Origin of the sequence: Blautia sp. AM23-13AC, from assembly GCF_003435675.1 — a bacterium.
Lineage (GTDB): Bacteria > Bacillota > Clostridia > Lachnospirales > Lachnospiraceae > Fusicatenibacter > Fusicatenibacter saccharivorans.
Map to the genome: position 1 here is coordinate 1 of NZ_QTUL01000011.1, position 101399 is coordinate 101399.

General features: G+C 47.5%; 85 protein-coding genes, 2 tRNA genes, 1 other RNA gene and 4 pseudogenes. 13 read left to right on the plus strand and 79 right to left on the minus strand.

What is annotated here, in order from left to right:
* Nucleotides 1–455: 455 nt before the first annotated feature.
* From DW642_RS11765 to pheA, 11 genes are all read right to left on the minus strand, one after another.
* A complete protein-coding gene (locus DW642_RS11765) occupies nt 456–2012 on the minus strand; it encodes an ABC-F family ATP-binding cassette domain-containing protein (RefSeq protein WP_117510290.1) in 1557 nt (518 codons plus the stop codon).
* A 408-nt stretch (nt 2013–2420) separates the two neighbouring features.
* The gene (locus tag DW642_RS11775; RefSeq protein ID WP_242991185.1) at nt 2421–3245 is read right to left on the minus strand and encodes an HAD-IIA family hydrolase; all 825 of its coding nucleotides are present in this window, start codon (nt 3243–3245) and stop codon (nt 2421–2423) included.
* Nucleotides 3242–3970: a glycerophosphodiester phosphodiesterase gene (locus tag DW642_RS11780; protein WP_117510340.1), complete on the minus strand. Its 729-nt coding sequence runs from the start codon at nt 3968–3970 to the stop codon at nt 3242–3244. The genes DW642_RS11775 and DW642_RS11780 overlap by 4 nt, the downstream gene beginning before the upstream one ends.
* A 478-nt stretch (nt 3971–4448) precedes the next feature.
* On the minus strand, nt 4449–5867 hold the full coding sequence (locus tag DW642_RS11785; protein WP_117510341.1) for an ABC transporter substrate-binding protein: 1419 nt from the start codon (nt 5865–5867) through the stop codon (nt 4449–4451).
* Nucleotides 5868–5920: 53 nt separating this feature from the next.
* Entirely contained in the window at nt 5921–6733 is an 813-nt protein-coding gene (locus DW642_RS11790) for a carbohydrate ABC transporter permease (protein WP_416388109.1), read from the minus strand.
* Nucleotides 6734–6834: 101 nt separating this feature from the next.
* Complete coding sequence (locus tag DW642_RS11795; RefSeq protein WP_117510342.1) at nt 6835–7662, minus strand: carbohydrate ABC transporter permease; 828 nt, start codon at nt 7660–7662, stop codon at nt 6835–6837.
* Nucleotides 7663–7717: 55 nt separating this feature from the next.
* Nucleotides 7718–8872: an ABC transporter ATP-binding protein gene (locus tag DW642_RS11800; RefSeq protein ID WP_117510292.1), complete on the minus strand. Its 1155-nt coding sequence runs from the start codon at nt 8870–8872 to the stop codon at nt 7718–7720.
* 612 nt (nt 8873–9484) lie between these two features.
* On the minus strand, nt 9485–11671 hold the full coding sequence (locus tag DW642_RS11805; RefSeq protein ID WP_117510293.1) for an RNA degradosome polyphosphate kinase: 2187 nt from the start codon (nt 11669–11671) through the stop codon (nt 9485–9487).
* 16 nt (nt 11672–11687) lie between these two features.
* Nucleotides 11688–13229, minus strand: a complete 1542-nt coding sequence (locus tag DW642_RS11810; RefSeq protein ID WP_117510294.1) for a Ppx/GppA phosphatase family protein — start codon at nt 13227–13229, stop codon at nt 11688–11690.
* 83 nt (nt 13230–13312) lie between these two features.
* Complete coding sequence (locus tag DW642_RS11815) at nt 13313–14641, minus strand: ATP-binding protein (RefSeq protein ID WP_055222098.1); 1329 nt, start codon at nt 14639–14641, stop codon at nt 13313–13315.
* Between the two features lie 77 nt (nt 14642–14718).
* A complete protein-coding gene (pheA, locus tag DW642_RS11820) occupies nt 14719–15849 on the minus strand; it encodes a prephenate dehydratase (protein ID WP_117510295.1) in 1131 nt (376 codons plus the stop codon).
* Between the two features lie 413 nt (nt 15850–16262).
* On the opposite strand from pheA, the gene pyrB reads away from it, so the two are divergent.
* Both pyrB and DW642_RS11830 read left to right on the plus strand, forming a co-directional pair.
* Entirely contained in the window at nt 16263–17183 is a 921-nt protein-coding gene (gene pyrB, locus DW642_RS11825; protein WP_117510296.1) for an aspartate carbamoyltransferase, read from the plus strand.
* A gap of 19 nt (nt 17184–17202) precedes the next feature.
* Nucleotides 17203–17640, plus strand: a complete 438-nt coding sequence (locus DW642_RS11830) for an aspartate carbamoyltransferase regulatory subunit (RefSeq protein ID WP_022462761.1) — start codon at nt 17203–17205, stop codon at nt 17638–17640.
* A 60-nt stretch (nt 17641–17700) separates the two neighbouring features.
* Here the strand turns inward: DW642_RS11830 and DW642_RS11835 are convergent, their stop codons facing one another.
* Nucleotides 17701–18882: an MFS transporter gene (locus DW642_RS11835; protein WP_117510297.1), complete on the minus strand. Its 1182-nt coding sequence runs from the start codon at nt 18880–18882 to the stop codon at nt 17701–17703.
* Nucleotides 18883–19076: 194 nt separating this feature from the next.
* On the opposite strand from DW642_RS11835, the gene DW642_RS11840 reads away from it, so the two are divergent.
* Nucleotides 19077–19361 carry an autorepressor SdpR family transcription factor gene (locus DW642_RS11840; protein WP_055222119.1) on the plus strand — a complete coding sequence of 95 codons (285 nt, stop codon included), beginning with the start codon at nt 19077–19079 and terminating at the stop codon, nt 19359–19361.
* Nucleotides 19345–19977: an SdpI family protein gene (locus DW642_RS11845; protein WP_117510298.1), complete on the plus strand. Its 633-nt coding sequence runs from the start codon at nt 19345–19347 to the stop codon at nt 19975–19977. The genes DW642_RS11840 and DW642_RS11845 overlap by 17 nt, the downstream gene beginning before the upstream one ends.
* A 141-nt stretch (nt 19978–20118) precedes the next feature.
* Here DW642_RS11845 and nadC read toward each other — a convergent pair whose 3' ends face one another.
* The 4 genes from nadC to DW642_RS11865 form a co-directional block, all read right to left on the minus strand.
* A complete protein-coding gene (gene nadC, locus DW642_RS11850; RefSeq protein WP_117510299.1) occupies nt 20119–20973 on the minus strand; it encodes a carboxylating nicotinate-nucleotide diphosphorylase in 855 nt (284 codons plus the stop codon).
* Nucleotides 20939–22315 (minus strand): L-aspartate oxidase, encoded by a 1377-nt coding sequence (locus tag DW642_RS11855; protein ID WP_117510300.1) that lies wholly within the window; start codon nt 22313–22315, stop codon nt 20939–20941. The genes nadC and DW642_RS11855 overlap by 35 nt, the downstream gene beginning before the upstream one ends.
* Before the next feature lie 40 nt (nt 22316–22355).
* The gene (gene nadA, locus DW642_RS11860; RefSeq protein ID WP_117510301.1) at nt 22356–23264 is read right to left on the minus strand and encodes a quinolinate synthase NadA; all 909 of its coding nucleotides are present in this window, start codon (nt 23262–23264) and stop codon (nt 22356–22358) included.
* 380 nt (nt 23265–23644) lie between these two features.
* A complete protein-coding gene (locus tag DW642_RS11865) occupies nt 23645–24859 on the minus strand; it encodes an AI-2E family transporter (RefSeq protein WP_242991186.1) in 1215 nt (404 codons plus the stop codon).
* Between the two features lie 275 nt (nt 24860–25134).
* On the opposite strand from DW642_RS11865, the gene DW642_RS11870 reads away from it, so the two are divergent.
* On the plus strand, nt 25135–26289 hold the full coding sequence (locus tag DW642_RS11870) for a DUF4317 domain-containing protein (RefSeq protein WP_117510303.1): 1155 nt from the start codon (nt 25135–25137) through the stop codon (nt 26287–26289).
* A gap of 94 nt (nt 26290–26383) precedes the next feature.
* Here the strand turns inward: DW642_RS11870 and DW642_RS11875 are convergent, their stop codons facing one another.
* The 18 genes from DW642_RS11875 to DW642_RS11960 all read right to left on the minus strand — a co-directional run bounded on the left by DW642_RS11875 (nt 26384) and on the right by DW642_RS11960 (nt 44433).
* A complete protein-coding gene (locus DW642_RS11875) occupies nt 26384–26806 on the minus strand; it encodes a flavodoxin (protein WP_022462753.1) in 423 nt (140 codons plus the stop codon).
* A 91-nt stretch (nt 26807–26897) separates the two neighbouring features.
* Entirely contained in the window at nt 26898–27452 is a 555-nt protein-coding gene (locus DW642_RS11880) for a DUF3793 family protein (protein WP_055228382.1), read from the minus strand.
* 18 nt (nt 27453–27470) lie between these two features.
* Nucleotides 27471–27761: a DUF2325 domain-containing protein gene (locus DW642_RS11885; RefSeq protein ID WP_022462751.1), complete on the minus strand. Its 291-nt coding sequence runs from the start codon at nt 27759–27761 to the stop codon at nt 27471–27473.
* A gap of 364 nt (nt 27762–28125) precedes the next feature.
* On the minus strand, nt 28126–30213 hold the full coding sequence (locus tag DW642_RS11890; protein ID WP_022462750.1) for a heavy metal translocating P-type ATPase: 2088 nt from the start codon (nt 30211–30213) through the stop codon (nt 28126–28128).
* 97 nt (nt 30214–30310) lie between these two features.
* Nucleotides 30311–30622 (minus strand): DUF6110 family protein, encoded by a 312-nt coding sequence (locus tag DW642_RS11895; protein WP_022462749.1) that lies wholly within the window; start codon nt 30620–30622, stop codon nt 30311–30313.
* Nucleotides 30623–30798: 176 nt separating this feature from the next.
* Nucleotides 30799–31254: a transcriptional repressor gene (locus DW642_RS11900; protein WP_022462748.1), complete on the minus strand. Its 456-nt coding sequence runs from the start codon at nt 31252–31254 to the stop codon at nt 30799–30801.
* 33 nt (nt 31255–31287) lie between these two features.
* A complete protein-coding gene (locus tag DW642_RS11905) occupies nt 31288–31422 on the minus strand; it encodes a FeoB-associated Cys-rich membrane protein (protein ID WP_022462747.1) in 135 nt (44 codons plus the stop codon).
* Nucleotides 31423–31519: 97 nt separating this feature from the next.
* Nucleotides 31520–33670 (minus strand): ferrous iron transport protein B, encoded by a 2151-nt coding sequence (feoB, locus tag DW642_RS11910; RefSeq protein WP_022462746.1) that lies wholly within the window; start codon nt 33668–33670, stop codon nt 31520–31522.
* A 115-nt stretch (nt 33671–33785) separates the two neighbouring features.
* The gene (locus DW642_RS11915; protein WP_022462745.1) at nt 33786–34007 is read right to left on the minus strand and encodes a FeoA family protein; all 222 of its coding nucleotides are present in this window, start codon (nt 34005–34007) and stop codon (nt 33786–33788) included.
* A gap of 19 nt (nt 34008–34026) precedes the next feature.
* Nucleotides 34027–34236, minus strand: a complete 210-nt coding sequence (locus DW642_RS11920; protein ID WP_022462744.1) for a FeoA family protein — start codon at nt 34234–34236, stop codon at nt 34027–34029.
* A 233-nt stretch (nt 34237–34469) separates the two neighbouring features.
* Entirely contained in the window at nt 34470–36644 is a 2175-nt protein-coding gene (locus DW642_RS11925; RefSeq protein ID WP_117510304.1) for a M3 family oligoendopeptidase, read from the minus strand.
* Nucleotides 36645–36660: 16 nt separating this feature from the next.
* Complete coding sequence (locus DW642_RS11930) at nt 36661–37257, minus strand: Maf family protein (RefSeq protein WP_117510305.1); 597 nt, start codon at nt 37255–37257, stop codon at nt 36661–36663.
* Nucleotides 37258–37439: 182 nt separating this feature from the next.
* Nucleotides 37440–37790: RNase P RNA component class A (rnpB, locus tag DW642_RS11935), an RNA gene on the minus strand.
* Nucleotides 37791–37881: 91 nt separating this feature from the next.
* Nucleotides 37882–39537: a nucleoside kinase gene (locus DW642_RS11940; RefSeq protein ID WP_242991187.1), complete on the minus strand. Its 1656-nt coding sequence runs from the start codon at nt 39535–39537 to the stop codon at nt 37882–37884.
* A 117-nt stretch (nt 39538–39654) separates the two neighbouring features.
* A complete protein-coding gene (locus tag DW642_RS11945; protein ID WP_117510306.1) occupies nt 39655–40353 on the minus strand; it encodes a tRNA (adenine(22)-N(1))-methyltransferase in 699 nt (232 codons plus the stop codon).
* A 29-nt stretch (nt 40354–40382) separates the two neighbouring features.
* Nucleotides 40383–41525 (minus strand): RNA polymerase sigma factor RpoD, encoded by a 1143-nt coding sequence (gene rpoD / locus DW642_RS11950; RefSeq protein ID WP_022462739.1) that lies wholly within the window; start codon nt 41523–41525, stop codon nt 40383–40385.
* A gap of 105 nt (nt 41526–41630) precedes the next feature.
* Nucleotides 41631–43409, minus strand: a complete 1779-nt coding sequence (gene dnaG, locus DW642_RS11955; RefSeq protein WP_117510307.1) for a DNA primase — start codon at nt 43407–43409, stop codon at nt 41631–41633.
* Between the two features lie 16 nt (nt 43410–43425).
* A complete protein-coding gene (locus DW642_RS11960; RefSeq protein WP_117510308.1) occupies nt 43426–44433 on the minus strand; it encodes a deoxyguanosinetriphosphate triphosphohydrolase in 1008 nt (335 codons plus the stop codon).
* A 203-nt stretch (nt 44434–44636) separates the two neighbouring features.
* Between DW642_RS11960 and DW642_RS11965 the strand changes: the two genes are divergently transcribed.
* Both DW642_RS11965 and DW642_RS11970 read left to right on the plus strand, forming a co-directional pair.
* Nucleotides 44637–44721: transfer RNA gene (locus tag DW642_RS11965), tRNA-Leu, on the plus strand.
* A 24-nt stretch (nt 44722–44745) separates the two neighbouring features.
* Nucleotides 44746–44830: transfer RNA gene (locus tag DW642_RS11970), tRNA-Leu, on the plus strand.
* A gap of 124 nt (nt 44831–44954) precedes the next feature.
* Here the strand turns inward: DW642_RS11970 and ilvA are convergent.
* From ilvA to pta, 11 genes are all read right to left on the minus strand, one after another.
* On the minus strand, nt 44955–46166 hold the full coding sequence (gene ilvA, locus DW642_RS11975; protein WP_117510344.1) for a threonine ammonia-lyase: 1212 nt from the start codon (nt 46164–46166) through the stop codon (nt 44955–44957).
* A 36-nt stretch (nt 46167–46202) separates the two neighbouring features.
* Nucleotides 46203–47144: a signal recognition particle-docking protein FtsY gene (gene ftsY, locus DW642_RS11980; RefSeq protein ID WP_022462735.1), complete on the minus strand. Its 942-nt coding sequence runs from the start codon at nt 47142–47144 to the stop codon at nt 46203–46205.
* A 60-nt stretch (nt 47145–47204) separates the two neighbouring features.
* Nucleotides 47205–50765, minus strand: a complete 3561-nt coding sequence (gene smc / locus DW642_RS11985) for a chromosome segregation protein SMC (protein ID WP_117510309.1) — start codon at nt 50763–50765, stop codon at nt 47205–47207.
* Nucleotides 50766–50772: 7 nt separating this feature from the next.
* Nucleotides 50773–51465: a ribonuclease III gene (gene rnc / locus DW642_RS11990; protein ID WP_055218876.1), complete on the minus strand. Its 693-nt coding sequence runs from the start codon at nt 51463–51465 to the stop codon at nt 50773–50775.
* A 105-nt stretch (nt 51466–51570) separates the two neighbouring features.
* Nucleotides 51571–51804 (minus strand): acyl carrier protein, encoded by a 234-nt coding sequence (gene acpP, locus DW642_RS11995; protein ID WP_022462732.1) that lies wholly within the window; start codon nt 51802–51804, stop codon nt 51571–51573.
* Entirely contained in the window at nt 51794–52834 is a 1041-nt protein-coding gene (gene plsX / locus DW642_RS12000; RefSeq protein ID WP_117510310.1) for a phosphate acyltransferase PlsX, read from the minus strand. Before plsX ends, acpP (DW642_RS11995) begins: the two co-directional genes overlap by 11 nt.
* A gap of 228 nt (nt 52835–53062) precedes the next feature.
* Complete coding sequence (locus tag DW642_RS12005; RefSeq protein WP_055218872.1) at nt 53063–53848, minus strand: hypothetical protein; 786 nt, start codon at nt 53846–53848, stop codon at nt 53063–53065.
* A 207-nt stretch (nt 53849–54055) separates the two neighbouring features.
* Complete coding sequence (rpmF, locus tag DW642_RS12010; protein WP_022462729.1) at nt 54056–54235, minus strand: 50S ribosomal protein L32; 180 nt, start codon at nt 54233–54235, stop codon at nt 54056–54058.
* Nucleotides 54236–54237: 2 nt separating this feature from the next.
* Complete coding sequence (locus tag DW642_RS12015; RefSeq protein ID WP_117510311.1) at nt 54238–54765, minus strand: YceD family protein; 528 nt, start codon at nt 54763–54765, stop codon at nt 54238–54240.
* A gap of 74 nt (nt 54766–54839) precedes the next feature.
* Nucleotides 54840–56036, minus strand: coding sequence for an acetate kinase (locus DW642_RS12020; RefSeq protein WP_117510312.1), 1197 nt, complete (start codon nt 56034–56036; stop codon nt 54840–54842).
* A 99-nt stretch (nt 56037–56135) separates the two neighbouring features.
* The gene (gene pta / locus DW642_RS12025; protein WP_022462726.1) at nt 56136–57131 is read right to left on the minus strand and encodes a phosphate acetyltransferase; all 996 of its coding nucleotides are present in this window, start codon (nt 57129–57131) and stop codon (nt 56136–56138) included.
* Between the two features lie 215 nt (nt 57132–57346).
* Between pta and DW642_RS12030 the strand changes: the two genes are divergently transcribed.
* The gene (locus tag DW642_RS12030) at nt 57347–58597 is read left to right on the plus strand and encodes a tRNA(Met) cytidine acetate ligase (RefSeq protein WP_117510313.1); all 1251 of its coding nucleotides are present in this window, start codon (nt 57347–57349) and stop codon (nt 58595–58597) included.
* Here the strand turns inward: DW642_RS12030 and DW642_RS12035 are convergent.
* The 4 genes and pseudogenes from DW642_RS12035 to DW642_RS12050 form a co-directional block, all read right to left on the minus strand.
* Nucleotides 58540–58851: a hypothetical protein gene (locus DW642_RS12035; RefSeq protein WP_147326121.1), complete on the minus strand. Its 312-nt coding sequence runs from the start codon at nt 58849–58851 to the stop codon at nt 58540–58542. The two genes, DW642_RS12030 and DW642_RS12035, sit on opposite strands and share 58 nt — an antisense overlap.
* Nucleotides 58852–58907: 56 nt before the next feature.
* Nucleotides 58908–59296 (minus strand): annotated as a pseudogene (locus DW642_RS12040) (response regulator); the annotation flags it as partial.
* A 239-nt stretch (nt 59297–59535) separates the two neighbouring features.
* Nucleotides 59536–60215: pseudogene (locus DW642_RS16810) on the minus strand (substrate-binding periplasmic protein).
* Nucleotides 60216–60269: 54 nt separating this feature from the next.
* Nucleotides 60270–62471 (minus strand): hybrid sensor histidine kinase/response regulator, encoded by a 2202-nt coding sequence (locus DW642_RS12050; RefSeq protein WP_117510315.1) that lies wholly within the window; start codon nt 62469–62471, stop codon nt 60270–60272.
* A gap of 481 nt (nt 62472–62952) precedes the next feature.
* Here DW642_RS12050 and DW642_RS16315 point away from each other — a divergent pair.
* Nucleotides 62953–63135, plus strand: a pseudogene (locus tag DW642_RS16315) (IS66 family transposase); the annotation flags it as partial.
* On the opposite strand, the gene DW642_RS16815 reads toward DW642_RS16315, so the two are convergent.
* The 26 genes from DW642_RS16815 to DW642_RS12190 form a co-directional block, all read right to left on the minus strand.
* Nucleotides 63056–63295 (minus strand): hypothetical protein, encoded by a 240-nt coding sequence (locus DW642_RS16815; protein WP_438267032.1) that lies wholly within the window; start codon nt 63293–63295, stop codon nt 63056–63058. The pseudogene DW642_RS16315 and the gene DW642_RS16815 overlap by 80 nt on opposite strands.
* Nucleotides 63296–63515: 220 nt before the next feature.
* Nucleotides 63516–64880 carry a PFL family protein gene (locus DW642_RS12070; protein WP_117510319.1) on the minus strand — a complete coding sequence of 455 codons (1365 nt, stop codon included), beginning with the start codon at nt 64878–64880 and terminating at the stop codon, nt 63516–63518.
* A gap of 19 nt (nt 64881–64899) precedes the next feature.
* Nucleotides 64900–65172, minus strand: coding sequence for an ACT domain-containing protein (locus DW642_RS12075; RefSeq protein WP_022462719.1), 273 nt, complete (start codon nt 65170–65172; stop codon nt 64900–64902).
* Nucleotides 65173–65271: 99 nt separating this feature from the next.
* The gene (locus tag DW642_RS12080; protein WP_055218850.1) at nt 65272–66069 is read right to left on the minus strand and encodes an MBL fold metallo-hydrolase; all 798 of its coding nucleotides are present in this window, start codon (nt 66067–66069) and stop codon (nt 65272–65274) included.
* Nucleotides 66056–66655, minus strand: a complete 600-nt coding sequence (gene coaE, locus DW642_RS12085; protein WP_117510320.1) for a dephospho-CoA kinase — start codon at nt 66653–66655, stop codon at nt 66056–66058. Before coaE ends, DW642_RS12080 begins: the two co-directional genes overlap by 14 nt.
* 34 nt (nt 66656–66689) lie before the next feature.
* Nucleotides 66690–69365, minus strand: coding sequence for a DNA polymerase I (gene polA, locus DW642_RS12090; protein WP_117510321.1), 2676 nt, complete (start codon nt 69363–69365; stop codon nt 66690–66692).
* Nucleotides 69362–69721, minus strand: a complete 360-nt coding sequence (locus DW642_RS12095; RefSeq protein WP_022462716.1) for a zf-HC2 domain-containing protein — start codon at nt 69719–69721, stop codon at nt 69362–69364. The genes polA and DW642_RS12095 overlap by 4 nt, the downstream gene beginning before the upstream one ends.
* Before the next feature lie 163 nt (nt 69722–69884).
* Nucleotides 69885–70877 carry a 2-hydroxyacid dehydrogenase gene (locus DW642_RS12100; protein WP_117510322.1) on the minus strand — a complete coding sequence of 331 codons (993 nt, stop codon included), beginning with the start codon at nt 70875–70877 and terminating at the stop codon, nt 69885–69887.
* A 150-nt stretch (nt 70878–71027) separates the two neighbouring features.
* Complete coding sequence (locus DW642_RS12105) at nt 71028–72848, minus strand: ATP-dependent helicase (RefSeq protein ID WP_117510323.1); 1821 nt, start codon at nt 72846–72848, stop codon at nt 71028–71030.
* Entirely contained in the window at nt 72845–74296 is a 1452-nt protein-coding gene (gltX, locus tag DW642_RS12110; protein ID WP_117510324.1) for a glutamate--tRNA ligase, read from the minus strand. Before gltX ends, DW642_RS12105 begins: the two co-directional genes overlap by 4 nt.
* A gap of 142 nt (nt 74297–74438) precedes the next feature.
* Nucleotides 74439–74672, minus strand: coding sequence for an acyl carrier protein (gene acpP / locus DW642_RS12115; RefSeq protein WP_022462712.1), 234 nt, complete (start codon nt 74670–74672; stop codon nt 74439–74441).
* A gap of 95 nt (nt 74673–74767) precedes the next feature.
* Nucleotides 74768–76000 (minus strand): FtsW/RodA/SpoVE family cell cycle protein, encoded by a 1233-nt coding sequence (locus tag DW642_RS12120; protein WP_242991189.1) that lies wholly within the window; start codon nt 75998–76000, stop codon nt 74768–74770.
* A 30-nt stretch (nt 76001–76030) separates the two neighbouring features.
* The gene (locus tag DW642_RS12125; protein ID WP_117510325.1) at nt 76031–77878 is read right to left on the minus strand and encodes a glycerophosphodiester phosphodiesterase; all 1848 of its coding nucleotides are present in this window, start codon (nt 77876–77878) and stop codon (nt 76031–76033) included.
* A 187-nt stretch (nt 77879–78065) separates the two neighbouring features.
* A complete protein-coding gene (locus DW642_RS12130; RefSeq protein ID WP_117510346.1) occupies nt 78066–79178 on the minus strand; it encodes an N-acetylmuramoyl-L-alanine amidase in 1113 nt (370 codons plus the stop codon).
* Nucleotides 79179–79238: 60 nt separating this feature from the next.
* Nucleotides 79239–79529: a phage holin family protein gene (locus DW642_RS12135; protein ID WP_117510326.1), complete on the minus strand. Its 291-nt coding sequence runs from the start codon at nt 79527–79529 to the stop codon at nt 79239–79241.
* A 165-nt stretch (nt 79530–79694) separates the two neighbouring features.
* Nucleotides 79695–80348, minus strand: a complete 654-nt coding sequence (locus tag DW642_RS12140) for a manganese catalase family protein (RefSeq protein ID WP_055218834.1) — start codon at nt 80346–80348, stop codon at nt 79695–79697.
* Nucleotides 80349–80351: 3 nt separating this feature from the next.
* On the minus strand, nt 80352–80633 hold the full coding sequence (locus DW642_RS12145; RefSeq protein WP_022462706.1) for a spore coat protein CotJB: 282 nt from the start codon (nt 80631–80633) through the stop codon (nt 80352–80354).
* Nucleotides 80630–80899, minus strand: coding sequence for a spore coat associated protein CotJA (locus DW642_RS12150; RefSeq protein WP_238033462.1), 270 nt, complete (start codon nt 80897–80899; stop codon nt 80630–80632). Before DW642_RS12150 ends, DW642_RS12145 begins: the two co-directional genes overlap by 4 nt.
* A 115-nt stretch (nt 80900–81014) precedes the next feature.
* Nucleotides 81015–82772 (minus strand): ABC transporter ATP-binding protein, encoded by a 1758-nt coding sequence (locus DW642_RS12155; protein WP_117510327.1) that lies wholly within the window; start codon nt 82770–82772, stop codon nt 81015–81017.
* Entirely contained in the window at nt 82765–84213 is a 1449-nt protein-coding gene (locus tag DW642_RS12160) for a response regulator (RefSeq protein ID WP_117510328.1), read from the minus strand. Before DW642_RS12160 ends, DW642_RS12155 begins: the two co-directional genes overlap by 8 nt.
* Nucleotides 84185–86050 (minus strand): sensor histidine kinase, encoded by a 1866-nt coding sequence (locus tag DW642_RS12165; protein ID WP_117510329.1) that lies wholly within the window; start codon nt 86048–86050, stop codon nt 84185–84187. The genes DW642_RS12160 and DW642_RS12165 overlap by 29 nt, the downstream gene beginning before the upstream one ends.
* Nucleotides 86051–86248: 198 nt before the next feature.
* Nucleotides 86249–87067 (minus strand): ABC transporter ATP-binding protein, encoded by an 819-nt coding sequence (locus DW642_RS12170; RefSeq protein WP_117510330.1) that lies wholly within the window; start codon nt 87065–87067, stop codon nt 86249–86251.
* On the minus strand, nt 87060–88067 hold the full coding sequence (locus tag DW642_RS12175; protein WP_199596442.1) for an ABC transporter ATP-binding protein: 1008 nt from the start codon (nt 88065–88067) through the stop codon (nt 87060–87062). Before DW642_RS12175 ends, DW642_RS12170 begins: the two co-directional genes overlap by 8 nt.
* 10 nt (nt 88068–88077) lie before the next feature.
* Entirely contained in the window at nt 88078–89331 is a 1254-nt protein-coding gene (locus DW642_RS12180) for an ABC transporter permease (RefSeq protein WP_117510331.1), read from the minus strand.
* 15 nt (nt 89332–89346) lie between these two features.
* Entirely contained in the window at nt 89347–90351 is a 1005-nt protein-coding gene (locus tag DW642_RS12185) for an ABC transporter permease (protein ID WP_117510332.1), read from the minus strand.
* Between the two features lie 98 nt (nt 90352–90449).
* Nucleotides 90450–92378: an ABC transporter substrate-binding protein gene (locus DW642_RS12190; RefSeq protein WP_158555023.1), complete on the minus strand. Its 1929-nt coding sequence runs from the start codon at nt 92376–92378 to the stop codon at nt 90450–90452.
* 315 nt (nt 92379–92693) lie between these two features.
* Between DW642_RS12190 and DW642_RS12195 the strand changes: the two genes are divergently transcribed.
* Nucleotides 92694–93620, plus strand: a complete 927-nt coding sequence (locus tag DW642_RS12195) for a DMT family transporter (RefSeq protein ID WP_117510334.1) — start codon at nt 92694–92696, stop codon at nt 93618–93620.
* Between the two features lie 304 nt (nt 93621–93924).
* Nucleotides 93925–95415 (plus strand): AAA family ATPase, encoded by a 1491-nt coding sequence (locus DW642_RS12200; RefSeq protein ID WP_117510335.1) that lies wholly within the window; start codon nt 93925–93927, stop codon nt 95413–95415.
* A gap of 240 nt (nt 95416–95655) precedes the next feature.
* On the opposite strand, the gene pckA is transcribed toward DW642_RS12200, so the two are convergent.
* On the minus strand, nt 95656–97260 hold the full coding sequence (pckA, locus tag DW642_RS12205; RefSeq protein WP_117510336.1) for a phosphoenolpyruvate carboxykinase (ATP): 1605 nt from the start codon (nt 97258–97260) through the stop codon (nt 95656–95658).
* A 314-nt stretch (nt 97261–97574) separates the two neighbouring features.
* Here pckA and DW642_RS12210 point away from each other — a divergent pair, with 314 nt between their 5' ends.
* Nucleotides 97575–98909: an MATE family efflux transporter gene (locus DW642_RS12210; RefSeq protein ID WP_117510337.1), complete on the plus strand. Its 1335-nt coding sequence runs from the start codon at nt 97575–97577 to the stop codon at nt 98907–98909.
* Between the two features lie 10 nt (nt 98910–98919).
* Here DW642_RS12210 and DW642_RS12215 read toward each other — a convergent pair whose 3' ends face one another.
* On the minus strand, nt 98920–99822 hold the full coding sequence (locus DW642_RS12215; RefSeq protein WP_055228413.1) for an AraC family transcriptional regulator: 903 nt from the start codon (nt 99820–99822) through the stop codon (nt 98920–98922).
* Between the two features lie 289 nt (nt 99823–100111).
* On the opposite strand from DW642_RS12215, the gene DW642_RS12220 reads away from it, so the two are divergent.
* Entirely contained in the window at nt 100112–100366 is a 255-nt protein-coding gene (locus tag DW642_RS12220; protein WP_022461058.1) for a heavy-metal-associated domain-containing protein, read from the plus strand.
* A 122-nt stretch (nt 100367–100488) separates the two neighbouring features.
* Here DW642_RS12220 and DW642_RS12225 read toward each other — a convergent pair whose 3' ends face one another.
* Nucleotides 100489–101040, minus strand: a complete 552-nt coding sequence (locus tag DW642_RS12225) for a glutathione S-transferase C-terminal domain-containing protein (RefSeq protein ID WP_117510338.1) — start codon at nt 101038–101040, stop codon at nt 100489–100491.
* 145 nt (nt 101041–101185) lie between these two features.
* A pseudogene (locus tag DW642_RS12230) lies at nt 101186–101399 on the minus strand (hypothetical protein); the annotation flags it as partial.

The window sequence follows — 101399 nt, forward strand, 5'->3', positions numbered from 1 at the left end:
TTTTCGTTTGTCAAGAACTTTTTTAATTTATTTTTCGAAGCTCTTTCGAACTTTTTTGCTGTTCTCTCGATCAGCAACTCGTTTATTTTAGCAAACTCATTTGCTTTTGTCAAGAACTTTTTTCAAGTTTTTTTGAAGCAGTTTTTGTAACCCGCGGCAGCCACCCGGCTCCGAACTAGGTTTTTCTGTTTCAAAGAAACTCATTCGCATCAGCTCTCGCTGACAGCTTAGTTATAATAACACCGCCCAAAGCAAAAGTCAACACCTTTTTTCGAATTTTCTTATTTTTAGAAAAATACATGCAATTCTGTATTTAAAATATATTATCTGATTTTTTAAGTTGCAGTAAAACAGCCACAAACAATCTCGCTCACTCTCTGTTTGTGGCTGTTTTTTTCAATATATAAATGTCAAGCGGATATTCGCAATGGAACCAGAGGACTTACTTGATTCGGTTAAATCACTTTTGTTGTCCACTCCGAGCAGTCCCATACACTCGTTGCCAGACCGTCGTAGAATTCCGGTTCGTGGCAGACCATAAGAATGGTTCCTTTATATTCCTTCAACGCATTTTTTAACTCATCTTTTGCGTCTACATCGAGGTGGTTGGTCGGCTCATCGAGGACAAGAAGATTGGTTTCGAGATTAATCAGTTTGCAGAGGCGAACTTTTGCCTGTTCTCCTCCTGAGAGCACACGCACCAGGCTTTCAATGTGCTGTGTGGTAAGACCGCATTTGGCAAGCGCTGCGCGGACTTCATACTGGGTATAGGATGGAAATTCTTCCCAGATTTCCTGGATACAGCTGTTGGTGTTTCCTTTTGGCATTTCCTGCTCGAAATATCCGATTTCCAGATAATCTCCAAGCTCCACGTCTCCGCCAAGGGATGGGATCAAACCGAGGATGCTCTTTAAGAGTGTTGTTTTTCCGATTCCGTTGGCACCGGTGAGCACGATTTTTTCGCCACGCTCGATCGCAAAGGTCAGCGGTCTGGAGAGCGGTTCTTCATAGCCGATCACAAGTTCTTTTGCAGTCACAACGAAACGGCCCGAAGTGCGCGCAGTGCGAAAATGAAATTCCGGCTTTGGTTTTTCTTTCGCAAGCTCGATCACATCCATCTTATCCAGCTTCTTCTGCCGTGACATAGCCATATTTCTGGTTGCCACACGGGCTTTGTTTCGTGCCACGAAATCCTTCAGCTCACTGATCTCCTGCTGCTGGCGGTTATAGGCAGCTTCCTTCTGCGCTTTTTTGACTGCATAAACCTCCTGGAAGTGGTCGTAATCACCAACATAACGATTCAGCTCTTTATTTTCCATATGATAGATCAGATTGACAACACTGTTCAGGAATGGAATATCGTGAGAGATCAGAATGAAGGCATTTTCATACTCTTCAAGGTATCGTTTCAGCCAGGTGATATGTTCCACATCCAGGTAGTTGGTCGGCTCATCCAAAAGAAGGATGTCCGGTTTTTCCAAAAGTAATTTTGCCAGAAGTACTTTCGTTCTCTGTCCGCCGGAAAGTTCGGTGACATCGCGTTCGAGACCGATCTCTTCAAGGCCAAGCGCGCGGCCAATCTCTTCTATTCTGGAATCCAAAATATAGAAGTCATGTGCATCCATCATTTCCTGGATCACACCAAGTTCCTCCATCATCTGATTCAGCTCGTCCTCGGAGGCATCGCCCATGGAATCGCAGATCGTGTTCATCCGCTCTTCCATCTCGTACAACCAGGAAAAAGCGCTTTTTAACACATCACGGATCGTCATACCTTTTTCCAGAACGGTATGCTGGTCCAGATAGCCGACACGGACGTTTTTTGCCCACTCAACCTTTCCCTCATCCGGCATCAGCTTTCCGGTGATGATGTTCATAAAGGTTGATTTTCCCTCGCCATTTGCGCCTACCAGACCGATGTGTTCCCCCTTTAACAGGCGGAACGATACATCTTCAAAAATCGCACGGTCGCCGAAACCATGAGACAGATGCTCTACATTCAAAATACTCATGCATAAATTCTCCTTCTTCTGTTGTATTGGAATCTTCCGATCTCCTGATCGTTTTCTTTTTCATATGTAACGATTCAGAGCCATGCGAAATGGAAGAAAATTGCGAATCATGCTTGCATGAATGAGCGGTTTTCTTCCTTTTCATATGGCGAGAAGCAACATCGAGATGCAGCGTAAGCGGAATCGAGATGGGGCTCTGAATAGTTACTTTCCTATTATAGTCTGAATCATTATATAGGGAAATTCCCTCTTTTGGCAAGCTTTTTCTATACCGTCCCAGACTTTTATCCCGTATCCGAAAAGTATCCTTTTCCACAACAAAAAAGAAGAGCTCCTTCGGAAAAAGGTTCTCCTCTCAGAATTCTTCTTTTTGTTTTTTTGTTCCAAAACCATAACCATTTCGGAATTTTAAGAGCATTTCTTTTTTTGTCCATACACCCAATCCGCATACATTTCCTTCACGGATGGATAGACATACTCCACAAGATACTGCGAGTTCTGCATTTCTTCGCGTGTAGATTCGCCTGAAAGCACAAGGGCTGCAGAAATATCCGCCATGTTTGCGCACGCAATGTCCGTATAGAGACGGTCTCCCACAAGAACAGCCTCATCGCGGGTTCTGCCTGTCATATCAAGTGCCATCTCAACCATCCGTGTACCTGGTTTTCCGATATAAGTCGGCATACGATGGATCGCATGACCGATCATCTCGCAGATGGAACCGCAATCCGGCACGTAGCCGAATTCAATCGGACAAACATAGTCCGGGTTCGTTGCAGCGTAATCGAGCTCCGGGCGCTCTGTCAACAGCCGACAGATATCCGTCAGTTTTTGATACGTCAGTTCATTGTCATAGCTTGCAAGCACACACGCAATTCCTTCTTTTTCCGGATCGCGGGTGGTACACACACCGAAGCTCTCCAATTCCCGGATTAGAGAGTCCGTTCCCAGCACATAGACGGGACGGGATCCATATTTCTGTTTCAGGTAATGAGCTGTCGCAACGGATGCTGTCAGAAAGTTCCCGCTTGTTGTCGGAATGCCCAGCTTTGCAAATTTTTTCCGGTAATCTGCTACGCTCATCGTCGTATTATTTGTGATAAACACATAATCTCCACCGTACTCGGACAGTCCGTTTAAAAACCGGTCTGCTCCCGGAATCAGACGGTTCCCCACGCAGATGGTTCCGTCGATATCCAAAAGGAACAGCTTTTTTTCTCCAATCGGTATCACTTCGCGTTGCGGCAGGAAACGGCCACATCCGGATAATTGGTGATGACTGCGTCAACACCGGCCTCCATCAGACGCTCGATCTCCGCCTTATCATTGACCGTCCATACATGCACAGCAAGATCGCTTTCCACATACTGCTGAAGAAAGTCTGCCATCTGCACATGAAAGGTTGCCGGATGAAGAGCTCCTGTTCCGATTTTTTTCGCATAATTCACGACATCATAAATAATATCTGCGTAGAGGATGCCGGTGCTGGCTTTCGGATCCAGTTCCAGAATTTTTGCAATGCTGTAATGGTTAAAGGAAGAATAAATCACGCGATCTTCCATCTCCATCTCTTTTGTCAGCTCGAGTACCTTTTTTTCCAGGTCTTTATACCAGAAAATACCGGTTTTCAGCTCGACATTGATCGTCATTCCCGTTGGTTTTAATGCTTCATATACTTCGCGAAGCGTCGGAATTTTTACATTCTGATACTCCGGATGTGTCTTATTAAAGTTCAGGATCTTTAATTCCGCAAGCGTATAATCTTTGACAAATCCGCTTCCGTCACTGACCCGGTCGATTTCTTCATCGTGTACAACAACCATCTCGCCATCTTTCGTCAGCTGTACATCCAGCTCCACACCGTCTGCTCCCTGCTCTGCCGCAAGAAGAAACGCTTCCAGTGTATTTTCCGGTGCATATGCACTGGCTCCTCTGTGTGCCCATACTTTTGTTTTCATCTCGTATCTGTCCTCCATTTTCCGTTCCCATTTCCAAACCTGCACTCTTTTCTATCTTTTGTCCCGGCTGCAGCTTTTTTTCTTTTATCGTAAACCCTGAAAATAAGTCAAGCGGATATTCGCAATCCGCTTTGCTACTTGCTCATAACCGAATAACTGCTCCGCAGTTTATCAGAAGGAGCTTGCACTCCTCCTGATACAAGCAAGTCCCCACCCACTGCTTATTGCTTCACGCAATGGAAGCAGGGGACTTACTTGATTCGGTTAAAAAAGCGGTACTGACTCTTTTGCATTATTTGGAGGCTTACTATAAATCCGGAAACACGCCGGATTTTTGTCTCCGACGCATTTCCAGTCATATCTGAAAAATCATTTCCGTAACTCGGATCTTCCCCTTCATAGAAACCGTTCAAACACGCTTTGGGAACTCGTTTTTCTTCACTATAGGACGAAATCTTATTTTTGTAAAGCCTGTCTCTTATTCATTTACCAGATTATAGTCCTCGATGGAGCTGTTGATCTGGGAAGCCATCGATTCTACTGCTTTCTCCGGAGTCTCGTTTCCGTTGATCATATTCTCGATTTCTGTTTCCACAATCTGTCTTGCCTCCGGGAATACAGAGAGAAGTGCGCCGGCGTACTGCGGCTTGGAATCGTGCAGCTGGTCGATTGCTGTCTGGAACTGCGGATACTGTGCTACATTATCTTTAAAGGTCTGCTCCTCATCAGCAGCTGTTGTTACCGGGAAGTAACCCGTCTCGGCATTCCAGTATGCCTGAGACTCCGGGGAAATCAGGAATTTAATAAATTTCCAGGTAGCTGCTGCTTTCATATCATCGTTGTTGTTCAATGCCCAGAGAGATGCTCCTCCGATGGAAACACCGCCCTCATCGCCGTCCTTGACTGTCGGGAAATATGCGGTTCCAACTTCGAAGCTTCCATTGACATCCTGTAAAATCTGCTTCAGAGATGCGGTAGAGCCAAGGGTGATCGCTGCTTTTCCGGAAGTAAAGTCTGTCGTTGCGGTATCACTTCCGGCACGGCCTACGTTTGGTGCAACGTCGGCATCGTTCAGGGCTTTCCACTCATTTAAGATGTTGAGCGCTCCGCCGTTGGAATCAAATTCAACTGCAGTAGCAGCGGCATCACGGCCATTTCCATTATCCGCATAGGGAAGTCCCTGTTTACAGAGCCACTGTTCGAAATACCATCCATAGATGGAGAGTGCCAGCGGTTCACCGGCTCCGCCCTTTGTTTTCAGATCATCACCGATAGCAAGAATTCCTTCCAGGCTTGTCGGAACCTCAGTGATCCCTGCTTTTTCAAACATATCTTTGTTGTAATACAGAATCGGTGTGGACGAATTGAATGGCATCGAGTACAGCTCATTGTTTACCGTATAATAAGCAGCGATATTCGGCTCGATCTGGGAAATGTCATAGCCATCTGCATTAATCAGCTCCTGCATCGGGATGACCCAGCCGGAATCAATCATAAAACGGGTTCCGATATCATAAATCTGTACCAGGTCCGCTCCCATATTTCCGATCTGTGCACTTTTCAGTTTGTTAATCGTATCATCATATTCTCCCTGGTAAACCGCCTCAACGGTAATGCCATCGGTATTTTCTTCATTGAATTTATTGACAAGATAATCCATTGCCTCGCCATTGACACCGCCCATGGAATGCCAGAAGGTAATCGTGGTTCCCTTCGTATCCTGGTTTAAATCCGGTGCTTCTGCGCCATCTGCCGTACTTCCTGCCTCTGCGCTGGCTGTGGTTTCATCCGTTGTTGCACTCTGTGCCTCACTCGTTGTTTTTCCGCCTCCACATCCGGTAAGCGCCATAGCTGCCATAGAAGCCGCAAGAATCGATGCAATCACTTTTTTCTTCATTTTTTTCTCCTCGTTTTTCATACAGTTTTCTATTCTTTTTTCTGTCACAGAAATCAGCCCTTGACTGCTCCTGAAAACATTCCTTTGATTAAGGCCTTCTGGCCTACGATAAAGATGGAAATGGATGGAATGATAATCATTACCACACCCGCCAGCATCAGGGTAATCGACTGTGCATCGACGCTGTTCAGCATACTGATACCAATCTGTACGGTACGCTTGCTGTCCGAACCGGTGACCAGCAGCGGCCACATGTACATATTCCATGCATTGATAAAGGTGTAAACCGCCATTGCTCCCATTGCTGACTTTGTCAGCGGCATCAGGATTTTTACGATAAACCGCAGATTACCGCAGCCGTCCAGCTTCGCCGATTCATAAAGCGAAATCGGAAAGGTCATGTAGAACTGGCGGAACAGGAAAATTCCCATTGCAGAGGTAAGAGAAGGCAGGATCAGAACAATATAGGTATCGAGCAATCCGAGACTTCCTACTGTCAGATAATTGGAAATAATGGTTGCCTCACCCGGCACCATCATGGTCGCCATGACCAGCATAAACAGAACATTTTTTCCTTTGAAGTTCAGGAAAGAGAAGGCAAATGCCGCAAGAGAACACGTTACAATCTGACCCAGCGTAATGCTGCCCGCAACCAAAAATGAATTCAGGACAAAGCGTACCAGCGGAATTTTATGAAATGCTTCCACAAAATTTTCCAGTGTCGGATGTTTGGGAACGATATTCATTGCCATTGTGTATAACTCACCTGACGGCATAAATGCTACGCTGATGGTATAAAGCAGCGGAAACAGCATAAACAGGCAGACGATCAGGTTCATGGTAACCAACGCTGTTTTCTGAAGCATTTTCTTTCTTTTTGCTTTTGCATTCATTGCCAGATGCAGTGCCTGCAGCTCCTCTGCAGAATAAGTTTTTGGTCCGGCAATCGTAGTTGCTATCGTAGACATCAGTATTTTACTCCTCTCTTTTCCATGTGGAACATAACCAGGGTAAGCGCCATGACAATCAGAAACAAAACAACGGACTGTGCGGCTGCGCTTCCAAACCGGTAATTAAAAAACGCATCACGGTATATCGAATATACAATCAGGTTCGTGGATTCTCCCGGTCCTCCCTGTGTCAGGATTTTCACCTGTCCGAATGACTGGAATGCCTGAATAATGTTAACAACCAGCGTGTAGAACATGATCGGAGAAAGTCCCGGCAGTGTCAGCTTAAAATATTTCTGTACTGCATTCGCTCCATCTACAGAAGCACGCTCATAAATCGAATCATCAATGTTTCCAAGTCCCGCCGAAAAATACAGGAAATTGATGCCACTGTTCAGCCATGCCGTGAGGACAGCCACACAGATCAGCGCATATTTCGGATCACTGACCCAGTTAATGCTCACATGCAGCAATTTGTTTACGATACCGATCGTGGGATTTAAGATAATCTTGAAAATCATGGCACCTGAGCTCGATGCTACTGCCATTGGGAGTGCATAGGAAGTACTGAATACCCGGATTCCCGGAAAAGCCTTGCTGCAAAGAACTGCTCCCAGAAGGCCAAGCGCCATACTTCCGACTACAACAATCGCCACAAATTCCAGTGTAACCCAGAGACTGTTGTAAAAGGATGGATTCGATAATAAGCTTTTATAGTTGTCCAGTCCCACATACAATTTCGCTTCTCCAAGCTTGTTTGTCTTATACAGGCTCAGATAAATGGTTTTAAAAAACGGATAAAACAGAAAGATGCTAAAGATCACCATACTCGGGATCAGATACATATAAACTTCTGCTTTTTTACACTTTTCGATTACTTTTTTCACTTTCTGCTCCTTCTTATGCTGTTGCACGTTCTTCTTTTTCAACCGGCCGAGATAAAATATTTTCTTCTGTAAACGGATCAAAGATCTGTGCTTTTTCCATATCTGCATACAATGTAATGCTTTCCTTTGCAGTAACCGGCACCTCGGAAGGCATTCTTGCTGTAATCAGATTTTTTCCGGTATTCATATGCAGATACGCTTCTGCACCTATCATCTCCCGCAGGTCAACAAATGCCTTCAACTGATTCTCTTTATAACAGATCCGATGTGCGGAAGCGGTTATTTCGTCCTGTAAATCCTCCGGTCTCAGACCTAAGATCACCATTTTTCCGAGATAAGCGCGACGAAGCACCATTTCGTTCTCTCCTTTTGCACGAAGGGTAACTCCTCCGTCTGCCTCCAGATAAACCGCTCCGTTTCTTTCCATCACCATCGTTTCCATAAAATTCATACTCGGAGCTCCGATAAAACCAGCCACAAATTTGTTTGCCGGATGGCGGTAAATCCGCTCCGGTGTATCCGCCTGCTGCACAACACCGTCTTTCATAACAATAATTTTTGTACCAAGCGTCATCGCCTCCGTCTGGTCATGGGTAACATAAATCACCGTCGTTTTCAGTTCCTTATGTAATTTTGCCAGCTCCACCCGCATCTGTGCCCGCAGCTTCGCATCCAGGTTCGAAAGCGGCTCATCCATTAAAAATGCTTTCGGCCGTCTCATAATTGCACTTCCAATCGCAACTCTTTGTTTCTGACCGCCGGAAAGTGCTGCCGGTCTCCGGTTAAGTAAATGCTCAATTCCAAGCATTTTAGCTGCTTCATGTACCTTTTTATCAACTTCATCCTTGGGCTGTTTCCGGATTTTCATAGAAAACGCCATGTTTTCATATACCGTCATATTCGGATAAAGCGCGTAGTTCTGAAATACCATCGAAAGATCGCGATCCTTTGCTTCTACATAATTACAAAGCTGTCCATCGATCCAGAGCTCCCCGCTCGTAATCTCCTCAAGACCGGCAATCATCCGAAGCGTCGTCGATTTTCCGCAGCCGGAAGGTCCAACAAAAATCACAAACTCCCGATCCGGTATTTCAAGCGAAAAATCCTGAACCGCATAATGTTCCTTATCATAAGATTTACAGACATTCTTCAACACAATATTTGACATTCGTTTTTCTTCCTCCTCGTCTTGTCGAGATTCATTATACCTTTCCTTCCGTAAAGCCCACTACCACCGCTTTGTAAAATATCCGTTAATAAAATAACCGGTTACTTTACAAAAAATGTCCACATTTTCCCTTATCTCCGTCTCCATCCCCTTCTTTTCCAGCCATTTTTCCAGATCACTCTTTGTAAAATCCCCGAAAATCACCCGCAAAACCAATTTTCAAAACGAGTTCTGAATAGCCATTCCTTTTCCCAATACCCAACAGATTATTTTTGACACAAAAAAAACGCCGCAACTCTCAAAGCTGCAGCTCTTTCTCATCACAACATACCATATTCTTCTTTCATGTCAACGCAGTGGGCGCTCCCGCTCCCACATCCGTGTCCGTCCTTCACACAGCCCCGTAACGCACACAAGGGTGATGCGCATTTGCAGGGAGCGTGTAATTCTTAGGTTCTGGCATTTTGCGTTATGCGCCAAAAATCAACTGTCTGAGCGACAGCGAGTTTTGATTTTTGGCGCATGGTTTTAGCAAAATGACAGAGCCTTAGAATTACTAGCTCCCGAAACCGCGCATCACCCTTGTGTGCGTTACGGGGCGTCCGTCCAAACCTATTCCACCGGTTCCGCCGGCACAAACACCCTGCTGTTTTCCTGTTCTTTCGGTTTTTCCGCTCTTTCCGTTGCCTCCCTGCAGAAATACTCCTGTGAATTCACCAGCATCTTTCCGCGCTTATCCGGCTTTGTATACGTTCCGTCTGCCTGTAAAATACTGGCTTTCACATTATCCTTCATCTGGATATCAAGAATATGCATTACTTCTTTCTTGATCTGCTCATCCTCAACCGGGAACACGATCTCCACCCGTTTTTCCAGATTTCGCGGCATCCAGTCCGCGCTTCCCATAAACACCTCTTCATTTCCACCACTGTAGAAGTAGAAAATCCGCGCATGTTCCAGGAAATTGCCGACAATCGAGCGAACGGTAATATTCTCGCTGACACCCGGGATTCCAACCTTCAGGCAACAGATTCCCCGGATAATCAGGTCAATCTTTACTCCGGCTGCCGAAGCACTGTAAAGCGCCGCAATAATATCGCGGTCGCATAACGAGTTCATCTTCGCAATAATATGCGCTTTCTGTCCCTTCTTTGCGTGCTCCTCTTCCATCGCAATCAGATGCAGGAACCGGTCCTTCATCCAGAGCGGTGCAACAATCAGTTTGTTCCAGCGATCCGGCTCCGAATAGCCCGAAAGCATGTTAAATACTGCTGTTGCGTCCTCACCAATCTTTGCATTGCATGTCAGCAGGCCACAGTCCGTATACAGCTTTGCCGTAGAATCGTTATAGTTTCCCGTGCCAAGATGTACATATCTGCGAATGCCTGTCTCCTCGCGCCGAACCACCAGTGTAATCTTACTGTGTGTTTTCAGTCCCAGAAGACCATAAATTACATGGCATCCCGCCTTTTCCAGCATCTTCGCCCAGACAATATTGTTTTCTTCGTCGAACCGTGCCTTTAATTCCACCAGTACGGAAACCTGTTTGCCATTTTCCGCCGCCTGAGCCAGTGCTGCAATAATCGGAGAATTGCCGCTCACACGGTACAGCGTCTGTTTGATTGCCAGTACATCCGGATCCTTTGCTGCTTGTTGTACAAATTGCACGACCGGATCAAACGTCATATAAGGATGATGCAGTAAGATGTCTCCTTTTCGGATGTTTGTAAAAATGTCATCCTCATTCATCAGCGCCGGAACTGCTGCTGGAATGTATTTTGGAATTTTATACTCATCAAAGCCGTCGAGCCCATACATTTTCATTAAAAACGTCAGATCGAGCGGTCCCGGAATCCGGAACAGGTCGTCTTCATCGATGTCAAACTCTTTTTCCAGCATCTTCAGGAGCCGCTTATCCATCTTATCTTCCACTTCCAGACGGATCACTTCGCCCCACTGACGTTTTTTAAGCTGCTTCTGGATCTCTTTTAACAGGTCCGAAGCCTCATCCTCATCGATCGAAAGATCTGCATTTCGCATAACACGGTACGGATGCGCACAGACCACATCGTAGCTTAAGAACAGCTTTCCAATGTTCCGCTCGATGATCTCCTCCAGAAGAATCACATACCGCTGTCCCGTCTTTTCATCCTGCGGAAGCAGAATAAAACGCGGCAGTACCGAAGGAACCTGAACCGTCGCAAATTCCAGTTCTTTCTCTTTTTCCTTCTCCTTGCCTTTCTTCTCTTTCTTATCCTCCGCACGGCTCAGAAGCGAATCCTCTTTCTTCTGCACCAGTGCACCGATATTCAATGTTTTGTTCCGGATCAATGGGAACGGGCGGGCCGAATCCATGGCCATCGGGGTCAGAACCGGGTAAATGTTCTCCTCAAAATAGGAATCCACATACTCCGCCTGCTCCTTCGTCAGCTTCTCGTGCTCGCTGATAATCGTAAGGCCAACGTGCTCCAGAGACGGAACCGCCGAGCGATTGTACGTATTGTACTGCAGCTGCACTAGCTCATGCGTCCGTTTGCTGATCTCGGTAAGCTGCTCCTTCGCATCCATGCCGGACAGATCCTTTTTCGTATAGTTTGCATGCACCTGGTCTTTTAGTGAAGCCACACGGACCATATAAAACTCATCCAGGTTGGAGGAGGTAATGCTGATAAATTTCAGACGTTCAAACAGCGGAATACTCTTATCCCGCGCCTCGTTTAAAACACGCTCGTCGAAGCTGACCCAGCTCAACTCCCGGTTGCGGAAATATTCCGGTTTCTTATATGGTGCAATATCCATCTTTCTTCGCCTCCTTTTACATCTGCCGTTTCAGTTTGATGACCGGCTGTATGCTGAATACCTCATTGAAGAAATCTAATTTTTCCTGGCACAAACCTTGCTCAAGGGTAAAATCGCGGTTGACCGTGAGCGAAAGCTGCAGCTCGCGCTCCTTTAATGTGGCGCGGATCGCCTGAATCTTCTGCAAATGACTCCGGTCGAGCGCATTCGCCAGACGGACGATTGCGGTCAGTTCGGATACTGTCAGATACTGCTCGGCACTCAAGGACGATTCCATCACCAGCTCATCGTAGGACGGGAGCGTAACCGTGTTGTATCTTGCAATCAATGCCACCATCTCACGCTCAATGTGCGACAATCCGATGATTTCATTTGACATGATAATATTATAGGAAGAATCCGCCACATTATTGAAACTGATGTATTTTCCAACGTCATGCAGCATCACTGCCATCTGGAGAAGCAGCCGTTCGCGCTCTTTCATACCGTGCATCTTTTTCGTCGCATCAAACATGGCAAGCGCTGTCATCTCCAGGTTCTGGACATGCGGACGGTTCACTGCGTACCGTTTTCCGATATTTTTTGCCGCCATCAGAATATCATTTTCGAAATTATGACCGCCTTTCAGCAGTTTCATCTGCTCCGCATACTCGTATGCAATACCACGTGTCATATGCACGCCCGGAATCCAGATATGCTCCGCACCCATCATATCAATCAGACATTTATAAATCACAGCAGACGGATACATCAGTGAAGCGTTTTCCAGCGGAATACCAAGTTTTACGGCGAGCTCCATCGGTGACTGGCGGATAATTTTCTCATACCAGGTATTAAAGTTTTCGCGGGAAATGATTTTTGTCGTTTTTTCTTCAATGTTCTGATAAACACTGTCGGTGAAAACATCGCCGATCAGCATAATGTTTTCAATTTTGCGGTCTTTCAGATACATCTTTTTAAAGCTTGATACTTCGTTCCAGATCAGCTCCTCGACCATCTCTTCGTAATGTTCCGTCTCACTCTGAATTCCGGCAAGACGCTCGCGGATGCGAAGACTTCCCATGCGGATGTTCTGTGTTGTGACAAGTGCATCCTTGTCGAACAGGGAAATCTGAAAACTGCCACCGTCAAGATCGAGAATCGCAGTTCCCTTTTCAATGATCTTGTTAAAATTGTCCTCCATCGCCGCGAGCGCTTTATAGCTAAGAAAACGCTGCTCCGAGTTGGAGAGAACCGTGACAGAAAGACCGGTCAACTGATGAATTTTTCCAAGGACATAGAGACTGTTCGACGCCTCACTGATCGCACTGGATGCCGTTGCACGGTAATCGTCCACGCGATAGCCTTCCATAATCCGCACAAAATCTGCGAGTACACGGCACAGCTCTTCTTCCATTTCCGGGCGAATTTTTCCCAGCGTGTACGTATCTTTTCCAAGCTCCATCCGATGGCAGATCTTATCCACGCTTCGGATACCCTGCTTTTTGGAGATCTCGAAAATCTCCAGAATGACGTCGTAGCTGCCGATATCAATGGCAGCAAATGTGGAATACTGCATATATGCTTTTCCTCCTTCTTTTTCAAAGGATATCCCAAAAAGCCCGCTCCCAATACCAAGCGGACTTTTTGACCTTTTTCTTTTTACTGTTTTCCGAGCAGATAATCGATAAACTGCTGTGCGGTACGGCCGGACAGACCGCCGTGGGACAGTTCCCATTTGTTCGCTTCTGCCAAAAGCTCTTCCTCACGCAGCGTCACGCCGTATCGTTCGGCCAGTGTGGAAACAATCTTCTGGAATTCTTTCTTATCCGGTGCACCAAAATAGATGCTGACGCCGAAACGGTATACCAAGGATAGTTTCTCCTGTACGGTGTCGGAAGTATGCATATCCTGTCTTGTTCCTTCTTTATCACTGTAATCCTCTTTAATCAGATGGCGACGATTGGAGGTTGCATAAATAAGAATATTGTCCGGACGTTTTTCCAGGCCTCCCTCAATGACAGCTTTCAGGTATTTGTACTCAATCTCAAACTCTTCAAAGGAAAGGTCATCCATGTAAATAATGAATTTATAATTTCTGTTTTTGATCTGTGCAATCAGCTCATTTAGATCCTGAAACTGATGCTTGTAAACCTCGATCATTCGCAGTCCCTGATCGTAATATTCATTCAGGATACCCTTAATGCTGGAGGATTTTCCGGTTCCGGCATCGCCAAAAAGCAGACAGTTGTTTGCTTTCTTGCCCTCGACAAACGCTTTCGTGTTGTCGATCAGCTTCTGCTTTGGAATTTCGTAGCCGACAAGATCAGAAAGGCGCACATCCGGAATGTTGGTAATCGGGATAATCTCAACGTTCTCTCCTGTATGCGCAATACGAAATGCCTTGTGAAGTCCCAGTTTTCCCACTCCGAAATCTTTGTAAAACTGAACCATATCAGCCATAAATTCATCTGCGGATGCAGCCTTTGCCAGACGGATGGCCAGCTCACAGATACGATCCCGGACTTCTTTGTTGAACAGTTTATTTGGACTGTCCGTGTTCTCGTAGGAACTGATGACAGAGGCATCGCCGGACTCAAAAATCTCATCAAAAACACAGATATCAAAATCAAACAGTTCTTTGAAACGGACAAAATCATGTTTTGCCATCTGGTTGATGCTTCCCTCGACTTTTCCGACAATCTCGCAGGAGGTAGAAAATGCATTTTCTTTGTTGACCAGAAGATATGTCAGATAATCGTGCCAGAGATTTCCGGAGAAGCCGTAGCGGTTTGCCATCTCGACAAGGCGGTTCAGTGCCTCGTAAAACTGCGGCTCATATGCGCTCATATTCTCACGGAACCGGCGGTCTTTTAAGGAAATCTGAGCATTGACCAGTTTTTTGTAGGTCTCCACCAGTATCGTCATATCGCGCAGTACCTCTCCCTCTGCGAAATCGCGGTAGAGGATACATTCTTCTATTCTAATCATCTTTTTGTCTCTTCCTTCCTGTCATTTTTCATTTTATTTATGCGAAAAGGCCGCTTGGTACGGCCCTCTCTTCTGGATTAATAATTTCCGAAAATCCGGAATTTTGCGGATTCTGCCTGAAGTCCACGCAGTGCATTTTTGACCGCCGGATCACTTAAATTCCCTTCAAAATCCACGAAAAAACGGTATTCCCATTTCCGCTGCGAAATCGGCCGGGATTCGATCTTTGTCATGTTCAGATCGTTGTAAATAAAATGTGCCAATGCATTGTAAAGAGAACCGCTTTGATGCGGCAGTTCCATGCATACGCTGATTTTCTGTGCATCCTTTACAAAGCGTTTCTGACCGGAAATAATAACAAAACGTGTCGTATTGCCCCGGGCGTCAAAAATGCCTTCTTTTAAGATCTGCAGTCCGAAGTGTTCTGCTGCATATGGGCTTCCGACGGCTGCCATCGTCAAATCCCCGCTCTCAGATACTTCTTTTGCAGCGGCGGCCGTATTCAGTCGTTCCTCTGTTTTCCAGTTTTCATTGGAATCGAGAAAGCGGCGGCACTGGGCCAGTGCCTGCGGGTGGGAAATCACGGTACGGATGTCCTCAACTTTCGCACCCGGCAGTGCCATCAGCACATGCTCGACCGGCAGCTCCTGCTCGCCGACGATGTAGTGCGGGTATTCCACGAGAAGATCGTAAATGTCGGATACGATGCCTGCGGTGGAGTTCTCGATTGGAAGCACAGCGTAATCAGCCTCGCCCTTTGTGATCGCCTCCATCGCCTCTTTCCAGGTGTCTACGTGGAAACTGGTGATCGTATCATCGAAAAATTCTTTCATGGCACCGAAGCTATAGGCGCCCTCCACACCCTGGAAGACAACTCTTCTGCCGTGCGTCGGGAGATGGTCAACCTGTGTGTAATCGGTCATCTCCTCGCCGCCGTTCTCGGTCAGCAGCTGATACTGGCGCTTCCGGCTGATCGACATGATCTGCTGGAACAGCTCCTGGATGCCTTTTGTATTGAATGCATTTGTTCCCTCGCCTGTCAGCTTTTCCAGCTTCTGGCGCTCACGTTCTGCATCGAAAACGGCTTTTCCTGTCTCTATCTTGTACTGCGCAACCTCCGCCGTCAGCGCCATCCGGTGCTGGAACAGGCGGACGATCTCGTCATCGGTGACATCGATCTCGTCGCGGATTTTTCCTAAGTCTAGCATATCTGGTCCTCCTGATACTCTGCATTTGTTGCAGATATCAATATTTTACTCCATCTCCGTTTAATTTACAAGAAAAGATCTTCCGAAATTCGGCTTTTGTACAATCTTTTTCCTTTTTGACTGCTATTTCACTTTATTTTTTCACATTTCATATTACTCTGCTTTTCGACCTTTTTCCTGCCATTTTTTATCTTGCATTTATCCTGTTTTTGTGTTAAGGTGGAACACAGAAAAAATAAGTTACTGTTCACTCAGCAGGGAAACACCTGCTGTTTCGCTGCGTAAGAAAGTGATTCAGGCGTGAGCAGCCCTCCTTTTGCGAAGCAAAACTTTAAATGAGGGCTGCGAATGTTACAGTTCGCAGGGAACCTGTGAACTGTAACAAAAATAAGGATCTTCATAGGAGGTAATATATGCGACACTTAATGAGTCCCCTTGATTTCTCGGTCGAAGAACTGGACCAGTTAATGGATCTGGCGAATGATATTGAAAAGAGCCCGGAGAAATATGCACATGCCTGCGATGGCAAAAGACTTGCTACTTTATTTTATGAACCAAGCACACGCACCCGTCTCAGCTTTGAGGCTGCCATGATGAATCTTGGCGGTACTGTTCTTGGTTTTTCTTCTGCCAATTCTTCTTCCGCTTCCAAAGGCGAAAGCGTAGCCGACACCATCCGCGTGGTATCCTGCTTTGCAAACATTTGTGCCATGCGTCATCCGAAAGAAGGTGCTCCGCTCGTTGCATCGATGTACTCCCGTATTCCTGTGATCAACGCAGGTGATGGCGGACATCAGCATCCGACGCAGACTCTTACCGATCTTCTTACCATCCGTTCTTTAAAGGGTCGCCTGAACAATCTTACCATCGGCTTCTGCGGTGATCTTAAATTCGGCAGAACGGTTCATTCCCTGATTGAAGCGCTGGTTCGTTATACCGGCATTAAAATTGTATTAATCTCCCCGGAGGAGCTTCGTCTCCCGGATTACATCCGTGATGATGTGCTGCGGGCGAACAATGTTCCATTTGAGGAAGTTATTAAAATGGAAGATGTTCTCCCGAAGCTGGATGTTCTTTATATGACCCGTGTCCAGAAAGAACGTTTCTTCAACGAGGATGATTACATCCGCATGAAGGATTTCTATATTCTGGATCAGTCCAAAATGGATCTTGCTTCTCCGGAAATGCTGGTTCTGCATCCGCTGCCGCGTGTCAATGAGATCTCCGTTGACGTGGATAATGACCCGCGCGCTGCTTACTTTAAACAGGTTCAGTACGGTGTTTATGCACGTATGGCCCTGATTCTGACGCTGCTGAACATCAAAGTCGATTAAGAAAGGAGCATCTTTCGCTATGCTGAACGTAGGACGTATTGAAGAGGGCTTCGTGCTCGACCATATTAAAGCAGGAAAGGCTATGACCATTTACCATGATCTGGGACTGGACAAGCTGGACTGTACCGTAGCCATTATTAAAAATGCCAAAAGTGAAAAAATGGGAAAAAAGGACATTCTGAAAGTTGAGTGTTCGGTTGATAAGATGGATCTTGACATCTTAGGCTTTATCGATCACAATATCACTGTCAATGTCATTAAAGACGGCGAGATTACGGAGAAAAAAGAACTTCATCTGCCGAAACAGGTGGTTGATGTGATTAAATGTAAAAACCCGCGCTGTATCACCTCTATTGAGCAGGGATTAAAACATGTCTTTATCCTGGCTGACCCGGAAAAAGAGGTTTACCGTTGCAAATACTGTGATGAGAAGTATACAGGAAACAGAAATAAATAAGAGCTGTACGGCAAAGCGCCCGGAACCACGTTCGGTTTCGGGCGCTTTCTTTTATCTTTCCTATGCAGTTTTTGCTTCTTTCGAACCGAGGCACACAATCAGCCAGCCGATGAAGGCCGCAAGAGATGCGCAGATCAGCATCGCGCCAACACCGGCTGCATCGATAAGCCAGCCGCCAAACAGGGAGCTCATTACATTTCCTGCGGTGATGGTCATCGCCATATATGCCTGTCCTTTAATCGAATCCTGCGGCTCCATGATGCCGTCCACGTAATAGACGCAGGCGACGTTGATCAGCGCCCAGCCGAACATCTGGAACGGCTGAACAGCGTAGTATGTCGGAATATTAAAGGCCAGGAAGGTTCCTATGCTTTTCAGGACAAAAAACAGGCCGGAGAGACGGAACCAGAAAACACTGCTCTTCTTTTTCAGCAGATAGCCGAACAGAAACATCGTTGGCAGCTCGGAAACTGCAGAGATGGTCATCGCATTTCCCATCTCACCGCTGCCACCACCTTTTGCCATTGCAATCTGATAATTGAAGCTGTTAATCAGGCTATGTGACATAAAGATCAGAATGCAGCCAAGCAGTACTACCACGAAGGACGGATACCGTTTCAGAAAATCGACCGGACCGGCTGCTCCTGTCTCTTCTTTTTCTGCTTCTGCTTTTTTCCTGTCCTTTTTAAACGGAAAGCGAAATACACAGATGAGGAAAAGAATGGTCAGTGCGATAGCCCAGATCGGAATCATGTCTGCTCCAAAGGATGCGGTCAGCCGGCCGAGCAGCCATGATGCAATCGCATATGCAACGGAACCCATGCCGCGCCCGATTCCGTAATCAAGTTCCTCTCCCTGGCGGATCGTCTCCATACCAAGAGAATTAACGAACGGAATCATCAGCATCAGCATCGTAATGCTTGCGCCGTACAGCAGTGTCCTTACCACCATAGAACTGCTTTCTGCCGTTGCAGCAAGGGAAATGATAAGAACAAGCTGAATCAGGTTCGCTCCAAGGAGCATTGTTCGTACGGACGGGCTTTCCGGCCGATCTGCGTAGGATGCCAGCGCAGGCTGCAGAACCGCTGACACGATACAGCCAACTGCCGTCAGAAGGCCGATTTGTGTGTTTGTGAAGCCTTTTTCAAGAAGATAGACGCTGGCATACCCCATCAGTGCCGCGTATCCCATCCAGTAGCAGCCCTGTATCGTGCCGTAGCGCACGGACAGGTGTTTTTTCATGTTTTTGTCCCCCTTTTTCTACAACTTTACCCTTATCGTAGCGTATTCTACAGAAAATAGCAACTCAAAATCAACAATAAAACTATTTAGATTTTTTTCGAAATGCTTATTGACTTTTCGCTTTCCCTGTGATAAAAAGTATTTAGATAAATTTCTAATTAATTTGCATTCATACTGCCGGAAAGGAGGTTTCCATGGCATTCGCAGAAACGTTTAAAGCTCTCTCCGATCCTGTCCGGCGAAGGATTCTGGAGCTTCTGAAAAACGAAAGACTTTCTGCCGGGGAGATCGGATCGCACTTTGATATGACAGGTGCAACCATCTCCTACCATCTCGGTATTCTGAAAAAAGCAGACCTTGTGCTGGAATCCCGGGAGAAAAATTTTATTTATTATGAACTCAACACTTCCGTCCTGGAAGAAATCATGCTCTGGATTTCAGAGCTCAAAGGAGGCACTTCTGATGTGGAAAAAATATAAAACAACACTGATTCTGACAACACTCATTTCTCTTTTTCCGATGGTGATCGGACTTCTGCTCTGGAATCGCATGCCGGACACCATTGCCACCCATTTTGGCACAAACAACGTTCCCAACGGCTGGAGCAGTAAAACGATGGCAGTGATCGGTATTCCTCTGCTTCTTGCCGCTCTGCAGATTTTTACCGCTGGTTTTACTTTTTCTGATCCGAAGCGGCAGAACATCGGCCCGAAGATGATCCGTCTTGTTCTGTGGATCATACCTGTAACCTCTCTGATCGTCTGCTGCTCCATCTATGCAAACGCAGTCGGCATTGCAGTTGATATCGGTTTTGTTGTCAATGGAAGCGTTGGTCTTCTCTTTATTCTCATCGGCAATTACATGCCAAAATGCAAACAGAACTACACAACCGGCATCAAGGTTCCATGGACCCTTCACAGTCAGGAAAACTGGAACCGCACTCACCGCCTCGCCGGCTGGGTTTGGATCATCGGCGGCGTTGCCATGATCGTAAACAGCTTTCTGCAGCTTGAATGGATTTTATTTCTCACGATCGCAGCGCTGGTTTTGATTCCGATCGGATATTCCTTTCTCCTGTTTAAAAAAGGAATCTAAACCCGGAGAATTTTTTATAAGAAAATTCAACGAAGTTTCCTGTTTAAAAAAGCTTCTGTTCTTCCCTTTTTCCGGGAGGAACAGAAGCTTTTTTATTTCGCGATTTTTATATCTATAAGGAAATGATTCCTATTTTTATACTTATTCTATTGGATGCAGATTTTTCAATGATACATCAAGAATCGGTGCAGAATGCGTCAGTGCACCGCTGGAAACATAGTCTACGCCGGTGTCGAGGATAGTGGCGATATTTTCTTTTGTCACATTTCCGGAGCACTCGGTTTTTGCTCTGCCGTTGATGACGGCTACCGCCTCTTTCATCTGCGCCGGAGTCATATTGTCGAGCATGATAATGTCGGCACCTGCATCTGCTGCTTCGCGGACCATATCGAGGTTTTCACACTCGACTTCAATCTTACGCACAAACGGAGCATAATCGCGTGCCATCTCGATCGCTTTTGTGACACTGCCTGCAGCTCCAATATGGTTGTCCTTTAACAGAACGCCGTCGGACAGATTGTAGCGGTGATTCTGGCCGCCACCGATTCTGACTGCATATTTTTCAAAAATACGCATATTCGGGGTCGTTTTTCTGGTATCGAGAAGGGTCGTTTTGGAACCTTCGAGCAGCTTCGCAACGCTTCTCGTATACGTTGCGATTCCGCTCATCCGCTGCAGATAATTGAGCGCGGTTCTCTCACCGGACAGCAGAACACGGATATCGCCGTTTACGGTTGCGAGCAGATCGCCTTTTTTGACTTCATCTCCGTCTTTCACATACGGAATAATCTCGGTTTTCTCATCGAGCAGCGTAAATACTCTTGCAAATACTTCCATACCGGCAATGACGCCGTCCTGTTTGCAGAGAAGCTGTACCGTTCCCTGGCAGGCTTCTGGCATGACAGCATTCGTGGTTACATCTTCACTGGAGATATCTTCCTGCAGCGCCAACAGCAGCAGATTATCCACATTTAGTGTTCTTGTGATTGGATTCATATTTGTCTTCCTTTCTGATCGCATCCCAGATGCTCTCTTTGCAGCGTTCTGCATATTCTTCCATATCCTGGTAATCTTCTTTTCTAATATCGTACCGTTTTGCAAGGAGCTTCCATTCATCTTCCTTCGGCTCCGTTGCCGTTTCTTTGCGGTCTGCGTTCTCTACAAGACCCTCTGCGGCCCATTCGGCAGCCATCTTCTTTGCCGCGCGCTCTGCGAATACAAGGCTCTCCAGCAGAGAATTGCTTGCCAGACGGTTTGCACCGTGCACGCCGTTGCAGCTCGTCTCACCTGCTGCATACAGATGATCCATCGTCGTTTCGCTATTGCTGTCTACCTTGACGCCACCCATAAAGTAATGCTGGGCCGGTACAACCGGGATCGGTTCTTTTGTGATATCATATCCCTCTTCCAGACATTTCTGGTAAATATTCGGGAACCGTTCTTTTACATCAAGCGGAATCGTTTTCAGGGAAAGCCATACGTGCTTCGTGTGATCCTTTTCCATCTGGCGGTGAATCTCACGGGATACCACGTCACGCGGCTGCAACTCATTGGTGAAACGCTCACCGTTTTTATCGAGCAAAACAGCGCCCTCTCCGCGGACAGATTCGGAAATCAGAAAACGGCGGCCTTTCTTTTGGGAATACAGCGTTGTTGGATGAATCTGTACGTAATTGACATTTTTCAGTGCTACGTTCCTGTGGATTGCAATTGCAAGTGCATCTCCGGTCAGATGCGGGAAGTTCGTGGAATTATCGTAAATTCCGCCGATGCCACCGCATGCCCAGATCACATCCCTGGCATAAACCGGAATCAGCTTTCCTTCTTCATCCCGGATCAAAACACCCTCGCAGACATTTTTGCAGGAAAGAATATCACACATTTCCGTGTGCGCAAGAAGCGTCACGTTCGGCAGCTTTTTTACCTGCGCGAGAAGCTTGCTCGTAATCTCCTTTCCGGTTACATCGTCGTGGAACAAGATGCGATTGGTAGAATGTGCGCCTTCTTTCGTATAGCAGAGTTCCCCGTTTTCATCGCGGCGGAAATCCACACCCCAGGCGATGAGCTGATTGATGACATTTCGGGAAGAACGGATCATAATGTCGACGGATTCCGGCGTATTTTCATAGTGGCCGGCATGCATCGTATCCTCATAGAACGCATCGTAATCGTCTTCGTTTTTCAGAACACAGATACCGCCCTGTGCGAGGAAGGAGTCGCTGTCCTCGGTATCTGCTTTTGTTATCATCAGAATATCGGCTTCCTGGGGCAGATGAAGTGCCGCAAAACATCCTGCCACACCGCATCCTACAATCACTGCATCATAATACTTTTTCATTTCATTTCCTCTTTTCCGCTTCTGCGTTCTGCTTATTTTGTTACTTTGCAAGCTCGAGCATTCTTAACAGCGGCGCATGTGCGTCTGAAATTTCCTGTTCGCTTAACAGAACTTCATTCTCCTCATTTTCCAGTGCTTCTATTAATTTGTCCAATGTCACTTTTTTCATATTTGGGCAGATCTGCGTATTTCCCACTGCATAAAACTTCTTATCCGGGCAGCGCTTTTTCAGCTCTGCGAAAACGCCAAGCTCGGTTGCAACGAGAAACTCGGTATTTTTACTTGCCTCGGCATATTTGATGATGCCTGCGGTGCTTCCGACGTAATCGGCAAGTGCAACGACTTCACTTCTGCACTCCGGGTGAACGAGAAGCTTTGCCTGCGGACGCGCTTCCTTTGCAGCCTTTGCAGCTTCTGGACGGATGGCAGCATGTACGTGACAGAAACCGTCATTTAAGATGATATGTTTCTCCGGCACCTGCTCAGCCACATAGGTACCAAGATGCTCGTCTGGGATAAAGAAGATGTCGTGGTTCGGCAGTTCTTTTACAATTTTTACTGCATTGGAGGATGTGACACAGACGTCGGAATGACTTTTTAATTCCGCGGTGGAATTGACATAGCATACGACAGCCACATCCGGGTACTCTTTCCGGACTTCCTCGATTTTTTCAATCGCTGCCATGTGAGCCATCGGGCAGTCGGCATGCAGATCCGGGAGCAGTACTTTTTTGCCCGGGTTTAAGATTTTGGCGCTCTCACCCATGAAACGAACGCCGCAGAGAACGATGACACTGGCGTCCACTTTCGTCGCCATGTCGCTTAAGTAATACGAATCCCCGATGTAATCGGCAATTTCCTGCACCTCATCCGGCACGTAATAGTGTGCCATGATAACGGCATTTTTTTCTTTCTTTAATGTTTCCAGCTTTTCTCTTCTGGTATCCATTGGTTTTGTTTCCTTCCTATTTTTACTATAACGATTCAGAACCCTGAATAGTGATATTTTTTTAACACTTTAGCGCTTAGTATACCACAACTTTTGTCATGTGACAAGACAGTTGTAATATCCATTGTCCATTTTTTTCATGCCTTTTCCCTTCCCCGTGCTCTATAATAGGAAGTACTTGTCTAAGACATGAAAATCTGTGACGCAGTAATTCACGTTCTGCTGCGCTGAATTTTTGCATTATTTTCCGGGATTGCTATAAAAACACCCGGAAGTTTGACGGTTGAATAATGATCTACAAAAAAAAACGGCCACAATACCCATATTTACTGGGTTTGTAACCGTTTTATCACCATACAGCTGTCAAAGACGGGATTCTATCATTTCACCTCTGGTATCTCACTATTTACCATTTCTTCCGCCGTATCTTCTTCTATTTCTGTCTTTGTCACCTGTTTGATATGCTTTTTTTTCAGATGCAGATATACGAATTCCCGAAAAATAGTATAGAACACGGAAAGCAACGGAATAAAAACAAGCATACCTATAATTCCCATAAGATTTCCGCCGATCGTAACTGCTGCAAGAACCCAAATCGATGGAAGCCCTACAGACTCACCCACAACATGAGGATAGATCAGATTTCCCTCGATCTGCTGCAGCACCAGAAATACTATAATAAATAAAATTGCCTGTTTCGGATTTACCATAAAGATCAAAAAGCTTCCCACTGCACACCCGATGAAGGCTCCGAAAATCGGGATCAATGCCGTAAACGCAATTAAAACTCCGATCAAAAGTGCATATGGCATCCTCAAAATGCTCAATATCACAACAAACATACAGCCAAGGATCACGGCTTCCAGACACTGACCTGTAAGAAAATTTGCAAATGTCTGATAAGTCAGAGAGCAGACTTTAAGAAAAGCATCTGCTTTTTCCTTTGGAAGAAAAGCGAAAAATACTTTTCGAATCTGCACCTGCAGCGTTTCCTTCTGAAAAAGGACATAGCAGGCAAAGGAAAATGCAACAAAAAAGGCTGCCAATCCACTAACTATGGAACCCACTGCTGACATTGTGATATTCATCATATTTCCTGCACCATTTCCAAGCAGGCTTATCCCCCACTTGATCGCCTGATCCGGATTAAACTGTACCTGATCTACAAGCTTCATGATTTCCTGGTTATTATGGGAAAACTCCCGGATCCAGCTTTGCATCTGCGGAATAAAATCAGCGATACTCATCATCAGGGTTCCTATTGTCCGCGTAAGCTGCGGAATCACACCAAACATCACCAGTACAATCACGCCAACCGCAAATACGATCGTGAGGAACAGGCTTATCGGTCTTGCCAGTTTTTCGACGATCTTATTTTCTTTTTTTGCCCTTCCAAAAATTTTCTTTTCCAAAAAGCTCATTGGCACGTTGGTCACAAATGCGATCGCTCCGCCAAGTACAAATGGAAATACGATCCCCCATATTGCTTTCAACACATCGAGTACCACATTAAACTTCCACAGTGCGACCACAAGAAATGCTGTAAACACAATAAGTTCCCGGATTTTTTTTACAGATTTTTTACTTATATCCACTATCATTCTCCTCTTTTTCTTAATTTCATGCGTATCCATTTAAGTAGCTGAATAATCGGAAAACTTGCAAACGCAAATTTTCAAACTCAAATTACTCCCCTTTATTAGACCTAATCGTATAACAGAATCGGTACCTCTGTCAAGATTTTTGAAATTATATTTAAAGTATAATAAGATATAGTCGCTATTTTCTTTCTTGCCTTTTCCCTTCCCTATGGTCTATAATAGAAAGTACTTGTCTAAGATACGAAATTGCTGATAAAGGAGCATTCTATATGAACAAAAAGGAAATTGCCGAAATTAAAAAACTGTTTACCCCATCCCACTGTGCGATCACGCGAATCTGCGGATGCTATGTGGATGCGGAAAAGAATATTAAGACAAAATTAAAAGAAGCGTTTCTCTCTCTCGAAGAGGAAGAAATGTTTAAGTATTTTAAGATTTTTAAAAGCACCCTCTCCGGTACCATCGGAAAGAATCTGCTGAATATGGAGTTCCCGCTCTCCCAGGAAAGTGAGGGCGGCACACAGGAGTTTCTCTTAAAACTCCGCAACAGTGAGCTGAAGGACGAAGCGCTGATTGATGAATTTTATGAAAAGGTGATGGCGGATTATCTCTATCCGGAAAACTACTATATTATTCTGATCCATGGTGCCTACGATGTACCGGGACGCGCTTCTGATAATCTGGATATGGACGATGCTTCCGATTACGTCTATGAATTTATCCTCTGCAGCATCTGCCCGGTAAAACTCGACAAACCGGGTCTCTGCTACAATGTGTCCCACAATACGATTGAAAACCGCGTGCAGGACTGGGTGGTCGGCGCACCGGAAAACGGTTTTCTCTTCCCGGCCTTCACAGACCGCAACACGGATATCCACAATCTGCTGTATTTCACGAAAAACGCAGAGATGGATCAGCCGGACTTTCTCGACCACTTCCTGGGCTGTCAGGCGCCGCTTTCCGCGAAATCTCAGAAAGAAACGTTTCAGTCTATTATAGAAGAAACTCTCGATTCCGCCTGTGATTTTTCTACTGTTATGACCATTCAGGAGAACTTAAATACCATGATTGAAGAGCGGAAAGACGATCCGGAACCGGTGGTGCTCGATAAACACGAGGTAAAACGTCTGCTCGCCAGCAGCGGCGTACCGAATGAACAGCTTGACGAGTTCGACGAGAAGTACGAATCCATTGCGGATGAGAAAGCAAGCTTCGTTGCCTCGAACGTGGCCAGTACACGGAACTACGAGATCCGCACCCCGGATGTTATCATCAAAGTCAGCCCGGAAAAGGCCCAGCTCATCGAAACCCGTACGATCGACGGAACACCGTATATTCTGATCGAGGCAGCCGATGAAGTGGAAATCAACGGAATTCTTTTAAAACCGTCACGGCCATCCGATGCGAATGATACCGAATTTTAACAGCCAAATGACAGCGAGTCTTTCTCCCTGTCCGAAAAAAAAGCGGCAGTCCCAGACAAAAGGGCTGCCGCTTTTTCTTCCTTTTTATTTATGCTTAGCAGAGTGCTTTTCCAAGTGCAATGCATGCTGCCTCAGCTTCATCATCTGGCGCGTCTGCGCAGATCACGCTGTCGCATACCAGCTCGGCGCCATCATTTTTGCAGCTTTCTTCCCAGGTGCGCATCCACTCGCCGTCTCCCCATCCATAGGAACCGAACAGAGCGATTTTCTTTCCGGAGAGTTTGGATTCACATGCGGAGAACATTGGCTCGAACTCGGTATCTTCCAGCTCTTCTGCCCCCATAGCCGGGCATCCGAAAGCGATTGCATCGTATGCATCTACATCATCCGCAGAGAAATCTGCGCAAGTCAGAACAGAAACTTCTGCGCCTGCCTCTTTTGCTCCCTCTGCTACTTTCTGTGCCATCATTTCTGTGTTGCCGGTTCCACTCCAATAAACTACTGCTACTTTGCTCATGTTTCAAATCCTTCTTTCTTTATTTTCTGATTCCGGGGGATTTTTCTTTCCCCGATCCTACTGCCCTTTTTATGGTATGCAGGATTTTATGTTAAACAGCTACGGTGAGCTGTAAAACGCTTCTTCCCTGCTTCCAGAGACGCAGATACACGTTTCTGCATTTCTGATAGCGCTGAAATGTTTTCTGTGTTTCGCACTCATTGCAATAGACCTTCCAGCATCCCTTGCATTTATAATTGTGGCCTTTGTTCTCAATAAAACCGATCACATCACCGAGCGGATAGTTGAGAAACACACCGATCTCATGCGGAAATCCTTCTTTACACTCTGCTACCCGGGTTTTCAGGCGATTCAGTGCATAGGCAATGTCTGTATTTTCATATCCATAGGATTTTAAAAACGCTGCATTCTCCGGATTTTCCAGCTCCTTCTGGAGAAGCCCTTCACGGTACACATAGACCAGTGCTCTCGTCTCATGCTCCCGCAATACAAAGATGTGAATTCCTTTTGGTTCCAGACAGGCACTCCAGTATGAAATCTGATCTTCCAGTTCTTCTTTGGATGAAAATGTCATATTACATAAATTTGCGGCTTTGATGGAAGCCAGCGTTGCCGAACAGTGTTCGATCAGAAATCTCTCAATCATGCCTTTTACGTCTCCTTCTTACATTGCTGCTGCGCAGTGCTCATCTAATACCGAGCGAAGTGCGGTGGCACTGCTGGTATGGATTCTTGCGATCGGAATATTGTTTTTCTTTGCTTCCTGGGAAGCAGTGATGACCATTTTGTGGGATACGGTGTTGGTAAAGAGAATCATCAGATCCGGATTCCCAATTTTTTTCTTAACGGAGCCATGCTCTTTCGGGAACACCTTTGCTTTACATCCATAGTCTTTACAGATATCTGTATATTGACACACCATTCTTTCATTTCCACCGATAATTACGACACTCATCTTCTCTACCTGCCTTTCTGTTGTTATCTTATGCTACTTGAAATTAGTTTATTCTAACTCCTGTGTTTTAAGAAAGAATCCCTCTACCGGGATCCCGTATGATTTTTGGTTTTATCCGTTGTACTTTAATTAGCTACATCTAACTGTTGGGTATATCATACCGTTTTTGTCGGATTTTGTCAAGGATATCCTGCAAATTTTTCCGGCTTTTCTTGAGAAAATTGTATCATTTTCTTTTTCACATCACGCTGGTGAAAGAATATTCGCAATGGAAGCAGAGACTTTCCCTGCTTTTGTTAAAAAGCCGCTGGAATCTTAAGAAGAAGACTCCAGCGGCTTTCCCGTTGCTATTCTGTTCTGTTTTTTATACCGGCTCGTCCAGCAGGTTACCCATACTCTTTAAGCCAATGTAAAGAGTAGATGTATTGTGAAGCAGTGCGGAAGTGGTTGGCTGTAAAATGCCGCCCACGCCGAGCAGAATCAGTCCGGCATTGAACGTAACGATAAAGCGGTAATTCTTATGAATCCGTTTCATCAGACGGTTGCTCAGCATACGAAGCACCAGAATTTCTGCCAGATCGTCTGCGGCAACGGTGATATCCGCGATCTCACGCGCAATCTCTGCGCCCTCGCTGATGGCGATTCCAACGTCTGCGGCAGAAAGTGCCGGTGAATCGTTAATACCGTCACCGATCATAATGACTTTACGTCCCTCTGCTTTTTCTTTCTCCACAAAGTTTGCCTTATCCTCCGGCAGTACCTCAGCATAGTACTCGTCCACGCCGACCTTCTTCGCGATCGCTTTTGCCGTGCGCTCGCTGTCTCCGGTCATCATGACGATCTTTTTCAGACCTGCTTTTTTCAGCTGACGGATAATTTCGGCCGCCTCCGGACGAAGCGGATCCTCAATGCAGATAACTGCTGCAAGTACACCTTCTAAGGCAAGATAGAGATGAGAATACTCCTCCGGCAGATGACGGAACTTCTCTTCCATTCCTTCCGGAATGATACTGTTCTCATCCTCAAATACGAAGTGATAACTTCCAATAATCGCTTTTTCGCCATTGATCGTTGTAGAAATACCGTGTGCAACGATATATTCTACTTTGGAGTGCATCTCCTCGTGATCCAGATGTTTCTCTTTTGCCGCGTCTACTACGGCTTTTGCCATGGAATGCGGAAAATGCTCTTCCAGGCAGGCTGCGATGCGCAGAAGCTCATCCGGGCTCTTTGTTTCGCTGAAGGATACCACCTCTGCTACGGTCGGCTGCGCTTTTGTCAGTGTTCCGGTCTTATCGAAAACGATCGTATCCGCTTCCGCCACAGCCTCCAGGAATTTACCGCCCTTTACGGTGATCTTGTGCTGGTTTGCCTCGCGGATTGCAGATAGAACGGAAATAGGCATGGCAAGTTTTAACGCACAGGAGAAGTCTACCATCAGAATAGAGAGTGCTTTCGTTGCATTTCTGGTCAGAAGATACGTCAACGCCGTTCCGCCAAGGGAATACGGTACAAGACGGTCTGCCAGATGCTCTGCCTTGCTCTCCAGTCCGGATTTCAGTTTCTCGGACTCTTCGATCATCGCGGTAATCTTCTCGTAACGGCTGGATCCGCCGGTCTGCTTCACAAGAATGGTAAGCTCGCCCTCCTCAAGAACCGTTCCCGCATAGACAACGGAACCTAAGGTACGGCGTACCGGAACAGATTCTCCGGTCAGAGAAGCCTGGTTTACCATACCCTCGCCGTTGGATACCTCGCCGTCGAATGGAATCAGATTTCCCATATGTACGACAATCTCGTCGCCCGCAACAATTTTTTCAGACGGAACGAGAATTTCCTGGCCGTCTTTTTTCAGCCATACCTTTCCGACGTTCAGCGACATGCTGCGCGCCAGATCTCCGACGGATTTTTTATGCGTCCATTCCTCAAGCAGCTCTCCTACGCCGAGCAGGAACATGACAGAGCCTGCGGTTCCATAGTCGCCGCGGAGCATCGAAACACCGATTGCGGTTGCATCAAGAACCGGAACTTCGATCTTTCCCTGTGCCAGTGTCTGGATTCCTTTCCAGATATATTTTACGGAAACAACCGTAGTATAGATGGCACGGATCGGTGCCGGAAGAAGCCATTTTCTTCCAAAGTGGTAAATCACTTTGCTGATCAGCTTTTCCTGATATTCGTTGTTTAACGCTCTGCCGGAGCTCTCAAGCAGTCCGGTCGGCAGCTCTACTTCCTCGTAGTGGAAGAGCTGTATCATCCGAATCACAGCGGCTCGTTCTCCCTCGTAACAGATCACGGCATCGCCGGTTCTGTCATATACCTTCGCGAAAGATACCTGGTTCTGATTCTGCAGATAGTACAGCAGTGTCTCTGCCTGTACGGAGGACATGCGCTTCTGTGCCAGATGGATTCGGATTCTGCCTCTGCTTTCGTGTTTAATATAAAATTTCAAATCTTATGCCTCCTAGAAAAACACCTGCAGAGAATTCTGCAGGCGTTTTGTTTTTTCCGTATGAATACGACGTAAATCAGATGTTGCTGTGTACAGCTTATGCCTCAACCGTATCCTCTGCTTCTGCTTCAACAGCTTCCTCTGCTGTCTCTTCAGCTACATCCTCTACTGCCTCTTCTGCTGCTTCACGCTCTTCGTTGATCTGTTTTGCGTCAGCATAGATGTCCTCCGCATTCTCCTGGATGGTCGTTACCGTATCCATAACAACTTTCTTTGCACGAAGAACAGCTGCGGTGCAGTTGGTGTAAAGTTTTTTCGCATCCTTGCTGGACAGTGCTTTGATACCTGCTGTTCCGAATAATACTCCTGCTGCGAAAAGTCCTGGATGTTTTAAATCTTTGATTGTCATATTACATTTCCTCCTATTGTTAAAATAAATTTTTCCTGAATTTTACATCTTCCCCCGCTGTGGTTCACAGTATAGCACTCACCTGCTCGGTTAGACAATACGTACAGTTCTTTTTGATAATTATTTTCATTAAAACAGGGAAAACGGAAGGAATTTTCACCCGTTTTCCCCGTTTTTCAGCCTTCCACCGCTGAAACAATCACATTTTCAATATCCTGATTCTGAATATAGCCCTTTGCCTTCAGTCCGGATTTCATCACGTCCATCCACATCTCTCCGCTTAAGCGGCAGATGGTATGATCGCTCAGTTCTACGGTACAGCCCTGATCTTTGAAGCATTCTTCTCCACAGGCAATCTTGTAAAAATTTTTGCGGCTGATTGCACCGATGCTCTCCAGTGTATTCACCATGCGATACACCGTAGCAGGCCCGATGCTGCTGTCTTTCTGCAGAGCTTTATAGTAAATTTCTTTACAGCAGGAGCACTCCTCTTCCAGGATAATATCGAGCAGAATCCGTCTCTGTCTGGTTATTCTGCATCCCTGTTCCCGGAGCTTCTGAATAATCAGTTCTCGCTTCATCTGTGTTCTGTGATAATTTCTGGCTTCATGCTTTGTCTGTTCCTGCGGCATACGTTCTACCTCCTGATGATGATTCCTGTCCTGTCAGTCGCAATGTCCCTTGCACTGCCCGCAGTTACCACCACAGCTTCCCTTGCCACTTTTTTTATCTTTAATCATACTGCGTACTGCAAGTCCTACCAGACCAACAACGACTACAAGTGTGATAAAAGTTCCCATAGAAACAACTCCTTTCTTTTCAAAAGAGTCCGCATCCTGCAGCGGATGCCGGATACGGACTCTTCATCAGATACATGTTCTCTATCTGTCACAGCAATTATTTGCTGAACATTTTGTTGGTGGAAACGCTCAGAGTTGCGCTCTCTTTGTAAGGTCTTACCAGCAGATATACAAATCCAATGATGAGCAGAACAGCAACTACCGTTCCGATTCCAAAACCGCCGCCGATGAACAGGTTACCGATCTGATAAATGCACAGGGATACAACATAGGCAAGCAGTGTCTGATATCCGATTGCAGTAAAAAACCATTTGGTATTGTTCATCTCACGTTTGATTGCACCCATTGCTGCGAAGCACGGTGCGCACAGAAGGTTGAATACCAGGAAGGAATAAGCTGCTACCGTAGATAAGCTTCCTGCGAGCTGTCCCCAGATCTCGGCACCGTCTTCTGCAACTTCACCAAAGCCGAACAGGATACCGAAGGTACCAACAACGTTCTCTTTTGCGATCAATCCGGAAACAGCTGCAACAGCCATCTTCCAGTCGCCCCATCCAAGAGGTGCAAACAGAGGAGCGATCACGCTTCCGATGGAAGCCAGGATACTGTCATTTAACTGCTCAGCTTCCAGCATTCCGAAGGATCCGTCAACCCATCCGAAGTTCATCAGGAACCACAGAACGATGGTAGACATCAGGATGATCGTACCGGCTTTTTTGATGAAAGACCAGCCACGCTCCCACATGCTGCGGAGAACGTTGCTTACCGTCGGCCAGTGGTAAGCCGGAAGCTCCATAACAAACGGAGCCGGATCGCCAGCGAACAGTTTTGTTTTTTTCAGAATGATACCGGAGCAGATGATTGCTGCGATACCAACGAAGTAAGCACTTGGTGCAACCCAGGAAGCTCCATTAAACAGAGCGCCTGCGATCAGGGCGATGATTGGAAGTTTTGCTCCACAAGGTACAAACGTTGTTGTCATGATGGTCATTTTACGGTCACGGTCATTCTCGATGGTACGGGAAGCCATGATACCAGGAACACCGCAACCACTTCCGATCAGCATCGGAATGAAGGATTTTCCGGAAAGTCCAAATTTACGGAAGATACGGTCCATGATGAATGCAACACGCGCCATGTAACCGCAGGACTCCAGAAATGCCAGGAACAGGAACAGTACCAGCATCTGCGGTACGAATCCAAGTACGGCACCAACACCGGCAACAATACCATCCAGGATCAGACCCTGCAGCCAGTCAGCGCAGTGGATCGCGTTCAGCAGATTTTCAATGGCCGGCGGAATGATCTCTCCAAAGAGTACATCGTTGGTCCAGTCCGTTACAAAAGTACCTACTGTTGTGACAGATACATAATATACAACCCACATAACAACTGCAAAGATCGGAAGTGCCAGCCAGCGGTTAGTTACGATCCGGTCGATCTTATCCGATGTTGTCATGGCGTTTTTCTTGTTCTTTGTGACACAGTCACCGATGATGCTGGAAATATAAACGTAACGCTCGTTTGTAATAATACTCTCGGTATCGTCATCAAATTTGTCTTCCAGCTGTTTGATCTCGGCAGATACATCCGGAACGGATTTCATCTGCTCTGTGATCTTATCATCTTTCTCCAGAAGTTTGATTGCAAAGAAGCGTTTCTGCTCATTTACAATATCACTTCCGAGTTTGCTCTCAACGGTGCGGATGACTGCCTCCACATCCTTGTCAAACTCATGAACTGGTACAGCAGCACCTTTTTTCTGTGCAATCTGCACTGCTTTATCAGCAGCTTCTTTGATTCCGGTTCCTTTCAGCGCAGAGATGGTTACAACTTCACAGCCCAGCTTTTTCGCCAGTTTGTCGATATGTATTTTGTCTCCGTTCTTTTCAACAATATCCATCATATTGACAGCCATGATCACCGGAATACCAAGTTCCATGATCTGTGTGGACAGATACAGGTTACGCTCAATGTTGGTACCATCTACGATGTTCAGAATCGCATCTGGTCTTTCATTAATCAGGTAATTTCTGGCTACCACTTCCTCCAGTGTATACGGAGATAAAGAATAGATACCCGGAAGGTCCATGATGGTGACATCTTTGTGGCCTTTGAGCTTTCCTTCTTTTTTCTCGACGGTTACACCTGGCCAGTTTCCTACGAACTGGTTGGAGCCTGTCAGTGCATTGAACAATGTTGTCTTACCGCAGTTCGGGTTTCCTGCGAGTGCAATCTTAATTGCCATTTTTTCCATGCCCCTCTTTCTTTGATTTTTACTGATTTTAATAACTTCACAAGCCTTACCAATATTGGCTACAGCTTGCTTTTGTTAGCATCCGCTAACAAGCAGACAAAAAAATTTACTCTACTTCAATCATTTCGGCATCTGCTTTTCTTAAGGATAATTCGTATCCTCTGACGGTTACTTCGACCGGATCGCCGAGCGGAGCAACTTTGCGCACGAATACGTCAACACCCTTGGTGATTCCCATATCCATGATTCTTCTTTTGACCGGACCGGAACCGTTGAGTTTTACAACTTTAACGGTTTCTCCTACGGAAGTCTCTTTTAAAGTCTTCATCTTCTCTCCTTCTTTCCTATCAAATCAGGATTTTGGCTGCCATATCTTTTCCAACGGCTACCCTGGAATCTTTCACATTCACGATGAGATTGCCGTCGATTTCCGATACGACTGTCACGTTTCCGCCAACGACGAAGCCAAGATTTTCAAGAAATCTTCTGGTCTCTTCTTTTCCGCCAACTTTTCTGATTGTGTAACATTCGCCTGGATTTGCCATCGTTAAAGGCATAGTCAATTACCTCCTGTGTATGATAATGAGTTTCATCTCTATTTCAGTTGTTAGTATATGCTAACGTACGTTAGATGTCAACTGCTTTTTTACTATTTTTTTGTATTTTTTTCTGAAATTTACTCCGTTACTGAGAAAAAGCCTTCGTTAAGGGCCCTGTTTTTTTGAAAAATAAGGCAGAACAGAGAAATTTCGTATCTCCCTGTTCTGCCCTTTTTGCTTTCCATTTTTTTTTAGAAACGGTACATCATCTTATGCCATTTTGCACCGCCATGTGTCGAGTCGGAAAGTTCAATATATTCGTATCCGATCCTTTTGTAGAATGGAATCATATGATCCTTGCACGTAAGAACAACGGCTTTTTTGTCACGCTCTCCTGCGCTTTTTACCATATGACGCATCAGTGCTTCTCCAATGCCCTGTTTCTGGAACTTCGGATTGACGTCCAGTCCGAAAATCATCTGATAATCACCGTCCGGGTTGTGCAGCGTGGCGTCATGGTAGAGTGCATCCGCCAGATAATCGGTATCCGCACAGCAGCCATTGCAGAAGCCTGCGATTTCGCCGTCTTCAGTTTCCGCTACAAAAAAGCTGTTTTTGCAGGTTTTGTACCGCTCCATGAAGTCTTCATAACCTGCCGCCTCGGCAGCCGGGAAACATAGCGCCTCCACCTCGGCTACCTTTTTCAGATCTTCCTCTTTTACCGGACGGATCGTATACTTTACTTTTCGTTTTAAATAGGGCTTCAGTCCCGCAACGACTTCTTCCACCGTTCCATCCACGAACGGATTCTTCAGTCCGGCCAGCTCCAGCAGTGCAAAATATCCCTTGCTTCCGCCTGCCTGGCAGAGACGGTAATAATCGCCCCACGCCTTTTCCGGCTCTTTTTTGGAACGCTCAAAGAACTGGAAAGCACAGATCTGTGCCAGCGCATAATCAATATAATAGAACGGGTTCACAAAGATATGCTGCTTCTGCATCCAGAAACCGCCCTCCTCGAGGAACTTGTGGCCGTCATAATTTCTCCATGGCATATAGGTCAGCTCTAACTGATGCCAGATCGCACGGCGCTCCTTGGCCGTCATGCCGATATTTTCAAATACCTTATGCTGGAACTCATCCACACATACCATGTACGGAATCACTTCCAGCGCGCTCATCAGGTGCGCATAACGGTAATCATCTGCTTTCTCTCCAAAGAATGCATTCATCCAGGGGTATGCGAAATGCTCCATTGTCATCGAGTGAATCTCCGCCACCTCGCTTGTCGGGAATACCATATCCATAAACGGAATCTGTTTTGCCGCTGTATACGCCTCGAACGCATGGCCCGCCTCATGAGTCAGAACATCAACGTCCGCGCTCGTACCATTAAAATTGGAGAAGATGAACGGCGCCTTGAACGTATTCAGAAATGTGCAGTAACCGCCTGTCTGTTTTCCCGGCTTCGTCTCCAGGTCAAACAGCTCATGCTCCACCATAAAATCAAAGAACTCACCCGTCTCTTTCGACAGCTCATGGTACATCTTCTGCGCCTTCGCAACCAGTTCCTCCGTCGTTCCTTCCGGAACCGCGTTTCCTTCCGGGAAAATCAGCTCCTCATCGTAATAATGCAGCCTGTCCACTCCAAGCCGTTTCTCCTGCTCCTTCCGAAGCTCCAGGCAGAGCGGTACAATCTTCTCCTTCACCTGCGCACGGAACTTTGCAACATCCTCCGCCGTATAATCGTATCTTCCATAGCTCAGGTAAATAAATTCAATGTAAGAAGAAAATCCCAGCTTCTTCGCAATTTTATCGCGCAGCGGAACCATCTTGTCATACAGCGCATCCAGCTCCCCGGAAATCTCTTCATACAAATCTCCCCATGCCGTCATCGCCTCTTTCCGCATCTGGCGGTCCGTACTCTGCATCGCCTTCAGCAATCCATAAAAATTACACGTTTCGCCCTTAAATTCCGTCGAAGCATTCGCCGTAATTTTACTGTACTGCTGCGTCAGATTCGCCTCTTCGATCAGATCCTCCACGATACAGTCGTCCGCTAATTTTTGGCCAACCTCCATATTCTTCACAAAGAATTCCCCGAACTCCTCTGCAAACTCTTTGATAAACGGAGACTCCAGAATCACCTTCTCTGCCTTTTGTATCAGCAGATGGATCGCCGGAATCGTCTCATTCCAGAACTGAACCTCTCCTTCATAAAACGAATCTCTGGTGTCCACCGTATATCTTACCTGCGCCACTTCCGCCATTGTCGCCCAGGCATCCTCGCGCGTTTTTTCTTCCATAAAAAGTCCGCGCAGCTCCTCATATGATTTTGCCTCTTTGAGCGCCTTCGTATACGCTCTTACTTTTTCCTGCTCTGCCTCCATGTCCGGCCTTACGTATTCAATTTCCGAAAACTTTTTCATCTTCTCTTACCTCCCTCTATTCCAGAACGCCCAGATTTTTCAACTCATGATAAACCCGGGACGCCGGCAGTCCCATCACATTATAATAGTCTCCCTGGATTCCTTTCACAAACTTTGTCCCAAACACCGTCTGAATTCCGTATCCTCCAGCCTTATCCGACCACACAGGAGCCTCCCCCTCTTTCTCAAGAGCAAGATACCCGTTTATCTCCTCCTCTGTCATCGCATAAAACTCTACATCTGTGCGGTCACAGAACGATACCACACGCTTTGCGTCCCCCTCTGTTACCGCAATCGTAACTCCAGTATACACCTGATGCACCCTTCCCTGCAACTGCTGCATCATACTTCTGGCATGTTCTATCCCCTTCGGCTTGCCAAGGATCTCCCCTTCAAAAGCCACAACCGTATCCGCCCCGATCACAACGGCATCCCCTTCGGTAATCTCCGCAACATCCAGACATTTCAGCCGTGAAAGCTCCTCCACAACCTTCTCCGGTTCCGCAGACGTCACAACTTCTTCCGCCCCTGAAGCCTGAACCTTACACCGTATTCCCAACATCTCCATCAACTCTCTTCTTCTGGGTGACCCCGAAGCCAATATCACTTTCATCCTGCTGTCTCCTTTATTTTTTCTTTCATGACATGCATTTTTTTCACACCATGCAGCGGTCCGCGGGAATGTGCGGCTTGCGCCGGATGGCCGGATAAAATAAGTACGCCGGGAACGAACACAATCCACTCGTGTCCGTTCCCGGCGTACTTATTTTATCCAGATGCCTGAATTTCCGTCTTAAGCAAAGCAAAACGATAAGCCGGGTTATGTCGTGTGTAATCATCTATCCAATGGAACTGTCGCCAGTCCCCTTAAGCGACCCACCTGAAAACATGACGGGCAGCCATATACGTTTTCTATTCGGTCTTGCTTCGGATGGGGTTTACATGGCTTTCTCTGTTACCAGAGAAACGGTAGTCTCTTACACTGCCTTTCCACCCTTACCAGGAAAAACCTGGCGGTATCTCTCTGTTGCACTATCCCTGGAGTCGCCTCCGCCGGACGTTATCCGGCATCCTGCCCTGCGAAGCCCGGACTTTCCTCACCTGGCCCCTTTCGGTCCTGCCAGCCGCGATTACATATCTTACTTTGTCAAAAACGGAACATCAGACAGTTAATAATCATATCACAAACTTTCTCTGTTGTCCATCCCCCAAATCACAGATCCCGCAAAGCAGCCTCTCATACATCAAAACAGCTTCCGCCCACAAACTCCCGCAGAATCGAATTCTTTGGAATATCCTCAATCGGCACTCCGACAAAATAATCCAAAAACTTCAGCAGCCGCTTTGCTTCCTGGTACTCCGGCTCTCCCTCCTCAATCTGGAACAAAAGCGGCTCCGCATACAGCTTCAGCACCGAAAGCTCATACACCAGCGCTGAATTGAACATCACATCCGCCTTCTCCTGATTCGGGAAAATATTACGATCTTCCCCGCGGCGCACCGACGGCCACATCGCAATCGTCTCCTTCGCCGACGTCGCCCGTGTCCGGCTGTCACGCACCATACGCCGGATCAGCCGGCCATCCGTCGTCGGAATCCGGTTGTGTTCATCCACATTAATCTGCGTCAGCGCACTGATATAAATCCGGAATTTACTTTCCGAAGGAAGCGACCATGTCAGTTTTTCATTCAGCCCGTGAATTCCCTCCAGCACCAGCACATCGGTCTCCTTCATCTGAATAAAATTCCCCTTGTACTCGCGCTTGCCCGTCTTAAAATTAAAATACGGCAGTTCCACACGCTCTCCGTTCAAAAGTGCTGTCATATCCCGGTTCAAAAGCTCGATATCCAGTGCTTCCAGGCATTCAAAATCATAGTCGCCGTTTTCATCCCGCGGCGTATCTACCCGGTTCACATAGTAATTATCAAGGCTGATCGGATGCGGCGTCAGACCATGCGCCGAAAGCTGGATCGACAGCCGGTTGCAGAACGTCGTCTTTCCGGAGGAAGACGGACCCGCAATCAGCACAAATTTAACCTGCTTTCTTTCCGCAATCTGCTCCGCAATCTTCGCGATTTTCTGCTCCTGCAGCGCCTCCGCAATCAGCATCATCTGCTGAATATTGCCCTTCGTGATGCGTTCATTTAAGTCGGCAACCGTGGAAATTCCCATCTGCTCACCCCAGCGCTCCGATTCCCGCTGCACCTGGAACACCTTCGGGGAGAGATTCGCTGCCGGCACCGTCTCCGGCGCCTTTTTCTCCGGCATCTGCAGCACAAAGCCGTCATCGTATAAATAGAGATCAAAATACTTCAGATAACTCGTATCATACGTCATAAATCCATAATAATAGTCTTCAAAATCCCCGAGACTGTACAGATTCACACGGGAGACACGGCGGTAACGGAATAAGCGGTCTTTATCCGTCATGCCATGCAGCCGGAACCGTTCTCTCGCCTCGTGCGTATCGACACTCCGCTTATAAATCGGCACCGCCTTTTCCACCTGTTCATGCATATACGCTTTTACTTCGTCCAAAAACGCCTGATTCAGCGTGATATCGCCGTCCACCGTGTAGAAAAAGCCCGAACCCGCCGAAAAATGCAGCATCACATGGCGGATCTTATCGTAGCCTCCCACATGATACACCGCTTTTACCAGCAGAAGAGAAAGACTCCTCTGATACGTTTTATGTCCGATCTCATCCTTCGTTGTCACAAATTCCAGTTCACATTTTTTTTTCAGCTGTTTGTGCAGCTCCCGCAGCCGTCCGTCCACTTTCACAAGGACAATCGGCGCGTCCATTGTTTTTTCAAAATCCTTTGCAATCTCATAATAAGAGCAATTTTCCGGATATTCGTATCCTTTTCCATCAATTGTTACCTGAATCAATTGTAATTCCTCCTTCTTGCAAAACTTTCTGAAAATTCAGAAGTGACAGAAAAGGCGCGCCCGAAAATTACAACTGCTGAAATTTTCAGACACGCCCCTCTTGTGCAAACGCTGTCGTTACATCGTATGGAAACGCGCAAGCGCAGATTCCAGTACTGCCTCTTTTTCTTTTAATTCCCAAAGGCGCTGTGCTGCCTTTTCACTGGAGTGATCCGAAAGCTGGCGGATCAGCGTCTGGTTCTGCTCCTGCTGTTTCAGAAGGTATTCCCTCAGCACCGGATTTTCCTTTTCCAGAAGGCGCGGTCCATAGAAAAGCTCCTCCGCCTTCAGATTCTCCTTTTCCCCTGGCACTGCCCGCAGAATCGGATAATATTTTCCATCCTCCTCTACAAAATTCTCCTGTGCAAGGAAAAATCCGTGTTCCAGAAGCCATGCACGCACGCGGTCGATATCCGACTGCGGCTCCAGGATCAGCTCCCGAAAACCGGACAGCAGCGGCTCACCTTCGCTTAAAATTCTTACGGTAAGCCCGCCGCCCATGCCCGCGATGAGAAGAGAATCACCCTCTCCCGCACGCAGGGCATGGAGTCCGTCGGAAAGTCTTGTTTCTATGTAGTCCCCCATCTGGTACTGCGCAATATGCTCCCTGGCCCGCTCCAGCGGTCCGCGGTTCACATCCATGGCGATTGCGGAGGAAATTTTTTGCTGTTCCAGCAGCGCAATCGGCACATAACCGTGATCCGTTCCCACATCGACCAGGCAGCCGCCCGGGGTGACAAACTCCGCTACTGCGGAAAGTCTTTTTGATAACTGCATTTTCCTGTCGTCCTTTTCTTCCTCGCAGATTAGTCCAGGTAATCTTTCAGCTTTCTGGAACGGCTCGGATGGCGCAGTTTACGGAGCGCTTTCGCCTCGATCTGACGGATACGCTCTCTTGTAACATTAAACTCTTTACCAACCTCTTCGAGGGTTCTCGCACGGCCGTCATCGAGTCCGAAACGGAGACGCAGAACCTTCTGCTCACGGTCGGTCAGTGTGCTTAAGACATCCTCCAGCTGCTCTTTCAGCATCGTGAATGCTGCCGCATCTGCCGGTACCGGCACATTGTCATCCTGGATGAAGTCACCGAGGTGGCTGTCCTCCTCCTCGCCGATCGGAGTCTCAAGAGAAACCGGCTCCTGGGAAATTTTCAGGATCTCGCGGACACGCTCCACAGACATATGCATCTCCTCTGCGATCTCTTCCGGCGTAGGTTCGCGGCCTAACTCCTGCAGTAACTGACGGGAAACGCGGATCAGCTTGTTGATCGTTTCTACCATATGAACCGGAATACGGATTGTTCTCGCCTGATCTGCAATCGCTCTTGTGATCGCCTGGCGGATCCACCACGTTGCATACGTAGAGAATTTGTATCCTTTGCGGTAGTCAAATTTTTCCACCGCTTTAATAAGACCTAAGTTACCTTCCTGAATCAGATCCAGAAACAGCATCCCACGGCCTACGTAACGTTTTGCAATCGAAACAACAAGACGAAGGTTTGCCTCTGCCAGACGTTTTTTTGCTTCCTCATCTCCCTCTTCCATTCTCTGTGCCAGCTTGATCTCTTCCTCTGCAGAAAGAAGCGGCACTTTACCGATCTCTTTTAAGTACATGCGGACCGGATCCTCAATGCTGACGCCTTCCGGAACGGAAAGGTCGATGTTCTCCATATCGATCTCTTCTTCTTCAGAAAGATCGATGTCATCGTCGTCCAGAAGGAGAAGATCACGGTCTGCCGCATTTGGATCCTCGGTCATGTCTGAGAGACGCAGTACATCGATGCCGCTTGCCTCCAGGTATTCAAATACCTTCTCCATCTGCTCCGCGTCCAGCGGCATATCGCGGAAAAAGTCGTTGATTTCCTGATATTCCAGGACGCTCTTTTTCTTTTTGCCGTATGCTACCAGCTCTTTTAATTTTTCCATAAATTTTGCTTTATCGAACTCCATTGACTGTCCATCCTTCCATAGCTTGTATATATTCTGTCCCTGCCCTGCGAAATTAAACACGCAGAACAGAAGATTCCAGGGTTTTTCTTGGGTATCCAGTTTTGCTTAAAAAGTGAATTCCGGAAGCTCCCCTGCTTTCCACCGCTCCAGGCTTTTTTTATCTGCCATTAATTTCTGCAGCGCCGCCATATCGGTCACATTCATATGTGCCGACTGATACGCAATGCTGTTTTCTTTCATATTGCAGATCACATCATGCAGCGCGCGCCGTTTTTCCTCCTCTGTCTCCAGCGGGATTCTGGCATTAAAAAGGCCTGCAACTTCTTTCTGCTCCTCGGAATCAACAAACTGATTCAAAAGCTTTGCCGGATTCACCCCGCCCTCGTGATACTGCAGCACAATCATCTCTGCAATCTGGCGGTAAAGAGGTGTGGTAAAATCCTCCGGCGTAATATATTTTTCCAGTTTTCCAATGAGCGCCGGATAAGAGGTCATCCATGTCAGCATCAGCTTCTGTGCTTTTTCGACACCGCCCTCTTTCTCTTTTTTGTTTGCGGCTGTATTCCGCGGCTTGACACGCTCCGTCCTTCCGGCTCCTGATAGTGCCATCTGACCGACCTGCTTTCGCAGTACTTCGACGGCAATCCCGTATTTTCCTGCCACTGCCTCAAGATAACTGTTCCGCTCGATCTCATCCTCGATTGCAACGAGACGACGCACCGCCTCATGCAGGAAATCGGATTTGCCCTGCGGGTCGGCAAGGTCGAAATCGCGTTCCTTCATGCGGATCTCATACAAAACGCTGTTCTCCGCCTCTTCCAGACGTTTTTCGAACGCTTCGCAGCCCTCGTGCTGGATAAACTCATCCGGGTCCTTATACGGTCTCAAATTGACGACACGCGTTGTAAGACCAACCCCTTTGAGCATCGGAATCGCACGAAGCGCCGCTTTAACGCCTGCCTCATCGCTGTCATAGATCACAAGAACCTCGTCGGTATACCGCTTCATCAGCCCCGCCTGCAGCGATGTGAGTGCTGTTCCAAGAGAAGCTACCGCGTTATTGAATCCTGCCTGGTGCATGGAAATTACATCCATATAGCCCTCGCAGATAATCAGATTTTTTCTCCGTGAAGAGCGCGCCAGATGCAGCCCGTAGAGATTGCGGCTCTTATCGAAAATCTTTGTCTCCGGCGAGTTCAGGTATTTCGGCTTTCCATCCCCCATCACACGGCCTCCGAAGCCGATCACGCGGCTGTTGGCATCCATGATCGGATAAATGACACGGTTCCAGAATTTGTCCTGCATGCCGTGCACCTCGTCCGCCAGAAACAATCCCGACTGGCGAAGGATTTCATCGTCATACCCTTTTTCTTTTAAAAAGCGGTACAGCAGGCTTCCGTACTTATCTGAGTAGCCAAGGCCGAATTTCCGGATTGTATCATCCGAAAGGCCGCGCCCCTTTAAGTAATCATAGCCCTGCTTTCCGCGTTCGGTGTGGAGCTGGTAATAATAGAATTTTGCCGCCTGTTTGTTGATTTCCAGCAGCGTGTTCTTTAAATCCGCCTGCTCCTTTGCTTCTTTCGAATACTCCATCTGCGGAAGCTCCACCCCGGCCCGGTCGGCCAGAAATTTCAAGGCTTCCACAAACGTGAAGTTTTCGTATTCCATCAAAAATGTGAAAACATTTCCTCCGGCTCCGCATCCGAAGCAGTAATACATCTGCTTTCCTGGGCTGACGGAAAAGGAAGGGGACTTCTCATTGTGGAACGGGCAGAGCCCGAAGTAAGAGCTTCCTCTTCTTGTCAGCTTTACGTAGCCGGATATCACATCTACGATGTCATTTTTCATACGAATCTCTTCCACTAAATCATCGGAATATCGCATTTTTTCCTCCCTGTATCTAATAAACCGCCCAGGCTTTCGGCACGAACAGCTCCTCGTATTTGTGCATGGAATACTGATCGGTCATACCGGCAATGTAGTCGCATACCACCTGTGTCTTGTCCTCGCCGCACCCGATCAGATTCCGGTACTCGCGGGACATCTGCTCCGGATGCTCCTGATAGTAGGTGTAGAGGGAAATCAGCATCTTCTTTGCCTTCTCTTCCTCTTTTTTCGCCTCCGGGTTGCGGTAGACGTTCGCGAACATCAACTCCCGCAGCATGCGCATGCCCTCGGCAATCTCCGCCGACTGGCGCACATACTCCGTTCCGCGGCTCTGCTCCACAATATCGTGGATCAGCGTATTGAGCCGCTCGCGGCACGTATCGCCAAGAACAACGCGGATCGTAATCGGGATGTCATCCTCGCTTAAGATGCCGGCGCGGATGGCATCGTCCATATCGTGGTGGATGTAGGCGATCTTGTCGCAGAAACGCACAACCTGTCCCTCCAGGGTCGACGGTTTTCCCGCCGTGCGGTGGTTCAGAATCCCATCCCGCACTTCCCAGGTCAGGTTCAGGCCCTGTCCTTCCTTTTCCAGAACCTGCACGACACGGACGCTCTGTTCCGCGTGGCGGAAGCCCCCGGGATGCACCGCATTGAGCGCCGCTTCCCCGGAATGGCCGAACGGCGTGTGGCCGAGATCGTGGCCGAGCGCAATGGCTTCGGTCAGATCCTCATTCAGATTCAGCGCCCGCGCAATCGTGCGGGCAATCTGGGACACCTCGAGTGTGTGCGTCAGGCGGGTCCGGTAATGATCGCCCTGCGCAGCAAGAAACACCTGTGTTTTGTCTTTCATCCTGCGAAAGGCTTTGGAGTGGAGAATCCTGTCCCGGTCTCTCTGGTAGACGGTGCGGATGTCACACTCCGGTTCATATCGGTCCCTTCCTCTGGAATTCCGGCTGTGCGCCGCATAAGGACTCAGCTCCTGAAATTCCCGTTCTTCAAACGATTCTCTCAAGTTCAAACGAAGACCACCTCTTTCCCGGTAATATGCCTGTAACAGTTCTTTTCATTGTCCTCCTATTTCCTATATTCGGTGCCCGATTCCGATTTCCTTTTTTATTTTTCAAATTTTTCAAATTTTTTCAAAAAAAGTGTTGACGGCTTACAACTCTGGTGCTATAATACATCTTGTCGTCAGCGAGATGACAAAAACTTAAAGAACATGCGGAAGTGCTGGAATTGGCAGACAGGCCAGACTAAGGATCTGGTGGTCATTGCGATCGTGTGGGTTCAAGTCCCATCTTCCGCATGAAATTTAAAAACTACATAACATGCGGAAGTGCTGGAATTGGCAGACAGGCCAGACTAAGGATCTGGTGGTCATTGCGATCGTGTGGGTTCAAGTCCCATCTTCCGCAGAACGAAAACCCTTGTGCATGCAAGGGTTTTTTCCTGCTCAAAAAAATCAGAGGAAATTCCTTTCCGGATCCCTCTGATTTTTTATTTTTCTTTTTTTCAGAATTTTCTCTGCAATTTCTGTTTTTACAGGTTCGGTCTTACAATCTTCGGTGTATAGCCAGCCTCTTCCAGTGCTTTGACAATACGGTTCTTGTGATCGGTGCCGAATGCCTCCATTGTGATGCGGAGCTCTACTGCAGCACTTCTGTTCGTTGTGAAGAACTGGTTGTGGTCCAGTTTGATGACGTTTCCGTTCTCGTTTGCAATCACCTGGGAAACGCGTACCAGCTCGCCTGGTTTATCCGGCAGAAGAACGGATACAGTAAAGATACGGTCTCTCTGGATCAGTCCGTTCTGGATCACGGAAGACATGGTGATGACGTCCATATTTCCGCCGCTTAAGATCGAAACAATCTTTTTGCCTTTGACATCCAGATGCTTTAATGCAGCCACAGTCAGAAGACCGGAGTTCTCAACGATCATCTTGTGGTTTTCTACCATATCAAGGAATGCTACGATCAGCTCATCATCATCCACAGTAATGATCTCGTCCAGGTTCTGTCTTACATACGGGAAAATCTTGGATCCCGGTGTCTGTACTGCAGTACCGTCTGCAATTGTGCTGACAGGAGATACGGTCATTACCTCGCCTTTTTCAAAAGAAGCCTTCATACAGGCTGCTCCGGACGGCTCAACACCGATGACTTTGATGTTTGGTTTCAGCAGCTTTGCCAGTGTGGAAACACCGGTAGCCAGTCCGCCTCCTCCGATCGGAACAAGGATATAATCTACGAGCGGAAGCTCCTGAATCACTTCCATAGCGATGGTTCCCTGGCCGGTTGCAACGGTCAGATCATCAAACGGGTGAATAAAGGTATAGCCATGCTCTGCTGCAAGCTCGTATGCTTTTGTACATGCCTCATCGTACACATCTCCGTACAGAACAACCTCAGCGCCGTAGCTCTGGGTACGCTCTACTTTGATGAGCGGTGTGGTAGTCGGCATTACGATGACAGCCTTTGCACCGTAGCATTTTGCCGCATACGCAACGCCCTGTGCATGGTTTCCTGCAGATGCGGTGATCAGTCCTTTTGCGCGCTCCTCTTCACTTAAGGTGCTGATTTTGTAATAGGCACCGCGCAGCTTATAGGCGCCGGTCAGCTGCATATTTTCCGGTTTTAAGTAGACTTTATTTCCCGTCTGCTCGCTGAAATATTTGCTGTAAACCAGTTTGGTCTCCTGTGTTACTTTTTTTACGATTTCAGACGCTTCCTCAAATTTCGGGAGTGTCAGCATTTCTTCTGCCATAGTCTTTTCTCCTTGTTGTCTTTTTTAAGCATTCTCTTCGGATGTATGGAACAGTGCATTTACAAACTGGTCTGCATCAAATTTCTGTAGATCGTGGATGCTCTCGCCCACGCCGATGTATTTGACCGGAATATCAAGCTCGGACTGGATGGCAACGGCGATACCGCCCTTTGCAGTTCCGTCCAGCTTCGTCAGAATGATACCGGTGACATTTGCCACTTCTGCAAACTGTCTTGCCTGCTGCAGCGCATTCTGGCCCGTGGTACCATCCAGCACCACCAGCGTTTCCAGGTATGCCTCTGGGTACTCTTTTTCCAGAATCCGGTAAATCTTGTGGAGCTCTTCCATCAGGTTCTTCTTGTTGTGAAGTCTTCCTGCCGTATCACAGATCAGCACATCCGCATTTCTGGCTTTTGCCGCTGCGACTGCATCGTACACGATGGACGCCGGATCTGCTCCGTTCTGTCCGCCGATGATATCCACGCCGGCGCGGTGCGCCCACTCCGTGAGCTGCTCGCCTGCCGCTGCACGGAACGTATCTGCTGCCGCAAGAACAACCTTTTTGCCCTGATCCTTCAGAAGGCCGGCCAGCTTTCCGACGGAGGTCGTTTTTCCGACTCCATTGACACCGATCACCAGCACTACCGATTTCCGGTTTTCAAATTCATAGGCTGTATCGCCTACATCCATCTGTTTTTTGATGCTCTCGATCAGAAGCTGTTTGCACTCTGCCGGATCGGTAATGTGCTCTTCTGCCACCCGTTCTTTTAAGTGGTCAATAATTTTGGTCGTTGTATTGATGCCGATATCTCCCATGACGAGAATCTCCTCGATCTCCTCATAAAAATCGTCATCAATATTGGAATAGCCGCTGAAAATAGAATCAATTCCAGCTACAATGCTGTCTCGGGTCTTCGTCAGACCGTTGACAAGACGTTTGAAAAAGCCTACTTTCTCCTCCGCCATACCGTTCGCCTCCCTTTATCTTTTCTATCTTACTTCTTTCGTATTGTATCTTATTCGTTTCTATTTGTCCAGTTCTCCCTCGATCAAATCGACAGAAACAAGGGTAGAAACACCCTTCTCCTGCATCGTGATGCCGTACAGACGGTCTGCCGCCGTCATCGTACCGCGCCTGTGGGTGATGACGATGAACTGGGTATTTTTTGTCAGCTTATGCAGATACTGTGCAAAACGCGTTACGTTGGAATCGTCGAGCGCCGCCTCGATCTCGTCAAGTAAACAGAACGGGGACGGCTTTAAGTTCTGGATTGCAAAAAGCAGCGCAATCGCGGTCAGTGCCTTCTCGCCTCCGGAGAGCTGCATCATATTCTGCAGTTTCTTTCCCGGCGGCTGGGAAATGATGCGGATACCTGCCTCGAGTACATCCGTGTCCTCCTCGAGTTCCAGCGTTCCCTTTCCGCCGCCGAACAGCTGGCGGAACACGCGGTCAAACTCTTTCCGGATCTCCTCGAATTTTTCCGTGAACTGCTTGCGCATACCGGCATCCAGCTCATCGATGATGCCCTGCAGTGTCTCTGCCGCCTTGACAAGATCGGTGTGCTGTGCATCGAGAAAGGCGTGGCGCTCCGAAATCTCTTTGTACTCCTCAATCGCATTCACATTGACAGAGCCAAGCTTCCGGATCGCATCTTTTACTTCCAGCACACGCCGCTTTAATTCACTACGCTCCGGAATCTCCTCCATCTGGAACTCTCTTGCGTGGCCCGGTGTCACTTCGTACTCTTCCCAGAGATACGAGGTCTGTGCCTCTTTTGTCTCCTCCAGCTTTTCTTTCTGGCTGTTCAGACGGAAGCACTCTTTGTCCATCAGGGAAATCTGGTCGGAGAGCTGATCCCGCTTCTCGAAAAATTCTTTGTGATCTGCGCTTAATGCTTCTTTTTTCTCCTGCAGTTCCACAATCCGGCGGTCTTCCTCTTCTTTTGCCTGCACTGCTGCTGCAATCGTCTTCTGGATCTCCACGATGTCCTGCTGTTTCCTTTTGACATCGTCTTTTTCCTCCGCCGCTTTTTCCAGCATGGTGCGGCTTTCCGCTTCCAGTTTTCCCGTCTCTTCCTCAAGACGGCGGATGTTCTGGGCAAGGAATCCATCCTTCTGGGACAGATTTGCGTAATTTAACCGGATTTCTTCAAGATCCTTCGTATATTCTGCTTCCCGGCGGCGAAGCCCTGTAAGCGCCTCCTGTGCCTTCTGGATATTCTCCTGCAGCGTGCTTTCCCGCTCCACCGATTCCTGCATTTCCTGACCGATGACTTTCCGGTTCCGCTCAATCTCGGCGATCTGATTTTCAATCTCGAGACTCTCCTTCTGAAGCGCTTCAAAATCCAGACGGATTTCCGTCTTTTTCTCGCGCGCTTTTTCCAGATTCAGGCGCACCGTATTCTGCTCGATGTACTGCCGCTGCAGTTTTTCATTCAGCTCGGTGCGGAGATCACGGATTTCATTCCGCTTATTTTTCTTCTCTTCAAGTTCCTGCTGGATTTCCCGCAGTTCCTTCGCAAGACCCTGTACGCTCTTTTCGAGTTCCTCAATCTCACGCCGTCTTCCGAGCAGGTTGCTGTTGTTCCGGAACGAACCTCCTGTCATGGAACCGCCCGGGCTCAAGAGCTCGCCCTCGAGGGTTACCATGCGGAGCGTCTGACGGTATTTCCGCTGAATCACAATGGCATGGTCGATCGTGTCGACCACCAGCGTTCTTCCAAGCAGCTGTGCCACAAGGCCCTCATACACCGGGTCGTACGAAACAAGTGCATTTGCCACACCAAGCACACCGGTTTCTCTTGCCGCATCCTCATTCACCTGCGTTTTTTTCCCGCGCATACTGGTGAGCGGAAGGAACGTCGCACGGCCGAAATGGCCCCGTTTCAGGTATTCAATCAGGTATTTCGCCGTCGCCTCATTGTCGGTGACAATATTCTGAATGCTGCCGCCAAGTGCGGTCTCGATCGCCGTCTCGTACTTTTTCTCCGCCTGCAGAAGATCCGCCACAACGCCGTGGATGCCGGGATTCCGGTCTTTCTGCTCCATGACCTTCCGAATACTGTTTCCATAGCCGTCGTACCGCTCGGTGATGTTCTTTAAGGATTCGAGCCTTGACGCTTCTCTGTGGTAATTGGTCTGGCCGGCTTCCATCTCTTTCGTCTGGTTCGAGAGATCCGCCGTCAGCGCGGTAATCTTCTGATCTGCCTCCTGGTACTGCTGTTTCAGGCTGCTTACCGTCTCTTCGAGCGCTTCAAACGCGTTCTGCAGTTCTTCCATCTGCCCGTTCTGTTCGGACTCGCTCGTCTTTAAATGCAGCACCCTCTGGCTTAATTCTGCCTTTCGGATGCCGATCTGCTCGAGCATCGCATCGTAGCGCTGCATTTTTCCCTTCGTGGAACCCCGCTGGTTCAGAAGGCCGATGACTTCGCTCTTATCCTGTTCACTCTGCAGCTCGACTGCCTGGATCTGCCCCTGGCATTCCGAGAGAGCGGCCTCTTTCTCACTCTTTTCCGTCTCTGACGCAAGAAGTGCTTCATGAAGCCCGTCCTTTTCTGCCTGATATGTATTTTTTTCTGCCGTCTTTGTGCGGCTCTCCGCGCGGATCGCCTCCAGACGTTCTCTTAATGTGTCGCTGTTCCTCTCCGATGCATGAATCTGCTCGTTCAACACCTCGATCTGGTTTTCGAGCTGCTGACGTTTCAGTGCATTCTCCCCCGCCTGATCGCGCGCAGAAAGAATCGTCTGGTCCAGTTTTTCCTGCTCCTGTTCCAGCTTTTCATACTCCTGCTTCGTATGCTCAAAAGCCTCTTTCGTGCTCTTTAACTGCTCTTCTGTAATCCGGTACCGGTCTTCTACTTTCGCGAGATCGTTCCGGATGCGCTCCATCTCGAGCAGAAACATATTGATATCGAGGAGCTTTAATTCCTCTTTCTTCTTTAAATAAATCTTTGCCGTCTCAGACTGGCGTTCCAGCGGCTCTAACTGCCTTGTCAGTTCCGAGAGAATGTCGTTGACGCGCACCAGATTCTGCTGCTCTTCCGCCAGCTTCTTTTCGGTCACGGCCTTCCTTCTCTTGAATTTGACAATTCCTGCCGCCTCGTCAAACAGCTCCCGGCGCTCTTCCGGCTTACCACTTAAAATCTTATCAATCTGACCCTGTCCGATGATGGAATAGCCTTCTTTTCCGATACCGGTATCGTAGAACAGCTCGTTGATGTCCTTTAACCGGCACGATGCACCATTCATCAGATACTCGCTCTCACCGGAGCGGTAGAGCCGTCTCGTCACCGTGACTTCCTCGAAATCGACATTCAGCTTGTGGTCGGAATTGTCAAGTGTAATTGCAACCGACGCGTAGCCGAGCGGCTTTCTCGTCTCGGTTCCGGAGAAAATAACATCCTGCATATTTCCGCCGCGGAGCTGCTTGGCGCTCTGTTCGCCGAGCACCCAGCGCACCGCATCGCCAACATTGCTCTTTCCACTGCCGTTCGGCCCTACAACGCCGGTAATACCGTCGTGGAACTGCAGAATGGTTTTGTTGGCAAACGACTTAAATCCCTGCATTTCAATGGATTTGAGATACATAATTCACCTACGCTTTTTTTCTGGCAAGAATTGCATCGTATGCCGCTGCCTGTTCTGCCGCTTTTTTCGTTCTGCCCTTTCCGGTACCGAGCGCTTTCTTTCCGACGCTGACCTGTGCCCAGAAGCTCTTGTCGTGATCCGGTCCCTCTTCTTTTAAGATGGTGTAAACAATCTCTTCATCCGTCTCACCCTGGATCAGCTCCTGCAGAATCGTTTTGCTGTCGTAGAAAAGCTGTTTGTGTTCGATATCGTTTAAGATATAGTTCAGAACGAACGTTTTTGCCGGTTCAAAGCCGCCGTCCAGGAAAATCGCACCGATCGTTGCCTCCATAGCATCCGAAACGATGGAATCGCGGTGACGGCCGCCGGTTGCCTCCTCGCCCTTTCCAAGGAGTAGAAAGCTGCCAAGGTCAATCTCACGGGCACAGAATGCCAGTGCCGGTTCACAGACGAGGCTGGCGCGTTTTTTCGTCATCTCGCCCTCCGGGAGACGCGGGAATGTCTTGTATAAAAATTCGCTGGATACAACTTCCAGCACGGCATCTCCTAAGAACTCCAGACGCTCGTTGCACTCCAGGCGCTCCATATGGTGCTCATTTGCGTAGGAAGAATGGCGCATCGCCATCTCCAGCAGTCCGAAATCCTGAAATTTATACTGGATCTTCTTTTCCAAATCCACGAGTTTATCAATATTATTCATAACCTGTTTTAAGCCTGTCCTTCCTCATAGTTACCGTTTGCAGGTGTTCTGCGGACGGTAACAAAGGGGCTGTCCTGTAGCAAACAGCCCCTTCGCCATTTTCTATTATTCTGCCAGTTTCTTTTTGATCGCTTCCACCGCATCCTCAACCGATACGATGTGCTCTGCTTCTTCTGCTTCGATCTGGATATCAAATTCTTCTTCAATTCCCATCACAATCTGAAATACATCCAGGGAATCCGCTCCCAGATCATCTGCAAAGGTTGTCTCCATGGTTACTTCATTCGGATCTACGTTTAATACATCCGCAATGATCTCCTGTAATTTTTCAAACTCCATCTTTCGCTGCCTCCCTGCTGCTCTTATAGTCTGCCAGATGCTCCTGCACTTTCTGCGAAATCTTCTCCTCGCTGAATGAAATGCACTGGAGAATGGAATTTTTAAATTCGTTGGCTTTTGAGCTTCCGTGCGTTTTTACAACGAGTCCTTTTAAGCCAAGCAGCGGTGCTCCGCCGTACTCACTGGCATCAAAAGACTTCAGTGTCTCTTTCAGCGCCGGTTTCACAAGAAGGGCTCCGATTTTACTGCGCAGAGATGTCATCATGCCCTGTTTTACCTTGGAAATCAGGGTCGCGCCGACGCCCTCATACAGCTTTAAGATAACGTTTCCGACAAACGCCTCACAGACAACAACGTCTGCGGCTCCGTTTGGAATTTCTCTTGCTTCGATACTGCCGACAAAGTTGATATACGGGTTTTCTTTCAGAAGCGGATACGTCTCTTTGACGAGCGCGTTTCCTTTTTCTTCTTCCACACCGATATTCACGATTCCCACACGCGGATTTTTAATGCCGACAACGTGTTCCATATAGATGGAACCCATCATGGCAAACTGCACCAGATGGGACGGTCTTGCATCAACATTCGCACCGCAGTCGATCAGAAGGGATACACCGTCTTTCGTCGGGATCAGCGGAGCCAGCGGCGGGCGCTCTACGCCCTTGATGCGTCCTACGATCGTCTGTCCGCCGACCAGGACTGCTCCGGTGCTTCCGGAGGAGACAAACGCGTCTGCCTCTCCGCAGCGCACTTTTTTCATGCCGACAACGATCGAAGAATCTTTTTTGTGGCGGATCGCATTGACCGGCGGCTCTCCCGTCTCAATGATCTCGGTTGCCGGAACGATCTCAACCCGCTCCTTCGGGTACGTATATTTCTGCAGTTCTTTTTCGATGACATCCACCTGGCCGACCAGCTGGACTTTGACACGTTCATCTGCGTTTACGGCCTCAACGGCGCCTTTTACCGGCTCCACAGGCGCATAATCGCCGCCCATCGCGTCCACTGCAACTCTGACTAAGTCACTCATGTTTTTTCCTCTTTTCTCTTTTCTAAAGCGCGTTTGAAAACTCTTTTTCTTTCAAAAAACCGTTTTCAACCACGCTCTAAAAGCACTTATGCAAGTGCTGTATTAACTATACTAAACTCCTTTGCAAAAATCAAGCACAAATGCCCATCCGCGCTTTCTCCTGTATTCCAAAAAAGCGGGTGGATTTATCTTTCCAAAATCCACCCGCTCTGTTTTGTCTTATTTTTCTTAAGAAACCTTGACTCCGCTCGAATTCATCTCATGACCGTCTATGGTTGTATTCCGTGCCATGACACCGGTATCCGGATCCAGATAATATTCCTCACCATCCTGCGTGAACCAGCCGGTCTGCATCTGACCGTTGTCCGCCAGATAATACCATTCTTCTCCGCTCCAGTACCATCCTGTCACCATGTATGAATTTTCATCAAACACGTACCAGTAGCCGTCGATATTCTGCCAGGTATTGGTTGCATAGCTTCCATCATTATTCTGATACTGCCATCCGTTTTCATTCTGAACCCATTTCCCTGCCGGAATTACCGTAACTTCTGTTACCGTACTCGTCGCCATGGAAACAGTATTTCCAACCGTGTTTGTTGCCACAACGTAATAGTAATCTTTGCCCTCCGCCGAAGTATCGACCTGGTATGTCACTTCTGTTGCGCCTTCAATCGGCGTTCCTCCGCCGTTGGAATTTACGTTGTTCTTATACCACTGATATGTTACTGTGCCTTCTCCCGTTATTCCTGCCTCACAAGTCAGCTTTCCAGATGTATTTCCAACGGGAATCTGCAGGCTCTCCACCGGATTTACCGAAAAAACCGGCTTTTCCAGATTGGCATCTACATGAACAGCATCGCTGTCCTCTTTTGAAATATCTACACTGGCCGAAGACGAAACCGTCGTCTCAGTTCCCATCATTTTATCCATCAGACTGTCTGTGGAACATCCTGAGAGGAATACTACACTGCACATGCATGCTGCCAGAAATATGATTCGTCTATTCTTCATATGCTTTGCACTCCTTTTTTATAATTGTTACAAAAATGTTGCAATATTGTTTCAATTCTCACCGAGACCATTATAGCACATCACGACACACCACGTCAAATCTTTTATATGACGCTTCCAGACAACCCGCAGAGACAACAAAAAAGCCCCCGGTGACGGGAGCCTTTTGCTGCATTGCACATCGGAACTGATTCCGATTTATGAATATTAGTCCATTGCAACGACTTCTTTTTTGTTGTAAGAACCACAAGCTTTGCAAACTCTGTGCGGCATCATAAGAGCACCACATTTGCTGCATTTTACAAGGTTCGGAGCAGACATTTTCCAGTTTGCTCTTCTCTTATCGCGTCTTGCTTTGGAAGATTTATTCTTAGGACAAATGGACATAGTTACACCTCCTTAAATTTGCTGAATATATCTTTGATTGCAGCCATTCGGGGGTCTAGCCCTGTGGTATCACAGTCACAGGTCTGAATATTCAGATTCGCACCACAACGGCTGCAGATTCCTTTACAGTCATCTTTACACAGCACTCGAATCGGCCATTGGACTATGAGCTCATTACGAACCAGTTCTTCCACATCGAGCTCGTCTCCCTCCACAAACGAAGAGTCCTCTTCTTTTTCCTCGCGTTCTTCCTCTGACAGATTCAGATCAATCTGCAGATCGAACTTGAGCTGGAATGGAGTCGCTACCGGTGTCAGGCATCTTGCACATGGAATCTCCATTGTAAGGTCTGCACTGCCGGTGATCGTGATCACACGATTGCCTTCATGCGTAAGGCCAAGGATAACAGGATGTTTTTCGATTACCCGATAGTCCTGCCCGCCGATCGAAAAAGTTTCGGATGTAAGCGGAATTTCATACTTTTCGGACTTTCCGTCCTGCGCAAATAACTTGGTCAGACTGATTTTCATATTGTTCTCCTAATCACACTTTACCAATTATACCCGGGAAGGTAAGAATTGTCAACTGTTTTTTGAATTGTTTTTTATTTTCCTTTTACTAACTCTACTGTCTCCTCGCAGATTGCGATTTCCTCGTTGGTCGGAATAACGCATGCTGTAATCTTGGAGCCTTCTTTGGTGATGATTTTCTCAACGCCGCGGCAGTTGTTTGCCTCAGAGTCGAATTCCAGTCCCATGAACTCGAATGCTTTGCAGATGGTCTCACGAAGCGGGATTGCGTTCTCGCCAAGTCCTGCTGTAAAGGTGATAACATCTACACCGCCCATTGCTGCGATGTAGGAACCGATGTATTTGATAATACGATAAGCGTATGCTTCCAGGCAGTGGATGGCATCCTGATTGCCTGCCTCTGCTGCTGCAGATACATCACGGTAATCGCTGGAGATACCGGTCATGCCAAGCATACCGGATTTCTTGTTCAGAATGTTCAGAACCTCAGATACGGTCAGGTTCTCTTTGTTGCACAGATATTCAACAAAGGCCGGATCGATATCACCGGAACGGGTTCCCATGATAACACCTTCCAGCGGAGTAAGTCCCATGGAAGTATCCACACATTTGCCGTTCTTTACAGCGGAAAGAGAAGCACCATTTCCCATATGGCAAACGATGATCTTCAGATCTTTGTAGTCTTTGCCAAGGAAATCTGCTGTTCTCTTGGATACGAATTTATGAGAAGTTCCGTGGAAGCCGTATTTACGGATTGCGTATTTCTCATAGTACTCTTTCGGAATACCGTACATATATGCTTTCGGAGGCATGGTCTGATGGAATGCGGTATCAAATACTGCTACGTTCGGAACGCCCGGCATCAGTTTCATGCAGGCATTGATTCCCATCAGGTTTGCCGGATTGTGCAGAGGACCAAGGTCAGCGCACTCCTCGATAACTTTGATTACTTCGTCATCGATGATAACAGAGTTTGTGATCTTCATTCCGCCGTGCAGAACGCGGTGTCCGATGGCATCTACTTCTTCCAGGCTCTTGATGACGCCGCTCTTCTCGTTTACCAGAGCGTCCAGAACCATCTGGATTGCCTCTACGTGTGTCGGCATTGCTGCTTCTGTTACCTCTTTTTCGCCGTTCTTTGGCTCATAAACGAGGCGTCCGTCGATACCGATTCTCTCACAGAGTCCTTTTGCCAGGACGTCACGGTTATCGTAATTGATCAGCTGGAATTTCAGAGAGGAACTTCCGCAGTTTACTACTAATACGTTCATTTCTAAATTCTCCTATTTTAAAAGTCTTATTAAAACTTCTGGCCGGCCTGTTCTCCGCAGCCGGCCAGAAAACCGCTTGTAATTGGTTTTATTTCGTGCTTACTGTGCCTGGCACTGTACAGCAGTGATTGCTACAACACCAACGATATCCTCTGCGGAGCATCCACGGGACAGATCGTTGACTGGAGCTGCGATACCCTGCGTCATTGGGCCGTATGCTTCTGCTTTTGCCAGTCTCTGTACCAGTTTGTATCCGATGTTTCCGGCATCCAGATCCGGGAAGATCAGAACGTTTGCTTTTCCTGCTACTTTGCTGTCCGGAGCTTTGGATGCACCTACGCTCGGAACGATTGCTGCATCAAGCTGCAGCTCGCCGTCGAGAGCGAGATCCGGGTTTGCTTCTTTTGCAATTCTGGTAGCCTCAACAACTTTGTCTACATCAGCATGTTTTGCACTTCCTTTGGAGGAGTGGGAAAGCATAGCAACTCTTGGCTCGTTTCCGGTCAGCATGCGGTAGGACTCTGCGGAAGACTCTGCGATTGCAGCCAGCTCTTCCGGATTCGGGTTCTGGTTCAGACCGCAGTCACCGAATACGAATACACCGTCATCGCCGTACTCGCAGTCCGGAACTACCATCAGGAAGAATGCGGATACGAGTTTTGTGCCCGGTTTGGTCTTTAAGATCTGCAGGCATGGACGAAGGGTATTTGCGGTAGAATGGCAGGCACCGGAAACAAGTCCGTCTGCATCTCCCATTTTAACCATCATAACGCCATAATATGTATAGTCATTCAGGATGGTCTCTCTTGCTTTCTCCGGAGTCATGCCTTTCTTTGCACGAAGCTCTACCAGCTTATCTACATAAGCCTGTGTTTTCTCGTTTTTCTCTGGATCTACAATAGTAGCTTTGGAGACATCCAGTCCCTCGCTGCCTTTCTTTACTGCCTCTTCGCTTCCGATGATGATCAGATTTGCAAGGTCCTCTTTCAGGATCTGTGCAGCAGCCTCATATGTTCTTCTGTCTTCTGACTCTGGCAGTACAATTGTTTTTTTGTCTGCTTTTGCTCTTGCTTTAATTGTGTCAATAAATCCCATGATCTTTTGACTCCTTTCGATAAATTTACTCGATATTCTCATTGTAGTACGCTTTTTGCCCTTTCGCAAGTATAAAATTCAAAACAACTGGACAAAAAATCCAAAACGGAGGAATTCTTGCATTCCTTTTCTGTTTTTGTTACGATAGGGCTATGTGATCCGCGGTTCCTCTCTGTTTGGAATCGTGCTATTTTTTTCGAAAGAAGGTACGTTTTATGACCATTACCGCAGTCATTGCAGAATATAATCCTTTTCATAACGGCCATGCTTATCAGCTGGCAAAAGCCAGGGAACTGACCGGGGCGGACTATCTTGTCGTGATTATGAGCGGCGATTTCGTCCAGCGCGGCGCACCTGCGATTCTTGACCAACATGACCGTGCGGAGCTGGCGCTTCTTGGCGGCGCGGACCTTATCTTACAGCTTCCGTGTCACTTTGCACTCGGCAGTGCACAGCATTTCGCACGCGGGGCGGTATCGCTTCTTACTGCGCTTGGCTGTGTCGATTTTCTCTGCTTTGGCAGTGAATATGGAGACACGGCGCCGTTTCTGGAACTCGCTGATGTTCTGCTCCACGAGCCGGAGGAATACCGTGAGCTGCTCTCCGGTCTGCTTCGGAACGGACTTTCCTTCCCGACGGCGCGCGCACAGGCACTTTCCGCTTATTTTTCTGACAGCGCTTCCTTCTCTTCGCTTCCAAAAGAAGAACTTGATACCTTTTTAAAAGAACCAAACAATATTTTAGGCATTGAATATGTCCAGGCACTTCTGCTGTCACAAAGCCGCATTCGGCCGGTAACGATCCGCCGGGAGGGCAGCGGCTACCACGAAGGAGCGCTTTTCACACATGCACTCCCTTCTGCTACAGCAATGCGGAATCTTCTTTTTTCCAATCCGCATAAGGATCTGGAACTGTCCGCGCTCGCCTCCTGCATGCCAGAAGCGGTCTTTCACGCTTTTCAGAATGCCGTCGCATCTCATGGACTGTTGACCGCCGATGATTTCAGCCTGCTCCTCGCCGCACGGCTCCTCACGGAAACGAAGGAATCTCTCTCCTCCTGTCTCGACCTCTCGCCGGATCTTGCCAACCGCATCCTCCGCCAGCGCCACGCATGCTCCTCATTTTCAGAATTCGCCATGCAGCTTAAAACAAAGGAAATGACGTATACCCGCATCAGCCGTTCCCTGATGCATCTGCTTCTGAACCAGAAAACATTGTACCCGGCCGGCTATAACCGTGTTCTCGGTTTCCGAAAAAGTGCCGGTGCATTGTTAAAAGAGATTAGAAGACGTTCTTCTCTGCCGCTCATTGCCAAGGCAGCCGACGCCCCGCGGCTTCTTACCGGCGATGCACTTGCCGCCTTTGAGAGCGATATACAGGCCTCTCTTTTTTACGAGACTGTCCGTTCTCACAAAACAGGGACACCGTTCGTCCATGAATACACAAAAAAGCTGGTTCTGTTATAGAACCAGCTTTTTTCCAGCAGCAGCATCATCTGCTGCTGTGGAACTGTATAGTCCTCCACAAACAGGAAAACATTTTTTGTATCTGCACTTTCTCTTGTAAAGTCAAACTGCATGAAACGCATCTCACCATTCAGTATAAAATTGATCATAACATGATGCATGATGTGTTCTGCTGTTCCCTGTGTGATTGCTTCCATCGTCATCTGCTGTTTTATCCGATTAAGATCATCTATATTGCCAGATGCATAACGCATGAGTATCTTCAAAATCAATGTACAGGATTTCTATATAATGATTTTTAAGAGCTTTTTCATATATTGCAGCCTGAACCGCTTTCTCCAACAACTGAATTCCTCCTTGTTTTCTCATGTACTATTAATGCTTCATAGCACTCCCGCTATAAATTACTTTCATCAGTAATTCCACATCAACAGGCTTAGCAACATGTTCATTCATCCCTGCTTCTTTTGCCCTTATTCTGTCCTCCGTGAACGCATTTGCTGTCATTGCAATGATCGGTATTTTCTTTGCATCCTCTCTGTCCAGAGACCTAATCATCTTTGTAGCTTCATAACCATTCATGACCGGCATCATAATGTCCATAAGAATGACATCAAATTCACCAAGTTCACTATTTCTGAACAGTTCAACAGCTTCCTGACCATCCCATGTTTTTGTCACGTCGGCACCTTTTTTCTTTCAGGAAATCCTCTCTTAGCTGCCCGCCGTTTTCTGTTTCCATTTTAATATTTGTACTCATTTGTCTGGCACTTTCAATGGCACGGAGGAGACTTTTGGATTCCGAAGATTCATTATAATGGGTGTAGTGGAACACTGCACTTTCACATAGTTTACAATCTCCACCATTCTTTTCTCTGCTTCTGCTTTTTCTGCGTGGAAGGAATAAAACAGAGAGACTACAGCTACACAGATTCCTATCAGACCGCCGAGCAGCTGGATCCGTTTTTCTCCACCTCTAGATACTTCTGGGGATCATCCAGGTATTTTTCAATGATTTTCAGGGATGTGCCATCCAGACGCATCTCTTCCTGTGTCTGGCCCATCTGCTCACAGATTCCCCTGTCATCCTCTTTTGCAAAAGCAACGCCTATTCCGGTGATCATCAGAGGCTCCTCCAGGATACGGAAGCTTGCATCATAATCCTTCCTATACTGAACGATAGATTCCTCGTGTGCAGCAACCGCATCTACATATCCTTTTCCCAGAAACGTATAGATCAGCTCCCGGTGTCCCAGGATGATCAGATTTCCCAGCTTTGGGATCCTCTCATCCGTCCGGTTCAGAAAGATGCTTTCCGGTTTGGTTGTGGACTGGACAACGGTAATCGTCAAGACGTCCTTCCATAGAAAAAACAGCCCATGATACAATCAATCTCGCCGCTCTCCACCAGTTCTTTTTTCTCCTCCCAGTTGATCTGGACAACCTTCACCTGTTATCCCATTCTTTTGAATGCTTCCGTAGCCAGTTCTACATCAATTCCTGTCGGTACACCATCCTCATTCAGATAATTGTATGGTGGATAGCTGTCGCTGCCGAGGGTAATAACAGGCTTTTCGGTTTCTTCTTTCGTGTTATCTGTGTTTTTGCACCCTGCCAGGGTGACTGCTAAATATCAAAAGTCCTAATAAAATTACTATAGTTCTTCTTAATTTCAATGAATGATTATGTTTTTGCGTTTACTACCCCTTTTTGTCAGCAGTTTTGTGATCACTCTTTTTAATTGCGGAATATCAATCGGCTTTCCAATATGTTCATTCATCCCGGCCTCCAGACATGCTTTCCGATCTTCCTCAAAAGCATTTGCCGTCATGGCAATGATTGGAATCTTTTTGGCATCTTCACGTTCCAGCATACGAATTGCTTTTGTTGCTTCCAGCCCATCCATGACCGGCATCATCACATCCATGATGATGACATCATACTCATCCAACCTGGAATTCTGAAATATTTCAAATGCCTCTTTTCCGTTTTTCGCTTCTGTAATGTTCAGATGCTCCTCCTCCAGGATTGCATGGGCTATCTCCATATTAATGACATTATCTTCAACAAGAAGCACCCGTTTTCCTGACAGATCCATATCCTGTGAGTAGCTGTCCTTCTGTGAATCATTATTTTCAACCAAGTAATCTATTTCAAATGGAACCGTAACCGTAAACGTGCTTCCTACATTTTCTTCGCTTTCCAGTTCTATCGTTCCACCCATCCGTTCAACAATATCTTTGACAATCGAAAGTCCCAGACCGGAGCCACTGAATGTTGTAGTTGACTGTTTGCCTTCCTGCGCAAAAGCATCAAACGCATGTTTTTGAAATTCTTCACTCATACCAAGACCGGTATCTGAACATACAAACTGAAAAACAGCTATATTCCCATCATCCGATAATTCTTCGCAATGAACATTCACTGTTCCATGAAAATGATTGTATTTAATCGCGTTGGAAGAAAGATTCATTAAAACCCTGCTCAGATGTACCGGACTTCCAATCAAATATCTGTGGCGGATTGTGCTTGCTTCCACGCCGCCTTCAAATCTTACACCATTCTCATAAGCACTCATTGCAACAACCGTCAGATTATTCCTTAACAGTTCTGCCAGATCAAAGGATTTATGTTCCAACACAAGGGAACCGGATTCCAGTTTGCTGATATCCAGGACATTGTTGATCAGATTTTGCAGATAATCGGCGGACTGAAGTACCTTCTTCCTGCATTCCCTTAACTTGACCACATCATTGTTATATTTTTCAGCGATATGGATCATCCCCACGATTCCGTTTAGCGGTGTACGGATATCGTGGCTCATACGCCGGAGAAAGGCTGTTTTTGAAAGATTCGCGCGATGAGCATCTTCCATGCTTTCCTTAAGCTGTTTCTGATACATGAGTTCCCGTGATTTTTCTTCCGTAATATCTCGTACGACATAAAGCACATCCACAGCGTTTCCATGTACATCTCTGCTCTTTACAATAAATCTGGCCAGCCGCCATTCTCCGTTTACTCCCATAAATTCAATCGAAACAGAATTCGTATTACGAAGTCTCTCTGTCAATGTATCAAAGTCAAGAAACTCCCGGTATTTTTCTCTCCCTTCCTGGGCGGCAAATGCTGTTGGAAGCCTTTCCATAACATCATCAATTTTCCCCTTTTGTCCAAGGATTTTTTGCACAAGGTCATGGCCTTTCAAAAGCTCATATGTCCGCTCTTTAACATTGGCTTGTACGATTGTTACATACAACGTAGCAATTGCGGCAATAATCTCTGACCTCTTTGTTGCATCATCAAGAGCCTTTTTCAACAGTACCGTACTTTTCAGATTTTCCCTCACACATCCAAGATGTCCGCCAACATCAGACAGCAGTGTAATGGAAATCTCATTCTGCCTCAAATCAGGATTATCTACCCCGATAAATCCATTCATCTGATGATTGGCATAAATCGGCACCGCAATCAAGGAACATATTTCCTGTGTTTTTAACAATTCATATTCTTCCGGTTCAGAATTTTTTGTCGCTTCCAGATCATGAATCACGATTACTTCCTTGTTTTCAAATCGTTTCACCCAGTTCGGCATCGAACTGACCGGGATTGCCTGAAGGTTATCTATCTCTGGTGCCACTCCATCGGCACACCATTCAAATGTATTGCTCAGGCTGTCCTTCTGATCGGTTTCCCAGTCAAAAACATATACCCGGTCTGCCCCTGTATAGTTTCCAATCGCCTGCAACAAAGAGTGAATAATTTCTGACAGCTCCTGCTCATTTTCCACCTGATCCATAAGCGATATCTGATGCAGGATCGTGTCCATACTATGTAATTTTATTTGATAGAGTTCCTGAATCTCTTTTGTTTTCATTTTCTATCCCCCCCCTGCAGTAAAACTATTATGGTTACGTCTGTGAAATAACACCGTAAGAAAGGATCCTGCTACGGCAGGATTCTCCGCCTAAACTTATGCAAAAAAACTGGTTTTATTATACTCTAACACTTTACTGCACACAAGAAAAACATTACCTTTTAGCGTTAAAAGGCAAAAAAAGAACAGCAACTGTGCCCAAAGTTCCAGTGATGTGTATCAAAAACGGAAATGGACTTTCGGCAGATATATTTTCTTCTGTTTCTCTGTCTTCAGGATCAGATGGAGGAACTGACAAAACAGACACAGACCCGCAATGATAAGATGCAGCTGATGATGGAACAGATCGTGCTGTCCAATAAGAGCAGCCAAAAAGAAAAAACAGATCGGCAAAAAGAATGAAAACAGCTTCCAGATGCCATATCCAGATGTTACCGCTTTGTGCCTGAAAAGTCGAAGTTGAGGAACATCATATTTTGGAGATCTGAAGATCGCAGGGTGCTGGGTACATTACAGACGCAAGTTCCATGAGGCACTGGAGGTCATACCGAAAGATCTGAGGAAACAGTCTGTTTTGTACCTCATCATGAACCCGATCCGTGCGATTTACCGGGAGGAAGGAAAGCTTTCCGGTCTTTCATCAGACGAACGGACTGCCCATCGACTTTTACATAATAAATTCCGCTGATCCATTTAGATTCCTGCAGCGCTCCGTTCTTATCCATGTAATACCATTTTCCACCGATCTTCTGCCAGCCAGTCTGCATTTTGCCGTTTTTGTTCAAATAATACTTTGTGTTTTCTATGGCGGCCTTCACATCCACATCCGCAGAGGTATTGCTAGAACAACGGCTGCTACCGCTGAAGTTCCCCGTAATAATTCATTTTTTCTTACACTTTTTATGGGTTGCAAGTAAAATTATCAGTATGTAATATATCATACTATACATTCCTTAAAATTACTATTTTTATTTGCGCAGATGGTAAAAAAGCCGGCAGCGATCCTTTCCATCCAGGATCACTGCCGGCTTTTCAGCTGTCTTTTTAGTTTTTAAACGAATGAATCGGTGCCGGGATTCTTCCGGTGCGGTTGACGAATGCCTCGCAGGAGAAGTTGTTGACCGGCATGATCGGTGCATAGCCGAGGAGGCCGCCGAATTCTACGGTCTCGCCCACGCCTTTTCCGATGACCGGGATCAGGCGGACTGCCGTTGTTTTCTGGTTGACCATACCGATGGCAAGCTCATCTGCGATGATTCCGGAGATGGTCGATGCTTTCGTGTCTCCCGGGATGGCAATCATGTCAAGGCCTACAGAGCAGACACAAGTCATAGCTTCCAGCTTCTCGATGGTCAACGCACCGTCGTTGACTGCGTTGATCATACCCTGGTCCTCAGAAACCGGGATGAATGCGCCGGAGAGACCGCCGACATAGGAAGATGCCATAACACCGCCCTTTTTCACCTGATCGTTCAGAAGTGCCAGCGCTGCTGTCGTTCCCGGTGCACCTGCGTGCTCGAGGCCGATCTCCTCAAGGATATCCGCAACGGAATCTCCGATCGCCGGAGTCGGTGCTAGGGAAAGGTCAATGATACCAAACGGAATGTTCAGCCGTTTCGAAGCCTCCTGTGCAACGAGCTGTCCGACACGCGTTACCTTAAACGCCGTCTTCTTGATCGTCTCGCAGAGTACCTCAAAGTTCTCGCCGCGTACTTTTTCCAGAGCATGTTTGACAACACCAGGGCCGGAAACGCCGACATTGATGATGGCATCCGCCTCGGTTACGCCGTGGAAAGCGCCTGCCATGAACGGGTTGTCGTCCGGTGCATTGCAGAAAACAACGAGTTTTGCGCATCCAAGGCAGTTGTTCTCTTTGCTTGCCTCCGCCGTCTTCTTGATGATCTCACCCATCAGTTTGACAGCATCCATGTTGATACCGGTTTTGGTGGAGCCAAGGTTGATGGAGCTGCAGACAAAATCCGTAACAGCCAGTGCCTGCGGGATAGAACGGATCAGAAGCTCATCTGCTGTCGTCATACCTTTGCTTACCAGAGCGGAATAGCCGCCGAGGAAATTGACGCCGACTTCTTTTGCCGCACGGTCCAGAGTCTGTGCAATCGTCACAAAATCCTCCGGCGTTCTGCAGGCTGCTGCGCCGACTAAGGCAATCGGGGTAACGGAAATTCTCTTGTTTACAATCGGAATACCGAACTCGCCCTCGATCTCCTCACCTACGGAAACCAGATTTCTGGCAGCCGTCGTGATTTTGTCGTAGATTTTGCGGTTCAGCTTGTCAAGATTGGAGTCGATACAGTCCATAAGACTGATTCCAAGGGTAATGGTACGAACGTCCAGATTCTCTTTTTCGATCATCTCGTTCGTTTCCTTTACTTCAAACAGATTTATCATGTCGTTTTTCTCCTTCGCTTTAGATACGGTGCATCATATTGAAAATATCTTCATGCTGGCAGCGGATGACAACGCCGATGGAACTTCCAAGCTCCTCCAGATCTTTTGCAAGCTCTGCGTTGGATTTCTCGCTCTTGGAGACATCTGTTACCATCATCATATTGAAATATCCCTGCACAATCGTCTGAGAAATGTCTTCGATGTTTACCTGGTTCTCTGCCAGATAATTACATACCTTTGCGATAATGCCCACGGTGTCCTTGCCTACGACAGTGATAATTGTCTTCTTCATGTTTCCATTCTCCTTTTTCTGGTTTTATGTCAAAGCCCCGGAAAAACCGGTAATGGCGGCCTTGCGAAAAACATGGTATGTAGCTCTAAAAATGTATATTTAAACCTCAATTAACGGTGATACTTCGCTTCTTTTAGCGACAGCGAGATGAAAATCACCCGAGTGATACGGATTATCACCCGTTGTGACCTCGCAGGCCACGGTTTCAAAGGCCAGTGCCTCATAATTATTTTCCTTGCTCAGATGGCCGAGCAGCACTTCCTGCAGATTGTCGTGCAGAATCTCGCAGAGGAGATGGCCTGCCGCCAGGTTCGATAAATGGCCTTTCGCCCCGGCGATCCGCTGTTTTAACGGATACGGGTACGGTCCGACCGCAAGCATGTTCTCGTCGTGATTTGCCTCTAACAAAACGGCATCCAGCCCGGTCAGATTCTGAACCGTGTAATCGCTGTAAACGCCAAGATCCGTCGCAATCGCAATCGATTTCCCGCCGGATTCCATGCGGTAGCCGACCGGCTCTGCCGCATCGTGGGAGATCGTAAACGGATGTACGGCGATGTCTCCCAGTGTAAACGTGTCATCCGCGTGAATCGTGTGGAAAATCCCCTCCGGAAACTTTCCAAGGCTCTTCGTCTGCTGCATCGCCTGAATTGTTCCATCCGTTGCGTAAATCGGAATACCATACCGGCGCGCCAGCACGCCAAGACCCTGGATATGATCGGAATGCTCATGTGTCACGAGAATGCCGTCCAGCTCCTTCGCGCTGCGATCGAGAACAGCCAGCCCCGCCTCCACGCGCTTTCCGCTGATGCCCGCATCGATCAGAAGGCTTGTGGTCTCGCTTCCCGCGAAAATGCAGTTTCCGCTCGAACCACTTGCAATACTACAAAGTTTCATATTTTTTCATCCTATGGTCTAACTGTTTTTTTGTTTCCTCAAAATCGCCGCTGTTGTCGATCTCAAAATCGCAGTGGCTGCTGAATTCATCCTCGGAGAGCTGATTTGCCATGATTTCGCGTACTTTCTTCTCGGAATAGCCGCGTCCTTCGATCAATCGCTCCTTCCGGACTTCTTCATCTGCATAAATATACCACAGTTCATCACAAATTTCATCATATTTTTCTTCGATTAAGAGTGCGGCCTCCACAAAGACGTATTCCGTCCCTGCTTTTTCCGCGGCTGCAATGGCTTTTTTGATATACCGTTTTACCGCCGGATGAACGATCGCATTCAGGGCTTTTAACTTTTCTTCGTCCTGAAAAACGATCTCAGCAATCCGTTTCCGGTCAAGTTCGCCGGTCTCTGTGGTGATCTGTCTGCCGAACAGCTTCACAATCTCTCCATAGCATTCGCCGCCCGGCAGCATCACAAGGTAACCTGCCTCGTCCGCCTGGATCACCGTTGCATCATAATTCTGTCCAAGGTACGTGAGCACTTCGCTTTTTCCGGCGCCCACGCCGCCTGTAATTCCAAAAACTTTCATTCTTTTGTATCCTTTCACTCCTGGTATGAGTGCGCTATTTCGCCTCGTACCAGTTGTTTCCTGTGTGCATATCGATCTCGAGTTTGACAGCCAGATGTGCTGCCCCGGTCATCTCCTCTTCCAGGATCTGTTCTGCCTTTTCGAGCTCGTCTTCCGGCACTTCCAGCAGCAGCTCATCGTGTACCTGAAGAAGAAGTCTGGTCTTTAACTGCTCCTCTTTCAGCCGTTTCGCCACGCGGATCATCGCTATTTTAATAATATCCGCCGCCGTTCCCTGGATCGGCGCATTCATCGCAACACGCTCGCCGAATGACCGCTGCATAAAGTTGCTCGATTTCAGCTCCGGCATCGGCCGTCTGCGTCCGAACATCGTCACGGAATAGCCTTTCTCTTTGGCATCCTCTACGCAACGGTTCAAAAACTCATGGATACCCGGATACGTCTCAAAATACTGCTGGATATAGGCCTCTGCCTCTTTCCGGCTGATGCCGAGATCCTGGCCCAGACCGAACGAACTGATACCGTATACGATACCGAAGTTGACCGCCTTCGCATTTCTTCTCTGCAGCGGTGTTACCTCTTCAAGCGGCACATGGAACACTTTCGATGCCGTCATGCGGTGGATATCCTCCGCCTCGCGGTACGCCTCAATCAGGTTTTCATCGCCCGACATATGGGCCAGCACGCGGAGCTCAATCTGGGAATAGTCGGCATCCAGAAAGACACAGCCAGGCTTTGGCACGAAGGCTTTCCGGATCAGACGGCCAAGCTCCATCCGCACCGGAATGTTCTGCAGATTCGGATCGGTACTGCTGATGCGGCCGGTCGCGGTGATGGTCTGGTTAAATGTCGAATGGATTCTTCCATCTTTCCCGATCACGGCCTGCAGACCGTCGGCGTACGTCGATTTCAGTTTGGCAAGCTGGCGGTACTCCAGAATATCGGCAACGAGTTTGTGATCCGGTGCGAGCTTTTCGAGCACATCGGCGGCGGTGGAATAACCCGTCTTGGTCTTTTTGCCGCCCGGAAGCTGCAGCTTTTCAAACAGAATCACGCCGAGCTGCTTCGGGGAATTGATGTTGAACTCCTCGCCGGCCTCTTTGTAGATCTGTGCCTCCAGCTCTCCGATCCGCTCCGCCAGCTCAGCTCCGTAAACGGAAAGTGCTTCTTTTTCTGCGGCGATTCCATCCGTTTCCATCTGACGGAGCGTAAACACCAGCGGAATCTCCACATTCCGGTACAGATCCCACATGCCCTGCTCCTTCAGAAGCTTTTCCATGTTTTCCTGTGCGGCAAATACAGCATACGCCTGATGACCTGCATACGACTCCTGCTGTTCCGGCGTCATCTTTCCTGCGGCCGGAATCTTGCTTCCGCCGAAGATCTCTTCCACTGCCGGCACATAGCGGTGTACGTACTCTTTTACGATATCATCGTACGAATACTGTGATTTCAATGGATTTAATAAATACGCGGCAATTCCGGCATCAAACAGATGGGCTTCATCGGCGTCCGGCATATCCTTCAGAAATTCTTTTCCGTCCATGACGCAGAAAACCGGAATCTGCTTCTGCAGCTCAGTCAATTTTTCTTTTAAATAATCTCCGGTCAGGAAACCTTCTGCTGGGAAGTAAACAACATCCGGCTCTCCGCTTCCATACGCAACTGCCATACCGACAAGTGAACGGCTCCGATCTGCCATCGGTCCGTCCTTCGGGGTTTCTTCTGTCAGAAGAGCGGCTCCTGCCTTCTCCTCCTTCGCGATGGTTCCAAAGAGTTCTTCCGTCTCGGAAAAATCCGTTACGGTGCGCAGAAAGACGGCATCCTCTGGTTCTGCACTCGTCTCCTCGAAGCGGCCCAGCAGGTTTTTAAACTCCAGACGTTTGAACATCTCATACGCTTTTGGTGTATAAAAATTCGAGAGTGCCGCTTTTTCACGGTCGAGCTCCACCGGCGCATCGGTATCAATCGTTGCAAGCTTTTTGCTTAATTCCGCCAGATCATAATGATCACGCATCGCCTCTTTTGCCTTGTTCGGTTTGATCTCCTCGAAATGTGCATGCGCATTTTCCAGTGTCCCGTACTGCAGCAGGATTTTCGTCGCGGTTTTCTCGCCGACACCCGGCAGACCCGGGATATTGTCTGCGGTATCGCCCATCAGCGCTTTCAGATCGATGATCTGTTTCGGGAGAAGACTGTATTTTTCCAGCACTTCTGCCGTGTGGTAATTTTCGATCGTCGTCACACGCTTCACGGTCTTTGGAATCCGGATCAGAATGTGGTCCGTTGCAAGCTGCAGCAGATCGCGGTCTCCGGATACGATCGTAACTTCCATCCCTTCCGCCTCGCATTTGCGGCCGAGCGTTCCTAAGATATCATCCGCCTCATAGCCCTCTCTTGTGACAATCTCAATGTCCATTGCTGCGAGCACTTCCTGGATCACCGGGACCTGTTCGCGCAATTCCTGCGGCATCGGCTTTCTCGTTCCCTTGTACTGGTCATACATTTTGTGGCGGAATGTCGGTGCATGGAGGTCAAACGCCACGGCAAGATACTGCGGCTGCTCCTCATCGAGAATTTTAAACAGAATATTCAGGAATCCATATACGGCGTTCGTGTGCAGTCCTTCTGCATTGGACAGATCCGGTACGCCGTAAAAAGCCCGGTTCAGAATACTGTGTCCGTCCAGTAATACGATTTTATCACTCATAATAATCCTTTCAGCCAGGGTAATTCTATCACTTCAAAATAGTGCAGAGCCAGGAGCACCAGAAACAGAACGAGAATCAGCATCAGCACCCGGAAAAACGTATCTTTGTACCGGCGGTGTCTCGCTTCTTCCTCTTTTTTCTCCAGATCGCGTTCCAGAAGTCCTGTCAGATTGTAGGAATCGGGCGCGTCATCCTCGAAATATGCCATCGCACGGTTCACAATAAAATATGTCTCCAGTTCCTCGTGGCATGTATGGCATTTCCGGATATGGGAAATAAACGGTTCCATCTCTTTCTCCGGCATATTTCCCTGCACGTATGGCTGTATTAATTTTTCTGCTTCTTTACAGTCCATAAAATCCTGCTCTCCTTTTGTATCCGGCCAGTGTTTTCCTCTGGCCGTTTTTTCTGCTATCTACCATCATACACTATTTTCTCATAATTTAAAAGAGACAACCCGCCGAAAATGGGTTGTCTCTTGTTCTCTTATAAGATAACTGTTTTCTAGTGGATTTCCATTATGCACGGACAATGTTCGGGGTCTCTTTTCCTGCCTCGAAATCCAGTGCATTCTGCAGTGTGGTCTCTGCAATCGCACGCAGTGCTTCCTCGGTGAAGAATCCCTGATGTGAAGTGATCATAACGTTCGGGAAGGACAGGAGACGTGCTGTGGTGGAGTGCTCCAGAATCTCATCGGAACGGTCCTCGAATACGTTCGGGGTTTCCTCCTCGTATACGTCAAGGCCGACGCCGAAGAATTTTCTTGCACGGATTCCCTCGATCAGGTCGTCTGTCTTTACCAGACCTCCGCGGGACGTATTGACCAGGATCACGCCGTCTTTCATCTTTTTGATGCTCTCGCGGTTGATCATGTGGTATGTGCTGTCCATCAGCGGGCAGTGCAGGGAGACCAGATCACTCTGTGCCAGCAGTTCATCAAGAGTTACGTACGTAACAAAATCTTTTAAGGATTCATTCTGGTATACATCGTAAGCAATGACTTTCATGCCGAAACCGCGGCAGATTCTTGCCATAGCCGCACCGATTTTTCCGGTTCCGACGATTCCGGCGGTCTTCTGATAGAAGTTAAATCCCATCAGTCCGCCCAGGCTGAAGTCGTTTTCTCTTACTTTCGTATATGCTTTGTGCATGTGGCGGTTGACCGTCATGGCCAGTGTCATCGCATGCTCAGCTACAGCCTCCGGGGAATAACCCGGTACACGGCGTACATCAATGCCGTATTTTGCAGCTGTCTTTAAATCTACGTTGTTGAAGCCTGCGCAGCGCATCAGGATCAGCTTGACGCCTGCCTCATGCAGTGCTTCTACGGTTTTTGTTCCGACATCGGAGTTTACGAAGGCGCACACGGCATCGTAGCCCTTTGCCAGGGAAGCGGTTCTTGCAGCAAGGCCGGTTTTTAAATATTCCACTTCAATTTCTGGAAACTGCTCTTTGGTTCGGTCGAAAGATTCTCTGTCGTAGCTCTGGGTATCGTAAAATAAAATTTTCATAATGTTTTTCCTCCTCGCTTTGCGGTCATCTTATTGTTCCCGCTTACAGGTATTACTATACTTCATTGTTAAAACTTTGTCAATGTATTATTTGTTAAAATTTTATCAATTAGTAAATTTATTTTCAACATCTTTCACAACAGTACAAATTTACTGGATCACCTCGTCCAGGAACCGGGACGGCTCGACTTTCTTTTCAAACCGTTCCTCCACATAACAGAGCGTCAGCTCTTTCCGGGCGCGCGTCATTCCGACGTAGAACATCCGCCGCTCCTCCTCGATCGCCTCCGCAAGGACTGCTTTCTGATACGGCATTACGCCCTCGTTGACGTCAAGAAGATAGACCTTGTCGTACTCGAGTCCCTTGACGCTGTGCAGGGTGGAAACCATAACTCCTTCCGCACTCTCTGCGCGCTGCTTCTGTTTTTCCTTCATCTTCTGCTGGTATTCCTCAATATGTGCAAACCAGCCCTCGATGCTTTTCTGGCTCTTTGCCGCCTCCTGCAGCTCGTCCAAAACGGAAATCAGATCATCCTCTTTCAGATGGCGGTATGCAACATATTCCTTCACATACTGTTCATAGCCGATCGCATAGCGGATGTAATTGACCGCGCCGAACGGCGATAAATGCGTCAGTGTCGTGATATCCTGCTCCAGTTTGCGGATCCGCTGGCACATCCAGTCTTTTTCTTCGTAATATTCCAGAAGTGCATCGAACGAAACAGTCGCCTCCTCAAAGGCATCCCGCGACAGATAACGGTTCGGGCGGTTGGCAATCTTTAAAAACTCGCCGCGCTTCCGGCTTCCCATCGCAAGATTCAGATACGTCAGCAGATCTTTCGCAATCCAGTGGTCATAGAGATCCGGCAGGGTATCCCGCATCTGGAACGGGATCTGTGCTTCCATCAGTTCCTCTACTGCTGTCCGGCAGCCAAGATTCGTGCGGAACAAAAGCGCCATCTCTTCATACGGACAGCCGTTTTTCTCCGCCTCCCGCAGCTCCTCGGCAACGGCACGCATCTCCTCGCGCGGGTTCTTATATCCCCGGATTGCAACCGGAGCGCCTTTCTCGTTGTCGGTGGAAATCGCCTTTTCATACCGCTTTTTGTTGTGGTGGATCAGGCATTGGGACCGCTTCACGATAAATTCCGTACTACGGTAATTTTTATCGAGCACTACCTGCGCCGCGCCCGGGTAATCTTTCGGAAAATTCAGCATGATCTCCGGCTTGGCCCCGCGGAACTGATAAATCGACTGATCGTCATCCCCGACAATAAAGAGGTTATTTTCCGGCAGCGCCAGCATCCGCACAATCTCATACTGCACGGGGCTGATGTCCTGAAACTCGTCAATCAGGATATACTGAAATTTCTGCTGCCAGGCGCGAAGGACCTCCGGCCGCTCCAGAAAGAGACGTTTGCACTGCACCATCAGATCGTCGAAATCGAGTTTTTTGTTCTCCTTCCGCCATTTCTCATACGCCTCATAGATTTCGCGGAACTTTTCCTGCGGCATACAGGCGGAATAGTAATGTTCCAGCGGGATCTGATTGTTCTTCACAGTGCTGATTTCGCGCGCCAGATTTTCCTCGAGATCCTCTTCCTCCAGGTCTCTGGCATAGTGGTTGACCAGCTCGCGCATCAGCCGCTTTTTCTCTTCCTCGCTTAAAATATTGTTGCCGGACATGCGGTACGTATGGCGCAGAATCGCGTAGAATACCCCGTGGAACGTTCCAAAGGTGACCTGGGTACTCGTCTTTCCCATCGCCTTCAAATACCGCTCCTTCATCTCTTTTGCCGCCGCACGCGTAAATGTTACGACAAGAATACGAGAGGCGGAAATGCCGCTCGTTACAAGCTGGCAGGTCCGCCCCGTAATCACTGCGGTTTTCCCCGACCCCGGTCCGGCAAGGACCATCATGGGGCCGGTGGTATGCATCACCGCTTTTTTCTGTGAATTATTATATATCATTTGGATAATTTCTCAATCGCTTTGTCGATGCGGGCAAGAGACTCCTCTTTTCCCAGAACCTCAAGGATTTCCGTTGCGCCGGCCGGTGTCATCTGTTTTCCGGAAAGAGCGGTACGGATCGGCCACATAATATAACCGGTCTTGTATCCTTTTTCTTTTCCGAATGCGCTGAGCATCTCAAAGAGAGCATCATTACTGAAATCTTCCTGCGCTGCCAGCAGCGGTTTTACTTCCTGAAGAAGTGCAAGGGAGGTCTCCTCGTTTGTCTTCATCTTTTTGTGAGTGTACATCGAAGCGTCGTACTCCGGAACTTCCTCGAAGAAGTCGATGAGGTCTGCAATATCCGGGAATACTTCGATTCTTGTTTTTACCATGGCTGCAATTTTCTTAAAATCGAGCGGACGGTGGATTGTCTTCTGGATATACGGAAGCGCCATCTCATAGAACTTCTCGTCGTCCATTGCCTTCATGTACTCGCCGTTCATCCAGCGGAGTTTTGTCATATCGAAAACGGCCGGAGATTTGCTGATGTGGTGGTAATCGAAGATTTTTACCAGCTCCTCGAGAGAATAGATCTCGCGGTTTCCTTCCGGGCTCCATCCAAGAAGGGCTACGAAGTTGACAATGGCATCTTTTAAGAAGCCCTGATCGATCAGGTCTTCATAAGAAGAATGGCCGCAGCGTTTGGACAGCTTCTGATGCTCATCGTTGGTGATCAGCGGACAGTGTACGTAAACCGGAACTTCCCAGCCGAATGCCTCGTAAATACGGTTGTATTTCGGGGATGAGGACAGATACTCATTACCGCGGACAACGTGGGTTACACCCATCAGATGGTCGTCGATGACGTTTGCGAAGTTGTAGGTCGGATATCCGTCGGATTTGATCAGGATCAGGTCTTCCAGCTCCTCGTTGTTTACGGTGATGTCTCCGTAGATCTCATCGTGGAAGGTTGTGGTTCCTTCGGTCGGCATATTGAAACGGATGACGTACGGTTTGCCGGCTGCCAGATTGGCCTCTACTTCCTCTTTGGAAAGACCAAGGCAGTGTTTGTCGTAGATCGAGATTTCTTTTCCGCCTACGTTACGCTTGCACTGGCTCAGGCGCTCTGCGTCACAGAAGCAGTAATAAGCGTCACCCTGCTCTACCAGCTGTTTTGCGTATTTCAGGTACAGACCTGCTGCATTACGCTCGCTCTGTACGTACGGGCCGCAGCCGCCGTCTTTGTCCGGTCCCTCGTCGTGTACCAGGCCGGTCTCTTTTAAGGTACGGTAGATGATATCAAGTGCGCCTTCCTGGAAACGCTCCTGGTCGGTATCCTCGATACGGAGCATAAAGGTTCCGTCATCGTGTTTTGCGATCAGATACGCATACAGGGCAGTACGCAGGTTTCCTACATGCATCCGGCCTGTCGGGCTCGGTGCAAATCTTGTTTTTACATTGCTCATTTTTCTTTTCTCCTGATTTCTGGTTTTTCTGGAACAATCCTTTTGTCTGTTCCCTTCCACCATTTATTTAGAATGGAAAACAGCCCGGCGTTTCTTCCGAGCTGCACCATCCTTCCACTTTTGCCAGCGGCAATGCTCTTTTTCAGACCTCTACGCCGTGCTGTTTCAAATATTCCATAAAGTCGCCGACGGTAGAAAGGTCTGTCAGTTCGTCGGTGTCGATTTCAATTCCGTACTCGTCTTCTAATGCCATAACCATCTCGTAGAGATCCAGGGAATCTGCACCCAGGTCATCTTTAAAAGAGGTATCTTCGTTGATGCTGTCTGCATCACAGTTGAGCTGTTCTACTAAAATTTCTTTTATCTTTTCTAACATTATTCTGCTCCTTCCTGCCTCTACCCGGCAGCCAGTATTTCTTTCGAAAAAAGTGTATCTGTTATTCCGGCATTTGTCAATAGATTTTTCTACTTTTACTGTTCTTCCGCCTGTGCCTCTCCTTCTCCGCTCTTTCCATCCTGGAACACAATAAAGCGGGAGACGCACAGGGCAATGCCGATTTCCGTCAGGATAAAGAGCACCGATGTTCCTCCGTAACTGATAAATGGAAGGGTAATTCCCGTTGCCGGCATCAGTTTCAGAACAACGCACAGGTTCAGAATAACCTGAATGGAAATATGTGCAAAAACGCCGCTCACCATCAGCATTCCATACGCGTCCGGCGCATTCTGTGCAACCACAAACAGACGGTACAGCAGGTAGCCAAACAGCAGCAATACAAGAATCGCGCCAAATATTCCAAGCTCCTCGCAGATGATCGAGAAGATCATATCGTTCTGTGCTTCCGGAATTGTTGTAATCTTCTGCGTACTGTTGCCAAGTCCTTTTCCGAGAAATCCACCGGATCCAATCGCATAAAGTCCCTGCAGAATCTGATAGCTGCCTCCAGAAAGCCATTCATAGATACGATTCGACCGGAAGTCACCGCCTATTCTTTCAAAGATTTGCAGATTATTTTTTAAAATGATAATCGCAAAAACGCCAATTACCGCCGCGCCCGGAATCACACGCGCATAAAATTTTACCTCCGGGTCCGCCAGAAACAAAATGACGCAGGCGATGAGTCCCAGAATAATGGCGGTACTCAGGTTGTCCGTCAGAATCCACGCAGCCAGCGCCTGCAGCACGCCAAGTCCGAGGACAATTGCTTTTGCGCGGATGGTACGCATATTTTTTCCCATCTTCAGGATAATGTATGGCAAATACAGAATCAGCCCCAGCTTTCCAATCTCCGCAGGCTGAAGACTGCCACCGCCGATCCGGAGCCATCTTCTCGCCCCGTAGGCTTCATAACCAAGCGGCGTAAACCTTACCGCCGCCATCAGAAGGAGACTTCCCCAGTATACCAGTGCTGCAATCCGCTGGAACCATACACTATGATAATCTACAAACTTCGACAATATCACAATCCCCACCAGAACAATAGCAGAAAGCCCCGCCTGATGCGTGAAATAATACATATCATTTCCCTTGAATGTACTGGCCGCCTCGTAGGCACTCGCGCTGTACAGCATAATCAGTCCGAAGCTGACCAGCAAAATAGTGCAGGCCAGCAGGTTATAATCATAAAAATCCGAAGGAAGTTTTTTCTTCCTCTTTTTCTTCTTTTCTTTCTTCTGGGATGGCATGTTTACTTTCTCTGCCATGAAGTTTCCACCTCCATTGTTTTACTCCATTTATTTCAGTGCATAGCCAAGCAGGCTGACAAAGCCCGGATTTCGGTCGGTCGTTCCGAGGATAACCTTACGCACCAGCTCCGGATCGTCCGTGATAATGTTGTCCACGCCGCAGTTGACCATCCGCTGCATATCTCCCTGATAATTCAGCGTCCAGGCACAGACTTCTTTACCAAGACTGTGCGCATGCTCTACAAAGCTTTCTGTGATGTACGTATATTTTACAGAAAAGAAGTCCGCCGCGTCCATATCCTCCAGGCCTCCGTACGACATTTTCATCGTATACCCGGTCTTGATATCCGGATTGATTTTCTTTGCCTGCCTGAGGAAATTGTAGTTCATGGAAGTCAGCACACACTGATCCACAAAGTCATTGTCCTCGATGATTTTCACCACTTTTTTGACAATATTCTGGTTGTGGCCGTTGTATTTTACTTCGATATTCAGGTTGATTTTTCCTTTCGCGTACGCGATGACTTCTTCCAGCTTCGGAATCTGCTCGCCGCGGAATTTTTTGTTGAATCGTACACCGGCATCGAGCTGGCTGATTTCATCGTAGGTCAGGGTCCAGATGCTGGCATTCAGACCGGTTGTCCGCCTCAGATTTGTGTCGTGCATAAGGACAATCTCACCATCACTCGTCTCCTGTACATCGATCTCCGCGTAATCCGACATGCTGTCCACTGCATATTTGATCGCGCTCATCGTATTTTCCGGTGCTTTTCTGGCTCCGCCCCGGTGCGCTGACACCGAAATATACTGGGAGGAAGCCGTTGCCTCTGCACGTGTTGCGCGCATGGCATATACAAGATAAACCGTTTCTCCCGCCAGCATGGCGATCGTGAGAACCACCGCCGTTACCGGACCGCAGAAGGTGCGTACCAGCTTCGAGCTCGGCTTTTTCGTTGTCCGGCTCTTCTGGTAGCCCTTTCGGGAGGAACGGATAAAAATCAGATACAGATACGTAATGCTTCCGATAAGGCCGAACGCTCCGCCGATCAGGCTCATCGTCGATTTGACCCAGTCACCGTAGACGATGACGGTACTGACAACGGTAGACGGCGTTTTCACCAGCTTTGCATAGGCAACGACAGCCGTTCCGAAAATCAGATACAAAACCCACGTAATCAGAAAAATCATCACCTGGAAAAAGACGTTGATGCCAAGCTCACGCAGCACGCGTTTTTCCAGTGTCTGACGCACCCGCAGATGGGTATTTTTCTCTTTTTCCGTCATCATGCACCGGAACGGGATGGTGTAGGAAAACACAAACGAGAACGCGATAAGCAGAATCGTCAGCACCACCGGGATCCAGTATGCCGGGAAGGCATTGAAAATCTTCGTCAGGGAAACCTGAAGCAGTTTCATACTGCGGATGGCGCTGTAGCTGCTGTGCAGCCAAAGGTACGGGAAGCTCGCTGCCATGTAAAAAAACCAGGTCCACGGGCGGGCACGCACAAACTGTGCAGCTCCTCTTCCGCCGGCAAGCATCATGACAGGAACGGAAATCCGTTTTCGTTTCCAGGAGGCCTCCAGAGCCGCCATGACAGCATAGATTTCAAACAGCATACAGAAAAAGAAAACAAGCAGAATTCCAAAAATCAGCAGAAGGGTCAGCGGATGCAGCATGATCTTGTTGAAGTTTTCCGATGTCATATAACTCGTTCCCAGCTGTTTTAAGGAAAAGTTGATCGCCGCATTGGCGAGTCTTGAAACCAGCCGGCTGGAAAACAGGCGGTAGACCGTCTCAAATATCACGATGCTAAGCAGGTTTTTCTGCAAAAGTTTCCATGCCATATTCAGATAAATTCGTATCATTCCTGCATTTTTTACTGCCTTTTTTCTCATCTGCTGTTGTTCTCTCCTGTCAGCCGCAATTCCCCCCGATGAATCTGTATGCAAAAATTACCTTTATTTTTTCTCTTTTGTATTTTACATTTGACACTTCGAGTCTTTTTTGAAGCTCTTTTCTTTCTGTTCATTTTAAACTATCTTCCAGTATAACACAAAACCGGGTCTTTGAGTATTCTTTTTTCTATTTCTGGTTGCACCACTTCTGCAGTTTTTTTACCATGGCGGATGGGCTGCTTACTGTGCCGTCGATCGGCGTACCGAGTTTTTTCTGCCAGGCGAGGATTGTCTGCGGACCGATATAGCCGTCCATGCCGGCCGATGCCCATTTCTGCATTTCTTTTACAAGGGCCGATCCGCCTTTTGGCGTACTGTCCCACTCGGCGGCTGTGATGCCATCACAGAATTTCCGGTTGACGGCCAGCTGATTGCTGATTTTTCCATCCTGCGGTGTGCCGAAAAGTTCCTGCAGACGGCGCGTCAGATTTTCGCCCCAGATTCCGTCCTCTGCGACTGTCTTTCCGGATGACTTTGCTGTCTCTGCCGATTTTTCTTTTGCGGGACCGGCATAACGGCAATACGCTGTATGGCAGTTGACCCAGCCTGCCCCTGAGAGAAGCCGTCCCCAGCTTGTGTTCTGGATTTCCGTCACCGTGTAGCTTCCCTGATCCCGGATCGTTCCGGCAATCCTGCTGTCCGCATCCGGTGCCTGACGGATGTTGAGGGCCGCTGTCTGCACCTGATAGATCCCGGGCGCATACGTTTTTCCTGTTCCGCTGCCTGCTGTTCCCGTTCCTGTGCTCCCTGCACCGCTTCCGATCATCCGCTTCATGCGGTCCCAGTCACCGCGGTTCATGATCTGGCTCGGACAGTATTTGCTGCAGATGTCATAATGACGATAGACTCTTTCCAGCGGAATCCCCGTCTCCCGCATGATCTCCCGCACCAGTGCCGCAGTATTCTCAAATGCTTTTTCATAATTATACCCGGCCTGCACACACATCTCCACGCCGATGCTGTTCTTGTTGCCGTACTGCTGAAACAGATTTTTTCCGCCGTAATTAATGCCGACATGCCAGCACCCCCGGCTGTGCGGTGCCGCCTGGTAGGCTGTGTCACCGTCATCGACGTAATAGTGTGCGGAAATGTTCTGGAAATTCCCGTCATGCTGTGCTCTCGCATGTGCCCGCGCATCGGCACCTGCTGCGAAGTTGTCGGTGTTGTGGACTACGATACATTTGGGATTGTTTTCCGCATACGTATTCTGATTTCCAAGATACGACCGATCAATTTTCATATTCTCCCCTTTCTGATGGTTCAGACTGCCCGGCATAACACAGATTTTTTGAAGCGCCGTTCACTCCGGCTTATGGATCTGCTTGATAATCTGATTCACATAATTGCTCAGCCCCGCCACCAGAATCCCCTGCGTGACCGCCGTAAAAACCGCCATCGCCCCCTCCTTCGCCGTCTCAATCTCACTCGTCGCCATCACCCAAACCGCACACAGCACCATGCTGATGCCGCCTAAGATCAGCGGAATGTACTTATTCTTCACCGCCTGCGACTGCCGCAAAGCAACACCGAAAAAATACAGCACGAACGCAACGACGATGAGTTCGGGCTTTACATAATTCATTGCTTCCATGGAACATCCTTTCTGACTGTTCTGTTTTTGAAAGTCTTTTTTCTATATTATGATGGGATAATGATTTACGACTGGATAAGAATTTCTTACTGTAAACCCAAAAAATCCCACCTGTTTTTCAGATGGGATTTTCCAGTGGTGTGCTGTTCTTTGATTTTTAATTTACTATCTTGTGCAGCAATTCCCCTGACCTGCCCCTGGCTGCGGTGCCGCACAGAAAGTCTTTGCATCAAACGACGGATTAAACGCATAAAAGTTCTTCGAATTCAATTCGTCCTGTACAGAACGCAGCGCTTCACCAAAACGTTGGAAATGCACAACCTCACGTGCCCGCAGGAAACGAATCGGATCTGCAACTTCAGGATCTTTTACCAAACGAAGGATGTTATCATACGTTGACCGGGCTTTCTGCTCCGCAGCGAGGTCTTCGAACAAATCTGTCAAAGGATCACCTTTCGACTGGAACTCACAAGAATTAAACGGAACTCCGCCAGCCGCCTGTGGCCAGATTCCGGCTGTGTGGTCTACATAGTAATTAGCAAAACCGGAATTCTGAATTTCTTCCAGCGAAAGATTACAGGTAAGCTGATGAACGATCGTGGATACCATTTCGAGATGAGCTAATTCCTCGGTACCAACATCATTCAACACCCCCGCTACAATTCGGTTCGGTGCTGTGAAACGCTGAGAGAGATACCGCATGGATGCGCCCATCTCTCCATCCGGGCCACCATACTGACTCATGATAATTTGGGCGATTTTGGGGTTTGGTGTCGTGATGTTTACAGGATACTCGAGGCGTTTTTCATAATTCCACATCCGTCAGCACCCTCCTTTCCGGTTGACTTCCCACGGCCATGGCTGCATAACCCATTCAAAAGAACGGCTCATGCGGTCGTTGGCGGTATCGATCGTGAGCGGGCCGTACTGTTCTGCGTACTGTTTCAGTGCTTCTTTTCGAAGCTCCACTTTTTCCCGGAAAAAGGCAAGTGCATCTTCATCCTCCGGGTGGGTGTCGAGGTAAAGGTTCATTTCAACAACAGCAAAGCTGACCTGATCAATCCAGGCGAGCAGCTTTTCACGGGATGGCATCTGCGGCATCATAGGCACTCTCCTCCTCCCTTTCCACAGAATGGTTTACAGAGTTCCGGGAATAAGGTTCCATTTTTTAATGCTGCGGAAAGATCATAGATCTGTTCAAACCGCTGCATCGGAACGTACGCCATTGCAGGTATCATATGATCTACATGCTGCATTTTCCGCGGGAAATTCCTTGGTTCCATCTTCAGTTCCATATTGTTTGAAGCGGCGCGGCGGTTCTGCATATTGTTCGCACCGCAGCAGCCGCGATTCATACGGGATGAATCCATACCATGTTCCTCTTTCATTTTCTGTTCTTTATAGAGTATGAAGAAAATAAGAAAGTGTCAAAAAAGGCAGCGGTTTCTCTTCCGCTGCCTTTCTGTCATACTAATGAAATTTTCATCAAAACTGCATCTCATACAAATGCGCATAAATCCCGCCTTTCGCGAGCAGTTCCTTATGTGTGCCTTCCTCCGCAATTCCATTCTCCGTCAGCACCAGAATCCGCTTTGCATTCCGGATTGTGGACAGCCGGTGCGCAATCACGAAGGTTGTCCTGTCTTTCGCCAGAAGTTCCAAAGATTTCTGGACGACTTTTTCGCTTTCGTTATCGAGCGCTGAGGTTGCCTCGTCGAAAATCAGGATCGGCGGGTTTTTGAGGAATACGCGGGCGATGGAAAGCCGTTGTTTCTGGCCACCGGAAAGTTTTACGCCGCGCTGGCCGATATCGGTGTCGTAGCCGTCCGCCAGCTCCATGATAAATTCATGTGCATTGGCCGCTTTCGCTGCGCGGATGACCTCCTCGTCGGTCGCATCCGGTCTGCCATAGCGGATGTTGTCGATGATCGTTCCCGCAAACAGGTACACATCCTGCTGCACAATACCGATCTCATCGCGCAGATCCTTTAACTTCACATCGCGGATGTCCTTTCCATCCAGCAGAATTCGTCCTTCCGTCACATCGTAAAAACGCGGAATCAGCGAGCAAAGCGTCGTCTTTCCGGCGCCGGAGCTGCCGACCAGTGCCACATAGTCGCCGGCCGGGACATGCAGATTCACATTGCTTAACACGTTTTCCTTCGACTCCTCATAGTGAAACGAAACGTTTTCAAAGGTTACTTCTCCCTGCACATTCTTCAGTGGCAGTGCATCCGGCTTGTCCTGGATGTCCGGTGCGATGCTCATAATTTCCAGGAAACGTTCATAACCGGAATAACCATTCTGGAACTGCTCCGTAAAGTTCACCAGCTTTTTCACCGGATCTGTGCAGTTGTTGATGTACAGAAGAAAGGTAACCAGATCCGCTGCCCCAAGCTTCCCACCTGTCATCAGCAATGCGCCGACAATCAGCGAAATAACGGTAATCAGCGTCGAAAAGGCTCCCATTCCCGAATTGTAAATTCCCATATAGCGGTAGCTGACCTTCTTCGAATCGACAAAACGGTCATTTCCCGCATTGAACTTACGCATCTCTTCTGTCTCATTTCCAAACGATTTGACAACACGGATCCCCGAAAGACTGTCCTCAATCTGACTGTTGATATCCGCAATTCTGCGGCGGTTTTCCTTGAATGCACTCTTCATGCGGCTGTTCATCACTAACGCAAACAGCAGCATCACCACAATAACCACAAGCGGCACACATGCCAGCATCGGATTTACCACAAACAGAATAATCATCGCGCCGATCAGTTTGATAAACGAAATGACAATATCCTCCGGCCCATGATGTAAAAGCTCACTGATATCGAACAGATCGCTTGTGATGCGCGACAACAGATGGCCGACCTTCTGGTTATCGAAAAAAGCAAACGAAAGCTTCTGATAATGGCCGAAGATCTCGTTCCGCATATCATGCTCAATCCGCGCCCCCATCACATGGCCGTAATAGGCAATATAAAAGTTACAGTACATTTCAACCAGAACCATAGCAATCATCAGAATACCGAGGCGGATAATCTCACCCGTTGCCTGCTCCAGCGGCTTTTCCACAACCGTACTCGTAATATACCGTACAATCAGTGGAATCACCAGTGTAATGGCTGCTCCAAGCATTGCAAAAAACATGTCGGTAAAAAACAATCCCTTATATGGAATGTAATACCGCGCCAGCTGGCGGATTCTTCTCTTCTCTTTTCCGGTTTCTTTTTCTTTACTCATCCTGTCCTCCCTTTCCGTTGGAAACCATTTTGTAATCTTTTCGGAACTCAGACGGTGATACGCCGCATGCCGTTTTAAATGATTTCATGAAATGCTTATCATTTTCAAATCCAACCTGTTTGGCAATTTCCGTAATTTTATCTTCTGTTTGAATCAGCAGACGCTTTGCCTCCGCAATGCGGATCTCCTTCAGATAGTTCACAAAATTCACACCGGTATGTTCTTTAAACGCTGCTGAAAACAGCGAATAATTCATACAAATATGGTTAGATACCATTGCCATATTCAGATCTTTTGCATAATTTTCCCGAATATATGAAATTGCCTCTTCCATTTTTTCTTTTCCGGCTGTCTGACTTTTCAGGCTTTCCCTGTAAACGTGTATCCATTTTTCAAACGCATCCAGAAACAGATCTGCATCACGGTACTGCAGAGGGCGCGGACATTTTTCCTGTTTTTCCGCCACTCGATGAAAAAGATCCAGCTCTTTACAGATTGCTTCTGTTACTGCCAGAAGCTGATAGGGGGAAACCCTCTGATGTGCTGCCTCAAAATACCAGTTCCGCATTTTTCGCAGCACAGTATCTGCCCGGTCCGTTGGCACCTGCAGAATAAATTTTTCCTGAAACTGTGCCAGTTCCGGCTTTTCCTCAAAACATTTTTTCTGATATTCTTCCACAGGATTTTTCTGTATAAATGCCATTTTCCGGGCCAGCAGTGCTTCCTGGTATGCCTCTGGAATTTCCATCACAGAACGATGTTCTTTTCCCACTCCGAGACAAAATCTCTCATCTTTTTCTTTCATGATCCGCTCTGCCTCCGGTTCCGGCAGAAGATACAGAACTCCTCCTTCTACGCCTTCCAGCAGAATTCCGCTGCATTTCGAAAACCGTTCCCCATTTGCCTTGCTGGTCAGCAGGATCCGGAAGCTGTTGTTTCCGATGTATCGCCGGATCCTGCTTTCCATATCCATCCATTCTTTTTCTTCGGCCATTTCTGCATTCATCATCAGATAACGGAGCTGATTTAAAAAGCACCGTTCTTCCTCTTCTTCCGTTTCCCGGGTCTCCGAAAGCTCTCGTTCCAGATTTTCCAGAAGCTGTTCTATCGTCTCCCGCTTGATCGGTTTTAAAATATAGTCCCGAACTCCATGTTTCATCATTTCAACCGCATAGGAAAATTCATCATAGCCGCTTAAAACAATAACAACAGGTTTCTGTGACAACTCCTCCATTTTGTTGACCAGTGTCAGACCATCCATTTTGGGCATACGGATATCAGTGAACATAACGTCCACCCTCTGTTTTCTCAAAATCTCCAATGCCTCTTCTCCGTTTCGACACTCCAGAATCTCCTCCACCGGCACGCTGCTTCGCCGGATCATCGCCACGATTCCCTGTCGAATTAATTTTTCATCTTCTACAACCAGCAGTGTATTCATTTTCTTTTTCTTCCTCTTTCTCGTCACCCTCTTGATCCATCAGAGAATATTTCCCCCTCGTGATGGGAAGATGAATACTCACCTTCGTATAGCAATGCTCTTTTGTATAGACCGACAGCCCATACTCTGTTCCAAATTGAATGTGGATTCTGTCCTGTACATTCCGAAGCCCGATTCCATGTTTCGGCTGTGTATCTGAATTCAGGCGCATCCTTAGTTTACGTCTCAGAATTGCAAGCTGCTTTTCTGACATGCCTGTTCCGGAATCTGTGATTTCAATCTCAAAGCTCTTTTCATGCTCTATTCCTTTGATTTCAATGACGGCGTCCGCATCCAGCTCCTCAATTCCATGTGTGATTGCATTTTCCACAATCGGCTGAAGAGACATCTTGGGGATATCCTGCCGATACAAATTTTCCGGCATCTGAACGGACAGTGTTATTGTGAAATCATACCGCAGATTCATCAGTTCCACATAGTTCTGAATATAATTCATCTCATCCTGAACGGTTACCAGGAATTTATTCCAGCGCATATTGTAGTGCAGCATTTCACCAAGTGCTGTCACTGCATCGGAAATCGTATATTCTTCATCAATCTCAGCCATCATCTTGATGGATTCCAGAACATTATAAATAAAATGAGCGTTAATCTGGTTCTGCATTGCCCGGATTGCCGTATCTTTCAGCGCTGCCTCCCTTTTGATGCTTTCCTCGTTCTGTTTCTGAATTCTCTCCAGCATTCCGTTGATACCATAGCTCATTTCCCGCATCTCTTCTGCGCTGTAACAAACCTTTATCTTTGTTGTTCCATTGTCAATCTGACGCATCTCACCCAGGACGTCATAAAACTCCTTCAGCAGGCCACGCACAATCAGATTGACCACCACAATCAGAAGCAGTCCGAAGCCGGCAAATTCAAGCAGCATTCTCTGCTGCTGTTTGATCATGTTTCCGGTTGCATCATCCAAATTGGTCAATGTTACAAACATTCCATTGAGTTTATCGACTTTCCGAAGCACAATTGCAACGTTTTTCCGGTCAATCACCGCGCTCTGCTGACTCTCTTTTCTGTCACGGATTCCTGCCCGGAACAGAATCAGCCCCCGATAGGACTGCCATTTGCAGGCTGCCGCTGTCTTCCCGCAGTCATATAAATTCCAATTTTCATCAACAAAACAGGCCCAGCTGCTGTCACCGGATCGATAGATTTCAGGAAATATGTCTGCCATACGCATGGATACCTCGATCACGCCAAGCCTTCCTCCGCTTTGATCCCGCAGCTCCCGTACATAAGTCATCAAATGGGAACCTTCTTTTTTTGTACCGGAGATAATATTTTTTTCCTGTATGTCAAAAAACCACTGTCCTCCGCCCTGATAGCTTCGGTACCAGGCGCAGTTTTTCATCTTTTCCTTCTGGTACAGGATCGGCTGCTGCTCCAGAAAACCATCTGCCATGGCAAAAATATGGATCTGGTACAGATCCGGCATTGCCTCCTGCATTTTATCGATTATGCTGATGCTGTTGTTCCGAAATTGCTGATAATAGCTCTCCGAGATCTCCTCTCCCCTCCTGAGATGAAGAAGATATTTTTCCAGTGGTTCATACTCCTGCAGCGTATCTACAACCATTGAGCAGGCATTCGCTTTTGCATTCACCTCCGCACAGGTAAGATCTATTGCTGTTACTGCTTCATTTACCCCATGATCTATGGCATTCTTTTTGATACTCCTAAACCCAAAGCACATCATGCCAAAAAGCGGAATAAAAATAAAGATCAACGTTGTTACGGTAAATTTTTCGTTCAGTTTCAGTCCGCGAAACCAGTTTCGCATTTTTCATCCCCCAGTTTTCTTTTCGGTTCTGTAACCTTACTAATTTTACCAGTTTTTTCTTTAAAAAGCAATTTTTTCGGAAAAATTATTGACAAAAAGAGAAGACGGTACACTTTTTTTCCGTGCACCGTCTCTCTTTTCGCAAGACTCATATATGACGCAAAGCATGATTCCAGGGAAACAGCTTTCGTACCATTGTTATACTGTTGTCAGATCCCACGGTTCATAAATCTTTGGAACATCGCTGATCAGACGTTTGGTATACGCTGCTGTCGGGTGAAGAATTACTTCTTCTGCCGGTCCCGATTCTACAAATTTTCCATGCTCCATAATATAAACATTATCGGATACATAGTAAGCAAGACCAATATCGTGGGTAATGAAGATAATCGTCATATTGATCTCATCACGCAACTTCAGCAGCATATCAAGGATCGTTGCACGTGAGCAGGCATCAATCATGGACGTCGGCTCATCGGCAAGCAGAATCTTTGGTTTCAGAAGGAAAATACGTGCAATCATCAGTCGCTGCATCTGGCCTCCTGACAGCTCAAATGGATATTTGTTTGTCAGTTCTGCGTATTTTAAGTTAACAAAGCTGCAGGCCTCTGTCATCAGACGTTCTTTTTCTTCTTTCGGCAGATTTTTGTCACCGCGCATGTTAATGCAATCCAGCAGAACAGAATCTACACGTTTGAACATATTGTAGGAAGCGAACGGATCCTGGAAAATTGCCTGAATTCCCTTCCAGTACTCTTTTTTCTTCTTTCCGTTCGAGATGTCTCTTGGTTTACCCTGGAAATCAATTTCGCCTTCGGTTACACTGATCAGTCCGAGCAGCATCTTGGAAAGCGTTGTTTTTCCGGATCCGGATTCTCCTACGATGGAAACAAATTCACCCTCATGAAAATCGAAATCCACATGGTCTACAGCGACCGTTTTGGCATCACCAAAACCAAACACTTTCGTCACACCTCTTCCGGAAAGGCATGGTTTTAATTCTTTTCCATCACACATTTGCATACACCTCCCGAATCTTTCTCTCAGACATCAGGCAGCGGTACTCTCTTCCGTTTGGCAGCTCGATGACCTCTGGTTTCATACCGCGGCAGGTTGGTTGTGCATAAGGACAGCGGTCTGCAAAGCGGCAGCCCTCCGGCGGATGTTTCAGGTTTGGCGGAGTTCCAGGAATTGCAGTCAGCTTCTGTTCTCTTACACCTTCCTCCGGAACGATGATCGATCCCATCAGACCTTTGGAATATGGATGCAGCGGATCGAATACCATTTCTTTTGCGGTACCTTTTTCTACAATCTGTCCGGCATACATAACCATAATATCGTCAGTTACGTTGTAAAGAAGCGGCAGCTCGTGGGTGATGAAGATCATGGATTTGATAAATCCTTTTTCCATCAGGTCTCGCATCATCTTGATAACCATCTTCTGGGAAGTTACATCCAGTGCGGATGAAGGCTCATCGGCAATCAGTACCTTCGGAGAAAGGATGGTGGAAATTGCAATTACCGTTCTCTGTTTCATACCACCGGAAAGTTCTACGGCGTGTTTCTGCAGAACCTCTTCCGGCAATCCCAGGATTTCAAAACGTTCTTTTGCCAGATCATAAATATCCTTTTTCGGCATTTTCGGATCATGCGCATGAATAACGTCTTCTACAAATCGGATGATTTTCTGTGTCGGGTTCAGAGCATTCATTGCTGCCTGCGGAATGTAGGCGATCTCATTGCCCAGAATATTTTTCCGGACATCGTCTGGTTTCATTCCGGAAATTTTTCTTCCATCTACGATAATATCGCCGCTGATGTAGTGAAGCGGTGCGAAATAATAGCCCATCAGGGACAGCGCCAGCGTCGATTTACCACAGCCGGACTCACCTGCTACACCGAGGGATTTTCCCTCCTCAATCTTCAGGGAGACTCCGTCTACGGCGTATACATCTTCATGAAAACGAGTCACATATTTCGTTTTCAGATTGTTTACTTCCAGCATTACTTTTCCCATAGCTGCCTCCTTAGTCTCTTAACTGCGGGTTGAATACCTGGTCAAGACCGGTGTTCATCAGGTTAAGAGAGAATGAAATAAGTGCGATTACAAGAATGACCGGGAAATATGCCCACCATGCACCGTTTAAGTGTGCATTGTACTGGGTTGCCCATTGCATCATAAGACCAAGTGTTGCGGTCTTTGTGGTTGCCGGTCCAAGTCCGATCATAGAAAGCTGTGCCTCTGCCAGAATTCCGGAGGAAATCTGGAGAATGAAGGCCATAACAACGTAGGATGCAACGTACGGAAGGATGTCGGTAAGGACAATCCGCAGCATGCTGTGGCCGGACAGTTTGGAAAGGTTTACATGGTCACGGTTTCGAAGAGAAATAACCTGGGAACGTACGGAACGTGTTGTCCACGGCCATGCTGTAATTCCGATCAGGAGTGCCACCATCATGATTCCCCTCTGAGACTCACCTACGCTGTAGGAGATGAGGATCAGGAGAACGAAGGATGGGATAACGGTGAACAAGTTGGTAAAGAACAGAATCAGGTTGTCCACAAAACCTCCAAGGTAACCTGCAAGAAGTCCGAGGAACAGTCCGATTACGGTTGCAATGATTCCCGCAACCAGACCAATTTTCAGGGATGAACCTGTTGCAGAGATCAGCTCAGTCAAAACATCACGGCCAAAGTTATCCGTACCAAGCACGAAGGTCTGACGGTTAATGACATCTTTTTCATTGATGTACTGCTTGCTGTCGATGCTCTGAACCTCTTCCAGCTCACCGGTCTCTTTATTTTTCTCGGCAATAATGGTTGGAACATCCTCTAAAATACCGTCGATTTCGTTGTCGAGACGCTGATATTTTTTCTTTTTTGCTGCGATAAGGCCTTTCTGTTCTGCATTTGGGTCATATTTTTCCTCCCAAAGTGCAATCAGACCTTCTGCATCGGTAACATCGATTTCACTGGCATCTACACCGCCGTATTTTTCCAGCCATTCTGCCATCATAGAACGGTTGTCCATTGTCAGTTTGCTTTCAACGATGGATGCGGTTGCATCAACATTCATCTTATACGTTTTGCCGGAATTTACGGTGTCCTGAATCGAAAGATAGGTACCCGGTTTGAAAAAGTTTCCGTTTCCGATCATTGCCAGCGGATCTTTTGCCACAACAAACGGATAGATGATAATGGTCAGGAGAATTGCCAAGAAGATTACAAATCCTGTCACGAATTTTCCTGAATGAAAAATCTGTTTGATTGTATTTTTCATAGCGTATTCTCCTTTCTAATCCTGCTGGGATGCTTTGACACGTGGGTCAATGACTGCATACAGAAGTTCAACAAGCAGGTTGGCCAGCAGAACCATGATGGTAATGATTAACGTACAGGCAGAAAGCAGCGGATAATCCTGGCCGGTAACTGCTGAGAGCATCGTTGTTCCAAGTCCCGGGTAACTGAATACCATCTCAGCTACCAGGTTGCCGCCGATCATGGTACCAAGGGACATTGCGAGACCGGTGATCTGCGGAAGCATTGCGTTACGGAACACATATTTCACAATCGTATGATCCTTGATACCAAGGAAACGACTGTATTTTACATAGTCGGCATTCAATTCATAAATTGACATGGAACGCATACCAATCGCCTGGCCGCCGATCGTGATGATTACGATAGACCAGAATGGCAACTGGTAATGTGAAAGCACAGATTTCATAAAAGCAAGGCTCATATGCGGAATCATACTGCTCGCATAGCCGCCTGCTGCAGGTGCAATATGTAATTTCAGTGAGAAAATGAACAAAAGTACGGTTGCCATACCAAAGGCAGGTACGTTACTGATAAACAGGAATGCCGGAAGGATTGCCTTGTCGAAAACACCTTTCATATAAGCTGCAATTGCACCAAGCAGGTTACCAAGAATCCATCCAACAATAATGGCCGGAAGCTGTAAACATATGGTCCACAGAACCGAACTGGAAATAATATCGGATACGGTACGCGGATACTGGCTGAAAGAAACGCCGAAATCACCGCGAAGTGCATTTTTTACCCAGGTAAAAAACTGGACATACATTGGTTTGTTAATACCAAATTTTGCTGCATAGTCTTCATATACTTTCTGAATTGCAGTCGCATCGGTCATACCTTCTACCGATTTGGACGCAATAGTTGAAACCGGATCGCCCGGCATCAGACGCGGAAGAATGAAGTTCAGCAGTACCGCAAAGACTAACGTCAGAAGATACCACAAGATCTTCTGCGTATAATACTTTTTCATTCCTTTCATAGAAGAACCCTCCTTCTGATTTTTAAAAGCGGCCGGAGCACCCCGGCTCCGGCCGCCTCTGTTACAATTCAGTATGAACTTTCTTTCTGTTTGGCAAATCAGCCGTCAACCAGTCCCAGATTGTACAGTGCTGCTACGCCATAACCATCGGTGCAGTCCATCGGAGGAACGTTACTTCCATCGTCTTTCTGCGGATAGTTGGTCCATACGGACTCGTTTACTTCGTGGAATACCTGCGGTCTGTACATCAACGGTACACACGGGCACTCTTCCAGCATAATCTTGGAAAGTTCTGTATAGTAATCTTTCAGTTTTGCATCATCGGTCTCATGAGGAATTGCTGCAAGGATTTCATCTACACGGTCGTTCTGATAATGACCGAAGTTACCACTGAAGTTAACCTCAAGATCGTTGTAATCAGAGCTCATGAAGAAACGGCATCTCATGTACGGGTTGGCAACCGATGTACCAGGGCCGGACTGCATGGTGATTTCGAAGTTTCCGGTACTGTAATCCGTGCTGTAGTTTGCTGCTTCCGGGAAGTAGGTCTCAATGTTGATACCAATATTCTTTCCTGCTGCTGCTACGATTTCAAGGGTTGCATTCCAGTCAGACCATCCTGTCGGGCACTCAGCCTTATAGGAAAGGTTCTTTCCGTTGTACTCACGGATTCCGTCTCCGTCGGTGTCTACGATTCCGGCATCGTCCAGAAGCTTCTTAGCACCTTCTACATCGGCATTGGACCACTGATACTCTTTTAAGGCATCCTGATCCACCATAGCCTGCTCAGCATCGGTCGGGTTCATGACAGAACGCGGAACATCTGCGAAGGTAGGAGACTGTCCGGACATTGCTGAAGAAATAACCTGATCGTAGTCAACTGCCATAGCGATTGCCTTACGAACAGCTACCTGATCCAGTCCTTCTACTTCTGTATTAAAGAACAGGGTAGGCATTGTCATACACAGCTGATACGGTGCTTCATCAACATAGGTAGAAATCGGAAGATCCTGCTCTAACCACAATTTCTGAAGGTCTGTGATGAATATCTGTGCCACATCAATATCACCATTCTGGAATGCGGTGGTAGCTGCTGCGTTATCTTTAAAGATCGGGTGAGAAATATATTTCGGAACCGGAAGCTTACCCCACATGGAATCTGCCTGTCCCCAATAATTATCATCGCGGATCAGAACTACGTTCTGGTCATTGTCAAAGTATTTTTTGTACGGTCCGGAAGTTACCAGATCGTCCATCTTATCCATTTTAATTGCTTCAGCATCGTTGTTGTTTCTGTCAGCTACGGTCTTCAGATAGTTTTCCTGCATGATATAAAGCATTGGAAGATATCTTTCCGCAAGAACCGGGTTAACTGCTTCGCCGGAGTCATCGGTTGTCAGTTTGAAGACTACGGTACTGTCATCCTGTGCAACAACATCTGCAATGTAGCTCTTCATTTCAGCGCCAGTAGAAGAATTGTAATCTACATGTGCATGATATGTAGCTGCTACATCTTTTGCAGTAACCGGTGTGCCGTCATTCCATTTTGCGTCAGCTTTGATTTTCACTGTGATCTCGGTACGATTGTCGTTCCATACCGGATCTCCGTCTGCAAGCAACGGATACATTTTTGCATCCAGTGGATTCCACATATAAAGAGTTTCATAAACAAGTACACGTGAAGCATCGCCCTGTGCTATAACCATTGCATTGTTTGAGTTTGCGGACATTGGGTTGTAATCATTGACGGTACCCCACTGCTGTCCTGCGAAGTAAAGAGTTTCATTTCTTGGAAGCTCGCCTACCACATCATCTGAACCTGTGGTATCTTCGCTGGAAGCATCTGCTGTGCTGGAAGATGCTGCTGTGGTATCGCTTGATGCATCTGCTGTTCCGCTGGAGGATGCTGTTGCTCCTCCGCTTGAACTAGTGCTTGTGCTTCCGCTGTCTCCACATCCGGCAAGCATCGTTCCTGCCATTGTCACTGTCATTAACAGTGCAAGGACTTTCATGTTACGCTTTTTCATACTTTTTACCTCCTTAAGGTTTTCGTTCTTGCTTGATGAATTCATTATACACAAAGACTGTTAGAAAAACAGTGTCTATTTTTTGTTTTTGGTGTTCTTTTTTTGTTTTATGTTGGTTAAATTGCTCATTTTACTCTTTTTAACTCCCTTTATTCTGCTCATTTTTCACATATCCGTTTTCGCAACATCTGCACTATTTCGTCATTATGATTATTTGTGCTATTTTTCCGTCTTTTCCGACATTTTTCCGTTCGCTTTTTCCATCTCTTTGTGCTATGATGAATATCGTATCAATTTCAGGAGGTTTTTTCTATTATGAATACTGTTTCTCATAAGTACCGACAGTCAGCGCTTCTGCTTCTGACCGCTGCGATCTGGGGTTCTGCCTTTGTCGCACAGCAGACCGGTATGGATTATGTCGGACCTTTTACGTTCAACGCGGCACGAAACCTGCTCGGCGGACTTACGCTTCTTCCGCTGATTGTCTTTTTCTCCTCACGTAAAAAGCGAACCCTACCGCCAGATGCTTCGTCAGAAAATACCACACAGCCAAAAACGCTCTGGGCGGGCGGTATTCTCTGCGGCATCGCACTGTTTGTCGCCTCAACCCTGCAGCAGATCGGCATCCAGTACACAACCGTCGGAAAGGCCGGTTTTATCACTGCACTTTACATCGTACTTGTTCCGGTCTGCGGCCTGTTCCTCCGAAAACGTGTACAGCCGAAGGTCTGGCTCGCAGTTCTCATTGCCGTCGCCGGTCTCTATCTGCTCTGCATGACAGACGGATCCTTCTCTTTGCAGAAGGGCGATCTTCTTGTGCTTGCCTGTGCGCTCGGATTTACCGTACATATTCTGGTCATTGATCATTTTTCTCCTCTTGTCAACGGTATCAAAATGTCCTGCATTCAGTTTTTTACCTGTTCAATCCTGTCCGCTGTCTGTATGGTTCTCTTTGAAACCGTAAACTTCTCCGATCTTCTGCACGCCTGGATGCCGATTCTCTATGCCGGAATTCTCTCTTCAGGTGTTGGCTATACCCTGCAGATCATCGGGCAGAAAGGATTAAATCCTGCCACAGCTTCTCTGCTTATGAGCCTGGAATCCGTTTTTTCTGTTCTTGCCGGTTGGATTCTCCTTCATCAGGCTCTCTCCGCTCGCGAGCTCTCCGGCTGTATTCTGATGTTTGCAGCGATCGTGCTGGTACAGCTTCCGAACTTTCACAAAACCAATGCTGTTTCCTGATGTTATTCCTTTTTCAGTGTAAGAAAGATTTCTGTTTTGCGAGCTTCTTTCTTACGGCAGCTTGCTTTAATGACATAATTCCCCTCCGCCGCAGTGTGATCCTGCCCGGAGGGCTTTTTTTACGCCATCCGAAAATTTAACCGAATCGAGCAAGTCCCCTGCTTCCATTGCGAATATCCGCCTGCCTAACATTTTTATAGCATAAAAATACAAAATTCTGCATATTGATTGCAGGATTTTTTAATTCGTGCTACACTGTTTTTATTGTACCAATAAGCACTTATTTTTATTAGGAGGTTCTGTCATGCCCGTTTTTGATTTCAGCAATTCCCCGGAAAAAACAAAAGTTTCCGAATGTACGTATACTGTTTTCCGCACAAACGCACCGTTTACTTCTCCGGATCAGCCGATCCTAATTCTGGATACAAAAGAGAAGGCTTTCCCGCATCATCCCTGCGGTATTTTCACAAACCCATCCAAACGGACCTCGTTTGAATTTAAAGATGAAGAAGAATCCTTCATTGCCGACATTCTTCAGATCGATGCCCGTTTTGTCAGCCTTTTAAAATGGCTCGGTGAAAACCATATCAATGTCCGCCTTTCCGGTACACAAACATCCGACGGTTATGCAGTTTACAAAATCCGCGAGATCGCTTTCGGTGGCGGCGCAAAGCTTTCGGCTGAGGATGGATTTTTACAGTTTATGATTGAACGTCTCCTCGCCAGCAATGCACCGGAAGAAGAAATCGAAGATGAAGACCAGGAAGAAACCGGTGACAGCATGAAACTCACCAGCATCCAATCCATTACTGATTTTATGAACTGTGCCGGAAGAACACTGCCGGATAATATCCGCCTTTGGGCTCGTCGAAACCTCGCTGTTGCCCGTTCCCACGAAGTCTCTCCCGAAGAACGTCGTCACGCACAGCGCGCCCTCTCCATGATGATGAATATTCAATGGAAAAGCAACTATTTTGAAGCCATTGATCCAGTGGAAGCACGCCGGATCCTCGATGAAGAACTGTATGGCATGGAACGCGTGAAGCAGAGAATTATCGAAACCATCATTCAGATTAACCGGACTCATACGCTGCCGGCCTATGGTCTGTTACTGATCGGTCCTGCCGGAACCGGAAAATCGCAGATTGCTTATGCCGTTGCGCGTATCTTAAAACTGCCGTGGACAACACTCGATATGAGTTCAATCAATGACCCGGAACAGCTGACCGGAAGCTCCCGCATTTACGCAAACGCAAAACCGGGAATCATCATGGATGCTTTTTCCATGGCCGGCGAATCCAACCTCGTCTTTATCATCAACGAACTCGACAAGGCTGCCTCCGGCAAGGGTAATGGAAACCCTGCAGACGTTCTGCTGACCCTTCTTGACAATCTTGGTTTCACCGACAATTACATCGAATGTATGATCCCGACCGTCGGTGTATACCCGATCGCAACCGCAAATGACAGAAACCAGATCAGTGCTCCGCTGATGTCCCGCTTCGCTGTGATTGAAATTCCGGATTACACACCGGAAGAAAAGAAAATCATTTTCTCCCGCTATGCACTTCCAAAGGTGTTAAAACGTATCGGTATGAAAGAAAAAGAATGCATTCTGACTCCGGAAGGACTCGACGCCGTAATCTCCTGCCACGAAAACACAAGCGGTATTCGTGATCTTGAGCAGGCTGCTGAGCATATCGCAGCAAATGCGTTATATCAGATAGAAGTCAACCATGTTTCCTCTGTTACCTTTGATGCAGAAATGGTACGTGAACTGCTCTTGTCCTGCTGATCTGCCTTATTTTCTATTTTGAAGGCGTATCAGGGTACGGCGAAAACCAGTGACGCAACAATTCACGCTCTGTGGTGCTGAAATTTTTTGTATTATTTTAGAGTGTGCTGTAAAATAGTTTCCTGTCCCATCAGTCTGTACTTTCGGGCAGGGAACTATTTTATTTCTCCAGATATTTTCATAAAAGAAAGCCCCTGACACTTTCATGTCAGGGGCTTCCTTTCGATCAATTCAGAAAATTTATTTCTGCGGGCCGGCGGAAACAAGTGCTTTACCAGCAGCGTTTCCTTCATATTTTGCAAAGTTCTTGATGAATCTTTCAGCCAGATCCAGTGCTTTGGTCTCCCACTCGGAAGCATCAGCATAGGTATCGCGAGGATCCAGGATAGCCGGATCAACGCCCGGAAGTTCAGTCGGAACTTCGAAGTTGAAGTACGGAATAGTCTTCGTCGGAGCTTCGTTGATAGCACCGCTTAAGATTGCATCGATGATTCCACGGGTATCACGGATGGAGATACGTTTTCCGGTTCCGTTCCAGCCTGTGTTAACCAGGTATGCTTTTGCTCCGCTCTTCTCCATTTTCTTAACAAGCTCTTCTGCATATTTGGTTGGGTGCAGCTCCAGGAATGCCTGGCCGAAGCATGCAGAGAAGGTAGGAGTCGGCTCGGTAATTCCGCGCTCGGTTCCTGCAAGTTTTGCAGTAAATCCGGACAGGAAGTAGTACTGAGTCTGCTCTGGTGTCAGAATAGATACTGGCGGAAGTACGCCGAATGCATCTGCGGACAGGAAGATAACATTCTTAGCTGCCGGTGCAGAAGAAATCGGGCGAACGATGTTCTCAATGTGGTTGATCGGATAAGATACACGAGTATTCTCGGTTACGCTCTTATCATTGAAGTCGATCTTGCCTGCTGCATCAACGGTAACGTTCTCAAGCAGAGCGTCACGTCTGATTGCATTGTAGATGTCCGGCTCAGACTCTTTGTCCAGGTTGATGACTTTTGCATAGCAGCCGCCCTCGAAGTTGAATACTCCGTTGTCGTCCCAGCCGTGCTCATCATCACCGATCAGAAGACGTTTCGGGTCTGTGGAAAGAGTTGTTTTTCCTGTTCCGGAAAGTCCGAAGAAGATTGCGGTGTTCTCACCGTTCAGGTCTGTGTTTGCAGAGCAGTGCATGGAAGCGATGCCCTTCAGCGGCAGATAGTAGTTCATCATGGAGAACATACCTTTCTTCATCTCTCCGCCGTACCATGTGTTGACGATAACCTGCTCACGGCTTGTGATGTTGAATACTACTGCTGTCTCAGAGTTCAGACCCAGCTCTTTGTAGTTCTCAACTTTTGCTTTGGATGCGTTGTAAACAACGAAATCCGGCTCGAAGTTCTCAAGCTCTTCTGCTGTAGGTTTGATGAACATGTTAGTTACGAAATGTGCCTGCCAAGCTACCTCAACGATGAAGCGGATAGCCATACGGGTATCTTTATTTGCGCCGCAGAATGCATCTACAACGAACAGTCTTTTGTTGGAGAGCTCTTTTTTGGCGATCTCTTTTACTGCTGCCCATGCTTCCTGGGTTGCCGGATGGTTATCGTTTTTGTACTCATCAGAAGTCCACCATACAGTATCTTTCGAGTTCTCGTCCACAACGATGTATTTGTCTTTCGGTGAACGGCCTGTATAGATACCGGTCATAACGTTAACTGCACCAAGCTCTGTCTCCCGGCCTTTTTCATAGCCTTCCAGCTCTGGTTTTGTCTCTTCCTCAAATAACTGCTCATAAGAAGGGTTGTACACAATTTCTGTGGTACCGGTGATGCCATACTTTGTTAAATCGATCTGTGCCATCTTGTAATTAACCTCTTTCCTTTGATAGTAATACTGCTTCATTCTGCAAAATGCAGAAATTTGAAGGTATCCTTTAGAAGAAACCGGACCAGCCGGCCTCTTCTACTCTAATTATACATAAAAGGCCAAAAAAATCAACTGAAAATCTTCCGTTTTTTTACAGAACGTGTCCCAAAATCTGTAAAAATTTTATAAACTTCGATTTTTCGAAGTTTTCTGACAATTGCATTTTTGTACACTTCATCCTGCAAATTGACATTTTTTGATTTTTTATGTTATAATATTAATAATTATGTTCGGAAAGAAGTTTCTTTATGTATTACGATCTGACCCGCGGGAAAATCTCCCGCTCTCTTATCCTGTTTGCCCTGCCGATGATCGCAGGAAATCTGTTGCAGCAGTTTTACAACATTGCCGACACCCTGATCGTCGGACGCGTTCTCGGAAGCAATGCGCTCGCCGCCGTCGGCTCCTCCTATACGCTGATGACGTTTCTGACTTCCATTTTTCTCGGCCTGTCGATGGGCGCCGGTGCGCTCTTTTCGATTTATCAGGGACGAAAAGATCTTTCTTCTTTAAAACTTTCGATTCTCCACGCGTTTCTGCTGATCCTTGCCGTTACGCTCGTGCTGAATCTCGCTGTTTATGCAGGCATCGAGCCGATCCTTACGTTTCTTCGCGTCCCGGATGAAGTCCGTCCCGGCATGCGGACGTATCTTCTGATTATCTTTGCCGGCCTTATTGCAACATCCGTATACAATTTCTTTTCCTGTATGCTGCGCGCGCTCGGAAACTCTTCTGTGCCGCTGATTTTTCTCGCTGTCTCTGCTGTGCTGAACATTGCACTGGATCTGTTCTTTGTCGCTGTACTGCCGTTCGGCATCTCAGGCGCGGCGCTCGCTACGGTTCTTGCGCAGTATGTGTCCGCCGTCGGTATTCTGCTCTATGTGCTGCTCCGCTGCCGCATGTGGCTGCCGTCAAAAAAAGAATGGCGTTTCAGCCATTCCATTTTAAAAGAGATTCTGAATCTTTCTTCGATGACCTGCATTCAGCAGTCGGTCATGAATTTCGGCATTCTGATGGTACAGGGGCTCGTCAACAGCTTCGGTCCGGCGGTCATGGCGGCATTTGCGGCCGCGGTGAAAATTGATACCTTTGCCTATCTGCCGGTGCAGGATTTCGGAAATGCCTACTCCACTTTCACCGCACAGAATTACGGGGCCGGAAATCACGAGCGGATCCGGCGCGGCACGAAAGATGCTTTTGCACTGAGCGCTGCTTTTTCCATCGTCATTTCTCTGCTTGTCAATCTGTTCGCGCATCCGCTGATGCAGATTTTCGTGAAAGCATCAGAAATGGAGGTCATCGCGATCGGCATACAGTACCTGCGGCTGGAAGGCTCGTTCTATCTCGGCATCGGATGGCTGTTTCTGCTGTACGGGTATTACCGCGCTGTCAAACGCGCCGAGATGTCGGTTGTTCTGACCGTCATTTCGCTTGGCATGCGTGTGGCGCTGGCATACCTTTTCTCCGCCACGGCGCTTGGCGTTGCCGGAATCTGGATCGCCATTCCGATCGGCTGGGCACTGGCTGATATGACCGGACTTTTCTTCCTGCGGCGTGCATTCCGATCGCAGAAGCCTGCATAAGTTCCGAATCTTATATCGCAGTACGGTTTTCTGCGGATAAACTGCGGAACTGCCCCGGCGTCTGGTGCATGCGTTCCTGGAAGACGCGGTTAAAATAGCTGATATTTCGGAATCCGCAGTCGCTCGCAATCTTGCTGATCGCCTCCTCGGTGGAAAGCAGCAGCCGGCAGCTCTCGGCAATCCGCAGGTTATTGACATACGTCACGGCGGAAATATGCATAATCGACTTAAAGAAGCGGCAGAAAGCGCTCTCACTCATATGAAACTGGCTCGCCAGTTCCGCGATTTCGAGATCCTCACAGAAATGAGCATTCATGTATGTGAGGATCTCTTTCATTCTGCTGACACGGTAATTCGTCGAGGCATCCGTTTTTCCGCCGTTCTTTTCTGCCGCACTGTAATATCCCTGCCAGATTTTCAGAAGTTCCGCTTTTAACAGCAGCTCCCAGCCCGGTTCTTTTCTTTCCTGCAGATTTCGGATCTCCTGCATGGCCTGTGCCGTTTTTTCTGCAAGGCGTGTCCCCCGCTCTGTCTTGGATGGAAAACGGATCTCGGAGGACAGCACTGGTTCGATATACTGCTGCTGGATCCGGTCAAGCGATGTGCCGGACAGAAAACGCGGCTGGAATACAACGGCAAGAAACGTAAATTCCTGTCCGTCGATTCCCTCTACCTCATGCAGACGGTTTGCATTGACAAAGGCGGTCTCCCCTTCCCGCAGGAGAAAGGTCTCGGTATCCATATGAAAAACAGCTTCGCCCTTTACTGCATAAAAGAGCTCCACTTCCTCATGCCAGTGGCAGTACACCCGCACGGTACTCTGCAGGTCTGTCTCGAAAACGTGAATGCTCAGCGGAAAAAGCTCATCACCGTGGGGCTGTGTTTCTTTTCGGTAATTCATCTGTGAGAGCATATTTTTGTCTCCTCTCTTGTTTTGCTCTGCTGTCCCAATTGTAACACGAACTTTGCGATTCCGGCAAGTTTCCATGTTCTGCCGGCGAATCGCCCTTCCATGACCGTATTTTTCCTTCTTAAATGATAATAATTATCATATTTTATCAGCTTATTGACATTTCTTTTCATCCACGCTATATTTTAGATACCCCGATAGGGTATGTGATTTCAAGTTTTTCATCAAACTCCAGGAATACAGTCCGGCACGCTTTCGTTTCGCTGTATTCCCGGAAGAAAGCAGGTATTGTATGATTAAAACAGTCTTAAAAATTGATGGTATGATGTGCGGCATGTGCGAATCCCATATGAATGATGTAGTCCGCAAGAGCTGCTCTCCAAAAAAAGTAAACTCTTCTGCAAAAAACGGCGAGACCGTTGTCATCAGCGAAGCGCCGCTCGATATTCCGTATCTGAAACAGCAGATCAAGGACATCGGATATGAGCTGGTTTCGTATACGAGTGAGCCGTATGAGAAAAAGGGATTTTTCCATTTCGGACGGTAAGCGGATTTCATGCCCTTCCTTTTGCAGTTTGTGCGTCGAAAAAAAGCACCGTTTCAGAAGTTTATTTCCTTTTGGAAATCTGCCTCTGAAACGGTGTTTTCTATTTTTTATCTATGATTTGATCAGCCGCAGCAGCATCCGCAGGACGGCGGCGTTTCTTTCTCCTCTTTTTTCGGAGATTCTGCGCCCAGATCGTACCAGGTCGGGTCGATGTCGAATCTGCGGTTGTTTCCAAGATAGATCGGATGGGTCGGGTCTGAGGACAGGTAGGCGCGCTCGGTCGAAACCTTCCACTGTGCATCCCAGTCAATCTTCGGAAGTGCCAGATCGTAGTGTGTGCTGGCGCGGAAGCCGTCTTCCTCTCCCTCAATTCTTCCCTGGCGGATGATGGCTGCAAAATCTGTGTGATGTGCAAATGCCGGAATCTGGTACAGATCTTTTAAGTAATCCGAAACATTTTTCAGATCCTGCACACGGTATTTCACCGGTCCGAGGTAACGGGAATATAAGAGGTCAAAGCGCACAAGGGTAACATAAAGCGCTGCGTCTGCCTCGGTCACAAAGTCTCCTGCCAGGAAACGGGTGGCTCCAAGTGCTGTTTCGAGCTCTTCGAGGGCTCCGTAGAACTGTTTTGCACTTTCTACGTACTGTGCCAGTTCTACGGCATTCAGCATCGTATCCAGCGGCCCGGCGATCTTTTTCTTTACTTCTTCAGCGGCTGCTGTGGACGATTTTGCATTTGCTGTTGGTGACAGCTCCGGTCCGTCCGGCAGTTCGCGGATTTCGGCAAGAATCGTCTGATAATCTTCTTCTCTAGTATCAGCCAGCGGCGGAAGGCTTGCCGGATCTATTCATCTTGTCAATCTCTTCCCGCAGCTCCACCGGATACAGCTCCGGCGCGCCTTTTTTGTGCCATGGGCGGAAGTTGACCTCGAAATAAGTGGTCAGCCAGTTGTAATCGTTGTTGACTACCTTTCCCGTCGTAAACGGTAGAATACGAGCACCTTGACAAATAGCAGACCGCTTTTGCGGT

What these genes read in the sequence shown, in the direction of transcription:
- DW642_RS11805 (WP_117510293.1), bottom strand. Translation starts at nt 11,671, where the DNA reads ATGGATATTGCACCATATAAGAAACCGGAATATTTCCGCAACCGGGAG.
- DW642_RS12220 (WP_022461058.1), top strand. Translation starts at nt 100,112, where the DNA reads ATGATTAAAACAGTCTTAAAAATTGATGGTATGATGTGCGGCATGTGC.
- DW642_RS11900 (WP_022462748.1), bottom strand. Translation starts at nt 31,254, where the DNA reads ATGCCGCAGGAACAGACAAAGCATGAAGCCAGAAATTATCACAGAACA.
- DW642_RS11795 (WP_117510342.1), bottom strand. Translation starts at nt 7,662, where the DNA reads ATGTATCTGATCCCGAGTATGGTGATCTTTAGCATCTTTCTGTTTTAT.
- coaE (WP_117510320.1), bottom strand. Translation starts at nt 66,655, where the DNA reads ATGAAAGTTTTTGGAATTACAGGCGGCGTGGGCGCCGGAAAAAGCGAA.
- DW642_RS12185 (WP_117510332.1), bottom strand. Translation starts at nt 90,351, where the DNA reads ATGAAAGGAATGAAAAAGTATTATACGCAGAAGATCTTGTGGTATCTT.
- DW642_RS11885 (WP_022462751.1), bottom strand. Translation starts at nt 27,761, where the DNA reads ATGAGTGTCGTAATTATCGGTGGAAATGAAAGAATGGTGTGTCAATAT.
- DW642_RS12050 (WP_117510315.1), bottom strand. Translation starts at nt 62,471, where the DNA reads ATGAAAACAAAAGAGATTCAGGAACTCTATCAAATAAAATTACATAGT.
- rpmF (WP_022462729.1), bottom strand. Translation starts at nt 54,235, where the DNA reads ATGTCCATTTGTCCTAAGAATAAATCTTCCAAAGCAAGACGCGATAAG.
- smc (WP_117510309.1), bottom strand. Translation starts at nt 50,765, where the DNA reads ATGTATCTCAAATCCATTGAAATGCAGGGATTTAAGTCGTTTGCCAAC.
- DW642_RS11790 (WP_416388109.1), bottom strand. Translation starts at nt 6,733, where the DNA reads ATGCTTCAGAAAACAGCGTTGGTTACCATGAACCTGATCGTCTGCCTG.
- DW642_RS11815 (WP_055222098.1), bottom strand. Translation starts at nt 14,641, where the DNA reads ATGATTAGAATAGAAGAATGTATCCTCTACCGCGATTTCGCAGAGGGA.
- DW642_RS12015 (WP_117510311.1), bottom strand. Translation starts at nt 54,765, where the DNA reads ATGAAAATCAGTCTGACCAAGTTATTTGCGCAGGACGGAAAGTCCGAA.
- DW642_RS12210 (WP_117510337.1), top strand. Translation starts at nt 97,575, where the DNA reads ATGTATTACGATCTGACCCGCGGGAAAATCTCCCGCTCTCTTATCCTG.
- DW642_RS12095 (WP_022462716.1), bottom strand. Translation starts at nt 69,721, where the DNA reads ATGGACTGTAAAGAAGCAGAAAAATTAATACAGCCATACGTGCAGGGA.
- DW642_RS11765 (WP_117510290.1), bottom strand. Translation starts at nt 2,012, where the DNA reads ATGAGTATTTTGAATGTAGAGCATCTGTCTCATGGTTTCGGCGACCGT.
- DW642_RS11845 (WP_117510298.1), top strand. Translation starts at nt 19,345, where the DNA reads ATGTGGAAAAAATATAAAACAACACTGATTCTGACAACACTCATTTCT.
- DW642_RS11785 (WP_117510341.1), bottom strand. Translation starts at nt 5,867, where the DNA reads ATGAAGAAAAAAGTGATTGCATCGATTCTTGCGGCTTCTATGGCAGCT.
- DW642_RS11945 (WP_117510306.1), bottom strand. Translation starts at nt 40,353, where the DNA reads ATGCAGTTATCAAAAAGACTTTCCGCAGTAGCGGAGTTTGTCACCCCG.
- DW642_RS12165 (WP_117510329.1), bottom strand. Translation starts at nt 86,050, where the DNA reads ATGCGAAACTGGTTTCGCGGACTGAAACTGAACGAAAAATTTACCGTA.
- nadC (WP_117510299.1), bottom strand. Translation starts at nt 20,973, where the DNA reads ATGAATCCAATCACAAGAACACTAAATGTGGATAATCTGCTGCTGTTG.
- DW642_RS12035 (WP_147326121.1), bottom strand. Translation starts at nt 58,851, where the DNA reads ATGCGTTATGCATCTGGCAATATAGATGATCTTAATCGGATAAAACAG.
- pta (WP_022462726.1), bottom strand. Translation starts at nt 57,131, where the DNA reads ATGGGATTTATTGACACAATTAAAGCAAGAGCAAAAGCAGACAAAAAA.
- DW642_RS11870 (WP_117510303.1), top strand. Translation starts at nt 25,135, where the DNA reads ATGAACAAAAAGGAAATTGCCGAAATTAAAAAACTGTTTACCCCATCC.
- DW642_RS12225 (WP_117510338.1), bottom strand. Translation starts at nt 101,040, where the DNA reads ATGCTGAATGCCGTAGAACTGGCACAGTACGTAGAAAGTGCAAAACAG.
- DW642_RS12195 (WP_117510334.1), top strand. Translation starts at nt 92,694, where the DNA reads ATGAATACTGTTTCTCATAAGTACCGACAGTCAGCGCTTCTGCTTCTG.
- ilvA (WP_117510344.1), bottom strand. Translation starts at nt 46,166, where the DNA reads ATGCTGACACTCCCGAAATTTGAGGAAGCGTCTGAAATCGTAAAAAAA.
- DW642_RS12175 (WP_199596442.1), bottom strand. Translation starts at nt 88,067, where the DNA reads ATGGGAAAAGTAATGCTGGAAGTAAACAATCTGAAAACGAAATATGTG.
- ftsY (WP_022462735.1), bottom strand. Translation starts at nt 47,144, where the DNA reads ATGGCGGAGGAGAAAGTAGGCTTTTTCAAACGTCTTGTCAACGGTCTG.
- DW642_RS12215 (WP_055228413.1), bottom strand. Translation starts at nt 99,822, where the DNA reads ATGCTCTCACAGATGAATTACCGAAAAGAAACACAGCCCCACGGTGAT.
- DW642_RS12080 (WP_055218850.1), bottom strand. Translation starts at nt 66,069, where the DNA reads ATGAAACTTTGTAGTATTGCAAGTGGTTCGAGCGGAAACTGCATTTTC.
- DW642_RS12180 (WP_117510331.1), bottom strand. Translation starts at nt 89,331, where the DNA reads ATGAAAAATACAATCAAACAGATTTTTCATTCAGGAAAATTCGTGACA.
- DW642_RS11855 (WP_117510300.1), bottom strand. Translation starts at nt 22,315, where the DNA reads ATGAAAAAGTATTATGATGCAGTGATTGTAGGATGCGGTGTGGCAGGA.
- DW642_RS11835 (WP_117510297.1), bottom strand. Translation starts at nt 18,882, where the DNA reads ATGAAAAAACACCTGTCCGTGCGCTACGGCACGATACAGGGCTGCTAC.
- DW642_RS11880 (WP_055228382.1), bottom strand. Translation starts at nt 27,452, where the DNA reads ATGATTGAGAGATTTCTGATCGAACACTGTTCGGCAACGCTGGCTTCC.
- DW642_RS11915 (WP_022462745.1), bottom strand. Translation starts at nt 34,007, where the DNA reads ATGAAGACTTTAAAAGAGACTTCCGTAGGAGAAACCGTTAAAGTTGTA.
- DW642_RS11930 (WP_117510305.1), bottom strand. Translation starts at nt 37,257, where the DNA reads ATGAAAGTGATATTGGCTTCGGGGTCACCCAGAAGAAGAGAGTTGATG.
- DW642_RS12125 (WP_117510325.1), bottom strand. Translation starts at nt 77,878, where the DNA reads ATGAGAAAAAAGGCAGTAAAAAATGCAGGAATGATACGAATTTATCTG.
- DW642_RS11830 (WP_022462761.1), top strand. Translation starts at nt 17,203, where the DNA reads ATGCTGAACGTAGGACGTATTGAAGAGGGCTTCGTGCTCGACCATATT.
- DW642_RS12070 (WP_117510319.1), bottom strand. Translation starts at nt 64,880, where the DNA reads ATGATAAATCTGTTTGAAGTAAAGGAAACGAACGAGATGATCGAAAAA.
- DW642_RS11875 (WP_022462753.1), bottom strand. Translation starts at nt 26,806, where the DNA reads ATGAGCAAAGTAGCAGTAGTTTATTGGAGTGGAACCGGCAACACAGAA.
- DW642_RS12005 (WP_055218872.1), bottom strand. Translation starts at nt 53,848, where the DNA reads ATGAAGAATAGACGAATCATATTTCTGGCAGCATGCATGTGCAGTGTA.
- DW642_RS12140 (WP_055218834.1), bottom strand. Translation starts at nt 80,348, where the DNA reads ATGTGGAATTATGAAAAACGCCTCGAGTATCCTGTAAACATCACGACA.
- DW642_RS11840 (WP_055222119.1), top strand. Translation starts at nt 19,077, where the DNA reads ATGGCATTCGCAGAAACGTTTAAAGCTCTCTCCGATCCTGTCCGGCGA.
- DW642_RS12160 (WP_117510328.1), bottom strand. Translation starts at nt 84,213, where the DNA reads ATGAATACACTGCTGGTTGTAGAAGATGAAAAATTAATTCGACAGGGA.
- DW642_RS12135 (WP_117510326.1), bottom strand. Translation starts at nt 79,529, where the DNA reads ATGGAAGCAATGAATTATGTAAAGCCCGAACTCATCGTCGTTGCGTTC.
- DW642_RS12150 (WP_238033462.1), bottom strand. Translation starts at nt 80,899, where the DNA reads ATGGATTCATCCCGTATGAATCGCGGCTGCTGCGGTGCGAACAATATG.
- gltX (WP_117510324.1), bottom strand. Translation starts at nt 74,296, where the DNA reads ATGAGCAATGTAAAAACAAGATTTGCACCGAGCCCGACAGGCCGGATG.
- polA (WP_117510321.1), bottom strand. Translation starts at nt 69,365, where the DNA reads ATGAGTGATAAAATCGTATTACTGGACGGACACAGTATTCTGAACCGG.
- DW642_RS12100 (WP_117510322.1), bottom strand. Translation starts at nt 70,877, where the DNA reads ATGAAAATTTTATTTTACGATACCCAGAGCTACGACAGAGAATCTTTC.
- feoB (WP_022462746.1), bottom strand. Translation starts at nt 33,670, where the DNA reads ATGGCAATTAAGATTGCACTCGCAGGAAACCCGAACTGCGGTAAGACA.
- plsX (WP_117510310.1), bottom strand. Translation starts at nt 52,834, where the DNA reads ATGAGTGACTTAGTCAGAGTTGCAGTGGACGCGATGGGCGGCGATTAT.
- pckA (WP_117510336.1), bottom strand. Translation starts at nt 97,260, where the DNA reads ATGGCACAGATCGATTTAACAAAGTATGGCATCACCGGTACCACAGAA.
- DW642_RS12200 (WP_117510335.1), top strand. Translation starts at nt 93,925, where the DNA reads ATGCCCGTTTTTGATTTCAGCAATTCCCCGGAAAAAACAAAAGTTTCC.
- DW642_RS11780 (WP_117510340.1), bottom strand. Translation starts at nt 3,970, where the DNA reads ATGAAAACAAAAGTATGGGCACACAGAGGAGCCAGTGCATATGCACCG.
- DW642_RS11810 (WP_117510294.1), bottom strand. Translation starts at nt 13,229, where the DNA reads ATGCAGTATTCCACATTTGCTGCCATTGATATCGGCAGCTACGACGTC.
- DW642_RS12030 (WP_117510313.1), top strand. Translation starts at nt 57,347, where the DNA reads ATGACCATTACCGCAGTCATTGCAGAATATAATCCTTTTCATAACGGC.
- DW642_RS11800 (WP_117510292.1), bottom strand. Translation starts at nt 8,872, where the DNA reads ATGTCAAATATTGTGTTGAAGAATGTCTGTAAATCTTATGATAAGGAA.
- acpP (WP_022462732.1), bottom strand. Translation starts at nt 51,804, where the DNA reads ATGGAGTTTGAAAAATTACAGGAGATCATTGCGGATGTATTAAACGTA.
- dnaG (WP_117510307.1), bottom strand. Translation starts at nt 43,409, where the DNA reads ATGCGATATTCCGATGATTTAGTGGAAGAGATTCGTATGAAAAATGAC.
- DW642_RS12105 (WP_117510323.1), bottom strand. Translation starts at nt 72,848, where the DNA reads ATGATATATAATAATTCACAGAAAAAAGCGGTGATGCATACCACCGGC.
- DW642_RS12120 (WP_242991189.1), bottom strand. Translation starts at nt 76,000, where the DNA reads ATGGCAGAGAAAGTAAACATGCCATCCCAGAAGAAAGAAAAGAAGAAA.
- pheA (WP_117510295.1), bottom strand. Translation starts at nt 15,849, where the DNA reads ATGCTAGACTTAGGAAAAATCCGCGACGAGATCGATGTCACCGATGAC.
- nadA (WP_117510301.1), bottom strand. Translation starts at nt 23,264, where the DNA reads ATGGATACCAGAAGAGAAAAGCTGGAAACATTAAAGAAAGAAAAAAAT.
- DW642_RS11925 (WP_117510304.1), bottom strand. Translation starts at nt 36,644, where the DNA reads ATGAAAAAGTTTTCGGAAATTGAATACGTAAGGCCGGACATGGAGGCA.
- DW642_RS12190 (WP_158555023.1), bottom strand. Translation starts at nt 92,378, where the DNA reads ATGAAAAAGCGTAACATGAAAGTCCTTGCACTGTTAATGACAGTGACA.
- DW642_RS11895 (WP_022462749.1), bottom strand. Translation starts at nt 30,622, where the DNA reads ATGACAATCAAAGATTTAAAACATCCAGGACTTTTCGCAGCAGGAGTA.
- DW642_RS12155 (WP_117510327.1), bottom strand. Translation starts at nt 82,772, where the DNA reads ATGAGTAAAGAAAAAGAAACCGGAAAAGAGAAGAGAAGAATCCGCCAG.
- acpP (WP_022462712.1), bottom strand. Translation starts at nt 74,672, where the DNA reads ATGTTAGAAAAGATAAAAGAAATTTTAGTAGAACAGCTCAACTGTGAT.
- rpoD (WP_022462739.1), bottom strand. Translation starts at nt 41,525, where the DNA reads ATGGAGTTCGATAAAGCAAAATTTATGGAAAAATTAAAAGAGCTGGTA.
- DW642_RS11920 (WP_022462744.1), bottom strand. Translation starts at nt 34,236, where the DNA reads ATGCCTTTAACGATGGCAAATCCAGGCGAATGTTACACAATCAGAAAA.
- pyrB (WP_117510296.1), top strand. Translation starts at nt 16,263, where the DNA reads ATGCGACACTTAATGAGTCCCCTTGATTTCTCGGTCGAAGAACTGGAC.
- DW642_RS11905 (WP_022462747.1), bottom strand. Translation starts at nt 31,422, where the DNA reads ATGGGAACTTTTATCACACTTGTAGTCGTTGTTGGTCTGGTAGGACTT.
- DW642_RS12170 (WP_117510330.1), bottom strand. Translation starts at nt 87,067, where the DNA reads ATGTGTGATGGAAAAGAATTAAAACCATGCCTTTCCGGAAGAGGTGTG.
- DW642_RS12130 (WP_117510346.1), bottom strand. Translation starts at nt 79,178, where the DNA reads ATGAAAATTGATCGGTCGTATCTTGGAAATCAGAATACGTATGCGGAA.
- DW642_RS12145 (WP_022462706.1), bottom strand. Translation starts at nt 80,633, where the DNA reads ATGATGCCGCAGATGCCATCCCGTGAAAAGCTGCTCGCCTGGATTGAT.
- rnc (WP_055218876.1), bottom strand. Translation starts at nt 51,465, where the DNA reads ATGAATAATATTGATAAACTCGTGGATTTGGAAAAGAAGATCCAGTAT.
- DW642_RS12020 (WP_117510312.1), bottom strand. Translation starts at nt 56,036, where the DNA reads ATGAACGTATTAGTAGTAAACTGCGGAAGTTCCTCTCTGAAATTCCAG.
- DW642_RS12075 (WP_022462719.1), bottom strand. Translation starts at nt 65,172, where the DNA reads ATGAAGAAGACAATTATCACTGTCGTAGGCAAGGACACCGTGGGCATT.